Source organism: Paraburkholderia sp. RL17-380-BIE-A, from assembly GCF_046028085.1.
In the GTDB taxonomy this organism is placed as follows: Bacteria; Pseudomonadota; Gammaproteobacteria; order Burkholderiales; family Burkholderiaceae; genus Paraburkholderia.
Map to the genome: position 1 here is coordinate 1 of NZ_JARESQ010000010.1, position 114,688 is coordinate 114,688.

Annotated in this window: 111 protein-coding genes and 1 pseudogene; 44 read left to right on the forward strand and 68 right to left on the reverse strand. The window is 57.2% G+C overall.

Annotation, left to right across the window (positions count from 1 at the left end; all coding sequences use genetic code 11):
* Window positions 1-67: 67 nt before the first annotated feature.
* Together P0D68_RS17995 and P0D68_RS18000 are read right to left on the reverse strand one after the other, a co-directional pair.
* Window positions 68-1,291, reverse strand: coding sequence for a CaiB/BaiF CoA transferase family protein (locus P0D68_RS17995; RefSeq protein WP_408298628.1), 1,224 nt, complete (start codon window positions 1,289-1,291; stop codon window positions 68-70).
* On the reverse strand, window positions 1,281-2,114 hold the full coding sequence (locus P0D68_RS18000; protein ID WP_091808525.1) for an HTD2 family dehydratase: 834 nt from the start codon (window positions 2,112-2,114) through the stop codon (window positions 1,281-1,283). The genes P0D68_RS17995 and P0D68_RS18000 overlap by 11 nt, the downstream gene beginning before the upstream one ends.
* A 444-nt stretch (window positions 2,115-2,558) precedes the next feature.
* Here P0D68_RS18000 and P0D68_RS18005 point away from each other — a divergent pair, with 444 nt between their 5' ends.
* A complete protein-coding gene (locus P0D68_RS18005) occupies window positions 2,559-3,374 on the forward strand; it encodes an IclR family transcriptional regulator (protein WP_408298630.1) in 816 nt (271 codons plus the stop codon).
* Between the two features lie 95 nt (window positions 3,375-3,469).
* Here the strand turns inward: P0D68_RS18005 and P0D68_RS18010 are convergent, their stop codons facing one another.
* Window positions 3,470-4,285: an IclR family transcriptional regulator gene (locus tag P0D68_RS18010; RefSeq protein ID WP_408298632.1), complete on the reverse strand. Its 816-nt coding sequence runs from the start codon at window positions 4,283-4,285 to the stop codon at window positions 3,470-3,472.
* A 550-nt stretch (window positions 4,286-4,835) separates the two neighbouring features.
* Between P0D68_RS18010 and P0D68_RS18015 the strand changes: the two genes are divergently transcribed.
* From P0D68_RS18015 to P0D68_RS18025, 3 genes are all read left to right on the forward strand, one after another.
* Entirely contained in the window at window positions 4,836-5,264 is a 429-nt protein-coding gene (locus tag P0D68_RS18015; protein WP_091808536.1) for a VOC family protein, read from the forward strand.
* Window positions 5,265-5,601: 337 nt separating this feature from the next.
* Entirely contained in the window at window positions 5,602-6,915 is a 1,314-nt protein-coding gene (locus tag P0D68_RS18020; RefSeq protein ID WP_091808538.1) for an MFS transporter, read from the forward strand.
* Between the two features lie 40 nt (window positions 6,916-6,955).
* Window positions 6,956-7,726 (forward strand): SDR family NAD(P)-dependent oxidoreductase, encoded by a 771-nt coding sequence (locus tag P0D68_RS18025; protein WP_091808540.1) that lies wholly within the window; start codon window positions 6,956-6,958, stop codon window positions 7,724-7,726.
* Between the two features lie 143 nt (window positions 7,727-7,869).
* Here the strand turns inward: P0D68_RS18025 and P0D68_RS18030 are convergent, their stop codons facing one another.
* The 10 genes from P0D68_RS18030 to P0D68_RS18075 all read right to left on the reverse strand — a co-directional run bounded on the left by P0D68_RS18030 (window position 7,870) and on the right by P0D68_RS18075 (window position 18,295).
* A complete protein-coding gene (locus P0D68_RS18030) occupies window positions 7,870-8,175 on the reverse strand; it encodes an antibiotic biosynthesis monooxygenase family protein (protein ID WP_408298635.1) in 306 nt (101 codons plus the stop codon).
* A 101-nt stretch (window positions 8,176-8,276) separates the two neighbouring features.
* Window positions 8,277-9,176: an NAD-dependent epimerase/dehydratase family protein gene (locus tag P0D68_RS18035; protein ID WP_408298637.1), complete on the reverse strand. Its 900-nt coding sequence runs from the start codon at window positions 9,174-9,176 to the stop codon at window positions 8,277-8,279.
* Between the two features lie 205 nt (window positions 9,177-9,381).
* Window positions 9,382-10,077, reverse strand: a complete 696-nt coding sequence (gene ribB, locus P0D68_RS18040; protein ID WP_408298639.1) for a 3,4-dihydroxy-2-butanone-4-phosphate synthase — start codon at window positions 10,075-10,077, stop codon at window positions 9,382-9,384.
* 160 nt (window positions 10,078-10,237) lie between these two features.
* Entirely contained in the window at window positions 10,238-12,136 is a 1,899-nt protein-coding gene (locus P0D68_RS18045) for a sigma 54-interacting transcriptional regulator (protein ID WP_494471294.1), read from the reverse strand.
* Window positions 12,137-12,458: 322 nt separating this feature from the next.
* The gene (locus tag P0D68_RS18050; RefSeq protein ID WP_408298643.1) at window positions 12,459-13,232 is read right to left on the reverse strand and encodes an acetoin reductase; all 774 of its coding nucleotides are present in this window, start codon (window positions 13,230-13,232) and stop codon (window positions 12,459-12,461) included.
* 48 nt (window positions 13,233-13,280) lie between these two features.
* The gene (locus P0D68_RS18055) at window positions 13,281-14,330 is read right to left on the reverse strand and encodes a 2,3-butanediol dehydrogenase (protein WP_091808553.1); all 1,050 of its coding nucleotides are present in this window, start codon (window positions 14,328-14,330) and stop codon (window positions 13,281-13,283) included.
* A 116-nt stretch (window positions 14,331-14,446) separates the two neighbouring features.
* Window positions 14,447-15,568 (reverse strand): LLM class flavin-dependent oxidoreductase, encoded by a 1,122-nt coding sequence (locus tag P0D68_RS18060; RefSeq protein ID WP_408298646.1) that lies wholly within the window; start codon window positions 15,566-15,568, stop codon window positions 14,447-14,449.
* 66 nt (window positions 15,569-15,634) lie between these two features.
* The gene (locus P0D68_RS18065; RefSeq protein ID WP_408298648.1) at window positions 15,635-16,165 is read right to left on the reverse strand and encodes a flavin reductase family protein; all 531 of its coding nucleotides are present in this window, start codon (window positions 16,163-16,165) and stop codon (window positions 15,635-15,637) included.
* A 313-nt stretch (window positions 16,166-16,478) separates the two neighbouring features.
* Complete coding sequence (locus P0D68_RS18070; protein WP_408298650.1) at window positions 16,479-17,219, reverse strand: hypothetical protein; 741 nt, start codon at window positions 17,217-17,219, stop codon at window positions 16,479-16,481.
* Window positions 17,220-17,359: 140 nt separating this feature from the next.
* On the reverse strand, window positions 17,360-18,295 hold the full coding sequence (locus tag P0D68_RS18075) for an alpha/beta fold hydrolase (RefSeq protein ID WP_408298652.1): 936 nt from the start codon (window positions 18,293-18,295) through the stop codon (window positions 17,360-17,362).
* Window positions 18,296-18,389: 94 nt separating this feature from the next.
* On the opposite strand from P0D68_RS18075, the gene P0D68_RS18080 reads away from it, so the two are divergent.
* The 3 genes from P0D68_RS18080 (at window position 18,390) to P0D68_RS18090 (ending at window position 20,879) form a co-directional block, all read left to right on the forward strand.
* Window positions 18,390-19,292, forward strand: coding sequence for a LysR family transcriptional regulator (locus P0D68_RS18080; protein ID WP_408298654.1), 903 nt, complete (start codon window positions 18,390-18,392; stop codon window positions 19,290-19,292).
* 143 nt (window positions 19,293-19,435) lie between these two features.
* Complete coding sequence (frmR, locus tag P0D68_RS18085; RefSeq protein WP_091808572.1) at window positions 19,436-19,711, forward strand: formaldehyde-responsive transcriptional repressor FrmR; 276 nt, start codon at window positions 19,436-19,438, stop codon at window positions 19,709-19,711.
* Window positions 19,712-19,769: 58 nt separating this feature from the next.
* Entirely contained in the window at window positions 19,770-20,879 is a 1,110-nt protein-coding gene (locus P0D68_RS18090; protein ID WP_091808574.1) for an S-(hydroxymethyl)glutathione dehydrogenase/class III alcohol dehydrogenase, read from the forward strand.
* Window positions 20,880-21,024: 145 nt separating this feature from the next.
* Here the strand turns inward: P0D68_RS18090 and P0D68_RS18095 are convergent, their stop codons facing one another.
* Window positions 21,025-21,933: a LysR family transcriptional regulator gene (locus tag P0D68_RS18095; RefSeq protein WP_091808577.1), complete on the reverse strand. Its 909-nt coding sequence runs from the start codon at window positions 21,931-21,933 to the stop codon at window positions 21,025-21,027.
* Between the two features lie 197 nt (window positions 21,934-22,130).
* Here P0D68_RS18095 and P0D68_RS18100 point away from each other — a divergent pair, with 197 nt between their 5' ends.
* Entirely contained in the window at window positions 22,131-22,829 is a 699-nt protein-coding gene (locus P0D68_RS18100) for an SDR family NAD(P)-dependent oxidoreductase (RefSeq protein ID WP_091808579.1), read from the forward strand.
* Between the two features lie 194 nt (window positions 22,830-23,023).
* Here the strand turns inward: P0D68_RS18100 and P0D68_RS18105 are convergent, their stop codons facing one another.
* The 3 genes from P0D68_RS18105 to P0D68_RS18115 all read right to left on the reverse strand — a co-directional run bounded on the left by P0D68_RS18105 (window position 23,024) and on the right by P0D68_RS18115 (window position 25,099).
* Window positions 23,024-23,443 carry a putative quinol monooxygenase gene (locus tag P0D68_RS18105; protein ID WP_408298657.1) on the reverse strand — a complete coding sequence of 140 codons (420 nt, stop codon included), beginning with the start codon at window positions 23,441-23,443 and terminating at the stop codon, window positions 23,024-23,026.
* 159 nt (window positions 23,444-23,602) lie between these two features.
* Window positions 23,603-23,800 carry a tautomerase family protein gene (locus tag P0D68_RS18110; protein ID WP_091808583.1) on the reverse strand — a complete coding sequence of 66 codons (198 nt, stop codon included), beginning with the start codon at window positions 23,798-23,800 and terminating at the stop codon, window positions 23,603-23,605.
* 318 nt (window positions 23,801-24,118) lie between these two features.
* Window positions 24,119-25,099: a LysR family transcriptional regulator gene (locus tag P0D68_RS18115; protein WP_408299001.1), complete on the reverse strand. Its 981-nt coding sequence runs from the start codon at window positions 25,097-25,099 to the stop codon at window positions 24,119-24,121.
* Between the two features lie 156 nt (window positions 25,100-25,255).
* Here P0D68_RS18115 and P0D68_RS18120 point away from each other — a divergent pair, with 156 nt between their 5' ends.
* From P0D68_RS18120 to P0D68_RS18135, 4 genes are all read left to right on the forward strand, one after another.
* On the forward strand, window positions 25,256-26,251 hold the full coding sequence (locus P0D68_RS18120) for a TIGR03571 family LLM class oxidoreductase (RefSeq protein ID WP_408298659.1): 996 nt from the start codon (window positions 25,256-25,258) through the stop codon (window positions 26,249-26,251).
* Window positions 26,248-27,048: a TIM barrel protein gene (locus tag P0D68_RS18125; protein WP_408298661.1), complete on the forward strand. Its 801-nt coding sequence runs from the start codon at window positions 26,248-26,250 to the stop codon at window positions 27,046-27,048. The genes P0D68_RS18120 and P0D68_RS18125 overlap by 4 nt, the downstream gene beginning before the upstream one ends.
* A gap of 98 nt (window positions 27,049-27,146) precedes the next feature.
* A complete protein-coding gene (locus P0D68_RS18130) occupies window positions 27,147-27,878 on the forward strand; it encodes a sugar phosphate isomerase/epimerase family protein (RefSeq protein ID WP_408298663.1) in 732 nt (243 codons plus the stop codon).
* Window positions 27,879-27,958: 80 nt separating this feature from the next.
* Window positions 27,959-28,942, forward strand: a complete 984-nt coding sequence (locus tag P0D68_RS18135; protein WP_091808591.1) for an LLM class flavin-dependent oxidoreductase — start codon at window positions 27,959-27,961, stop codon at window positions 28,940-28,942.
* A 170-nt stretch (window positions 28,943-29,112) separates the two neighbouring features.
* Here P0D68_RS18135 and P0D68_RS18140 read toward each other — a convergent pair whose 3' ends face one another.
* From P0D68_RS18140 to P0D68_RS18150, 3 genes are all read right to left on the reverse strand, one after another.
* A complete protein-coding gene (locus P0D68_RS18140) occupies window positions 29,113-30,564 on the reverse strand; it encodes an aldehyde dehydrogenase (RefSeq protein ID WP_408298666.1) in 1,452 nt (483 codons plus the stop codon).
* A 32-nt stretch (window positions 30,565-30,596) separates the two neighbouring features.
* Complete coding sequence (locus P0D68_RS18145; protein WP_408298668.1) at window positions 30,597-31,712, reverse strand: NAD(P)-dependent alcohol dehydrogenase; 1,116 nt, start codon at window positions 31,710-31,712, stop codon at window positions 30,597-30,599.
* Between the two features lie 501 nt (window positions 31,713-32,213).
* Entirely contained in the window at window positions 32,214-33,116 is a 903-nt protein-coding gene (locus P0D68_RS18150) for a LysR family transcriptional regulator (RefSeq protein WP_091809333.1), read from the reverse strand.
* A gap of 128 nt (window positions 33,117-33,244) precedes the next feature.
* Here P0D68_RS18150 and P0D68_RS18155 point away from each other — a divergent pair, with 128 nt between their 5' ends.
* The 8 genes from P0D68_RS18155 to P0D68_RS18190 all read left to right on the forward strand — a co-directional run bounded on the left by P0D68_RS18155 (window position 33,245) and on the right by P0D68_RS18190 (window position 40,078).
* Window positions 33,245-34,231 carry an FAD-binding oxidoreductase gene (locus P0D68_RS18155; RefSeq protein ID WP_091809335.1) on the forward strand — a complete coding sequence of 329 codons (987 nt, stop codon included), beginning with the start codon at window positions 33,245-33,247 and terminating at the stop codon, window positions 34,229-34,231.
* 42 nt (window positions 34,232-34,273) lie between these two features.
* A complete protein-coding gene (locus P0D68_RS18160) occupies window positions 34,274-35,530 on the forward strand; it encodes an aromatic ring-hydroxylating dioxygenase subunit alpha (RefSeq protein ID WP_408298670.1) in 1,257 nt (418 codons plus the stop codon).
* Window position 35,531: 1 nt separating this feature from the next.
* Entirely contained in the window at window positions 35,532-36,005 is a 474-nt protein-coding gene (locus tag P0D68_RS18165) for an aromatic-ring-hydroxylating dioxygenase subunit beta (RefSeq protein ID WP_408298672.1), read from the forward strand.
* 8 nt (window positions 36,006-36,013) lie between these two features.
* Complete coding sequence (locus tag P0D68_RS18170) at window positions 36,014-36,325, forward strand: non-heme iron oxygenase ferredoxin subunit (protein ID WP_091808603.1); 312 nt, start codon at window positions 36,014-36,016, stop codon at window positions 36,323-36,325.
* 146 nt (window positions 36,326-36,471) lie between these two features.
* A complete protein-coding gene (gene gtdA / locus P0D68_RS18175) occupies window positions 36,472-37,518 on the forward strand; it encodes a gentisate 1,2-dioxygenase (protein ID WP_091808605.1) in 1,047 nt (348 codons plus the stop codon).
* A 30-nt stretch (window positions 37,519-37,548) separates the two neighbouring features.
* A complete protein-coding gene (locus P0D68_RS18180) occupies window positions 37,549-38,247 on the forward strand; it encodes a fumarylacetoacetate hydrolase family protein (protein ID WP_408298675.1) in 699 nt (232 codons plus the stop codon).
* A 22-nt stretch (window positions 38,248-38,269) separates the two neighbouring features.
* Window positions 38,270-38,938, forward strand: a complete 669-nt coding sequence (maiA, locus tag P0D68_RS18185; protein WP_091808609.1) for a maleylacetoacetate isomerase — start codon at window positions 38,270-38,272, stop codon at window positions 38,936-38,938.
* A 198-nt stretch (window positions 38,939-39,136) separates the two neighbouring features.
* On the forward strand, window positions 39,137-40,078 hold the full coding sequence (locus P0D68_RS18190; protein ID WP_091808612.1) for a LysR family transcriptional regulator: 942 nt from the start codon (window positions 39,137-39,139) through the stop codon (window positions 40,076-40,078).
* A gap of 79 nt (window positions 40,079-40,157) precedes the next feature.
* On the opposite strand, the gene P0D68_RS18195 is transcribed toward P0D68_RS18190, so the two are convergent.
* Window positions 40,158-41,045, reverse strand: coding sequence for a LysR family transcriptional regulator (locus P0D68_RS18195; RefSeq protein ID WP_408298678.1), 888 nt, complete (start codon window positions 41,043-41,045; stop codon window positions 40,158-40,160).
* A gap of 177 nt (window positions 41,046-41,222) precedes the next feature.
* Between P0D68_RS18195 and P0D68_RS18200 the strand changes: the two genes are divergently transcribed.
* From P0D68_RS18200 to P0D68_RS18220, 5 genes are all read left to right on the forward strand, one after another.
* Window positions 41,223-42,752 carry an efflux transporter outer membrane subunit gene (locus tag P0D68_RS18200; RefSeq protein WP_408298680.1) on the forward strand — a complete coding sequence of 510 codons (1,530 nt, stop codon included), beginning with the start codon at window positions 41,223-41,225 and terminating at the stop codon, window positions 42,750-42,752.
* A 5-nt stretch (window positions 42,753-42,757) separates the two neighbouring features.
* Window positions 42,758-44,977 (forward strand): FUSC family protein, encoded by a 2,220-nt coding sequence (locus tag P0D68_RS18205; RefSeq protein ID WP_408468736.1) that lies wholly within the window; start codon window positions 42,758-42,760, stop codon window positions 44,975-44,977.
* A complete protein-coding gene (locus tag P0D68_RS18210; protein ID WP_408298684.1) occupies window positions 44,967-45,164 on the forward strand; it encodes a DUF1656 domain-containing protein in 198 nt (65 codons plus the stop codon). The genes P0D68_RS18205 and P0D68_RS18210 overlap by 11 nt, the downstream gene beginning before the upstream one ends.
* A 33-nt stretch (window positions 45,165-45,197) precedes the next feature.
* Entirely contained in the window at window positions 45,198-46,109 is a 912-nt protein-coding gene (locus P0D68_RS18215) for an efflux RND transporter periplasmic adaptor subunit (RefSeq protein ID WP_091808623.1), read from the forward strand.
* An 84-nt stretch (window positions 46,110-46,193) separates the two neighbouring features.
* A complete protein-coding gene (locus tag P0D68_RS18220; protein ID WP_408298686.1) occupies window positions 46,194-46,634 on the forward strand; it encodes a MarR family winged helix-turn-helix transcriptional regulator in 441 nt (146 codons plus the stop codon).
* Between the two features lie 66 nt (window positions 46,635-46,700).
* Here P0D68_RS18220 and P0D68_RS18225 read toward each other — a convergent pair whose 3' ends face one another.
* The 7 genes from P0D68_RS18225 to P0D68_RS18255 all read right to left on the reverse strand — a co-directional run bounded on the left by P0D68_RS18225 (window position 46,701) and on the right by P0D68_RS18255 (window position 53,143).
* Window positions 46,701-47,927 carry a porin gene (locus P0D68_RS18225; protein WP_408298688.1) on the reverse strand — a complete coding sequence of 409 codons (1,227 nt, stop codon included), beginning with the start codon at window positions 47,925-47,927 and terminating at the stop codon, window positions 46,701-46,703.
* A 99-nt stretch (window positions 47,928-48,026) separates the two neighbouring features.
* The gene (locus tag P0D68_RS18230) at window positions 48,027-49,364 is read right to left on the reverse strand and encodes an MFS transporter (RefSeq protein ID WP_408298690.1); all 1,338 of its coding nucleotides are present in this window, start codon (window positions 49,362-49,364) and stop codon (window positions 48,027-48,029) included.
* A 555-nt stretch (window positions 49,365-49,919) separates the two neighbouring features.
* The gene (locus tag P0D68_RS18235) at window positions 49,920-50,942 is read right to left on the reverse strand and encodes an LLM class flavin-dependent oxidoreductase (protein WP_408298692.1); all 1,023 of its coding nucleotides are present in this window, start codon (window positions 50,940-50,942) and stop codon (window positions 49,920-49,922) included.
* Between the two features lie 37 nt (window positions 50,943-50,979).
* On the reverse strand, window positions 50,980-51,384 hold the full coding sequence (locus P0D68_RS18240; RefSeq protein ID WP_091808634.1) for a DoxX family protein: 405 nt from the start codon (window positions 51,382-51,384) through the stop codon (window positions 50,980-50,982).
* A 19-nt stretch (window positions 51,385-51,403) separates the two neighbouring features.
* Window positions 51,404-52,075, reverse strand: coding sequence for an alpha/beta hydrolase (locus tag P0D68_RS18245; protein ID WP_408298694.1), 672 nt, complete (start codon window positions 52,073-52,075; stop codon window positions 51,404-51,406).
* Between the two features lie 22 nt (window positions 52,076-52,097).
* A complete protein-coding gene (locus tag P0D68_RS18250) occupies window positions 52,098-52,727 on the reverse strand; it encodes an NADPH-dependent F420 reductase (RefSeq protein WP_408298696.1) in 630 nt (209 codons plus the stop codon).
* 101 nt (window positions 52,728-52,828) lie between these two features.
* Window positions 52,829-53,143 (reverse strand): DUF4148 domain-containing protein, encoded by a 315-nt coding sequence (locus P0D68_RS18255; protein ID WP_408298698.1) that lies wholly within the window; start codon window positions 53,141-53,143, stop codon window positions 52,829-52,831.
* Between the two features lie 144 nt (window positions 53,144-53,287).
* Between P0D68_RS18255 and P0D68_RS18260 the strand changes: the two genes are divergently transcribed.
* A complete protein-coding gene (locus P0D68_RS18260; RefSeq protein ID WP_091808642.1) occupies window positions 53,288-54,208 on the forward strand; it encodes a LysR family transcriptional regulator in 921 nt (306 codons plus the stop codon).
* A 307-nt stretch (window positions 54,209-54,515) separates the two neighbouring features.
* Here P0D68_RS18260 and P0D68_RS18265 read toward each other — a convergent pair whose 3' ends face one another.
* The 3 genes from P0D68_RS18265 to P0D68_RS18275 form a co-directional block, all read right to left on the reverse strand.
* Complete coding sequence (locus P0D68_RS18265) at window positions 54,516-55,694, reverse strand: porin (protein ID WP_408298700.1); 1,179 nt, start codon at window positions 55,692-55,694, stop codon at window positions 54,516-54,518.
* A gap of 186 nt (window positions 55,695-55,880) precedes the next feature.
* A complete protein-coding gene (locus P0D68_RS18270; protein WP_408298702.1) occupies window positions 55,881-57,080 on the reverse strand; it encodes a M20 aminoacylase family protein in 1,200 nt (399 codons plus the stop codon).
* A 36-nt stretch (window positions 57,081-57,116) separates the two neighbouring features.
* Window positions 57,117-58,415 carry an MFS transporter gene (locus P0D68_RS18275; RefSeq protein WP_408298704.1) on the reverse strand — a complete coding sequence of 433 codons (1,299 nt, stop codon included), beginning with the start codon at window positions 58,413-58,415 and terminating at the stop codon, window positions 57,117-57,119.
* A gap of 185 nt (window positions 58,416-58,600) precedes the next feature.
* On the opposite strand from P0D68_RS18275, the gene P0D68_RS18280 reads away from it, so the two are divergent.
* Window positions 58,601-59,554 carry a LysR family transcriptional regulator gene (locus P0D68_RS18280; protein WP_408298706.1) on the forward strand — a complete coding sequence of 318 codons (954 nt, stop codon included), beginning with the start codon at window positions 58,601-58,603 and terminating at the stop codon, window positions 59,552-59,554.
* 79 nt (window positions 59,555-59,633) lie between these two features.
* Here the strand turns inward: P0D68_RS18280 and P0D68_RS18285 are convergent, their stop codons facing one another.
* The 3 genes from P0D68_RS18285 to P0D68_RS18295 are packed head-to-tail and all read right to left on the reverse strand — an operon-like array spanning window position 59,634 to window position 62,012.
* Window positions 59,634-60,269: a trimeric intracellular cation channel family protein gene (locus P0D68_RS18285; protein ID WP_091808653.1), complete on the reverse strand. Its 636-nt coding sequence runs from the start codon at window positions 60,267-60,269 to the stop codon at window positions 59,634-59,636.
* A gap of 6 nt (window positions 60,270-60,275) precedes the next feature.
* Window positions 60,276-61,532, reverse strand: coding sequence for a M20 family metallopeptidase (locus P0D68_RS18290; protein WP_408298708.1), 1,257 nt, complete (start codon window positions 61,530-61,532; stop codon window positions 60,276-60,278).
* Between the two features lie 51 nt (window positions 61,533-61,583).
* Window positions 61,584-62,012: a MarR family winged helix-turn-helix transcriptional regulator gene (locus tag P0D68_RS18295; RefSeq protein ID WP_408298710.1), complete on the reverse strand. Its 429-nt coding sequence runs from the start codon at window positions 62,010-62,012 to the stop codon at window positions 61,584-61,586.
* Window positions 62,013-62,344: 332 nt separating this feature from the next.
* On the opposite strand from P0D68_RS18295, the gene P0D68_RS18300 reads away from it, so the two are divergent.
* The 6 genes from P0D68_RS18300 to P0D68_RS18325 all read left to right on the forward strand — a co-directional run bounded on the left by P0D68_RS18300 (window position 62,345) and on the right by P0D68_RS18325 (window position 69,284).
* Window positions 62,345-62,974 (forward strand): sugar dehydrogenase complex small subunit, encoded by a 630-nt coding sequence (locus tag P0D68_RS18300; protein ID WP_408298712.1) that lies wholly within the window; start codon window positions 62,345-62,347, stop codon window positions 62,972-62,974.
* A gap of 2 nt (window positions 62,975-62,976) precedes the next feature.
* Window positions 62,977-64,629: a GMC family oxidoreductase gene (locus P0D68_RS18305; RefSeq protein ID WP_408298714.1), complete on the forward strand. Its 1,653-nt coding sequence runs from the start codon at window positions 62,977-62,979 to the stop codon at window positions 64,627-64,629.
* A 1-nt stretch (window position 64,630) separates the two neighbouring features.
* On the forward strand, window positions 64,631-66,154 hold the full coding sequence (locus P0D68_RS18310; RefSeq protein ID WP_408298716.1) for a c-type cytochrome: 1,524 nt from the start codon (window positions 64,631-64,633) through the stop codon (window positions 66,152-66,154).
* Window positions 66,155-66,197: 43 nt separating this feature from the next.
* Window positions 66,198-66,731 (forward strand): GlcG/HbpS family heme-binding protein, encoded by a 534-nt coding sequence (locus P0D68_RS18315; RefSeq protein ID WP_408298718.1) that lies wholly within the window; start codon window positions 66,198-66,200, stop codon window positions 66,729-66,731.
* A 31-nt stretch (window positions 66,732-66,762) separates the two neighbouring features.
* Entirely contained in the window at window positions 66,763-67,965 is a 1,203-nt protein-coding gene (locus P0D68_RS18320; RefSeq protein WP_408298720.1) for a YncE family protein, read from the forward strand.
* 968 nt (window positions 67,966-68,933) lie between these two features.
* Window positions 68,934-69,284, forward strand: coding sequence for a DUF1016 N-terminal domain-containing protein (locus P0D68_RS18325; protein WP_408298722.1), 351 nt, complete (start codon window positions 68,934-68,936; stop codon window positions 69,282-69,284).
* 622 nt (window positions 69,285-69,906) lie between these two features.
* Here the strand turns inward: P0D68_RS18325 and P0D68_RS18330 are convergent.
* The 6 genes from P0D68_RS18330 to P0D68_RS18355 form a co-directional block, all read right to left on the reverse strand.
* Entirely contained in the window at window positions 69,907-71,025 is a 1,119-nt protein-coding gene (locus P0D68_RS18330) for an alkene reductase (RefSeq protein ID WP_408298724.1), read from the reverse strand.
* A 51-nt stretch (window positions 71,026-71,076) separates the two neighbouring features.
* Entirely contained in the window at window positions 71,077-71,988 is a 912-nt protein-coding gene (locus P0D68_RS18335) for an aldehyde dehydrogenase family protein (protein ID WP_408298726.1), read from the reverse strand.
* Window positions 71,939-72,493, reverse strand: a complete 555-nt coding sequence (locus tag P0D68_RS18340; protein ID WP_408298728.1) for an aldehyde dehydrogenase family protein — start codon at window positions 72,491-72,493, stop codon at window positions 71,939-71,941. Before P0D68_RS18340 ends, P0D68_RS18335 begins: the two co-directional genes overlap by 50 nt.
* 483 nt (window positions 72,494-72,976) lie before the next feature.
* Entirely contained in the window at window positions 72,977-73,294 is a 318-nt protein-coding gene (locus P0D68_RS18345; protein ID WP_408187828.1) for a DUF4148 domain-containing protein, read from the reverse strand.
* A gap of 103 nt (window positions 73,295-73,397) precedes the next feature.
* A complete protein-coding gene (locus P0D68_RS18350) occupies window positions 73,398-74,258 on the reverse strand; it encodes a helix-turn-helix transcriptional regulator (RefSeq protein ID WP_286162067.1) in 861 nt (286 codons plus the stop codon).
* A 171-nt stretch (window positions 74,259-74,429) separates the two neighbouring features.
* Window positions 74,430-75,128, reverse strand: a complete 699-nt coding sequence (locus P0D68_RS18355) for a glutathione S-transferase family protein (protein ID WP_091801144.1) — start codon at window positions 75,126-75,128, stop codon at window positions 74,430-74,432.
* A 164-nt stretch (window positions 75,129-75,292) separates the two neighbouring features.
* Between P0D68_RS18355 and P0D68_RS18360 the strand changes: the two genes are divergently transcribed.
* Window positions 75,293-76,204, forward strand: a complete 912-nt coding sequence (locus tag P0D68_RS18360) for a LysR family transcriptional regulator (RefSeq protein ID WP_091808680.1) — start codon at window positions 75,293-75,295, stop codon at window positions 76,202-76,204.
* Between the two features lie 448 nt (window positions 76,205-76,652).
* On the opposite strand, the gene P0D68_RS18365 is transcribed toward P0D68_RS18360, so the two are convergent.
* Complete coding sequence (locus P0D68_RS18365) at window positions 76,653-77,675, reverse strand: hypothetical protein (RefSeq protein WP_408468737.1); 1,023 nt, start codon at window positions 77,673-77,675, stop codon at window positions 76,653-76,655.
* Window positions 77,676-78,100: 425 nt separating this feature from the next.
* On the opposite strand from P0D68_RS18365, the gene P0D68_RS18370 reads away from it, so the two are divergent.
* Window positions 78,101-78,610 (forward strand): hypothetical protein, encoded by a 510-nt coding sequence (locus P0D68_RS18370; RefSeq protein ID WP_408298733.1) that lies wholly within the window; start codon window positions 78,101-78,103, stop codon window positions 78,608-78,610.
* Window positions 78,611-78,729: 119 nt separating this feature from the next.
* On the opposite strand, the gene P0D68_RS18375 is transcribed toward P0D68_RS18370, so the two are convergent.
* The 6 genes from P0D68_RS18375 to P0D68_RS18400 all read right to left on the reverse strand — a co-directional run bounded on the left by P0D68_RS18375 (window position 78,730) and on the right by P0D68_RS18400 (window position 83,243).
* Window positions 78,730-79,065 carry a hypothetical protein gene (locus tag P0D68_RS18375; protein ID WP_408298735.1) on the reverse strand — a complete coding sequence of 112 codons (336 nt, stop codon included), beginning with the start codon at window positions 79,063-79,065 and terminating at the stop codon, window positions 78,730-78,732.
* Window positions 79,066-79,338: 273 nt separating this feature from the next.
* Window positions 79,339-80,172 (reverse strand): shikimate dehydrogenase, encoded by an 834-nt coding sequence (gene aroE / locus P0D68_RS18380; RefSeq protein WP_408187998.1) that lies wholly within the window; start codon window positions 80,170-80,172, stop codon window positions 79,339-79,341.
* Window positions 80,172-81,392, reverse strand: a complete 1,221-nt coding sequence (locus tag P0D68_RS18385) for a CaiB/BaiF CoA transferase family protein (protein ID WP_408298737.1) — start codon at window positions 81,390-81,392, stop codon at window positions 80,172-80,174. Before P0D68_RS18385 ends, aroE begins: the two co-directional genes overlap by 1 nt.
* Entirely contained in the window at window positions 81,392-81,850 is a 459-nt protein-coding gene (locus tag P0D68_RS18390) for a MaoC family dehydratase (RefSeq protein ID WP_408187995.1), read from the reverse strand. Before P0D68_RS18390 ends, P0D68_RS18385 begins: the two co-directional genes overlap by 1 nt.
* A 1-nt stretch (window position 81,851) precedes the next feature.
* On the reverse strand, window positions 81,852-82,244 hold the full coding sequence (locus tag P0D68_RS18395; protein ID WP_091801167.1) for a VOC family protein: 393 nt from the start codon (window positions 82,242-82,244) through the stop codon (window positions 81,852-81,854).
* Window positions 82,245-82,304: 60 nt separating this feature from the next.
* Window positions 82,305-83,243: a ketopantoate reductase family protein gene (locus P0D68_RS18400; RefSeq protein ID WP_091801170.1), complete on the reverse strand. Its 939-nt coding sequence runs from the start codon at window positions 83,241-83,243 to the stop codon at window positions 82,305-82,307.
* 95 nt (window positions 83,244-83,338) lie between these two features.
* On the opposite strand from P0D68_RS18400, the gene P0D68_RS18405 reads away from it, so the two are divergent.
* Window positions 83,339-84,244 carry a LysR family transcriptional regulator gene (locus P0D68_RS18405; RefSeq protein ID WP_408298740.1) on the forward strand — a complete coding sequence of 302 codons (906 nt, stop codon included), beginning with the start codon at window positions 83,339-83,341 and terminating at the stop codon, window positions 84,242-84,244.
* 88 nt (window positions 84,245-84,332) lie between these two features.
* Window positions 84,333-86,117: pseudogene (locus P0D68_RS18410) on the forward strand (adhesin); the annotation flags it as partial.
* A gap of 507 nt (window positions 86,118-86,624) precedes the next feature.
* Here P0D68_RS18410 and P0D68_RS18415 read toward each other — a convergent pair.
* From P0D68_RS18415 to P0D68_RS18500, 18 genes are all read right to left on the reverse strand, one after another.
* Window positions 86,625-86,900, reverse strand: coding sequence for a hypothetical protein (locus P0D68_RS18415; protein WP_408298742.1), 276 nt, complete (start codon window positions 86,898-86,900; stop codon window positions 86,625-86,627).
* Between the two features lie 455 nt (window positions 86,901-87,355).
* On the reverse strand, window positions 87,356-89,077 hold the full coding sequence (locus P0D68_RS18420) for a UvrD-helicase domain-containing protein (RefSeq protein WP_408298744.1): 1,722 nt from the start codon (window positions 89,075-89,077) through the stop codon (window positions 87,356-87,358).
* Entirely contained in the window at window positions 89,074-90,822 is a 1,749-nt protein-coding gene (locus tag P0D68_RS18425; protein WP_408298746.1) for an ATP-dependent nuclease, read from the reverse strand. The genes P0D68_RS18420 and P0D68_RS18425 overlap by 4 nt, the downstream gene beginning before the upstream one ends.
* Before the next feature lie 371 nt (window positions 90,823-91,193).
* Window positions 91,194-91,550 (reverse strand): hypothetical protein, encoded by a 357-nt coding sequence (locus tag P0D68_RS18430; RefSeq protein ID WP_408298748.1) that lies wholly within the window; start codon window positions 91,548-91,550, stop codon window positions 91,194-91,196.
* A 470-nt stretch (window positions 91,551-92,020) separates the two neighbouring features.
* Window positions 92,021-92,365: a hypothetical protein gene (locus P0D68_RS18435; protein ID WP_408298750.1), complete on the reverse strand. Its 345-nt coding sequence runs from the start codon at window positions 92,363-92,365 to the stop codon at window positions 92,021-92,023.
* Window positions 92,366-92,460: 95 nt separating this feature from the next.
* Window positions 92,461-92,952 (reverse strand): hypothetical protein, encoded by a 492-nt coding sequence (locus P0D68_RS18440; protein WP_408298752.1) that lies wholly within the window; start codon window positions 92,950-92,952, stop codon window positions 92,461-92,463.
* Between the two features lie 38 nt (window positions 92,953-92,990).
* The gene (locus P0D68_RS18445; RefSeq protein ID WP_408298754.1) at window positions 92,991-93,719 is read right to left on the reverse strand and encodes a hypothetical protein; all 729 of its coding nucleotides are present in this window, start codon (window positions 93,717-93,719) and stop codon (window positions 92,991-92,993) included.
* A 15-nt stretch (window positions 93,720-93,734) separates the two neighbouring features.
* Window positions 93,735-94,367, reverse strand: a complete 633-nt coding sequence (locus P0D68_RS18450; protein WP_408298756.1) for a hypothetical protein — start codon at window positions 94,365-94,367, stop codon at window positions 93,735-93,737.
* A 34-nt stretch (window positions 94,368-94,401) separates the two neighbouring features.
* Window positions 94,402-94,812 (reverse strand): hypothetical protein, encoded by a 411-nt coding sequence (locus tag P0D68_RS18455; RefSeq protein WP_408298758.1) that lies wholly within the window; start codon window positions 94,810-94,812, stop codon window positions 94,402-94,404.
* An 18-nt stretch (window positions 94,813-94,830) separates the two neighbouring features.
* Window positions 94,831-95,487: a DUF4145 domain-containing protein gene (locus tag P0D68_RS18460; RefSeq protein ID WP_408298760.1), complete on the reverse strand. Its 657-nt coding sequence runs from the start codon at window positions 95,485-95,487 to the stop codon at window positions 94,831-94,833.
* A gap of 30 nt (window positions 95,488-95,517) precedes the next feature.
* Entirely contained in the window at window positions 95,518-95,847 is a 330-nt protein-coding gene (locus P0D68_RS18465; protein ID WP_408298762.1) for an HU family DNA-binding protein, read from the reverse strand.
* A gap of 108 nt (window positions 95,848-95,955) precedes the next feature.
* Window positions 95,956-96,615, reverse strand: coding sequence for a hypothetical protein (locus tag P0D68_RS18470; RefSeq protein ID WP_408298764.1), 660 nt, complete (start codon window positions 96,613-96,615; stop codon window positions 95,956-95,958).
* On the reverse strand, window positions 96,609-97,292 hold the full coding sequence (locus tag P0D68_RS18475) for a hypothetical protein (RefSeq protein ID WP_408298766.1): 684 nt from the start codon (window positions 97,290-97,292) through the stop codon (window positions 96,609-96,611). Before P0D68_RS18475 ends, P0D68_RS18470 begins: the two co-directional genes overlap by 7 nt.
* A 59-nt stretch (window positions 97,293-97,351) precedes the next feature.
* A complete protein-coding gene (locus P0D68_RS18480) occupies window positions 97,352-97,681 on the reverse strand; it encodes a plasmid fertility inhibition factor family protein (RefSeq protein ID WP_408298768.1) in 330 nt (109 codons plus the stop codon).
* A gap of 153 nt (window positions 97,682-97,834) precedes the next feature.
* Window positions 97,835-98,233 (reverse strand): DUF2513 domain-containing protein, encoded by a 399-nt coding sequence (locus tag P0D68_RS18485; protein ID WP_408298770.1) that lies wholly within the window; start codon window positions 98,231-98,233, stop codon window positions 97,835-97,837.
* Window positions 98,234-98,298: 65 nt separating this feature from the next.
* Window positions 98,299-98,742, reverse strand: a complete 444-nt coding sequence (locus P0D68_RS18490; protein ID WP_408298772.1) for a hypothetical protein — start codon at window positions 98,740-98,742, stop codon at window positions 98,299-98,301.
* A gap of 85 nt (window positions 98,743-98,827) precedes the next feature.
* Window positions 98,828-99,382 (reverse strand): hypothetical protein, encoded by a 555-nt coding sequence (locus P0D68_RS18495; RefSeq protein ID WP_408298774.1) that lies wholly within the window; start codon window positions 99,380-99,382, stop codon window positions 98,828-98,830.
* A 100-nt stretch (window positions 99,383-99,482) separates the two neighbouring features.
* Complete coding sequence (locus P0D68_RS18500) at window positions 99,483-100,508, reverse strand: DNA-binding protein (RefSeq protein ID WP_408298776.1); 1,026 nt, start codon at window positions 100,506-100,508, stop codon at window positions 99,483-99,485.
* Window positions 100,509-100,673: 165 nt separating this feature from the next.
* Here P0D68_RS18500 and P0D68_RS18505 point away from each other — a divergent pair, with 165 nt between their 5' ends.
* Both P0D68_RS18505 and P0D68_RS18510 read left to right on the forward strand, forming a co-directional pair.
* Entirely contained in the window at window positions 100,674-101,849 is a 1,176-nt protein-coding gene (locus P0D68_RS18505; RefSeq protein WP_408298778.1) for a tyrosine-type recombinase/integrase, read from the forward strand.
* A gap of 411 nt (window positions 101,850-102,260) precedes the next feature.
* The gene (locus P0D68_RS18510; protein ID WP_408298780.1) at window positions 102,261-107,801 is read left to right on the forward strand and encodes a trifunctional serine/threonine-protein kinase/ATP-binding protein/sensor histidine kinase; all 5,541 of its coding nucleotides are present in this window, start codon (window positions 102,261-102,263) and stop codon (window positions 107,799-107,801) included.
* Window positions 107,802-107,888: 87 nt separating this feature from the next.
* On the opposite strand, the gene P0D68_RS18515 is transcribed toward P0D68_RS18510, so the two are convergent.
* Window positions 107,889-108,266 carry a response regulator gene (locus P0D68_RS18515; protein ID WP_408187151.1) on the reverse strand — a complete coding sequence of 126 codons (378 nt, stop codon included), beginning with the start codon at window positions 108,264-108,266 and terminating at the stop codon, window positions 107,889-107,891.
* Between the two features lie 200 nt (window positions 108,267-108,466).
* Window positions 108,467-109,114: a response regulator transcription factor gene (locus tag P0D68_RS18520; RefSeq protein WP_408187150.1), complete on the reverse strand. Its 648-nt coding sequence runs from the start codon at window positions 109,112-109,114 to the stop codon at window positions 108,467-108,469.
* Window positions 109,115-109,881: 767 nt separating this feature from the next.
* Between P0D68_RS18520 and P0D68_RS18525 the strand changes: the two genes are divergently transcribed.
* From P0D68_RS18525 to P0D68_RS18540, 4 genes are all read left to right on the forward strand, one after another.
* On the forward strand, window positions 109,882-110,187 hold the full coding sequence (locus P0D68_RS18525) for a DUF3331 domain-containing protein (protein WP_408299004.1): 306 nt from the start codon (window positions 109,882-109,884) through the stop codon (window positions 110,185-110,187).
* A gap of 94 nt (window positions 110,188-110,281) precedes the next feature.
* A complete protein-coding gene (locus P0D68_RS18530; protein WP_408298782.1) occupies window positions 110,282-110,944 on the forward strand; it encodes a VOC family protein in 663 nt (220 codons plus the stop codon).
* Window positions 110,945-111,156: 212 nt separating this feature from the next.
* Complete coding sequence (locus P0D68_RS18535) at window positions 111,157-111,510, forward strand: BON domain-containing protein (RefSeq protein ID WP_408298784.1); 354 nt, start codon at window positions 111,157-111,159, stop codon at window positions 111,508-111,510.
* 264 nt (window positions 111,511-111,774) lie between these two features.
* Entirely contained in the window at window positions 111,775-112,794 is a 1,020-nt protein-coding gene (locus P0D68_RS18540) for an alpha/beta fold hydrolase (RefSeq protein ID WP_408298786.1), read from the forward strand.
* Between the two features lie 234 nt (window positions 112,795-113,028).
* Here P0D68_RS18540 and P0D68_RS18545 read toward each other — a convergent pair whose 3' ends face one another.
* Window positions 113,029-113,442 carry a winged helix-turn-helix transcriptional regulator gene (locus P0D68_RS18545; protein WP_408299006.1) on the reverse strand — a complete coding sequence of 138 codons (414 nt, stop codon included), beginning with the start codon at window positions 113,440-113,442 and terminating at the stop codon, window positions 113,029-113,031.
* 184 nt (window positions 113,443-113,626) lie between these two features.
* On the opposite strand from P0D68_RS18545, the gene P0D68_RS18550 reads away from it, so the two are divergent.
* Window positions 113,627-114,634: a zinc-dependent alcohol dehydrogenase family protein gene (locus P0D68_RS18550; RefSeq protein WP_408298788.1), complete on the forward strand. Its 1,008-nt coding sequence runs from the start codon at window positions 113,627-113,629 to the stop codon at window positions 114,632-114,634.
* Window positions 114,635-114,688: the final 54 nt, after the last annotated feature.

Genomic DNA, 114,688 nt, shown 5'->3' on the forward strand with positions numbered 1-114,688 from the left:
GTTAATCTCTCAGAGTCTAAGTTTTTGTCCCGTCGTTGACCATCGCATGGCGCGCCATGCGTGTCCGTCAGGCAGCCGAGCCCCGGCGTCCAGAACTCTCTACAGCCGCCCCATCCGCGAGCAGAGTCTCGATCTCGGGCGACGAAAAACCAACCTCTTCAAGTAGGGCGCAAGTCTCCCACCCTCGTGGTTGAGAAAATGACCGCAGCGGCGGATACGCATTATCGAAACTGATTGTGGGCCGGATTGCGACTGTTTTGCCTTCCGTGGGATGCTCTTCATACTGGAGCAGACCGACTGCCTCAAGGTGAGGGTCGTGCGGTAGCGTCTCGAGCGTATGACACGGTTTGACTGCGATGTCCGCCCGCTGGAGGATGTCCAGCCATTCGGAAGTCGTCTTGTCGGTGAGGGGGGCGCCACGAATCTCGAACCACTCCTTGACGTTCTCTGCGCGCGCACCCACCGTCGCGAAGCGAGGGTCGCCGATAAGCTCCGTTCGGCCCACCGCATTCAGAAACGCACGAACCTGCTGATCCGTGTTGATCGTAAAAGCAATCCAGCCGTCCGATGTTTTCACCGGCTTGTTGTGAGGGCTGAGAAGTCGAAGGTCACCCGGGGGGCCGACCGGCGGGTCGAAACTCTGCTGCGCGAGATGCTCCTGTAACACGAACGCCGACATCGTCTCGAACATGGGAACTTCCAGCGTCGATCCTTTGCCGCTCACGTTCCGTTGCAGGATTGCGGCAAGGATGGAACCCGCGGCGATTTCACCCACGACATGATCGCAGATGAGCATGGGCACGTACGCCGGCACACCGTCTCTTGCAAGCGTCAACCCGGTCATTCCGGTTGCCGCCTGAACGACGCTGTCGTACGTAGGGTGGCCTGCGTACGGGCCATCAGTGCCGTAGCCGGTTATCAGGCAATAAATCTTGTCGGGATGCCTCTCTCTCAAGGTGTCCGCATCGAGTCCCAGGCGCTTGAGCGCTTGCGGCCGCATATTCGCGATGATCACATCAGAGGACGCGACAAGCTTGTCCATGATTGCCTGGCTACCCGGTTTTTTCAGGTCGCAGCAAATGTTGCGCTTTCCACGATTCAAATGCAGGTAGGCACCCGAATGCTGCCCCGTTGGCGATAAGCCGCCGAGCCCACGCATGAGGTCGCCATCAGGGCTTTCTACCTTGACAACCTCGGCGCCATATTGCGCCAGCCTTGCCGAGCATACTGGCCCCACGACGACACTGGTCAGGTCGAGTACCCGAATTCCTTTCAGCGGTTCAAAAGTCATTTACTTCAGCCTCCATCTCTGCAGCGATTTTTCCCGTCTCATCGTGCGCTCTCAGGCGCCATTTTTCGCCCTGACAATCCGCCGCGAGCGTGATTTGCCGACCGCAAAACAACGGTGCGGCATTCTTCATCGTGAAGCTACGCAGGTTGAGTTCAAGCTCGTTCCGCGCGAACTCCGTGAGGAGCAACGTTGACAGGCCGCCGTTGACGACCAGGTCCGGGAATCCCTCAACCTCTCGTGCATACGTCCGGTCGATGTGAATCTTGTGGGAGTTGAACCCGAGCGCGGAGTACTGGAAAAGCAACGTCTCGTCGGGGCGCACCGACTTGGTGGTTGCTCCAGTAACGGCTTGGGGCTGTCCTGTTACGGGGCTGTATCGGGATTCGGGCAGCAAGACGTAGGTCTGCGTTTCGGTAATGGCAGGAGCGGTCTCGCCGGCCAGTCTCAGCTCGTGATCAATCGTCGCGATCGCAATCGGCCCCGAGGCGTTCTGTTTCTGGACAAGACTTCGGATTGCGCTGACCCGCATAACTTTTGCGCCAACGGGGATGTCGCTGTGGTACTGGACGGTTCGTCCGCCCATCAGCAGGCGAGGAAGCCCCAGGTCGGGCATCGGGACGCCGAGTCCAGGGAAACCATCGGAGCGAAGTTCGGATCGACGGGTGTCAGCGCCCATCAGGACGAAATGCCAGCCTTTTGGAAGCGGATCACCTTCGGCGAAAGCTCCCGCAGGCAGATCCAGCATCGCGGCCACTCGCCGTACAGCCGAGAGCGAACAGATCTCGTCTCGCGTTGCCGGCTGGTATTCAACGTCGTTAAGCATCGGTCGTTTTCCTCTAGCGCTGCGCGACTCCCGGCTCCGCCGTCGCGGCGGTGGAGTGCTGAGCGAAATCTGCATATATGAAATTTACATTTCATTAGTAATTGTATAGTTTCTATGCAGTGCGTAAAGTTATGGTAAACGCCAAGCGCAATTTCATGAGTGAATTGATTGGTTTGCTGGTGAGAAATGGGGGCGATTTTACGAGATGTGAGCTGCAGCGGGGAGAGATCGCCCCTGAACGTGGCAGGAGGTTGGTGCGGGCGTGGAACTGGAAGGCGGCAGAACTCGATTGAATCGTGCAATCTGATCCAGTAAAGTGACCCGATTCCGCCCTTGTGCACCGCAACGAGAGTGAGAAGGCGGTCTAGCCGGTGCTGCCCAAGGGTCCAAGCCGAAGGCCCGCCCCCTTAACGTGAAGCAAAGCGAGATTCTGAAGGCCCCATAATGAAGGACGATGTTACTGACGCTGAAAAATCCACGGACTCGGAGGCACGCAGCTATTCGGCGCCGGCACTCGAGAAAGGTCTTGATATCCTTGAGATTCTTTGCCGGACGGAGAAGCCGCTTTCACAGAGAGACATCGCGCAGCAGTTGGGACGCAGCGTGGGTGAGATCTACCGGATGATTGCCGTTCTGGTCAGTCGTAACTATGTGACGCAGGTTGACGACAGCTACTACATCACGACAAAACTGTTCGAACTGTCTCATAACAATCCGCCGACTCACCGGCTGCTGATAGAGGCTCGTCCTCTCATGCAGATACTTTCCAGCCAGCTCGACCAGGCATGTCATCTTACGGTGTACGGTCAGGGCCGCCAGATCGTTATTGCCAAAGTCGATTCACCTAGCGGAATGGGGTTTAGCGTGCGGGTAGGATCCGAGCTTGACGTGATAGTGTCGGCGTCCGGGCGGGTGCTGCTGGCGTTCCAGGACAAGGAGACGCGGCTTTTCCATATTGAGGAATCGCTCAAGCGACGCCCCGAGCAAGTCGATCCGCAGATCGATGGCGTCCTCGATTTCATCAAGGAGCGGGGTTATGAGTCAGCTCCGAGTGTGCAGGTGCGCGGGTTATACGTGGTGAGTTACCCGATTCTGGACTCCCAGAATCATGCTATCGCTGCGTTGACGGTTCCCTATGCGGAGCGGATCGACCAGGCCCGGCGAAAATCCATCCCGGAAATCGAAGAAGCCCTCGGCGATGCCGCTCGGCAGTTATGTGCCCGGATTGGCGGCCCGTCACGAGCACGGCCAGCCCGTTGATACGCGGTGTAGGTGCCTGCTACTCTGCGGCGAACGTCCGGCAGCCGCTCGTCGCCGAAACAGATTTCCGCTGAGCTTGGCGGCGCAATTTTTTATTACCTTTCTTCAGGCCCGCGCGACGCGCCACCAATACGGGCAGAAATAGCGCTTGCGGCGCCCGCCAGCGCGTCCTGAATCGTTGTTATCGAATTCCTGGTCATCTGGTCGATCCTTTCTGCGTACGGGATTGTCAGCGCTGCGCTCGCATGCCCTTGAGAATCAAGTATCGGGAAGCTGACAGCATACAGTCCCCGTACCTGTGAGCTCGGCGCCGACTCAAAACCACGGTCGCGGATGGAATCCAGAACGATGTCCATCTGAGGATGGTCTTGGTCAGCCCGGCGCTGAAGCGATTCGCTCACTCGCAATCGCCTGGTCTCGGCGCCCTGAAACGCGACCAGCACACGGCCAGAGACGGAGATCAGTACGTCCAGATCAGAGCCGACCCTGAGACTGAAACCCATACCGCTCGGAGTGTCGACCTTCGCGATGACGACCTGCTTTCCCTGGTTATAAACCGTCAGGTGGCACGACACGTCCAGATCGCTTGCAAGTCTGTTCATCACCGGAGTCGCTTCGAGCAAGAGGCGGTGAGTTGGTGGGTTCTGGTGGGAAAGCTCGAACAGCTTTGTCGTGATGTAGTAGCTGTCGTCGGCTTGTGCAACGTAATTGCGGTTCACGAGACACAGCACCATGCGATAGATCTCACCCACGCTCCTGCCGACCTGTGCGGCTAGATCCTTCTGTGTGACCGGCGTCTGACTTCGGCACAGAACTTCCAGAATATCCAACCCTTTCTCCAACGCGGGCGCCGAGTAGTGCCTCGCACCCGGCTCGACTGACTTCACTACATCGTCGAAATCGTCACTCATCAGGTAGTTCTCCGGTTGCAAATGTCGCGGCGCTCGAGACGTTGCTCGAAATGCATACACGTGCTGGCGACGGCGATCCTGCCCGCGCTAAGGCACTCGTTGCACTAATTTTATAAGTGAAATGTTATCTGCACAGGTGATTTAATTCTAAGTGTTTTCCCTTGGCTGGCAACTCAGCGTTGCCTTCGGCAGACCGCAACGCGCACTTTAAGCTCCAGCGACCAACCGGGCGGTCGCGGGAGTGGATTCGTCTTAACCAATTGAAATATAACCATTTTATTGGTTTTTAAATGCGAGCCTTGCGTTCAACGATCAGCAAGCCGCGGCAGCAAACTATTCGAACGGCTCCACATCCAACAACAGTAGGTGTTTTCACTAGTGCATAGTTGACTTCACCAATGAAACGTCTTAACTTGTCACCAAGCGCTCGGCAAACCCGGTCCAGATTCAACAACGTGCTGTGTAAGCAGATGTTTGCCACCACCCGAGCGCAGATCAACACACTGTTAATCGCAGTGTCTCACTGTCTCGAACTGCTAGAGGATCCACCATGAAGTTCAAGTTCCACCACATGAATCTCTGTACCGACAGCCTGCCGCGTTTGACCAAGTTTTATCAGACGCTCTTTGAACTCGGCACGATCCACGATGAGGAGCATGCGCGGGTCAATGCTGAAAGCACGACGACGGGGTACAACGGAAAAGTCGACTTCCTGACGGATGGCGATATCGAGTTTCACTGGGCAGAGCGCGATCTCGACACGGGTTTCAAAATGAAGCAGATCGTCAACCCCATGGCTCGTGGGCATTTCTGTTTCCGAACGGATGACATCGAGGGCTTCAAGAAGCGTCTTGACCAACTTGGAATCCGCTACTCGGACTACGGCCGCTGGGCGATTGCTGGCTGGCACCAGGTGTTTCTGCAAGACCCGGACGGCAACGTCATCGAAGTGCATCAGCCGAACCTCTTTGGCAAGTGATTTGAAACGTTCTACCTGAGTGCCTGTTATTCCGCCGTGAAAGGCTTTGGCGCCCCGAGCGCCGAGCTTTTCAACGGTCGTCATACGCTGACAGACGTCTCACATTCAGTCTTCCAGAGAACAAGAAGCCGGCATACATATGGCCGGAGGAGACCGCAGATGGAATTGCTTGCCCGGTGTTACCGGCCGCTTCAGCAAGCCGGCGCACCCCTGAGACGCGATGGCATAGCTTGTCTTCATGCGGATGTAACTGAAGCTCGAACCTGACATACCGGTCGGAGTGTTTAGACCGAATGCGTTGCCAAACTATTTAAATCATCCAGCAGGAGACAGCGAAATGAGAAATACCTTAACGATGGAGGTGCCAGTCGAAGAGTCCACCTCGATGGCGAAGCGAGCGACCATCGCCAGCACGATTGGTGCTGCGCTGGAGTGGGTCGACTTCACCGCCTACGGCGCAGTGGCCGCGACTGTCTTTCCAAAGCTATTCTTCACGTCGATGGATCCCAACATGGGAATCCTGGCGGCATTCATTACGTTTGGTGTGGGCTTCTTTGCACGTCCGCTTGGCGGATTGTTCTTCGGCGCGCTGGGCGATCGCATCGGCCGCAAGAACATCCTGCTCTATACCCTGTCTCTGATGGGGGCTGCCTCGTTTCTGATCGGTTGCCTACCGACCTATGCCACGATCGGCTTCGCCGCACCGGTGTGCCTTGTACTTCTGCGTTTCCTGCAAGGGTTCGCTTTGGGCGGCGAAGCAACCGGGGCGCAGCTGATGACAATGGAACATGCGCCACAGAACCGGCGCGGCCTGTTTGGTTCCTTCATCAACATCGGCTCGTCGCTCAGTGCAGCGGTGGCGAACGGAATGCTTTTCGCGTTGGTCAGCCTCCTCGGCACAGAGCAGTTTCAGGTGTGGGGTTGGAGGGTGCCGTTCCTGTTCAGCTTTGTGCTTGTCATTGTCGGTCTGTATATCCGGCTGCGCGTTTCTGAAACGCCGGCCTTTGAGGAAGCACACGCGAAAGGCCAGGACGACCGGGTTCCGCTGGTAAAAGCATTTGCGCAGTATCCGGGAACCATCGTCCGACTGTTGATCGTGTGGTGTGCGCCTACAGCGTGTTTTTACGTGATTACAGTATTTTCGCTGAGCTATATCACGAAGAATCTGGCACTTCCCAGCCAGACAGCATTCCTCTGCCTGATGGGCGCGAATGTGCTCGCGGTATGCACCGTGATCGGCGGTGGAGCGGTGAGCGACCGCATCGGCCGCAAGCCCACGATGCTGATAGCGTCCATCCTGACGATGGTAATTGCCCTGTCGTATTTCACTCTCCTTGACACGAAGAATTGGTACGTCATTTTCCTCGCGATGGCGGCCTTCATTGGTTCGCTTCAAATTCAGTCGGGCGTGCAGCCCGCATATTTCGCCGAGCCGTTCCCGACGAATGTCCGCTATTCCGGGTCTGCCGCGGCATATACCGGCGCAAACTTGTTGATGGGCGGCCCGACTCCGTTCATCTGCGCCTGGTTGCTGCAGCGTTCGGGCGGGCAAACGTGGGTCATCACCGCGTTCTGTGCTGTCATCGTGGGCGCATCGCTCATTGCAATTCTGACGGGCCCGGAAACACGGCACCTGGATATCAAACGTTAAGCTCCGCGCAAGCGGCATCAGTAGAAAATGGAGTATCGATATGCTTTTGAATGATAGGGTTTGTGTAATTGTCGGCGCGGGTTCGCTGCGCGGGATCGGCTACGCGACAGCGGAGCTATTCGCGGAACACGGTGCGAAAATAGTCGCGGTCGATGTCGTCATGAATGACAGTATTGCGGCTGAAATCAAAGCATCGATCGAGAAAAAAACCGGACGCGCAGCCGAAGTCATCGGCATCAGGTGCGATATCGGCGACGGCGCGGACTGTCGACGATTGTTCAAAGAGGTCCTCGCACGTTACGGATCGGTCGACGCTCTTGTGAACAGTGCTGCTATCGTCAAGGCGCAGTCCTTCCTGACAATCGAGGACGAGGACTACGATCGGATCATGAACGTGAATCTCAAGGGCGCCTTCAATCTTTGCAAGAGTGCGCTGGAAATCTTCGCGGAGCAGAAGCGTGGCGCGATCGTGAACGTGGCATCGGTAGCCGCGCAGAGGGGAGGGGGCCTTGTCGGCGGTGCGCATTACGCCGCATCGAAGGGTGGCGTAATCAGCCTTACGAAGACCATCGCACGTGAATTCGGTCCGATGGGCATTCGTGCAAACGTCGTCTGTCCTTCAATGACCGAGACCGGTATGCTAGACGGTATGACCGCAGATAGGCAGCGCGAGATTGAAGCGACCATTCCGCTGCAGCGGGCAGGCCGGCCCGTTGAAATTGCCGGTGCTTGTCTTTTTCTCGCGTCCGACCTTTCGGGCTATGTGACCGGCGCAACAATCGATGTTAATGGTGGGAGCCACATCCATTGAACCGGGTTCGCACCGGCTCCCTGTGTGTGGCCTGGAATGTTCGATCTGGCTGCCGACTGCGAGCATGAAGGGACTAAAAGCCGGTGCAAATCTGTAATTTGCATTGCCGCCACAACGAAACTTTGATAATGCAAGGGTGACGCTTAGGACGCGGATGTCGCGACGACCTCGAAGTGCTCGACGACCGGGGGGCTCTCGAAGAACGGCCCTACGATAGTGCGCCATTCGGTGTAGGCAGGAGATTCACGAAATCCTATAGTGTGATCTTCCAGGGTCTGCCAGAGAATTTGCAGCAGATATCTCTCGGGAGACTCGATACCTCGACGGATTTCATAGCGCTGAAATCCCGTTGCTTTGGCAATGACGGTGTCCAGTCCAAGCCGAATTGCTTTTTCGAATTCCGCGTGCATGCCGGGTCGAATCTGAATGCTGGCTACTTCGAGAACCATTTTTCACCTCGAGGTCTTTGGAAAGTGGAGAGACGTGAGCTCAATCGCGGCGCGCTGAGAGAACGCCCTAATTGGCGCAAGGCGTTAATGTTTCGCGGACTTCAAACCGGCATTTCGGTCGTGATCCAATCTATCACGGAATGGTGTCGTGGCGCCCACCCGAGTTCAGTTCGCGCACGCTTGGCCCGCACTCGGCTATTGCTTCCGAGTGAATAGAATGCACGACCTTCGCCCCATTTGTGAGCTGCATCGGCGGCAGAAAGGTTCTGAACGGCACCGAGCCCAAGTCTGGCCGAGATGGCGGCCCCGATATCCGCAAATGAAGCTTCGCCGTTTTCCGCGAAATAGAATGCCCCCGGAGGTGCTGTCGCCAGCACGAGCAGGTATAAATCGGTTAGATCGTCGATGTGAACGTTCGACCATCGGTTCGTCCCGTTGCCGACGATTTGAACGACGCCCGTCTGCAATGCGTTGTCGACCAGGGCGGGAATTTGCACGCTGCGAAGCCCGATGCCGCGACCGACGCCATAGATGTTACTGGGGCATATGACAGCGGAGCGCACGCCTCTATCTGCAGCGCCGACGACTAGCTGGTCGACAGCGCGCCTCGGTTGCTTGGATGCTTCAACAACGAAGGTACTTTCTTCGTCGAAGATCATGTCTGATGCATACAGACCTCGGGCGTCGTCGCCAATCACACTCGAACCGCTTGTGTGGATGAAAGGTTTTTCCGTGCCTTCCAAGGCCGAAATGAAAGTCACCACAGAGGCTAAATGGTCTGCGCTCGCGGTGTCGATCACACCGTCCGCCTGCCGGGCCTCTGTGCCGAGCAGATCGGCGTCATCCAGCGTGCCTATGACTGGGTCGACGCCTGATTTTTCGAGTTGGTCAGCCTTGCCTTGCGAACGAACAAGTCCGCGGACACGGTGACCCGCGGCGATCAGTTTTGTGGCCACGCTGCCGCCGATGTATCCCGTGGCTCCGGTGAGGAAGATAAGCATAGAACCTCGATTCGAATAGCCCAATTGGCGTTTGGCCCGTCGAGGAGCCTATTGCCCGAGGCTTTTGATGCTAGCGTATTTCATGAGTGATTCCAATCGTGCATATGTGAAATACACTATTTCTGCGCCGATGGAAGGCTTGGTTGGGCCCCGACCACCCGACCCGCTCGTGCTTGGGAGAATTCCTGCCGGGCCGGTGTACGAGTCAGGCTGCGACGCTGTCTGGTCGACGTGATGTATCACGAGGAAAATCCAGGATTTCCAATTCCAGGCGGAAGCGGACGAGATCGTCGATCGTGATAAGAGGTAACCCGTGCAGGCGCGCGAAGTGCTCCAGCTGCGGACGGCGTGCCATACTGCCGTCGTCATTCACGATTTCGGCCAGGACCGCCCCCGGCCGCAATCCCGCTAGGCGGGCGAGGTCGACCCCGGCCTCGGTGTGTCCTGGACGCTCCAGAATGCCCTCACGAACCGCGCGAAGGGGAAAGATATGGCCGGGCCGACTGAAGTCGCAGGCCTGACGCGAAGGATCAACGAGCGCTCTGATCGTTGCCGCTCGTTCGCTGGCGGATATGCCGGTGGTGATCCCCTCCCGGAGGTCGACAGACACGGTGAAAGCAGTACGCATTGAGTCAGTGTTTTCCTCGACCATGAGAGGGAGCTGGAGCTCGGATGTCCGCTCGGCCGGTAAGGCCACGCAAAGTAGGCCGCTAGTCCATCGGACCATGAAGGCAATTGTTTCGGGTGTCGCATGTTCCGCAGCAACAATCAAATCGCCCTCGTTCTCGCGATCTTCGCCGTCGACGACGACCAGAGGCGTTCCATTGGCCATTGCCGCCAACGCCTCCTGAACGGCGGACGAGGTCAAATTGCCATCGCGGCCGATATTGTCGTAGTTCATTATGTCTCCTGTTGGGGTAGCACTTTTAGCAACAGGATGCGTGCAGATAGCATGCCAGTTTGAAATACCCTATCAATCAAGGGCCAGGAACCTTCGCCACTGTTGCAGATGACACGCGCTGCGACAGTTTCTGTCGCAGCGGTCAGTACGCTCGTGCGACTCAATCTTCCGGGCGGTCGATCCCGAGTGACCTCATCTGCCGGTGCAACGTGGAACGTGAGACCCCGAGGCTAATGGCGGCTTCGGAAACATTCCAATGGCTGCGCTCTAGCGCTACTTCGATTGCATTGCGCTTACTCCGAGCGGGTGTTGAGACCTCGGTGCCATTCCGGGCGTTGAGCGGAGGAGGAAGATCGTTCAGAGTGATGACTCCGTCCGAATCAACTGCGACAGCGAAGCGCGCAGCGTGGTGTAGTTCACGTAGATTGCCAGGCCAGTTGTGTGCTGCGAGTGCGCGTCTCGCCTGCTCATCGATGCTTGAGAAGCGCTTGCCGATGTTTCTCGACGCTTGAGCAAAGACCTGCTCGACTACCTGAAGTCGATCTTCGCGCTCGCGTAGAGCCGGAAGTCGAACGGTCGCTCCGGCTAGTCTGAAATACAAGTCTTCCCGAAACTTGCCCTCGCGCACGAGTTGAGCAATGTCATGCAAACTGGCCGCCACCAGTGCGAAGTTCACCCTGACGGAACGGATAGCGCCGACTGGAACGAATTCACCATCTGATAAGACCTGTAAGAGCCTTGTTTGCAATCCAAGAGGCATGTCACCAATTTCGTCAAGAAAGAGCATGCCGCCATCCGCCTCAAGCAGGCGCCCTTTGGACCCTTGCCGAGCGGCGCCAGTAAATGCACCGGGGCGGTAGCCGAACAGTTCGCTCTCAATCAGTTCGGCGGTGATTGCAGCACAGTTGATCGAAACAAATTTTGCGTCATCGCCTCCAACATCCATATGGATGGCACGGGCGAGAGCGCTTTTGCCTGTTCCGGTCTCCCCCTGTAGCAGAATGGGAACATGATGAGTCACGAGCCGGCGGGCGATGTTTATCGATTCACGAATACCCTCGTCATCACCAATCAGCTCCGTCAGACATGGGCGTTCCGCCGTCTCGGTACGCAGACGCTGGCTACGCTGGGAAGAACAGGCCGTCGACGTTCTGCGACGGACTTCTTCCGCTCGCAGGAAGATTCGGCCATTCACCGACGCGAGCGGCGTTGCCGGTTGGTCGGTGGCGTCGAGCCACTCTTCCATACCTTGTACCTCCGAGAGAGGCTGTCCAATGAGCGGCATGGACCGATTGCGCAACATCAGATGTGCCGCAGGCGTCGCATCGAGAATGTGGCCGTTCGAATCCAGGGCCACGCGCGCTTCCCCCGCGGTGTCGCAAAAATCGCTGTGCTTCGAGATTCGCAGGATCAGGTTGTCTGCATTACGTCGGTCGAAATACAGGTTTTCGATGCGGCGCGCCGACGCCGAAATGACGTTTCGCACGACTGCCTGCGTGGCATGGTCAGAAGGCATCAAAGTCGTCACGTTCAACACTGCCACGAGTTCCCCGGCGTTTCCAAAAATCGGCGCAACGGTGCAACTAAGCCGTTCAAGTGACGATGCGAAGTGATCACCCATCACGACCGAGAGGGGGCGTTGCTCCTGCAGGCAAAGGCTGACGCCATTCGTGCCTTGTGCCTGTTCGGTCCACATGGATCCGGGAAGAACGCCGGCGGCCGCGCAGGCATCCAGCGTGAGCGCGTTGGAGCGGAAATCCAGAGCGATACCATTACAATCGGTCAACATCACGATGTAATCCTGCTCCGCGAGCAACTCAAAGAGGCGCTGTACCTCTCCTTGCGACAGCGCAAGCAGGTCGCCCATGGGTTCTCGATGATCCTTCAGTTCGGACGGAGACAACACGAGCGGGCGACCGATTCGATCGGGACTCAGGCTATGCTGTCCAACGCAACGTTCCCACGATACAGGGACGCTGCCATCAGAATGAGGGCCGGCCTGCAACGGATGACGCTCGACTGACGTCAACACCATGCTTTTATGGCGATCTGGCTGCATCGACTTTGTCTCCAGGTCCGGGCCTTATGGCCCGTGTCATGTATCAGATAATACATGCCAGCCGCTGATTCTTCATGGTCTGGCGGCTCGCCAGGGCGTAGGTTCGTTCGGGTGCGGGCGTCTAATCCAAATCCGGTAATCGACCGATTGCAATGATTGGCCGAGCCTATCGCTGAGAGCGAGCCTTATTTAAAGCCCTTTTTGGTTCTCTGGCCTGACAGCGGGGCGTCTGCGAAAGGTAGATGGCGCCCTTGTGCAATGATCGACAGCGAGCAGGATCGGAGCGCCGAAAGCGCTGATCCTGCTCGCCGCCGTCGAGTGGTCAGACAAACAGCATGCCACCGTCGATTAGCAGCGATTGTCCTGTCATGTAGGCGGAATCGGCGCCTGCGAGCCACGACACCAATCCTGCGACGTCGTCGCCCGTGGACACACGCCCAAGCGCGATCCCTTGCGCCATCGCTTTCATAGACTCGCCTTTGCCGACCTTGTTAATCGCACCGAGGTCTCGATCGACTTCCACCCACATTTGCGTGTCGACGATTCCGGGGCAATAAGCATTGACGGTGATGCCATGAGGAGCCCATTCCTGAGCCGCTGACTGCGTGAGCGCACGCACGCCGAACTTCGACGAGCAGTAGACGCCCAACAGAGGAAACCCTTTATGTCCCGCGATGGAGCAGGCGCCGATAATCTTCCCGCCCGTGCCTTGCTTGATCATCCATCTGGCCGCTTCGGTATAACAAAGGAACACGCCGCGTCCATTCACAGCATGCACCTTGTCGTACTCTTCGGGCGTCACGTCCAGAAGTGCTTTGGTTTGCGCAATGCCGGCGTTGGCGACCATGATGTCGAGGGATCCAAGTCCACTTGCCGTGTTTTCGACCAGTTTCTTGACCGACTGAGGCTGAGAAATATCGCCGTACAGGCTGATTGCTCCGACGCCCGACGATTCGATTTGCTTGCGGGTTTCCTCAAGTTCCTTTTCCATCGAAGGAAGGTCTGAAACAGCGATATTGTGACCATCTCTTGCAAGCCGAAGCGCGATGGATTTCCCGATACCACGAGCGGCGCCCGTAACGTGAGCAACGGTCATGACTCGTCTCCTTGATTAGATTTGATTGATGTTGATAAAAAGGCGAAATCAGGCAGTTGGATCTACGAGGACCTTCATTTTCCGGCCAGCGCGAAGTTCCTCGAAGCCCTGCGTGAGTACACCGCTCAACGGAACAGTCTCAACCCAACCGGTTGTCTCGTAGTGTCCCTGGGCCATAAGGTCAATGACTGCCTTGTAATCGTCGCCGGTGTAGCAGATCGTTCCCTGTATGCGTCTTTCGCGCAGAACGGCGCTGAGTAACGGCGTTTGTATGGGCTTGTCGTAGATCGCAACGCTGACAAGCGACCTTTGTTCTCCCAGACAGTCGAGAGCCGTTGCGACGGCTGCGGGCACTCCCGCTGCGTCATACGCCGCATCGACTCCATTTCCGTGGGTCTGGTCCAGAATCATCTCAGTGACATTGACGCGAGTCGGATCGATAGTGCGAGCGCCCAGCGTCTCGACCGCTTTGCGACGTGTTTCGGATGGTTCGACGAGATCGATTTGCGTCAGCCCCATGCCCTTGAGCGCGAACCAGAGACCAATTCCGATTGGGCCGCCGCCGAAGACAAGCGCACGGCTTTCTGGACCGACCTTGCCGAGCTTTGCTGCGTGATAGGCGACCGACATGGGTTCCACCAGTGCGCCCATATCAACAGGAACGGAATCGGGAAGCTTGTGGACCATATTGCGGGGCACAACGGTGTATTCGGCCATCCCACCATCCGCCATCAGGCCGTGGAAGCCGATGTGGTTGCATACGTTGTAGTAGCCACCTTTGCACGGTCTACACGTGCCACACCGATAGATAGGTTCGACCGCGACTTTGTCGCCTTCACGAATGTCGCTGACACCATTGCCGACCGCCGTGACAATGCCCGAAAACTCATGCCCGATGACAAGAGGCATCTTTTTCCCGGTCAGCGGATGTGGATCGGTTTTGGGTATGAAAATCGGCCCGTCGTAATACTCGTGCAAGTCAGTACCGCAGATTCCGTTTCGACTCACTTTGATCTTGACTTCGCCGTCAGAGACGGAGGGTTCCGGAATATCTTCAATCGAAAGTTCGCAATTGCCGTAATAGACCGCAGCTCGCATTTCTTGTCTCCATATGTCTTATTGCCTGCGCAGCAAAGGGTAGACAGCGGCATTCGTTCGAACTTCGATGAACCGATTCCGCTGCCAGACCCTGCAGAAATGAGGCGCGGTGTGCTTTACGCCGGCTCGGCCGCTTTTTGTGCGTGGGCCGTTGCGCTGCGCAGGCCGGGCATGACTTCGGTTGCCAGCCGTCGCATTGTTTCCCATTCCCACTCGCGGTTTTTCCCGGCACCGTCCATTGAGGCCATCATCAGGCCGCCGAAGGGGCCGGTGCGTTCCCGGAAAGCGACAAGTTTGTCGAGGACCGTTTTCGGTGAACCGTAGACAACCATGCTTTCGATCAGTTGCTCGACGGTCACTTCGTTGTCGGGCTTCTTCGGGTCGTCTTTCATAACGGCGGTGTAGTCGACGGCCTTAAGAATTCTCCACATGTAGTCGAAGTAGTAGTAGCTGCTCCCTTCGGGATCCATCACGCGATCACGTGCTTCCGCGTCGCTTTCGGCAATGATCATATTGCGCGCGACTCTCCAGGCTTCGCCCGCGGGTTCGCGCCCAACTGCTTCGCAGCCCTCCACATACTTTTTCCAGTGGCTTGCGACGACGTATTCCGGACAGAAGTTAGCCGTCATTGCGCCGAAGCCCCGCATCGCGGCGACCTTCACACTGCTGGAGAAGGGCGACATCGCCGTCATCGAAATTTCCGGGAAAGGCTTCTGAAACGGCTTGGGCATGTACCCGACGCCGAGTTCGGGAATCACCGATTTCTTCAACGAAATAGTCCAGTGCTTTCCCTGAATGTCGTAGGGCGGGTCTTGCGACCAGATCTTGAGGATTGTGTCGATGGATTCCATCATCCGCTCGTTCCGGTAAGGCGTGTCTTCGACGTCGAACATCTCCATGTCACTCGAGAGGCCGCCAGGACCAATGCCGAAGATGAAGCGCCCCTTGGACATATGGTCGAACTGGGCAACTTCCGCCGCGACTAGCGCGGGATGATGATTCGGCAATGCGATCACGCCAGTGCCGAGTTTGATCTTCTTGGTCTGCCGAAGCACTGACGCGAGGAAAATGAGCGGCGCAGCTATCGGCTCAGTTTTACAGGACGTGTGTTCGCCGAAAAATGCTTCGTCGAAGCCGATCTCATCCGCGTAGATTACCTTTTGCGCATCTTCCTCAATGGTTTCTCCCAGTGAACGGGTGGGAAGGTGAAGTGGCATGCCAAACAGACCGAGTTTCATATTGTCTCCAATTACTTTGTAGCGGAGCGGTCGCCCCGAGGTGAAGTCAGATAGGCTGGTAAAGGTTCAAGCGAGTGCAACTTCTCGTGATACGCCTGCGCTGGCTCCGTTGAACCAGACGAGCGGGTCCACTTCACGGTCGTAAAGGCGCACGGCGGTGACGCGCCCGATGAAGAGGGTGTGAGTGCCGTAGCCCACGTGATGGTCAAGTTCGCAGAAAATGGCGGCAGGGGCGCTGCTGAGATAGAGCAGGGAGTCGGTCCCTTCATACCAGTCGCCGGAGGCGAAGCGTTCGGTGCGCCGTGATGACTGCGAGAACGGCAGGAGCAGGTCAAGGTGTGATTCACCGAGCAAGTTGACGCAGAACTTCCCGGTTGACTGGACGACCGAGTGCAGGCCGGCCCCTTGATTTGCAGAAACCAGCATGGATGGCGGATCCATCGAGACGGGAATGACAGCGGAGGCCGCCATGCCGTGAGGATTTCCACCGAGGTCACGGCCCGTCACAAGGGTCACGGATGAAGCGATACGCCGCATTGCAGTGCGGAAGTCGGCCGCGAGTACCGGGTCGATCGTTAGTTCAGGTGTCTGATTCATGAGGTCACCTCGTAATTGCAACAGTGGAAGGCACCCGATATAGAGCACGGGCCTTGCCAATGGAACAATTCACGCAAAATCAGACACTTGCGTTTCCTTGGTGTGTTGCGTGCGCGACACCGTGCGACACTACTGTCGCGAGAGGATCGGTCTCAGCGCCTGAGGCGGCCATATGGTCGAGAAACATGCCGTGTACACCGCTAGTGGTTAACCACAATGAAATGACAGGTCTTATCGGGCGGGCTCTTATGAGTAGGCACAGCGAACAAAGACGTTGGCGGTCCACTTGCCCTCCAGGCTGAAACAACCGAAGTCAGTCGTCGTCGCCTGCCACCGGGGCGACACTCAGGTCACGGAAGTAAGCAATGGTTCCAGACTCAATCCAGAGGCCGACGCCACCGCGTTGGTCGTGCCCGAGCTTCATGTCGTTGATCACTATTGTGGGACGGGGCTGACGATTCAGATGAAGTTGCGCGCGGTTCCCAAAGACCGTGATCTTCATATGTATCCACTGTGCCGGCGCAATGTCCGCATAGGTTTCGTACATCTCGGGTGATTCGGAGCGCAGCCGAGCAAATGGATAATCCGGATGTGAAAAATACTGGACGGTATGGTTGCGTCGGACCTGATCGTCGGCGATGGCATTCGTCGGGCGAAGATAAATGCTCTCAAAACGAAGCGCTGCGTCTACCCGGAACGCAACACCAACGAATCCACGGGCATATGACGGTGCATTGGGCGCTACCTGGCTAGCCACCTCGACTTCTATCGTCCCATCATGAAAATCTAGTGGCAACCACGCCATGAAATGCCGGTCGGTTAGCTGTTCCCTGGTCGGGTCTTGATATGCCGACGTCGGCATCGTGATTTCTAGTGATTGCTCACCGAGAAAAGTTGCATTGCTGAGCGAAACACCCGAGAGACGGAAGGCGTGCGGAGCGCCGAATGCGCTCATGGTCGAGGCGAGTTGCACGGCATGCTTTGCAGAGACGCTGGAATCCTCTTCATCACAACGCTTCATATCCACTAAATTTCTGATTTCATGCGGCCACACTGGACGTCTCCATGTTTTCATTGCAGGCGCACTGGCGGAGCCGGTTGATTGGGTCGTGTCTGCGCGCCGATTGTCCGAAAAGCGCGATTTTTCATTCCGCCTTCGGAAGCACCTTCGCCGATGGCGGGTTGTCAGCTTGCTCATTCATCCAGAAAGGCACGGAGATCAGTCGAAAATTTATTTGGATTTTTGAACATCAGGAAGTGGTCCCCATGCTCTGCGTCGGAGTAGTTGTACAGTTTTGCGCCAGGTATTACGGATTGTGCCCAACGCTGACTTGGCAAGTTGTTGCTCTGTTCGCCGGAAAAGATGGCGACAGGTATATTCATCTTGTGTTTGATGACGTCGCGCCAGTCGTTCATTGCATGATCAAACAGTACGCGTGACAGCGCTTTCGGATCATTCTTCACGAACTCATTGGCAAAGCTTTCGGAGTTGATGAAATAGGGAGAGTCCATTTGCGAATAGCGTTCGATCGCCTTCATGTCGACTATGAGATTGTTGGTGGGCGCCCCTTCAGTGAAAGCGGCAACCATTCTTTCTACCGAGGTCGTCATCCCACCAGCGTTACGCCGTTCTTCTTCCGACCAGTTTGAATGGGCATAGATCGAAATCGGTTCATCGACAAACGCCGCTTTTCGAATACTCCCGGTTCCGAATAGATCCACATAGCTCCACAAGACAGCGGCTCCCATCGACCAGCCGCAATAGTTTGCCTTCTGCAAGCGCAGGTGGTCGCCAAAATCCCTCAGGTCGACGGCGTATCTGGCGATCCGATTGCCATAGTCGACACGCTGTGAAAGTCCTTGATTTCGGACATCGAGCACATAAACCCGGTAGTGCCGCTTCAGTGCGTAAAGAAGGTTTACGTATTGCGCGCCGTTGCCGGACCAGCCGGGGATGAAGACAAGAGGCTCGCCCGCGCCGGCGGCCCAATAGGCTAGCCTGACGCCGTCACTCGTGGTGAAGTGGCCAATGCAGAGGTCGGCGAACTCTGACAGCTTTGATGGAAAGTCGCTCAAGGCTTGAGGAAAAGTAAAGTCCTTGCCAAGGACATCAAGTGCCGAATTAGTCATGTCAAAAAGTGGTCGACGGATCGTGCAGTATCCGCTTGAGTCAATCTATGATAAATGGTCAAATTAGAAGAACATTTGAAACAAAACGGATGCAATGGACCGATTGACTAGCATGTCCGTGTTTGTCAAAGCCGTCGAACTTGGGTCGTTCAGCGCGGCTGGTGACGCCTTGCAGATGTCGTCGCAACTCGTCGGCAAGCACGTCCAGCATATTGAGCATCGATTGGGGGTGCGTCTCCTGAACCGGACGACCCGGCGCCAGAGTCTCACTGAGTTCGGTCGTTCGTTCTACGAGCGTGCCAAGTTCATCCTGGCGGAAGTCGAGGTCGCCGAAGGCCTTGCCGCTGAAACGCGTGCGCTACCCACCGGCAAACTTCGAGTGAATGCGCCGGTGAGCTTTGGCGTGCATTCACTCTCACAACGGCTGCCCGACTATCTGAAGGCGTATCCGCAGGTCGATGTCGAATTGAGTCTGTCAAATCGGGAAGTGAATTTGATCGACGAGGGGTTTGATGTCGTTTTCCGGGTTGGGGCGCTCACTGATAGTCGATTGGTAGCGATATCGTTGACTCCCTACAGGCTCGTGTTGTGTGCGGCGCCGAGTTACGTGAAGAGGCACCCGCCGCTTCTGACTCCACTCGATCTGCAAAACCAAGAATGTCTTGGGTTTGGGCATACGGAATTGCGAACACATTGGACGTTTGAAGGGCCAACTGGTCGAGTCGCGGTCCCTATTACCAGCCGCTTGACGTCTGACCATGGTGAAGCGTTGCTATTCTCGGCGCTCGCGGGCCTTGGGGTCATCCTTCAGCCAATCGAGTTGGTGAGATCCGCGCTGGACAGTGGGCAACTCGTGGCATTGTTGCCCGATTACTCGATCCCAACGCGTCCAATGCACATGCTCTACGCTCCGGACCGGCGGGTCACACCGAAAGTTCGAAGCTTTCTGGATTTTGCCGCCGCGGAATTCGGCGCAATCGATTTTACGATGGACTAGCTTCCTGTGACCGTGGCCCGATGCCGTCAGGAAGACGCCGGAGTCATGGGTGGACGGGATAAGACGCTTTGTCACATCTCCTGCTGGATACTACCACCCAGTATTGGTATATACTACCTACCAGTATAAAGCGAGGTGTTTGGATGCCACATACAATCGAAGAGCAAAAGCGCGTTCTAGCCCGCGTTCGTCGCATCAAGGGCCAACTCGACGCGCTGGAGAATGCGTTAGTGTCGGGTACGGAATGCGGTCCTATCCTTCAGCAAATTGCTGCGGTTAGAGGGGCGGTGAACGGGTTGATGGCGGGAGTTCTCGAAAGTCATTTGCGAGAGGAATTCCCGCCAGTGGGAAAGGTGACCGACTCGCAGCAAGCTTCGATCGAGAATGTCGTCTCCCTCGTCAAGTCCTACCTGAAATGATGGCCAACCGTTGCGCCCGGCTTTCGTTTATTGACTAAAAATTTTGGATGGAATTCGTATGAAATCACGCGCTGCTGTTGCATTCGGCCCCGGTAAGCCACTTGAAATCGTAGAGCTAGATGTCGAGCCGCCGCGCGCCGGCGAAGTTCTCGTCAAGATTACGCATACCGGTGTTTGCCACACGGACGCCTTCACAATGTCTGGCGATGATCCTGAAGGACTCTTCCCGGTTGTTCTTGGACATGAAGGCGCGGGTATCGTCGTCGAAGTCGGCGAGGGTGTCTTGAGTGTGAAACCGGGTGACCACGTGATCCCGTTGTACACGGCGGAGTGCGGTGAATGCCTGTTTTGCAAGTCGGGTAAGACCAATCTTTGCGTGGCGGTGCGCGCGACTCAAGGCAAGGGCTTGATGCCCGATGGCACAACCCGGTTCTCGTATAACGGTCAGCCGATCTATCACTACATGGGGTGTTCGACTTTCAGCGAATACACGGTGGTCGCTGAAGTATCGTTGGCAAAGATCAATCCCGATGCCAACCCCGAGCATGTCTGTCTCCTTGGGTGTGGGGTCACAACCGGAATTGGCGCCGTCCACAATACGGCCAAAGTGCAACCGGGGGATAGTGTCGCGGTTTTTGGACTGGGAGGCATTGGTCTGGCTGTCGTCCAGGGTGCCCGTCAGGCGAAGGCGGGTCGCATTATCGCGGTTGATACAAATCCGGAAAAATTCGAGCTCGCGCGTGTATTTGGAGCGACGGACTTCGTGAATCCGAAGGATCATGCAAAGCCCGTACAGCAGGTCATCATCGATATGACAGGGTGGGGCGTTGATCACTCTTTTGAATGCATCGGCAATGTGAATGTCATGCGCGCGGCGCTTGAATGTGCCCATCGCGGATGGGGACAGTCGGTGGTGATCGGGGTAGCAGGGGCAGGCCAAGAAATTTCTACGAGGCCATTTCAGTTGGTCACCGGCCGTACATGGAAAGGTTCGGCGTTCGGCGGCGTGAAGGGGCGCAGCCAGCTTCCTGGAATGGTCGAGGACGCGATGCGTGGCGAAATCCAGCTCGCTCCGTTCGTGACGCACACAATGCCGCTCGAGCGAATCAATGAAGCTTTCGACCTTATGCACGAAGGGAAATCCATTCGTACTGTCATCAATTATTGATTGAAGGCAACGGTCTCGGGGGCGTGCGGTTCATGCACGCTTATATGGCGGAATGCTTTCGTCACGCGACATTGGCGGATTTCATTGTCCGCCTTGAAAGTCGGCCAATTCGCCCATCCGGGAGAAAGTGTTTGGATTTGTCGGTCTAATCAAAGCGCCCCTGACGTCCTAGCTCAACCAGCGCGTCGACAACATGCCGTACCTTCGGCCGCAAATGCGCAACTTGCGGCCACACCGCATGCACATCGACTGGATCCGGGCGGTAGTCGTCGAGAACGGTGACGAGGCGGCCGGCATCGATGTGCTTGCGAAAAAGCGACAAAGGCATCTGACATAGACCGAGACCTGCGGCAGCAGCGTCGATCATCGCTTCGCCATCGCTGATCTGATGTGTCGATGGAGGGTGAATCCGGAACGAGCGTCCGTTCTGCTTGACCCGCCACGACAGCGGCTGACCACGGCGATAACCCACCACACATCTGTGCGCGCTGATGTCGTCGAGGGTGTGCGGTGTACCTTCACGAGCCAAATATGCAGGCGATCCACAAATCACCCATTGTTGCGATGCCAGCCGCCGCGCAACGACCCCGCTAGAGTCTGCAAGTTCGCCGAAACGGATTGCCAGGTCGACTCCTTCCTCAACTGGATCAATCACGTGATCGGTGAACGTCATGGTGAACTGGAGCCGCGGATAGGTGTTTCCGAGCTCCAGTAGAACCGGCATTATGCATTGCCTTCCAAAAGCGGAAGCCATGTCTATCCGCAGCCGCCCAGCGGGTTCGCGTGAACCCGGACCAAGGGCAGACTCCGCCGCCGTAATCTCGTCTAGCGCCATTGCGCACGCGGCGAAATAAGCTTCACCATCCGCTGACAGCTTAATGCGGCGGGTCGTGCGGTGAAACAACTTGACGCCAAGCCGTTGCTCCAGACGCCCGATCGATTTGCCGACGGCAGACTTCGAAATGCCGAGTTGATCCGCAGCCTCCGTGAAGCTGGACGAACGCGCGGTGGCTACGAATGTGGCGATGCCATTGAGGGATTCGAGTGAGTTCATCGAGCATTTGACGCCGGATAGTAGACAAATTTTCTACGATAAGCGGAAGTCTAGCCCATTTATCAGCGTGCTACTCGTCGATAAGATTGCGATTACTAGCGGCGACACACCCGCTTGTGTAACGCTCAAAGCAGATCCTCCTTATGGAGACTGTAATGTGCAACGCTGCTCCTTGAAGCCATCCAAGAGGTTCTGCCATGCCTGAAGTTCAACATCAACCCACTATCCTGATCGCCGGTGCATCGCGCGGCATCGGTCTGGGACTCGTTCGCGAATATCTCGCTCGCGGCTGGCGAGTGATCGCAACGGAGCGCAAGCCGTCGCCCGCACTCGCTGCAGTCGCGACCGATGCGGGCGCCAATCTGGTCATCAAGACGTTGGATATAAATGATCGTGCCAACATTTCGACGTTAGCGGACGATCTGGACGGAGAGTCGCTCGATGTCCTTTTCGTGAACGCAGGCGTTAGCGACAATCCTAAGCAAACTATCAACGAAATCAGCACGGAGGAGTTTGCGCATGTGATGGTCACAAACGCGTTGAGCCCGCTTCGGATCATTGAAACGTTGAGCCCGCTGGTGAGGAAGGACGGCAGCGTGGCGGCCATGTCAACGGCTCTCGGTAGCATCGCCAACAATACGGATGGCGGCTATGAGACTTACCGTGCCAGCAAGGTGGCATTGAACATGTTGCTGCGCAGCTTCGTTGCGCGCGCAGGGGAGCAACGATCGTTTCTGGCGCTGATGCCTGGTTGGGTGAAAACCGATATGGGTGGACCCGACGCGCCGGTCGAGGTAAGCGACAGTGTCCGGGGCCTCGCGGACGTAGTCGCTCAGCACGCCGGTAAGCAGGGACTCGTGTTTGTCGACTATCAGGGCAACACGATTCCCTGGTAGGCGAGAGTCTGACTCAAGAACGGACGGCAGCCACACTTAGCGTGTGGCGTTCAACCGGCCCCGACGCTTATGGCGGCGTGCGTGGACCGTCTGGCCACGCCGCCAAACACGCAATCCTTCTTCGGGTGGCTAGTGGCTCGCGAACAAAGGCCGCGGCGCATAGTAACTTTGCGAGCCTCTTCGCGAGCGAGTATCTAGTCCCAACGCTTGAATCCATCGAACTGGACCAGGTAGGAAGGGCCGAAGGCGTCGAGCTTTTGCCGCGCCGCCTGATCAGGGTCGCCGTAGACGGTGAGCGCTTTGACTGTTACTAATGACAGAAAGCGCTCGGCATAGGGCGCGAAGGTCAACTCCACGTGCTCGGTGATAGCCCTTGAATTCCGGTAACGCTCAACGATATGGACTACGTTGCCGTCAGCGCTCGAACTGTATTCATACATGATCGTTCCCGGTTCCGCCTTGGCCAGCGGAACGATTTCAGCAATCAACTGTTTGAACTGCTCGAATCTTCCGGCTTTAACTTCGAGCGAAAAGACGCATGTTATTTCATTGTGCATATTAGATGGAAATATAGTGGTCACGTGCAGCGAGAACCCTTGCCAATCAGAATTCAACCTGATCTCAGAGAGCCACCTGCACGCAAGGACAACCGAATAAAGTTCGCGCTCGGTTCCGCAAAATGGAGTACGGCTGGATCGCGAGTCCGCTGGGACCCGCGGTCGTGGTCACTCGCGAAATGTGGACTGGCCACGCGTCCGGGGACGACGTTGGTGTCACGGCGATACTGGATCGCCCCCGAACAGTTGACCTGCGCCCGCCCAGTTCGAAGGCGCGACGTCTTCGAAGATGACATAAATGTACTTCGGGTCGGTGCCGGTATTCTTGACGATGCTTTCTGTGATTTCAGCAGCGACTGCTTTTTTTGCAGTGTTGTCCTTTCCTTCAAACCAACTGACTCGCACGACGGGCATAACACACTCCTTAGGAACTGGGTTTGATGGGCGGCGACATCGGTCTTGGCGCCTCGCGCATCACGTGTAACTTCAGGTCCAGTCTATCGGAGAGTCCGGGGCGGATAAACAGCCGAAATATACGATCTGAGTAGAAAGGATGTCGACAATGTGAGTGGCGAAATTTCGTAAGTAGGGGCCGTCAACGGCGTCAACAGCCGTTGTTCGGTTTGAACCCAGAAAATTGGGGGGGCCGAAAGCCTAGCTGCGTCTCTGTGATCTACTGGTTTCACCGCCCTGTTGAACGAAGGGTTTGGCGCAATGCAAAGGCTCGCCTCGCTAGGCTGAACTGCCTGTTCGTCGGCGGACGGTGCGAAGACGATGCTTTGCGACAGGCTCGACAATCTTTTCGCCGGGCCTCTCCTGTTTCGCTCGACTGTCGCCCATCTGCGCAACCATGAAATCGACGAATGCCTTGATCTTGGGCAGCGGTTGGCGACTAGATGGCCAAAGCAGGCAGACGTCGCGGTGATCTTGAATGTGCTTTTCCAGTACCAAAACCAGGCGGCCATTCTCGAGCGCATTCGACACAATGAAGTCGGGTAGGAGCGCAATCCCCAGCCCGGCTTCAGCCATTTCGAGCAATGGGTCGATCGCATTGGTAACTGCGGTTTGTGGAAGTTCGACGTTGACTGGCTGGCCGCGTGATACCAGCGGCCACGGCGCGAGCTTACCGGTGCTTGGATAGCGATAGCGCAAGCACGCATGACTTGGCAGATCCGCGGGCCGGGACGGCATGCCGTGCAGCGATACATAGGATGGCGCCGCAACCAGGCGATGTTGGTAACCATTGAGCTTGCGCATCGTCAGGCGCGAATCGTCGACGACTCCGATCCGCATGACCGCGTCGAACCCCTCGTCGATCACATTGACAAGCCTGTCACTAAAGTCCAGTTCGAGTTGAATCTCCGGGAACTGCTTTTGGAATGCGATCAGTAGAGGCATCAAATGCATGCCAAGTTGTGGGAGACCGACGCGCAACTTACCTTGTGGCTTGCCAGCGGCTTCGGTCACCTCCGCCCTCGCGGTATCGAACTCCGCAATGATCCGATAGCAGCGCTGCAGGAATCGGCTGCCTTCCGAAGTCAGTGTTATGGCGCGTGTTGAGCGGTGGAACAGCCTGACGCCTAATTCCTCCTCCAGCCGCACGACCGACTTGCCAATAGCGGAAGACGAAACGCCTAGCCTGCGACCGGCCTCGGTGAAGCTGCGCGTTTCGGCTGAGTGAACGAACGCGCCCAGCGCCCCAAAGTAATCCATCGGCATGGAATCCCCTCATTTCATCCTGATTTTCCGATATGTTTTGAATATAAGCCTATTTTTCTCGATACAGAAGCCCTTTACAGTGTCTACATTCGATGCCGGGCGAGTCCAACCTTTTACTGAAGCGCGGCATCCTCCTTCCCCGAGACTGCAATGGCGACAATTTCATCGACCGGCCAACTTCTGCCCGAGCTTGCGCGGCATCCAGGCTACTCCCGTCTTTTCCAACCTGGCCACCTGACCTTCGGTTTCATCGCGCCGCTGGAAAGTTATCCCGATACCCCTGGCCCGACCTTGGCCGGTCACGCCGAATTGGCGAAAAGGGTGGACGATGCGGGTTTCTCAGCCATCTGGCTGCGCGATGTGCCGTTCTACGACCCGAATTTCGGCGATGTCGGCCAGGTGCTGGATCCTCTGATCTATGCCGGCTACCTCGCCGCAATCACGCGTCGCATCACGATAGGTACTGCGGGCATCGTACTGCCGCTCCGTGATCCGTTGATTGTGGCCAAGCAGGTTGCTACGGTCGACCAGTTGTTGGGCGGACGTTTCGTGCTCGGTCTCGCGACCGGCGACCGGCCCGCCGAATATCCGGCATTCGGCGTCGAATTCGAGAATCGCGCGGAGCGTTTCAGAGACGCGTTGGACGTCATCCGCGCTGCGACAGAGCAAACCTGGCCCATTCATGCCTCGCGCTTCTATGGTCACCTGAGCGGCACGCTTGAACTCGTGCCCAAGCCGGTGGGCAGGCGGGTGCCCGTCGTCGTGATCGGACACGCAGGACAGACGACCGAATGGACGGCGAGTCGTACCGACGGCATCCTTTCCTACATCTCCAATCCATCGCGAATTCCTGTGATTGTCGATCAATGGCGAGCCGCGTGCGGGACGGATGTCTTCAAACCCTACGGATACGGCACGCTGTTCGACCTCGACCGGGATCCCAACATGCCGATTCAGCCAGGTCGCGTGCTGCGCGGCGGACGCAATGCGCTTCGCGAACTGTGGTTGCGGCAACAGGAGCAGGGCGTCTCGCACGTAGCGCTTCATTTCAAACCCCAACGGCGCGCCGCGTCGGAAGTCGTCGACGAGCTCGGAGAGCACCTGTTGCCGCTGTTTCCGAGCCTCAAGCCGGGAGTTCAGTCATGAACCGCCCGCTGCATCACATGGATTTCATCTTTCAGACCACGCTGGGTACCTATCCGCTGGCCGCGCAATGCGAGATGCTCGCCGAAGCCGGCTACCAGGGGTTGACTGTTTCGGCCTGGAGCAAAGAGCTGAAATCGCTGCCTCGCGTGAAACAGAACTGGGGGCTCGACGTCGGGGCAATTTATCTGATCTACCGTCAGGGCCTCGAATCGTTTGTCACCGGCATCTTCGAATCGATCGAAGGCTGCAACAGCATTGAACTGGCTTTGCATGCAGGCGACGAGGTGAGCGATGCGGATCGGCGAATGATCGAGCGCGTCCTGCCAATCTGCGAGCGCCGCGGCATCGACATCGCTCTTTATCCGCACATTCGCTATGGCATGCAGACCACGTCGGAAGCGGTTGCATTGTGCCAGGAATTCGATCACCCAAATCTCGGGATTGTATTCAACGGCTATCACTGGTTCGCGACGCAGGAGAAGGCGCTCGAGCAGCGTCTTGATGCCATCTGGCCGTGGCTGCGGCAAGTCAATCTCGCCGGCTGCCGGCTGTCGCCGCTAGGCTGGGGTGGCGCCGCGACGATTGAGCCCCTCGACGAAGGCGAAATGGACAACTTCGTATTGCTCGGTGCGCTGGATCGGCGCGGCTATCTCGGTCGATTCGGCGTGCTGGGCTGGGAGAGCATGGGAGGAGATGTCTACGGCAACCTGCAGCGCTCGCACTCCGCGTTCCGCTCAATGGAGTGCAGACTGGCAGCCCACCCCGAGTGGGCGGTCATGACGCCGTTGCCTTATTAGGTCGACGGGAGCGAAAACACATGACCCATTCTGTTCACGCACTTGATTCATTTTTCTATACTTCGATGGGCATTTATGCATTTCAGTCGCAATGCGAGATGCTCGCCGAACTCGGCTATGACGGCATCACCGTGTCGGCGTGGGGCGGCACGCCCTATACCGACCTGTCGCTGCTTCCGACGGTCAAGGCGCGGCATGGCCTGGACGTCGCGGCACTTTATCTAGTCCTCCATGAAGGCCGGAACGACGCGACGCTGCGTCGGATCGTCGAAGCCGTGGAGGGCGTCGAGCTGATCGAGCTTGCCGTGCAGACCTCGATGAACGGCAACGGCGCGATTCTGCGCGCGATCGAATCGTTGCTGCTGATCGCTGAGCGTCGCGGTCTGCGCATCGCACTGTATCCCCACCTGAAGCATGTGACGCAGACCACGTCCCAGGTCGTGCGCCTGTGTGAGCACTTCGACCATCCGCGCCTTGGGATGTCCTTCAACGGCTACCACTGGTACGCCAGCCAGGAAGGACAACTAGACGAGCGACTGGCGGCCATCAGACCGTGGCTGATGCAGGTCGTACTGTCCGGCAGCGCGATGTCGCCGCTCGGCTGGGGCGGCGTCGCGACGATGGAGCCGCTCGACAGGGGCGAACTCGACAACCTGGCGGTGCTGGCCGCGGTCGATCGGATCGGCTACACCGGCAGCATAGGCTTTCTTGGCTGGGATTACGGTGGCGACGTGTACCTGAAGCTTCAGCGTTGCCTGCGCACGCTGCGCGCGATGGATGAGCGCCTGGAAAGTCATCCAGCCTGGGCGGACATCGCCCCACGACGTTGACACGCTTTCTCATGGTGTCTTTTGAACCCTGTGTCGCCCGATTGCGGATTCGGCGACGCCGCCTGTAACACGGAGCCCTCTTGACAGCTTTATCCGTACTTGACCTGATGATGATCGGCGAAGGCAAAGTGTTTGCCGATACCATCGCCGACGCCACGATGCTGGCCCGCCATGTCGAATCATGCGGCTATCGACGCTATTGGATCGCCGAGCACCATGACCTCCCGGGCATCGCGTCGTCAGCGACGACGTTGCTGATTCAGCACCTCGCCGCAGCCACCAAGCGACTGCGGGTGGGGGCCGGCGGCATCATGCTGCCCAACCATTCGCCGCTGGTCGTGGCGGAGCACTTCGCCACCCTCGAGACGCTGTTCCCGAAACGTATCGATCTAGGTCTTGGGCGAGCCGCGGGATCAGCGGGGTCCGCGATCCACGCGTTGCGGGGCGACGCCTCGGAACGGAATTTCGAGGCGGACATCGGCTTGCTCGAAGACTATCTGCGGGACAACGGCCGACAGCCGGTGCGCGGCATTCCCGGTGTTCACGACGTTCCGCTCTGGATGCTGGGGTCGAGTCCGCAGAGTGCGGATCTGGCAGCGAAGCGGGGCTTGCCGTATGTGTTTGCGTCGCATTTCGCGCCCCGCTTCCTGACAAATGCCGTGCGCCACTACCGTGAGCACTTCCGGCCGTCTGCGATGCTAAGCGAGCCGTATGTGATTGCCGGAATCAATGTGATTGCCGCTGAAAGCGAGGCCGAAGCGGCCTATCTGGCCAGCTCGCATTTCCACTGGGTGAATCGGCTTCACCAGGGCCGGCCGGGTCCATTGCCGCTTCCCGAAGAAGGCTATCTTCAAAGCCTGTCGGCCTCCGAGCAGCGCGGCCTGGCGCAGGCGATGGCGTGCACCGTCGTGGGCAACCGACGGCAGGTCGGCGACGGCTTGCGCCAGTTTGTGGAGATGACCGGCGCGGACGAGTTGATCATCGATGCCCGCATTCACGATCCGTCAGCTCGTTGTCGTTCGTATCAGCTGGCTGCGGAATCGCTAGATGTGCGGGCCGCGTAGATGGCGTTGGCGCGCGCTGGTTCTCGACCATTAGTTGAGCCGATAATGAGCAGCTAGGGGTCAAGTCATCGGTTGGCGGATTCGGTGCCTGCCGCCATCAATTCGGGGCACGCCGAAAATTGAAAAGTTGCCCCATTAGCCTACCCGGCCAGATGGGGCTTGCTCTTTCTTTAGAACGGGTAGGGTTGTGATGCTGGTTCGATCGTGATCCACTTGAGTTCGGTGAACTCGTCGATCACCGCACGACCGTCGAATCGGCCATAGCCACTCTTCTTCGTCCCGCCATAAGGTGCCTGAGCTTCGTTTTGCACGGTGGCGCCGTTGATGTGCACGCATCCAGCGTCGATCCGGCGAGCAACGTCCAGTGCGCGCGTTACGTCCCGGCCAAAGACAGCGGAAGATAATCCGTATTCGGTGTCGTTAGCCACCCGAATGGCATGCTCAACTCCCGACACGCGTACCACTGTGGTAATCGGCCCGAACGTCTCCTCGTCGTAGATCGACATGGACGGTTGAACGCGGTCGACAATGGTTGGATGCATGATTGCTGCTTCCGCAGGGCCGCCTGTCAGGACTTGCGCGCCCTTCGAAAGGGCGTCTTCGAGGAGAGCGTTGATTCGCTTGCCTGACTCACTGGACACCAGCGGTCCTACCACGCAGGCCGCACTACCGGATGGGTCGCCGACTGGAAGCTCTTTCGCACGCGCCGCGAACCGGGCGACGAATTCGTCGGCAATCTTCTCGTCAACAATGAAGCGCTCCGTCGACATGCAAATCTGGCCTTGATATAGGAACGCGCCAAACGTTGCGGCGTTGACCGCGGCGTCGATATCCGCGTCGTCGAGCACGACGAATGGTGCTTTGCCGCCGAGTTCGAGTAGGCAACGTTTCAGATGCGTTGCCGACTTCTCAGCAATGATTCGACCTACGCGGGTCGATCCCGTGAAATTGACGCGCCTTACAGCCGGATGAGCGATCAGTGCATCGGTGACTTGCGGCGAATCTTCAGGAGCACATGTCACAAAGTTCAGTACACCCGCCGGGAGCCCTGCTTCGTAAAGGCTTTCTGCCACTGCGAGATGTGTCGACGGACTTACCTCCGAAGCACGAAACACTACCGTATTGCCACAAGCTAGCGGATAGGCGATGGCACGCGCAGCGAGGAGCACAGGACCGTTCCACGGAACAATGCTAAGCACCACACCCGCTGGCTGTCGCTCCGTGAAGGACAGGGTATTGGGCTTGTCAGTCGGAATAGTTTCGCCCTGAATCTGCGTCGTAAGCGCTGCCGCCTCTCTGAAGAGCGCGGCCGAGCCCATGACGTTGAAGTCCGCCCAGAGACTTGACGCGCCGATTTCGCTTGCCATTCGCTGGCGCAGATCGTCACGCTTGCCTTCAAGAATGTCCGCTGCCTTTAGCAAAATACGACGGCGCTCGGTGGGCCCGACCCTGCTCCAGGTGCGAAATGCCAGTTGCGCGGAATCCGCCGCGGCGACGGCGTCTGCGACCGACGCCGCGGCGCCCGTCGTCACAAGCTCGGTGGTGACCGGGCTATAACGATGAAAGATCTTGCCGTCCTGTGCGTCCCTCGCCTCGTTGTCTATGATGAGTTGCGTTTTCAATACAAGACTCCTGGAATGGATTTAAGCGATGCTCAAGCTTCATCGAACTTGAGTACAGGCTTGATGGTCTCGCCGCTCTCACTGTCCGCCATCGCTTCGTTAATCTGATCGAATCGATAGTGCTTGATAAGTCGGTCGAACGGAAAACGACCTTGGCGATAAAACTCGATGAGCGTGGGAATGAAGCGATGAGGTAGTGCGTCGCCTTGGACAATCCCCATGATGCGGCGACTTGGAATCATCACATCGTTGATATTGAGCGAAACCTCAGTACCAATCTTTGTGGCACCCACAATGCCGCATGTACCGAAGATGGCGAGGCTGTCGACTGCTTGGCGCAGGACTTGGGAGCGGCCGCTGCATTCCAGCGTAAAGTTCGCGCCACCTCCGGTAATTTTGCGGACCTCTTCGACCGGATTGACTGTCTGGGGATTGACGATGTGTGTGGCACCGAGTTCAAGCGCGAGTTGGAGTCGGTTGTCGGCAATGTCGGCTGCAATGATCGTAGTGGCGCCGGCGATGCGCGCAGCCATGATTGCGGCGAGACCAACTGCCCCGGCCCCGAATGCGACGAAGCTCGATCCTGGGGCAACCTTCAGCGAGTTCAGCACTGCACCGGCGCCGGTCTGGATGCCACAACCGAGTGGCGCTAGAAGTTCAAGGGGAATGTCTTTGGGTACCTTCACTACGTTTCGAGCACTAGCAAGCGCGTACGTAGAAAAAGATGATTGACCGAAGAAATGTCCGTGTACTGGGTGGCCTGCGCAATCGCACAGTCCGCTCGTGCCGTCTTCGCGCGCACCGCCGAAGTTAAGCGGGGCCATGTTTTCGCAATAAGCCGGATGTCCTGACAGGCAAGTATCACAATGCCCGCACGACATAAACGTTAGAACGACGTGGTCACCGGGCGTGACGTTGAATACCTCGCTGCCGACTGCGTGAACGATGCCGGCGCCTTCATGGCCGAGTACAAGCGGGAGCGGCGAGGTGAAGAGTTGGTCGCGAACCACCATGTCGGTATGGCAGACCCCTGTCGCAACCATCTTGATTACGACTTCGTGAGGCTGCGGGTCGCCAAGCGTAAGGCTCTCAAGTTTGAGATTGCTTCCCGCCTCGCGAACGACCGCGGCCGTAATTGATTGGCTCATGAGCGTCTCCTGGATTGTTGTACTTAATAAGGGGTGCCCACTGGCGTGCGTTGCAACGGAATGCTTCCGTCAGACTCTGCAGCGGTACAGCACCCCATGTTTGCAACCATGAGATCTGCCCGCAGGTGAGAAGTGGACGTACGCCCATGGACGTTCCAGTCGCCTGCGTTTTCCGCGGTCACGCTTTAAAAGCGACGCGGGATAACGCAGAACTAACCGTGCTGATGATGAATCAGACCACGGATGCCGCCAATGTCGCTTTGTTAATTTGCTAAATTCACGCGGTGAATATTAGCCATGCAACCCTGCCAGACTTTGCAAATTCAGAGTTCCTGTTTTTTAAGTCTTGCAAGGCAGGAAAAGCTTTTTCTCACGATAAAGTGCTTGGCGTGGACGTACCGATCGGAAAGTACACTGCCAGCTTTGCTGGACTCATGACAGAATGAGCGTGCCCTCGCCAGATCGGCACGGTTCTGCCCGTCTTGTTGCGAGGGAATTCGCTCAGATTGAAAACTCTTCAACCATGAGTTGCCGAAGCCATTGATTGCTCGGTTCCCGATGATTGCGAGCATGCCACAGCACGTTAATGGAAATATCCGGAATCTTCACGGGGCAGGGGGCGGATTCAAGACCGAATGGAGCAAGCGTTCTCGTTGCATAGGCTTCCGGGACGACGGCGATCAGATCCGTCGTCTGGAGGATGTGTCCTACAGCTACAAAATGCGGAACTCTCAGGCGGAGATTGCGCGTTACGCCAGCACGCTGAATGGCAGAGTCGACCATTCCATGTCCGGTGCCTTCTGCAACAATGGAGACATGCTCCGCTTCCCAGAATGCGTCCGGTGTCATGCCCGTCTTCGCCAGCGGATGCCCTTTGCGAAAAATACAAACATATCTTTGCTTGAAAAGGCGCCGTTGGAAGAATCCGGTTTTGAGGTCGGGTAGAAATCCGATCGCGAGGTCTACGCGCCCTGTCTCCATTTCCTGGCTCAACGTGTCGGCGTGATTGCGTACCGTGCTGACGGAGACGCCAGGGGCGACCTGGGCGAGCCTCTTCATGAGGGCAGGAAGAAAATAGATCTCGCCGATATCGGTCATCGCCAGGGTAAATGCACGCGTGCTCGTGGTCGGGTCAAAGTTTGATTTTGCGTTAAGTGTGTTGTAAATCGCACCCAGCGCGAATCCGATCGGCTCAGCAAGTGTCTCCGCGAGCGGTGTCGGAATCATCCCTTTTGATGTTCTGAGGAATAGCTCATCCCCCAGGAGTTTCCTCAACCGGTTCAGCGCGTTGCTGATGGCCGGCTGAGAGATGCCCAAGGTGTTGGCGACTGCGGAGACGCGGCGCTGTCGCAGTAACTCGTTAAACACGACGAGCAGATTGAGATCGATATCCTGAAGTTCCATCCGAAAACCCTCCCTGGACACAATTATCACTGCCAGTGATGTGGGTTATCAAGGAGTTTCTATTTATCAATATCCCGTCCGGCGGCATCATTGAGGCATCAATCGACCAGCCCGGAGACACTGGCGCTATGGAAGTATCAATTCTGCCTTTACACCGCGTCCTTGACGTGCGAGCAGGGGAAAACCTGCTGGAAGTGTTTCGTGAACATCAAATTCCGATCTCCTATAGCTGCATGGCTGGCCGCTGCGGTACGTGCCGCTGCCGTGTAACGTCCGGTCGCGTGCTCGTAACAGGCAGCGGTGAGTCGAACGCGCCTATGAGGACAGGCGAGACGGTACTTGCGTGCCAGACCACGCTCGTCGAGGACTGCGCAATCGAGATTCCAGAAGTGGATGAAGTTGTCGTTCATCCTGCAAAGATCCTCAAGTCGACTGTGCTCTCCATAGAAGACTTGACGCACGATATCAAGCGTTTGCGACTCGGACTGGCGAAGCCCCTCGAATATTCGCCGGGTCAATATGCGAATCTGCAGTTTTCTCCACAGCATATACGTCCCTATTCGATGGCGGCGACGCAGAACGATGAGGAGGTCGAGTTTCATATCCGACTCGTACCTGGTGGCCGCGTCACGTCGTACATCGCCAACGAACTGAAAGTTGGCGATTCGGTACGAGTGAGTGGGCCACTCGGCACTGCGTATCTGCGCCGCAAAAACTCTGCTCCTGTCGTTTGCATCGCTGGCGGCACCGGCCTTGCGCCAATCCTCTCGATCCTCCGGGGTATGGCGGAGGCGCGCATGGCTAACCCTGTGCACGTGTATTTCGGTGTTCGGTCGAGCATCGACGTGTACGGCGAACCGTGGTTGGTGGAGTTGCAGAGTCGTCTTCCCAAATTGAAGTTTCATATCGTAGTGGCGTCGGGTCATGACGTTGAGGGCTGCCGCAGTGGCCTGGTTACTCAAGCCGTGAGCGACGACTGGAGTGATATGCGCGGCTGGAGCGCCTACATTGCCGGCGCACCGGTGATGGTCGACGCGGCGTCGATATTACTCAGGCAGAAGGGAGTAGAACCTGGACGCATCTACGCCGACGCCTTTTATTCGAGTGGTGTTTGAACGCTTGGCAACACCATAAAAATCCAACTTTAGGAGACAGGCATGAGCGAGGCTCCCGTTGTATTCAAGAAGTCCGAATGGAAGGGCGACGGCTCAAGTCGCATCCCGTTCTGGGCATACACGGACGATGACGTCTATCGCCGAGAACTCGAGCGTTTCTTTTATCACGGCCACTGGTGTTACGTGGCACTAGAGGCGGAGATTCCAAACGCCGGCGATTTCAAGCGAACGGTCATCGGAGAGCGATCCGTTATCGTGAGTCGGGCTGCCGATGGTGAAATCTACGCGGTAGAGAATGTCTGTGCGCACCGCGGTGTTCGCTTCTGTCGGGAGAAGTCCGGCAACCGGAAGGATTTCACCTGCCCGTATCACCAGTGGAATTACGACCTCAAAGGGAACCTCGTCGGAGTTCCCTTTCGACGAGGCGTCAAACTTGACGGCAAGGTCAACGGTGGCATGCCGTCAGACTTCGATCCGAAAGAGCATGGTCTTACCAAGTTGAAGGTCGCTGTACGTAATGGCGTAGTTTTCGCGTCATTCGATCATGACGTTAGCTCGCTTGAAGAGTACCTGGGTCCGACAATTCTTCGCTATTTCGATCGGGTTTTCGACGGTCGAAAACTGACCATTTTGGGCTACAACCGTCAACGCATTCCCGGAAACTGGAAGTTGATGCAAGAAAACATCAAGGACCCGTACCACCCTGGGTTGTTGCATACGTGGTTTGTTACGTTCGGTCTGTGGCGAGCCGATAACAAGTCGGAATTAAAGATGGATGAACAATTCCGCCATGCCGCCATGATTTCGACGCGTGGAGCCGCTGGGAAGAGCGAAGTCACATCTGGCGTCTCCAGCTTCAAGGAACAGATGAACCTCAGCGATGACAGGATCCTCGACATTGTCAAGGAAGATTGGTGGGGTGAACCGACTGCGGTGATGATGACGCTGTTTCCGAGCGTGATCATTCAACAGCAGGTCAATTCTGTCTCGACGCGACACATTCAGCCGAATGGGCACGGGTCGTTCGACTTCGTATGGACGCATTTCGGGTTTGAGGGTGACAGCGAAGAGATGACACGCCGTCGGCTTCGCCAGGCCAACCTCTTTGGCCCTGCGGGTTTTGTTTCCGCAGACGATGGCGAAGTGATCGAATTTTCGCAGGAAGGCTTCGAGCAGAAACCATTCCATCGAACGATTGCGGAGTTAGGTGGCCGCGAAGTTGGGGATTCCGATCACATGGTGACCGAGACACTCATTCGTGGGATGTACGACTACTGGCGTCGCGTCATGGAGGCCTGAGATGCTTGATTTCAATACATATCAACAGTTGCTCGCGCTTTACTCCGACTACGTCGCTGCCGTCGACAACAACGAATGGGAAAAATGGGCGGAGTTCTTTACGGAAGAGTGCGTGTACAAAGTGCAGCCGCGCGAAAACTACGACAGCGGCTATCCGCTCGCGACACTCTCTTTCGAAAGCCGCGGCATGTTGAAGGATCGCATCTATGGCATGACGGAAACCATCTTTCACGATCCGTATTATCAGCGCCATGTCGTCGGCACACCTCGGATTCTTCTGGTCGATGCCGAACGTATCCGGTCGGAAGCGAACTATGCCGTGTTTCGAACGAAACCCGACGAGATCTCTACCGTTTATAACGTCGGGCGGTATATCGACACCATTCGTCGCACAGAAGACGGTCTGAAATTCGAATCGCGCGTTTGCGTATTCGATAGCGAGATGATCGCCAACTCGTTGATTTATCCGATTTGAGGTTTGACATGGCACAACAATGGACCAAGGTCATTGAACTAGTCGCGGTGCCGAACGACGACGTTGTCGCGGTACAAGCCAATGGTAAGGAGTTGGCGATCTACGGCGTAGACGGAGCCGTGTTTGCAACAGACAACATCTGTACGCACGGACACGCTCGGCTATGTGATGGCTTTCTGGAGGGGCACGAAATCGAGTGTCCGCTGCATCAAGGTCGCTTCGACATACGGAATGGCAAAGCGATGTGTGAGCCACTGACCGAGGACATCAACGTATATCCGGTAAAGATTGAGGATGGCAGCGTCTTCGTCGAAATTTAGCCGGCTGCGAGCCAACTGTATGGCGGACGTGACCGTAACTTCCGGTCTGGCGGTTTCTCAACGCAAGGCGCCGACGTTTCCCTGACGGCGATGCGCCAATCTCCGGCACAGCAAAGGCGCTGCCGGTTCAATCAAAGGAGGAGAGTGTGACCGCAAATACGCAATCCGAACAACGCGCGGCTTACTACGGGCAGATCGCTCAACAGAAGTTGTCGCCCCTATGGGAGTCTCTGCACAATCTTGTGCCGAAGCAGCCCAAGCCAACGGCTGTGGCGGCGATCTGGAAATACGCGAAGATCCGCGATCTGGTATTGCAGTCCGGCTCGCTGATCAGTGCGGAGGAAGCCGTACGTCGCGTGCTGATACTCGAGAATCCTGGGCTACCGGGAAAGTCGAGCATGACTTCGAACCTTTACGCAGGCCTGCAACTTATTCTTCCTGGCGAAATTGCACCGAGCCACCGTCATACCCAATCGGCTCTGCGGTTCATCGTTGAAGGTGAAACAGCGTGGACTGCAGTCAACGGTGAGCGCACGACGATGCGTCCAGGCGACTTCATCATTACGCCATCCTGGACCTGGCATGACCATGGCAATTTGTCGACCGAGGAAGGCGGGGTTCCCGTGGTTTGGCTTGATGGCCTTGATATCCCGCTTGTGGCGCACATGGACGCCGGGTTTGCGGAAAACTTTCCCAAGGCGACGCAGCCGGTTACGCGTCCGGAGGGGGATAGCTTTGCGCGCTATGGTCACAACATGTTGCCGATGCGTCACACGTCTACCGATCCGACTTCACCGATTTTCAGCTATCCGTATGAACGCAGCCGCGAAGCGCTAGACCGCCTGCATCGGAACGGGGAGCACGACGAATGGGACGGTGTGAAGCTGCGCTATGTGAATCCGGCCACTGGCGGATTTCCAATGCCGACGATCGCGACCTTCATGCAATTCCTTCCGGCAGGTTTCCGCGGTAGATCCTATCGCAGCACTGATTCGACTGTGTACTCCGTTGTAGAGGGGCGCGGAGTGGCGCATATCGGCGACGAAACTTTTGCTTTCGAGCCGCATGACGTGTTTGTCGCACCGTCGTGGATGCCGGTACGCCTTGACGCAGACACCGATGCGGTTTTGTTCAGTTACTCGGATCGTCCGGTGCTGAGCGCGTTGAATTTGCTGCGCGAAGAGCGTGTTTGATTCTATTTTTCACTTTTCAGGTTGAACATTATGGCATTCGTTTTCCCACCCGAGGCGCCAGTCGCCGTTCCGGTCGCCGGTAGCGACGACAGCTTTGCCGTGCGGCGTGTCTATTGTGTCGGCCGCAATTATGCAGCGCACGCGCGGGAAATGGGATTTGATCCCGACCGCGAACCGCCGTTTTTCTTCTGCAAGCCGGCTGACGCGGTTGTGCCGGTTGCATACGGCGAAACGCTGGAGCTTGAATATCCGAGTCAAACGTCCAACTATCACTATGAAGCGGAACTCGTTGCGGTGATAGGCAAAGGGGGTTCGGATATCGCGCTCGAGAATGCACTCGACCATGTGTGGGGCTATGCGGTCGGTCTGGATATGACGCGTCGTGATTTGCAGATGAAAATGCGCGAAATGGGTCGACCGTGGGAACTCGGCAAGGCGTTTGATCGCTCCGCGCCGATGGGGCCGATCCATCCGGTCGAGAAAGTAGGCCACTTCGAGAGCGCCAGTTTATGGCTCACGGTCAACGGTGAGACCAAGCAAAAGAGTGATGTTTCCCATCTCATCTGGTCCGTCGCGGAAACCGTCGCTTATCTGTCGCAGTTCTTCCGGCTCGAACCAGGCGATGTGATCTTCACGGGCACGCCTGAGGGGGTCGGCGCGGTTAAGGCGGGCGATACGATGAAAGTTGGAGTGGAGAAACTCGGCGAACTGACCGTACGCGTTATTTGACCGTCGCCAGGAGATCGTTGCCATGCAACTCTACAGTTTTTTCAATAGTTCGACGTCGTACCGGCTACGCATCGCACTCGCATTGAAGGGTCTGGATTATTCGTACAAGCCCGTGAACATTCGGACCGGAGGACACCGTGACGCCCAGTATGTCGCTGAAATCAACCCGTCCGCGTCGGTTCCCGCTTTGGTCGATGGTGAGTTTCACCTCGGGCAGTCGCTCGCGATCATTGACTATCTCGATGCGCAGCATCCCGAGCCACGCCTGATTCCAGCAGATGTGCACGAGCGGGCACGTGTACTTGAAATGTCGTACCTGATTGCGTGCGATATTCATCCTGTCAACAACCTTCGTGTGCTGCGATACCTGCAAGATGAACTGAAGGTAACACCGGAACAAAAAAATGCGTGGTATCGGCATTGGATTGCCGAGGGTATGGCAGGCGTAGAACGTTTGCTCGCACGAGCGGCAGATGAAGCGGCGGCGGATGGCTCTGCCGGTCCATGGTGTTTCGGCGCGCAACCGACACTGGCCGATGTATGTCTCGTGCCGCAGTTCGCGAATGCACAGCGTATGGGCTGCGACATGAGCGAGTATCGGCGCAGTCTGGCAATCTGTGAACACGCAAACGCGCATCCAGCTTTTGATCGTGCGAAACCGCAAAACCAACCTGATTACGTAACGAGTTGAGACTGCGGTGGTAAGAAGAGTGGAGCGACCTTCCATCTGCATCTACAGGGTGGACGGAAGGGCGCAGCGGGCCGCACCGCCCGACGTTCCGGTAAAGATTGCCTGGTCAGCGACAGCCCAGCAAATGAGATCAAACTAAGCTGCATTAAATGAGCTGCGGGACCGTTTTACGGGGAGGGCCGCTGCACTGGAGAGTCTGTGGACACGCTTCAAAATATGCGCATATTCAAACAGGTCGTGGAATATGCGAGTTTTACTACCGCGGCTAAGCACCTCGATATGGCCACGGCGCAGGTTTCGCGTGCTGTTTCTGAGCTTGAGGTGCGTTTGCGCACTCGCCTCCTGCACCGTACGACGCGTCGCATTGCGCTTACGGAAGCGGGCGAGCGCTATCTCGCACGCTGCAACAAGATTCTGATGTACGTGGATGAAGCGGAAGCCGAGGCAAGTGACGCACATATGACCGCGTCGGGAAAGCTCAGACTGCATTCACTGACAAGCTTTGGTTTGCGATATCTGGTGCCGATCATCGCCAGATATCACGACGGTCACCCCTCTGTCGAGGTCGACCTCACGCTATCCCAGCATCTTCCCGATTTGATTGAGGAAGGTTACGACATAACGATTACGCTTTCCGCAGACTTGCCGGATTCGGCGCTGGTCTCCCAGCGATTGGGGAGTGTCCACAGCATTCTCTGCGCTTCTCCGGAATATTTGCGACGCAATGGCACACCGGTCGAACTATCGGACCTCGCTCAGCACAAGTGCCTTTACGTTCTAGCGCCGACGGGGCAAACCGACCGTTGGACTTTCAGCGGCCCTGACGGCGAGGAAATGTTTGACCTTGGACCTGCGCCCCTGAGGGTCAATATTCCAGAGGCGCTATCCATCGCTGTAAAGGAGGGGATGGGGATTGGTTTGGTGCCGGCACTCACGGCAATTCCGTTGCTCAAATCCGGTGCGCTTCGGCGCGTGCTGCCTGACTACACCGCGCAGCATTTAACTATCTATGCGCTGTATCCGTCTCGCCAGTATTTAGATGCGAAGGTTCGGACCTGGGTGGATTTTGTGCGGCAGGAACTCACTCCAGAGCTGGATTCCGACTTCGATTTGCTCAGAACACTTGGTCCGGATTTGTAAGGCACGGTAGCAACCGGGAGAGAGCGCGTGCGCGTTGCCCGCGGCGAATGAGTTCCACCTCAGGTTGGAGCTAGCTTCTCTAAGCAGATGGTAGCTCCGCTGCAACGAAGTCCAGCCATGTCCGCAATTTTGATTCGAGGTGTTGTCCGGCGTGATACAGCCCAACGATAACCTGGTTATCGAGTGTGTATTGCGGGAAGAGTCGCGTAAGCGTGCCGGCACTCAGATGAGGTAAAGCTACCGATGCAGGCAGGATGCCGATCCCTCTTCCTTCGCAGAGTGCAGCAGCCAATGCATTGACAGAGTTTTCGGAGAAGCTCGAAGTCAAAATCTCGATGACCTCGCTGCCGTTCGGCCCATTAAAGGTTAGATGACTACGGCCTCTCGAAGCTGAAAATTCGACGAAAGCGTGTAGCGAAATCTCGAGAGGGGACTGCGGTCTACCTTGTTTTGCTAGATAACTGGGCGCCGCACATGCAATACCGAAGACGGTTCCAACGCGCTGTCTCGCCCATCCACGCGCGCGGAAGGCGTCTTCCGCGCTCAAAAGCAACGCATCATAGGGTTCATCAAATCCCGGCAAGCCATTTCCGAGCGTAAGTTCAACCTCGACAAGGGGGTAGCGACGCTCGTATGCGGTGACAAGCGGAACGACGTAGTGCTGCCCAAGATGGACTGTTGAATACACTTTGAGCTTACCGACCGGCCGCGCGCGCACATGCGCATCTGCATCACTGATCTCAAGCTCTGCTTGTTCCAGGCAGTCTAGTATTGCGCAGCACCGTGCCCGGTAACGGCGTCCGGTCTCCGTGAGGACCATTCGTCGCGTGGATCGCTGCAGTAGCTTTGCACTCAAGCGGACCTCGAGCTCGGAAATCGCCCGTGACGCACTTGCCGTGGTCGTATCCAGCGCTTGGGCCGCATCGGTGAAACTTCCCAGCTCAACGACCTTCAAGAAGAGTTTCATACTCTGAAGCGTATCCACTTTCCACTCACATCTCGACTATGTGGCGCTGATTCTTGCACTTTTGGCCTAAGGCATTACGAGTGATTCTGTTAACAATATTTTGAGAAAGCATCTCTCCGGTCGCTGGAGGACGAAAAATATAATCGTCCCGTGTAAGCCTTGAGCCTGGAGAATCCCGTGCAACCCCGATCGACAAAGATAGTTTTCGTCACACTGATTGCTGTGGCGAATGCGCTGATGGCCGGCTGTGCGAGCTTCAACCATACGGCGCCTGAGAGCAGTCGGATAGACCCGGCGACGCTTGATGCGGGAGCAGCAATCAGAAGCGCCAACGCCGAGGCGCAGTGGCCGTCGCAACAATGGTGGCACGCGTTGGGAGATCCCCAGCTTAACGGACTGGTCGAGCGATCGCTGGACAAGAATCCTACGCTTGCGGTTGTGCAGGCGCGAGTGCGGGAGGCAGAAGCGGCCGCGGATCTCGCACATGCCTCCCTATATCCACGTGTGGACGGATCGATGGCATTGGGGCGAAAGCATTTTCCCGACAATACCTACTACGGACCCGGTGCCTACAATCACACTACGACCTGGAACAATACGGCTGGGTTGTCCCTTTCATACAACCTGGATTTGTGGGGGCGGGATCACAACGCACTTTTGCGTTCGCTTGACGCATCGCATGCTGCCGCTACTGACGAACGGGCCGCAGCAGTGGAACTCCAGTCAAATGTTGTTCGAACATATCTGACGCTTTCGTTGAGCTTTGCTCTGCGGGATATCGCGGTCTCGACACTGGAGCAACAGGAGCATATAGCGTCCATCGCGCAACGACGGCTTGCCGGAGGCATCGGCACGCGGCTCGACTTGAGTCAGGCGGTCGCGCCTTTGCCTGAGTTCAAGCGGCAAATTCAGGTGTATGACCAGACGATTGCTTTGACGCGAAATCAGTTGGCTGCGCTTACCGGAGACGGTCCGGGCTTCGGCGAATCGATCACCCGCCCGGTTCTTTCATTGGCGACGCATGCACAACTCCCGTCAAATCTGCCCGCCGAACTTGTGGGGCGCCGTCCCGACGTCGTCGCGGCAAAATGGATGGTCGCCGCCCAGGCGCGGGGTATCGATGTCGCCAAGGCTCAGTTCTATCCGAACGTGAATCTTATGGCATCGATCACGCAAATGGCCGCTGGGGGAACATTTCTCACCTTCCTTCATCCTGAAGGCACCGGGTGGATGGCGGGCCCGGCGATCACGTTGCCGATATTCGAGGGAGGCGCGCTGCGGGCCCAGCTTGGAGCTGCTTCTGCGCAATACGATGAAGCGATTAGCCGCTATAACGCCGTGCTGATCTCCGCCCTAAAAGATATCTCCGACCAGGTCGTGAACGTCCGGTCGTTTGATGCGCAGGCGGAAGATTCAGCCGACTCTGTAGCGGCAGCCCAAGATAGTTATCAGCTGGCGGATAAAGGATATCGCCGGGGGCTGACGGATTATCTCAACGTCCTGACAGCTCAAATGCAACTACTAAAAGCGCGTGAAGGGCAGGCTCATGTGCAGGCCTCCCAGCTCCAGGCTTATGCGTCGCTGCAGACAGCGCTCGGGGGCGGCGCAGACATCGCCTTCCAGAGTCCCAATGAGAAACAGATGACTCCGTCCGATCATTTGACGACTTTTGGTTTCAATACATCTTCGAAGCCGGGCGAAAAATGAGCGGTATGAATAGCAGTGCTGCATTCAAAGCCGAGGACTCGCGATTCTTCTCCTTTCAGTCACTCGTAGCAGGCTTTGCGAACTGGTGGGGAACGTCAGGCCCGGTATGGATCTATGTGTCCAAGACAGCGCTGGCAGTCATTCTGGCGCTTCTCATTGCTATGCGGCTGAATTTGCCGCAACCGCGCACTGCAATGATCACGGTCTTCATCCTGATGCAGCCACAGAGCGGGCTGGTTCTCGCAAAGAGCGTGTTCCGGTTTCTCGGCACGGCAGTCGGCCTCTCTGTCATGTTGTTTTTCGTCAGTCTGTTTGCACAACAGCCGGTTCTATATCTGACAGCCGTCGCGACGTGGGTCTGCGTGTGCACAACAGGAGCAGCGCGCAACCGTAATTTCCGCTCATATGGCTTTGTCCTCGCCGGATACACGGCTGCTCTGATCGGTGTTCCCGTCGGCCAGCAGCCGGACGGAGCATTCATATCGGCAATGACGCGTGTTGCAGAGACTTCGGTTGGTATTGTGTGTGCCGGCGCTGTCAGTGCGTTGATATTTCCAAGCTACATCGGCGAGCAGATAAAGACAGTGATGAGAAAGCGCTTCCGCACACTTTCGGAGCATCTAAGCAGTGCACTTAGCGGTACGGTCGAGCAATCCGAGATAGAGCTGGCACACACGTATTTCCTCGAGCAGGTCATTGGTCTTGAGGCCGCCCGTAGTGTGGGCGTATTTGAGTTGCCTGACATGCGAATGCGCGGCAGAAGGCTTGCCCGAGCGAACCTTGAATTTATGAACGTCGCGACAAGGCTGCGTACTCTTCATGAGCAGTGGGAATTTGCACGGAATCAAGACGGCCCGGAGGTCGCGATCATGGACGTGATATTCGGCGAAATAAGTCTTCTTTTAAACCCGGAAGGAAGTCCGATTAAGACCGCTGCGGACGCGGCACATGCGACCGGGCCACTCTCGGCATTCAGAGACGATCTCACAAAGCGCCTTTCTCGAGGGCGCCGAGAGTTGGCGGGACGAGATCAGGCGGTGCTGCGCCGGTTTGATACCTGTGCCGATTTGTTCCGAAGGTTCGTGGATGATCTTGTCGCATATGTGGAAACATACGCGTCGCTGGCGACGCATAGCCACAGACGAGAGACGTGGTCCGGCAGCTTCATCCCGAAGACAAATATGATCGCTGCTGTGATCGCCGGATCAAGGGCCGCACTCTTGACGGGTGTCCTCAGCGCATTTTGGATCGAAACTGCGTGGCCAAGCGGTGGAACGATGGTACTCGCGGCCACAGCCGTCTGTGCGCTTGCTGCAACTTCGCCCCAGCCCGGGCGGTTTTCCAGGCAGATGTGTATCGGCACGACGCTTGCCGTCTTTCTCGGAGGATTTCTGCAATTTGGAGTTTATCCCCGGATAGATGGGTTTCCATTACTCGCCTTCTGCCTCACCCCATTTCTGCTGTTCGGTGCGGTGATGATGGCTCGCCCGAAGACGCTTGGCATTGGCATTGGCTTTTGCATATTTTTCAGCTTCATGGCTGGCCCGGACCTTGTTATGCAATATGAACCGCATTCTTTTATCAACGATAGTGTCGCGCTCATGATAGCCATGTTGGTAGTTTGGCTTTCGTTCGCGGTCGTGTTTCCCACGGACGGGAATTGGTTGAGATGGATATTGCTTCGGGATTTGAGGAGGCAGGTCGTCCATGCGTGCGTAGGCCGCGGCGGCGATCTTGCCGCGCGCTTTGAAAGTGGTTCGCGAGATATTGTCTCTCAAATGAATGCAGTAGCCGCTGGCGGAACCGGTCGGAACGAATCGGCGCGCTGGCTGCTGCTAGTACTCTCGGTCGGGCGGACAGTCATTGACCTTCGTGACGAACTGGCCGAACTGCATGTTTGTCGGACATCGCCGGAAGAGATCAAGGCGTGGAGTTCTAACCTCGGTGGCGTGCTCGGAGCGATCGCTGCGCTGTTCAAGAGAGTCAACAGCAAGCGGTTGACCCACGTGCTGCGGTTGTTGGATACGCTGACTGAAACGACACTGGCGCTGACGAACCGCCCCACGCTCTATCAGGAAGAGCGCGAGAGCTTGTTGCGTTCACTTAGTCTGTTGGAATATCTCAAGGTAACACTCCAAAACGAGAAGTCGCCTTTATCTGACTGTGTCGATTCGCAGATCCGTCGTTTCAATTCAAAATTGAGAAACTCCGACCATGCATCGTGATTTCGCCCTGTTCGACGCCTATGTGCCGACTATTCTTCTCGCGTTCGCGTTGGGTTGTATGTGTACGTGGGTGCTCGATCGAGTGTTGGCATTAACAGGCATTTATCGCCTGGTTTGGCATCCGTCGCTGTTCAGGGCGAGTGTGCTGGTTTGCGTCTGTGGGATTCTCGGTCTGCTCGTTTACTGATATGCGCGCCGAAAACTTAAAAAGGATTTCAACATGATCATGCGGAAATTGATCGGTATCGCGATGACCGCGTTGGTCTTTCTTGTCGCTGTATCGATAGGACGAGTGCTATGGGTCAGGTACATGGACGAACCATGGACCCGGGACGGGAGGATACGCGCGGACATCATCGGCATCGCCCCCGACGTGTCGGGAGCGGTGGTTTCCATGCCGGTAGCCGACAATCAGTTGGTCCATAAGGGCGATCTTCTGATGGAAGTCGATCCGTCGCATTACGCCATTGCAGTCGAACAAGCCAAGGCTGCTGTGGACGCGCATCGTGCTGATCTTGTCAGATTGAAGGCCGATGCCGAACGCAGACAAGATCTGGACAACGACGTGGTTTCGAAGGAAAGTCGGGACAACGCACTGAAAGCGGCGGCAAGCGCGGCGGCACTGCTGCAGCAGGCGCAGGCGCAACTCGATGCCGCGGAACTGAACCTGGCTCGGACCAAAGTCTATGCGCCCGTCGATGGTTATGTCACCAATCTCAATGTGCATCGTGGAGACTATGTAACGGCCGGCGTGCCGAAACTTGCCGTGGTCGACAGTTCCTCTTTCTGGGTCTATGGGTATTTTGAGGAAACTAAATTGCCTCATGTAAAAGTCGGCGATAAGGCCCATGTTCGGCTGATGAGCGGAGGGGAGGTTGTTGGCCATGTCGATAGCATTTCTCGTGGCATCTACGACCGGGATAACCCTGTGAGCAGGGATTTGACCGCCGACGTCAACCCGACATTCAACTGGGTTCGGCTGGCGCAGCGAGTACCGGTGCGCATCCACATCGACAGCGTGGCGCGTGGCGTCGTTCTTTCCGCAGGGACCACCTGCACGGTGACCATCGATACAGATGAAAATCAGAAGGGGGCAGGGCGCATCGGCGGGCTGTTCAAGCCATCTGCTTAGTGATCAGGTGAGAATGCTCCGCTCCCTTAATGCAACCCGGCAGACGGCGGCAAATGGCTGGCTCGTCTGGTTTTGGAACTGACAATGAACGATGACCCATCGCGATACGTCGCTATCGAGGATAGTTTGGGATCTGTTATCACTCGAGCGGCGAGGATAGTGGGTCGCGAAGCGGACCTCGCCGCCCGGAATGTCGGATCGACTTACAGCCAGTTATCGGTGCTGTCCGTTATGAGGCGCAATGACACAACAACCCCGCGCGAAGTTGCGAAAGCGTTGGACGTTGACTCAGGTTACGTTTCACGGGTGCTGGATAAACTGGAGCAATGCGGTTTGCTTGAGCGGAAACGGAGTCTCTCTGACAGGCGTGTGGTGGACATGCGACTGACTAATAGAGGTGGGGCGCTTGCCGCGCAAGCGCCCGCTGTTGTCGATGAGACACTAAACGATCGTCTAAGGCGATTCAGTGGTGCAGAGGTCGAAGAGTTACGCCGCTTGTTGGCGAAATTTGTCGACCGCGCATGAAGTTTCGCCGTCAGCCTGAGGTTGACCATAGGCGTGTTTTAAGCGCAACATCGTGATGAACGGGACTTAGAACTTGTGTCGAATCCCAAGGCGCAAGCCGATCTGCTTATCCGATGAGGACGGCGTAAAGCCGGCGATATTCGCTACAGCAGGTTGGCCCAATGAATCTCGTCCGTTCGCTCGTTGTAGTACGCAGAGGGTATAGATATCGGTTCGCTTTGAAAGATAATAGTCTGCACCTAGATCGAGCTGAATATATTTCGCTCCGCCGTCGCCGGCGACCGAATTGCGCTGAGTATAGTCAAAGGCAACGCCGGCCAGCAGTGTCGGCGTGACCATAGCTCGCACGCTCAACTCCGCGCTGGTGAAAACAGCATTGCCCGAATAGCGCAAAGGATTTGGGCCGGACGAGGACCCTAGCGATTCAAAGCGCGTGTTGGTTACTACCGCACTAACGGTTGTCTGGCTGATCGTGTACGAGGCTCCGCCGCCAATAATCTCTAGCGTTTTGGCAGACGCATATCCTGCTAGACCGGGAGATGCTTCGGGCGCGCTAGGGGAGCCGAAAGAGCCGATGTTGTTGGCAGTCGCCAGTCCCTTGTTAGGCGTATTTCCATAAAAAGAAACGTTCGGATCTCTAGCGTTGAGGTATCCTGCACCCAATGAGAATGAGCCGCCGTTGTAGTTGACTCCCAAAGACCATATTTGATTCTGGGTCTCGCTGCCCGCCACACCGCCAAAACTATATAGTCCACCCGCGCGGATGCCACGGAAGGTTGGTGTCGTGTATTTGATGGAGTTGTTGATACGGTTCGTGTTGCTCAGGTTGTCGACGTCGTTCAGATGCGATGACATATAGCCACCCCAATACCCGGATGCCGAGAACTGCTGGACAGACTCGACCAACGGATCATATTGCCGACCGGCAGTCACGGTGCCTCTATTTTCGGACAATAATCCCACGTAGGCCTGACGTCCGAACTCAGCTCCGCCCTGTGCGAGCGCTCCGCTGTTTGCCATAAATCCGTTTTCGAGGACGAAGATTGCTTTCAGTCCGCCTCCGAGATCTTCGGTGCCGCGCAGGCCCCAGCGACTCCCAGACAGACCAGTGGCGTGCGCGTCGGTGAGCGCAACCTGACTGCCGCCTGTGGGTTGACCATTTAGCTTGCCGGTTTGTGCGTTATTGGTGTATGTCAGACCGACATCGATTAAGCCATATAGCGTTACGCTGCTTTGAGCGTGAGCAGTTCCCGCAGTAAAAGCGATAACGCAGGCAGCAGAATACCTCTTCATGGGGTCTCCAATTCTTATATATGGTTGTGTGCGCCTTGAGGAGGCACACAGGTTACTGCGTTCGCGGCTTAGCGGTGCTGTGTGCCGCTGGTTTTGGAATTAGACGGCAGCGGATTTGGTGCTGCGGATCGCTGGTTGGACTCCGCATGCAAAGATCGCAATTGATGCAATAGCGGCAGGAACAGCAACGAGTAGAAAGAGGAGGGTGAAGCCAATGTTCGCCGAAAGGAGAATTCCGCCAATGAGCGCGCCGCAGACGGATCCAAAGCGACCGACCCCGAGAGCCCAACTTACCCCGGTAACTCTGCTCGCTGTGGGATAGTAGCGAGCCGCAAATGCGTTAGCGCCCACTTGTGAACCGCTAATGCAGAATCCGACGCCTGTGACGGCGGCTGCCAGCAGCGGGCCCTGTGCACTTCCTGTGGCGATGAGGAACGCCGAGCCGGCAGCATAAGCGACACCCAATACGATGGTCGGCGGGAAGCGGTCCATCAGATAGCCAATGAAAAGGGCCCCGACGGTGCCGCCGACCTGATAGAAGATGGCGATCCGCGCCGCAGTGGCGAGCGACAAGCCAGAATGGTGGATCAAGGTCGGCAGCCAGTTCGTCATGAGATAAACGATCAGCAGGCTCATGAAGAACACGCACCATAGCAACAATGTGCCGCGCCGGAATTCGGCGGCAAAGAGCTGTCGGACCGGCGAACCTTCAACCTTGATTTCCTGAAGTGAGAAACGCGTGTTCTCGTCGTAATGAACCGGCGCTATGCGAGAAAGAAGTGGCCCAATTCTAGCCGGCCGACATTCTCGGGAGACCATGAACCGCACGGATTCCGGGAGGAAGATGACCAGGATTGGCACCAAGGCCAAAGGAAGCACGCCACCGAAGAGAAGTACGCTTCGCCACCCGTGGTCTGGCAACAGTTGAGCTGAGACGACACCACCCAAGCCGGAGCCCAGCGTAAATCCACAGAACATCACGGTCGTCAGAAAAGACTTTCGGCGTTCGGGGCAATACTCCGAGGTAAGCGCGATAGCGTTGGGCATCGCGCCGCCAAGGCCTAGACCCGTAATGAAACGAAGAGCGATGAGGAATGCGACGGTTGGCGCGTATGCCGCAGCCAGGCTAGCGAGGCCGAAAAAGGTTACGGTGACGATTAGTGTTTTTTTTCGCCCGACCCGGTCGGCTAACGGGCCGAAAAACAATGCACCGATCATTAGGCCCGCTAGTCCTGCGCCGAACAGACCTCCGAGCACCGCTGGGCCGATTTGCCAGTCATGCATCAGAGCAGGGGCGATGAAGCCGACGCAGGCGGTGTCAAAGCCGTCGACAGCCACAATACAGAAGCAGAGAAACACGATTCGCCACTGAAACACGGAGAAACGCTGGACGTCCAGCCAGGCACGAACGTCGATGACAGGCGATGCACTCTTCATTAAATGTCTCCAGATTCTATTTTTCTGTCTAGCCTCCAAAGTAATCGGGCGATGTTTCCTGCGTCTACGGAACCCAATCGCATATTGCTTATTCACAATAGTTATTTTGCAAGCGGACGCGTGAGATGTTTTCACGACGGCGCGACGCACAAGGCTTCGCCGATTCACGCGGCGCGTCCTCGCGACCTTGCTATTCAGGCTCAACAGTGGATGGCTTGCTATACGATGGTTGTCGCGCTATTGACGGCAAGCGTGACACTTCGCCGGCCCGAAGAAAACTGCACCGCCGTTACCCACCGAAATGGATGAAAGAGGCGAGCGCCATCGTTATCCCTGGGTTGACGCCAAAGTGGTATCGCCGGGCAAGCTACGCTGTGGTGACGTTTCGCTGATCAGCATTGAGCTGGAAAACTGTCTTGCCCCGACGTGCGGATGGAGTTCGCACTAATGCGCACGCAATAAACCGATCTGAGGCCAGTTGTAGATGCGCAGACTTCGAGAATGACGTAGCACCCTCGCCGGCATCTGTTTGTTGTGCCGCGGGCAGTTCGCCCGCTAGGGAATAGCCCGGCGAACAGCGGGAATGACTTCGGCGGCAAGCAGTTCAATCGATTCCTTGACCATCTCGAATGGAAGACCACCGATGTCAAGTTGCGCCATGTAGCGCTGATGTCCGAACAGCTGATATTCCATCAGAATCTTGTCGACGATTTCCTCTACGCTTCCGACGAAGAGGGCACCGCGCGGTGAAGACAAAGCTTCGTAGGCGCTCCATGACATCTCTGCGTGCTCACGGGGAAGATTGTTTGCTATGTAACGCCTGTAGTAGGGGAAGAATGCCTCTCGTGCACGTCGGCCGTCGCGTTGAACATGGAAATGCCCGGAGACGGCCATTTTCAGTTGCGCTGGGGAATGGCCGGCCTCGGCGCCCGCTGCGCGATAAAGGTCGACGAACGGTACAAACTGCTCGGGCATTCCGCCAATGTTGGCAAGATTCAACGGCAAGCCTGCACGGCCGGCACGAATAGCACTCGACGGTGTTCCACCGGCGGCGACCCAGATCGGAATGCGGCCTCGCAACGGTCGCGGCATGATCCGGGCGTCGGACAGAGGCGACCGGTGCATCCCTGACCATGACACAGGCCCCGGTTCATTGATTGCGACCAAAAGGCCCAGCTTCTCGTCAAACAGCGATTCGTAGTCAGTAAGCGAATGGCCGAACAGCGGAAATGACTCGCTATATGCGCCGCGTCCTACCAGCAGTTCGGACCGTCCGCCCGACAGGAGGTCGAGCGTGGAGAACTGCTGGTAGAGCCGGACCGGATCGTCGGAGCTCAGTATGCTCACCGCGCTGGTGAGACGGATCCGTCGTGTCACACTCGCTACTGCGCCCAACACGACCGATGGAAACGATACAGCGAAATCCGGGCGATGGTGTTCGCCCACACCAAAGACGTCGATTCCGGCTTCGTCGGCGATCCTTGCCGCGGCGACGATCTCCTCGAGGCGCTGATGCACGCGCTCTGTGCTGACTTCTCCGGCAGCAAGATCGCCGAACGTGTAAATGCCGAATTCCATTGCGTTATTCCTGTGACGTCGTGATGAGCCGTAGCGTTTAGGCCCCGCGAACAGTCGGTTTCACAGCAAAGACTCCATCGCCAAGCAACGCCAGTGTCGCAGCCGCAATCGCGAGGAAAACCGGGTACTCCCAGCCGCCATTTGGATTGGTAAAGGACCAGCCGTTGCCAAAGTGCACGGTCGAAGCGGCCAACAGCTCAATCGCGGCAACAGCCGCGACGGCGCGCGCATAAATGCCCGTCAGTAGGAAAATTCCACCGACGATCTCGAACAAGATAATCGGCCAGGCAAACCAGCCGGCGAAGCCAACCGATTCGAAGAATTTCGCGGTGCCGGCAGGCGTGAAGACGAGCAGCTTGGTCAGTCCGTGCGCGATGAACATAATGCCCAACGCGAGGCGCAGGAGGAAGGCGGCATAAGGAGCCGTGCGGTTATCGGTCATGATGAAACTCCGGTTCTGGTTAATCGAGATTGGTTTGCTGACTGACCCAACGTGAAAAATCACCGGCTATTTCGGCCGTCAGGGTGTGGCCCACGGAATACAGATGCATTTCATGCGGGACGCCGAGAGTGGTCAACCACGAATCAGCGTGTTCTGCGAACTTTACTGACAGCTTGTCGTCGAGTCGGCCGTGTGCGACGAATGCCGAGAGTCGGGCAAGCTCTTCGGCTGGTGCGAGATGCGGCTCCAGTTCCGGAAGAATACGACCGCTCAGAACGGCAAAGCGCCCCACGTCCTTGGGGGAAGACAAAGCAACACTCGCGCTGAGGATCCCGCCCTGGCTGAATCCCGCCATCAACGCCGGCACAGGTGCGTTCGCGTCGGCACTGGCCATGGAACGGACCAGCCTACGAAGGGTCAGGCGACTTTCGTCCGCTTGGGCCCCATTGATGACGGGTCCTTGCGGGCCGAATCGCACATGGAACCAGGCGTACTGTCCGGCGCCGAGCTCTAGCCGGCCACGCACGAAGACCACCTCTACACGCTTGTCGATGGTGTCTGCAAGCGGTAGCAGGTTAGTCTCATTACCTCCGACTCCATGCAGCAGAAAGAGCCGTGCGGCGGGCTGACCCGTTGCGGGGCGTAGACGGAACGCGAGGCCGGAAGCGGCGTCTTTGTGCAGGATATTCATGATCTGCTCTGCTCGTGTGCTGTTATTTTGCGATCCAGGTGGGTGCGATGGCCGTGCCCAGACCGGCGCCGTAGCCCAGATAGATATTCAGGCCCGCCAGAGGCTCGAGGTAGCGGGCGTTTTTCAACGGACCGGCGTCGATCGGCTTAAAGCCAAGGCTTTCGATGAGTGCCTTGACCGTCTGCCTGGCGTGCGCACTGTCACTGGCGAAGAACACCGGTGCGGTCTGTTCGTGGGCGAAATTCGGCCCGTCGGCTAGAACCTGAGCAAACAGAGTGTTGAATGCCTTGACCAGTTGAACACCAGGGATTGCCTTGGAGATTTCTTCCGCGGCCGACGTGTCATGGCCGACGACCAGGCCCGAATAGTCTGCATTCAGCGGATTGGTGATGTCGATGACCACCTTGCCGGTGAGGTCGCCCAGACCTTGCAGGGCAGTCACGGCATCGCCGTAGCCGGTCGCAAGAATGACGACCTCGCTGTTACCTAGCGCCTCGCCGAGGGGAGAGGCCGTTGCACCTGCGTGCCCGGCCGCAAGTGCTTCGGCCTTCGAGACATCGCGGCCGGTGACGCGAACCGCATGGCCGGCCTTGCTCAGCTGCTTGACGAATGCGGCCCCCATGTTGCCGGTGCCAATGATGGTGACGTTCATATCAATAACCTCTTTAAGCTGACACGTTAAGTAGAAAGCAGCCACATTTATGGTGAGTAGCGGTTCAGCGTCGAATCGCTCGCGGCTCGCCGGTCCAACGGCTAATGACGCGCGTACAACGACTTTGTGGGGGGATTCGCCGCGGACTCGCCAGATTGCGACAATCCGCTGCCCACCCCGCCAAAGGCGGTGTTTTCGGCTCGTGCCGCGCCGTTCCGCGCGGACACACGAGTCTCAGCCGCCTGAACGTCGGCGGGATAGGAGGGGTCTCTGCCGTGGGCGCTATAACCCGCGTTTCTGAGCTGGACCAATTGGTCGAGAACCTGAGCGCGGCTCACTGGCTGGTTTGACTGGCCGAACGCGACGGGAGCGACGAATGCAGTGGCGACAACAATGGCTTGGATGAGCGACTTCATGATGGTTTGCCTCGGAGTTTTTGCCTTTTCGACTGCGAACCTGCCTGTTCGCAGCCGGAGTATTGAAGTCCATTCTATTGATCCAGCAATGGGTGATAAACAGCTATTATCTGGACATATAGTCCCAGTTATCGAGACAATAGAATGGATCGAACTCTTGAAATGAGCGTGTTTACGGCCGTCGTCGAGGCCGGAAGCTTTATTGGCGCGGTCGATGCGCTGAGAATGTCCAAGGCCGCGGTCTCCCGTCATGTCGACTCCTTGGAGCAGCGTCTTGGCGTGCGCCTGCTACAGCGCACCACGCGCCGGCTTTCGCTGACTGAGGAAGGCAGGCTCTTCTATCAACGCTCCAAAGAGATTCTGGTGGCCTTGGACGATGCCGAAACAGAAGTGAGCTCGCGGACGCAGGAACCGAGCGGACTGATCCGCGTCAATGTGCCGTTGACGTTTGGCATCATGCATCTGGCCCCGTTATGGGGTGCCTTCATGGAAACGCATCCGCAGGTCGATCTGGACATTACGCTCAACGACCGCGTCGTGGACCTCGTCGACGAAGGTTACGACCTCGCAGTCCGCATCAGCGCGCTGCCGGACTCATCATTGGTGTGTCGCAAGCTTGCGGAGACGGAGATGCTTGCATGTGCATCACCGGGCTATCTTTCCCGTCACGGCGTTCCGACGCATCCGAAGGAACTGACTGCCCACCGGGTTATGGCGTACTCGCACCTGGCAGGGCGGGATGAATGGAAATTCGAAGGCCCAGATGGCGAGGTGGTCGTACGCACGCGCGCGCGTGTCTATTCAAACAACGGAGACACCTGCCGCGCGATCGCATTGCGCGACGGCGGCATCATATTGCAACCCAGCTTCATGATTGGGGAGGATTTGAAGCGTGGGGATCTTGTGAGAATACTGCCCGACTACCGTTCGGTTGAACTGGGAATTTACGCCGTGTATCCCAGCCGGAAGCAGTTGCCGATCAAAGTTCGCCGGCTTGTCGATTTTCTGTCCGACGCGTTTCTGGAACCAGCATGGGCGGTTACTCATTCACTGTCGCAAAACTGACACGCCGGACCAACTTTGCAATGACCGCGTTGTCCTTGCTGCCTCACCTCAGCGAGCGTCAGGCCGACTGTCACTGGCTCAATCTCGTCAAAAGGGTGTTCAACCCGGGCGATTTCTGAAGTGTCGGTCACGACAGTCTGTGTTCTAGTGCAGATTGCGATTCTCATGGCCCACGCTGTGGCGAGGATTCTCTTTCCGGTCCCTACGCGGAGGACCCGTGTTTTTTTCCATTCCACGTCCTCCGCTCTCCACGATTCTGGATTTGTTTTAATCCGGGAAACTTGGATTTTTGACCGTCCCAAAGTGTCTAGAATTTGTGACGCATGCCGATACGCAGAAAGGTTTGCCTATCGCTGCTTGACGCAATCTGAGTATTGATCGCCGCGACAGCCTGTTTGCCGGTTGAGCCTGTTCCTGAAGCCGACTGGTATATGCCAACAACGTACATGTCTGTTCGCTTTGACAGGAAATAGTCAACTCCCAACGCTGTCTGCAAATATTTCGCACCCGGGTTGGTAGCACCGTTCGACTCGCTGACGTCGCTTCCCTTCGTATAGTCGAATGCCGCGCCCACGAGCAGGGTGGGGGTCAGCTGATATTTGACATTGAGTTCCGCGTTATTGAACGTCGCCGTGCCGACATAGCCCTTCGTGTTAAGCGATGCGACCGCGCCAAGGTCCATAAACCTGATGTTGGAGTACGTCGCGCCAATCGTTGCCGCACCAAAGGTGTAAGCCGCGCCCAATGCGACGACCTGGTAGGTATTGGCTGAAACGAAGCCGCTGTAAACCGGCGTAGTGACAGACGACGCGGTGCTGGACGAAGTATTATTGCCGAACATGCTGCCATTGTTCGCTGCAGGTGTTCGGGCGTTCAGATAACCCACCCCAAGTACCAACGGACCGTTGGCATAGCCGGCGCCTACCGACCATATCTGGTTCGACGTGAAGTTGCCTGCGACGCCGCCCATGCTATACGTGCCGCCGAATGTCAAACCGGCAAGATTCGCACTTGTGTACTTGATGGTGTTATTTGTGCGGTATGAGTTGTTAAGATTGTCGAGATCGCCCGGGTGAGCGCCCATGCTGCTTGCCCACTGGTCCCCGGACTCCAGCGGACCGACATAGTCCACGACGGAATCGTATTGACGGCCTAGCGTAATCGTTCCGACGCCGCCGGACACACCGACATATGCCTGGCGGCCGAACATCAAACCGCCTTGACCAAGCTTTCCGGTGCTGACGTCAAAACCGTTCTCCAGCACGAAGACTGCCTTCATGCCACTGCCGAGATCTTCTGCGCCGCGTAGTCCCCATCGACTGGCTTGCAGGCCTCCGCTCGTCAGACTATAGAGCCGCTTCCCGCCAGCGTTGGAATTGTAGTTGACTCCCTCGTCGAGGATGCCATAGAACGTCACGTTGTTTTGCGCTTGACCAACGCTGGCGAGTGCACTCAGAACGCTGAGCGCAAAGTAATGCTTTTTCATCGATTGATCTCCAGAAGGGGCATGCTCTTTTTTTTAAATCTAAGGTCACTGTATTCTCAAACGGACTACTAAATATATATTCGCGATCGAATAGAATTTTTCAACGAATCGCATCTCGTTGGATTTATGCTGATTTGTGACTGACGGGCAGGAAATCAAGAAATACAGCAATCGAAACGGAGCGCCCTACTGAAGATACGTTTCCACGACCTTGACCCAATAGGTCGCCCCGAGACTGATGATGCGGTCATTGAAGTCGTATTTTGGGTTGTGGCACATGCACCCACCCCACTGGCCGACGCCATTGCCGATGAACACGTAGCTACCCGGAACAGCCTGCGCCATCCATGCAAAATCTTCGCTGGCAAGTACGGATTTCGTGTCGTGGAGCACATTCTCGGCACCGACGATCGCCGACGCGACACCGCGCGCGAGCGCCGTAGGGGATTCGGCGTTCATTACCACTGGCACCAGTTGCTTATAGTGAATCGAGGCTTCCACACCGAAGCACTGTGCCTGAGCCTCGACTATCCCGCGCACGCGTGCCTCAATGCGCTCACGGATCTCAGGGCTGGTTGAGCGTATATTGAGCATCAGTTCCACGGACTCGGGAATGACGTTGTGTGTTGCTCCTGCATGGATTGCGCCGATGCTGACGACACCCGTGTCCGTCGCCGCGAGATTGCGCGCGACGATGGTTTGCAACGCCATGATGAGAGAGCCGGCGGCGACGATGGGGTCGCGTGTCTTGTCAGGCATTGCCCCATGACCACCCACACCTGTCAGCTTGATCGTTGCTATATCGGACCCCGCTAACATGTCGCCGTCCTTCACAACGAATTGGCCGACAGGGATGCCGGGTCCATTGTGCAGTGCGTACACGGCATCGCACGGAAAGCGTTTGAATAAGCCGTCCTCGATCATCCGGCGTGCGCCGCCGAGGTTCTCCTCATCGGGCTGAAAAATCAGGTTTAGGGTGCCGTTGAATGACCGGCTTCGCGCAATATGTTTTGCTGCGGCGAGCAGGATGGCCGTGTGTCCGTCATGCCCGCAAGCGTGCATCTTTCCGGGCGTACGGCTCGCGTAGGGCAGACCAGTTTTCTCGAAGATCGGTAGCGCATCCATATCAGCGCGGATGCCGATCGTTCGTTTACTCGTTCCGAGCTTGAGTTGAGCAACGACGCCCATTCCGCCGATACCTGTGTAGACGCTGTAGCCCCAGTCTCGAAGCAGGCCTGCGACGAAATCAGCGGTCTCGTCGACGTCTGCCCCAAGTTCCGGATTCGCATGGAGACGACGCCGGATCTCGATGAACATTCCTTCCTCGGCCACGATTTCCGCGATCAGACGGTCTTCAGCAAATCCCTTCTCCAAAACCAACGGCATTTCTAAATCTCCATTCGTTGAAGTAGTGCGGCGCGCTCAGTCGGTGCGCCGCTCTTGCGCCGCTATCAGGCCGGCAAGCGAAATGAGGCTGCATACGACCATGTACCATGCGGGCGACATCTGGTTTCCGGTGGTGCTAATGAGCCACGTCACGATAAATTGGGCGAAGCCACCAAAAATCGAGACGCCTACACTGTAGACAACCGAAAGGCCGGTTGCCCGAACGTGCTTCGGGAACGATTCGAGCAGGAGCAACATCATCGGGATCGATGAGCCGGCAAGGCACGCTACCAGACACGCGATGATGACGAGTGCGATGCCAATATCGGTGGTGTGATTAAGCAACCAGAATGCTGGATAGATCAAGACAGCGCCCATGACCATCGCGCACATCACCATGGGCTTCCTGCGCCCCAGGCGGTCCGCTATAAGGCCCGCGAGAGGTGCGCCGACCATCAATGTGGCGCCGGAGACGCATCCTGCCAGGAAGGCCGTGGACGGCGGTAAGTGCAGCACGCGAATCAGATACGTGGGCATGTAGAACACGACGACGTACATAGCGGCCGTGCTGCTGATGATCAGCGAGATGCCGATTATCAACTGGCGTTTATAGTTGGACAGCACTTCTCGGAAGGCGCTTTGGGGCCTAGGCGCGTCCGTGTGTGTTTCGTCGAGCGCCTGACGGATGTACATGCCCACAGGACCGATTAACAGTCCGAACAGGAAAGGTACCCGCCAACCCCACGTCTCGAGGTTCACTGGTGATAAGAGGTTCGACAACGCAAATCCGCTCAGAGCGCCGATCAGTGCTGCTGCACCTTGGCTACCTACTTGCCAGCTCGTAAGAAAGCCGCGACTGGAGGGCCCGCTCGACTCCATGAGCAGGGTGGTCGATGCCCCAATTTCCCCGCCTGCTGAAAACCCCTGGATCAATCGTCCAATGACGATCAATATTGGAGCCAGCACTCCTATGCTCTTGTATGTCGGAGCTAGTCCGATGAGCGCAGTGCCTACGGCCATCATCATGATCGTCAGCGTCATTGCTGCTTTTCGACCAGCGCGGTCCGCATAATTGCCGATCAGCACACCACCGAGGGGGCGCATCACAAAGCCGATGCCGAACGTCGCTACGGCCATTAACAAGGAACCGAAAGGCGTGTCTGACGGAAAAAATTGCTTTCCGATAAGAAGCGCGAAGAAGCTGTAAATCGTGAAATCGAACATCTCAAGACCGTTTCCGAGTGCTGTTGCGGCGATCAGCTTGAAATTTGACGCTCGGACCTCAGTGGATGCACTGATCGCCGAATCTACGGCCGGGCTATGCAGATTTGCCATGACGATTCCGGTGGGGTGGTGGGTGTCGCGCGTTTGACGCGGTGATCCAACAATGAAGGCGTCAATTTGTTACCGCAATTCGTTTGTTTTTATGCCGATTACTTTTTCTTATCGCCAACTTTTACGTTAGCTGACGTTCGGCTATCCTCGGGTCTCCTCCTACGACACGGCAACGGATACTTCTAATGAAACTTCACCAGCTTCGCTCGTTGATCGTGGTGGCAGAGAAGGGCAGCATTCGCGAGGCGTCCCGGGTGCTTCACATTACCCAGCCGGCGATTAGCAAGGCACTTTCCGATCTCGAAACTGAACTCGGGGCGCCGTTGCTTTTGCGGTTCAACAATGGTGTGCAACTGACTTCGTATGGGCAGAGTCTGGTCCGGCACGCGCGCGCCATCGAACTGGAGATGCAGCACGCGAAAGAGGACATCGACAATCTGCTAGGAATTGCTCGTGGCAATGTGACGGTAGGCGTCACACCAGCAACCGCAACTGGACCGTTTGCCGAGGCGCTTAAACGATTCATGCGGATGCACCCGCATGTCAGCGTCAACGTGCGTGAACTCCGGCCGCTACAGCTACAAGAGGGGCTGGCGGACGGTTCGATCGATTTGGGATTGGTTTCCCGTATCGGGCAACCAGTCGAACCACGGTTCCATTGGGAGGAGCTTTATACCATTCCGACCGCTTTAGCGGTTCGTGTGGATCACCCACTGCGCGGAAAGAAGTCCCTGCGTGAGCTGGCCCAGTCGGCATGGCTCAGTTGGGATGGCTTCGACGATGCAACAAGCCTGGTAGGGTCGCTCTTCAGCGCCAACGGTGTTGAGCCACCGTCTAGCGTGCTGCGCTGCACGTCGACAACGCTGTACGTGGAAATGGCGACGACGACGGATCTCATTAGCATGTGGAGTGCATTACCTTTCCACATGCCCGAATACAACTCAAAACTGCGCCGAGTGCAGATATCAGAACCGTTGCCCAACATGACGATTGGCTTGATCTGCCGTGACCTGGCCCTCGCGACATCTATCGCGAGGGCGTTGATCGACATGATTCGTGAGAGCAGCGGCAACATGGGAGCTACGTTCCGACGCGCTGGCGCAATTCCCCGCATCAAGCCACCGAAGGGGCGTGAATAGCACGGTGGTGGCGTCACAGGTGTTTAATTGCGATACCCAAAATGCCGCGAGGTCGGCTAACCGGGAAGACAGACAGGGTTTAGAGCAGTTGCTTGCTGCCGTCATCCCGACTGGAAGGCAGTCGCCAGCCAAAGTGCAGCGATACGAGCCGCAGCACAGTACATGCGACGGCTGTTGCCCACGGGGTCCACACCGAGCTTGCGCCGGTGTAGCTGAGAAGAACCTCGACGCTGGCGCCTGCCAGCGCGGCGGAGGCGTAAATTTCCCGCTGCAGGATGCTTGGCACGCGTGACAGCAATATATCTCTGAGCACTCCGCCGCCCACGGCGCTGACCGTTCCCAGAACTATCGCGACTTCCGCGCCGGCATGGGCGGCCAAAGCCTTTTTCGCTCCCGCAACTGCAAACAGTCCAAGGCCGATGGAATCGAAAAGCTGTACAGGCGATTTCATTCGACACACCGTTGGGTAAGAGCACACGACCCAGGCGGCAGCGACCAGCGACACGGCCAGATACCGCCAGCTCGACAGGCCTACCGGCGGAAATGCGCCAAGGCACACGTCCCTCAAAATCCCACCTCCGCACGCGACGATGAAGGTAATGGTCGCAATGCCGAACAGATCCAGCCGCTGCTGACGTGCCGCGACTGCGCCGCTTACGCCAAATGCAAACGTGCCCAACAGGTCGAGTACCGTATAGATCAGATGGCTGTCCATCGCAGGCTATTCGGCGTTCCCGAACCAGGCGAAGGCCGCGCACAGCATCGCTTCAAGTCCGGTGCGCAAGGTTGGGTGCAGCAAAGGCGCGAACTGGGGTGAATGGTTGCTTGGGATAGTATTTATTTGTCGCGCGGCCTTGGCCTGTTCGTACACTTGCGGATCGGTACAGCCCACGAACCAAAACACGTATGGCACTTGCCATGCGCGGCCAAACACACTGAAATCCTCGCTAGCGGCTGCCGGCGCCGTTTCATAGGCGCGGTCGCCAAACCAGGCACCGAAAGCTCCGGCCAGAGTGGCGGAGGCCTGTGCATCGTTGACCGTCAGCGGGTAGCGGTTGATCGTCGTGAACTCGGGGTCGCGTGGTGCATTGGACGCCGAGCATTCGGCGCAGCAGATTCGCTTGATGGCGCCCAGCATATAGTCGCGTACGTCCTCGTCGTAGGTGCGCACGTTCAGCTTCAGCGTGGCATTGTCGGGGATGATGTTTTCCTTGGTGCCAGCCTGTAACGAGCCAACGGTAAGGACGGCCCGATCCTGCGGGGAGATTTCTCGCGATACGATGGTCTGTAGGCGCAGTACTGTCGATGCCGCCATGATGACCGGATCTACCGAGGTTTGCGGCTGGGAGCCGTGCGCGCCGCGGCCGAACAACTTGATTTTCAGGCTGTCACCGGCCGACAGAATGGTGCCGCTGCGATGACCGACGGTGCCAGCCGGCCCGACCATCACATGCTGACCAAGAACGATGTCGGGCTTGGGAAAGCGTTGGAGCATACCGTCGTCGAGCATGCTCTGCGCCCCCTTGCCCACTTCTTCGCCTGGCTGGAACACGGCTAGAAGCGTGCCGTGCCAGGTGTCGAGGTTCTCTGCCAATACCCGCGCCACGCCCATTAACCACGTGACATGCATGTCATGCCCGCAGGAATGGCACACAGGAACTTCCACGCCGTCTTCATCGCGGCTAACCACATCGCTGGCGTAGGGCAGGCCAGTGGCTTCAGCCATGGGCAGCGCGTCCATGTCGGCACGCAGCATTACCACCGGGCCTTCGCCGTTGCGCAGCACTCCGACAACGCCAGTCACGCCTATCTCTTGCGTAACATCGTAGCCATAACGCCCCAGATAGTCGGCGGCAATCTTCGCTGTGCGGAACTCGCACATCGATAGTTCGGGGTTACGGTGGAGATCTTTGTATACCTCCTCCAATTCAGGCAACAGGGCATCAAGCTCGGGGATTAACTTTTTTAAGGACGACATCGGGTATTCCTTCAAATACAAAGGCGGCAAAGTGATGGGAAAACGGCTGCGTCAAGCAGGCGGTAGCAGGCTGTCCATCAGCTTGGATAGCAGACCATCAAGTGCCTTGCGTTCCTTAAGCGAAAGCGCCGACACGAGCCGATCTTCAAGTTCTGCACCCACGGCCGAGGAATCATCTGCGACTTGGGCGCCCTTGGCCGTAGTGCGCAAGCCGACGCTGCGCCGATCGACAGGGTGGGGGGTGCGGGAGATGAGTTTGCGAGACTCAAGCAGCGATAGTGTCTTGGACAGCAGTGTTTTTTCCAGCAACGCGCGGGATGAAACTTCCTTGGGGGTGATGTCAGGGCAGGCGTGGATCAGGCGCAACACCCGCAATCCGCGCACATCCAGATCCCAATGCTGGAGATATACAGCGTTAGCGTGCTCCATGAGTAGAGCACTGGTCATGTCCAGCTTGAAATTCAGAAAATCGGAATACACAGGAAACTCCATGGCGGATAAGCAAAGTATAACAAACTAGTTGAAATATTCAACTAGTTTGTTATACACGGATTGTTCGTCCACCGGTGCAACGGACGCTGTGGAACGCGACCAGATGTAATCACGCACGATTGTTGCAAGTATTGCAATCGAGTTTCCACAAATTAATTTTCATTTGGAACCGGTTCCAAGATAGTATTCAGCAGAATTTCGCCAATGGCGCAATCAAACCTGAACGTGAATTTCAACTTACCCAATGCTTGGGCCGGTCCAATTGGATTTGTCCGCGCCGGATGTAGTGACACGCCCGTTGACCGTTCCAGCAACCTCGAATGCTCAGAGAAAAAATCAGTTCGGAATGCGATCCGGGCGCGCCAAATCTGTCCCGACGTCATGCGCTCAAGACACTCGCGGCTGCGACGCAGCTCGCGTTTCTTTCCCCTACAGCGGTGTTTGCGCAGGGGGCGCGGGTATCGGCGGCCAAGCGTGCGACGAGCGCGCCGTTGCTCGACGCAACGGCCTTCGTGCAATTATCGAAAGCGCTGACCGGCCACGCGTCGATGAACGCGACTTTCGGTGCGCGTTTGTTCGCGACGCTGTGCGCTAGCGATAGTGTTTTTGCCGCGCAGGCAGCGGCGCTCGCGGATGAGATGCATTCAGGGCAGAGCCCGCAACAGCTACTTGCCGCTGCCAATGGTGCCGGGCTGCACGACATCGCGACTGCGATCGTCGCCGGCTGGTACACCGGCACCGTCACGCGCGACCAGCATTCGAAGATGGTCGCGTACGCGGATTCGCTGATGTACGCGACCGTCGCCGACGGTCTGAGCGCGCCGACTTACTGCGCAAACGGACCTCTTTGGTGGGAAAGGCAGCCGCCCGCCGCCGGCGTTTCGACGCCCGCCGAAGCCGCCAGAGCGCGTAGCGCCGCGCCTGCGCCCACCACGCAAAAACAGGCTTGAACATGGTATCGCCCACAATCTCCTCCAGCGGCGATGTCGTCGCGGACGTCGTTATCGTCGGCTCAGGCGTGGTCGGCGCGTTGATCGCCGATCAACTCGCCGGACAAGGCCACTCTGTCGTGATTCTTGAAGCAGGACTGCGCATCGACCGCGCAACCGCTGTCGAGAACTGGCGAAACATGCCATTCCCGAATCGAGTCGGTTCTGACTTTCAGGGTCTGTATCCGCAGGCGAAAGCTGCGCCCGCGCCGCTGTACTTTCCGCCGAACGATTACGTCGCATTGAGTGGCCCAAGCGCGGGTAGTTTCAAGCAGGGCTATCTGCGCACGGTGGGGGGCACGACGTGGCACTGGGCAGCGTCGTGCTGGCGCCATCTACCGGTGGACTTCAAGATGCAATCGACATACGGCGTGGGTCGTGACTGGCCGATCTCGTACGACGATCTCGAACCATACTATTGCCGCGCGGAGGAAGCGCTCGGCGTTGCCGGTCCGAACGATCCCGAACGGCAATCGCCGTCCGAACGCAGCCGTCCGTATCCAATGGACATGGTCCCCTGGGCTTACGGCGACACGCGTTTTGCCGAAATCGTCAATGCGCACGGCTATCGCTCGATCCCAATTCCGCAAGGACGTAGCACGCGACCGTGGAATGGCAGGCCGACCTGCTGCGGCAACAACAACTGTCAGCCGATCTGTCCGATCGGCGCAATGTACAACGGTATTCACACGATTCAGAGCGCCGAAAAGAAGGGCGCAAAAGTGATGGCGGAATCGGTGGTCTACAAGATCGATACTGACGACCAGAACAACATCACCGCGGTTCATTTCTACGATGCGAATCGCCAGTCGCATGCGGCGAAGGGGCGTGCCTTCGTACTCGCGTGCAATGGCATCGAGACGCCACGTCTGTTGCTGCTCGCCGCTAATGCGCGCAATCCCAACGGCATTGCAAACAGCTCGGACCAGGTCGGCCGCAACATGATGGACCACTCCGGTTTTCACTGCACGTTCCTTGCCAACGAGCCGTTGTGGCTGGGTCGCGGACCAGCACAGAGCAGTTGCATCGTCGGTCCGCGCGACGGTGCGTTCCGCTCGAAGTATTCGTCAAACAAGATGATCCTGAACAATATCTCGCGCGTCGCTCCGGCCACGGAGCAGGCATTGCAACTCGGTCTCGTCGGCAAGGAACTGGACGACGAGATTCGCCGCCGCGCGATTTTTGGCGTCGATCTGTCGATCAGCCTTGAGCCGTTGCCCGACCCTAAAAACCGTCTCACGTTGAGCAGAACGCGCCGCGATCCGCATGGTCTTGCGTGCCCCGATATCTACTACGACGTCGGCGATTATGTGCGCGACGGCGCGACCGCTGCGCACGCGCAACTCGAGCATATTGGCCAGTTGTTCGGGGCGCTCGAGTTCAATATCACGAAGAGCCTGAACGCGAATAACCACATCATGGGCGGCACGATCATGGGGGCGAGCGCGAAAGACTCGGTCGTCGATGGCGATTGCCGCGCGCACGATCACGTGAACCTCTGGTTGCCCGGCGGCGGTGCGATGGCGTCAGCTTCGGTGGTGAATACCACACTGTCGATGGCCGCGCTCGCTATCAAATCAGCCGATTCGATCGAAAGAACCTTGCGGCGAGGCTGACATGATCGATCGATTCTTCAATGCGCGCCGCTCGGTGGACGCGGCCAAGAGGCGTCGCCGCGCGTGGGTAGCGATCATCGCGCTCGGCGTGAGTGCGCTTGGTGCAGCAGCCGCGTTTGCGCAAAGCGTCGCGAACTCGGTTACGGGTGCAGCCGCGCCAGATACGGAAACCGCGTTGATCCATCAAGGTCATCTTCTTGCGATTGCGTCCGACTGCATGGCATGTCACACGGTCGCGGACAAAGGCAAACCGTTTGCAGGTGGCTACGGCATCGTGTCGCCGATGGGTACGATCTACTCGACCAACATCACGCCCTCGAAAAGAGCGGGAATAGGCAATTACACCGAGGCGCAGTTCGCGCGCGCGTTGCGCGAAGGCGTTCGCGCCGACGGCGCGCATCTCTATCCGGCGATGCCGTACACCTCATATGTCGGCATGACGGATAAGGACGTGCACGCGCTTTATACGTATTTCATGAAGGGTGTGGAGCCGGTCGACGACGTTCCACCGCAAACGGCATTGCCGCTTCCGTTCAGCATCCGTCAGTCGATGATCGTGTGGAACATGCTGTTTCTGAAGAATCAGCGCTTCACGGTCGATCCGCATCGTAGCGTCGAGTGGAATCGCGGTGCGTACCTGACGAACGTACTCGCGCATTGCAGCGCGTGTCACACGCCGCGTAACTTCATGATGGCCGAAGATATCGACCAGGGATTCAGCGGCGCACAACTTGGGCCCTGGTACGCACCGAACATCACATCGGATCCGGTCAGCGGTATCGGTGCATGGTCCGACGACGAACTCGTCACGTATCTGAAAGCCGGCCACGTCGACGGCAAGAACCAAGCGGCTGGCGGCATGGCCGAAGCGGTGCAAAACAGTTTGCAGTTCCTGTCGGACGACGATCTGAAATCGATCGCAGTCTACCTGCGCAGCACGGCACCGATCCGCACGCCGGGCGAAAGCAAGCCGGCATTCGCGTACGACGGCCATGGTAGCGATGAAGCGTCGCTGCGCGGCATGTCGAGTGAGAACAGTATCGTTCCGCCGTCCTCCGGCGCTGCGTTGTTCAGTGGCTATTGCGCAAGCTGTCATCGCGCGGACGGTTCGGGCAGCGCCGATCAAAGCTATCCGTCGCTATTTCATAATACAGCGACGGGCGGCACGAATTCATCGAATCTGGTCGCGACCATCCTTCATGGTGTGGATCGCAAAGTGGGTGACAGGCACGTGCTTATGCCGAACTTTGGCGAAGAGTCGTACGTACAGCCTCTAACCGACGATCAGATTGCCGCGATCTCGAACTACGTATTGCAGCACTTCGGCAATCCGAAAGCTCCCGTGACTTCAGCCGATGTCGCAGTTGCGCGCCAGGGCGGCCAGTTGCCATTGCTCGCGTGGATTCAGCCGTACATCTTGCCGGTGGCGGGTCTGTGCGGACTCGTGTTGCTGTTCGGCACGTTTGCGTTCTGGAAGTGGCGTGCGCATCAGTCCGAGGTCGCTGACGGCCGGAGCAACGGATAAAAGACCATCGCGTGGCGCGTTATGTGTGAATGAGGGTTCATCTATGTTCAAAGTTGCTGTTTCGTCTCTTCTCGCGTTGGTGGCCCTGAGTGTTGCCGGTGCGACGCAAGCCCAGTCAGTTGATACCCCGAACGTGCCGGAGAAGTTACCGTTTGACGTGCCTTATGGTCCTCCTCTGTCATTGACGCAGGCCCGCAAGGTTATCGATGCCGCCGAGACAGAAGCACATCGACGTAACTGGCAATATGCGGTTGCTGTAGTCGACAGCGCCGGCAATCTGCTGTCGTGTGACAGGATGGACAACACCCAACTGGCGTCGCTCGCGATTGCGGAGGCGAAGGCGCGCGCGTCCGCGCAATTTCGTCGGCCGACGAAGGCGATGCAAGAAGCGGTAAATAACGGCTCAGCGGCTGTGCTGAGCATTCCTGGCATTTTGGCGGGCGAGGGCGGGATTCCGATCGTGATTGACGGCAAACTGGAGGGAGCGGTGGGCGCCAGCGGTGGCGCCGGCGTCCAGGACTCCATAATTGCCCAGGCCGGCGCGGGAGCCATAGCGGTAGCCGCATCGGCAAAATAGTTTCACGAGACGTCATTACCGAGACATCGACATGCAATTATCTATTTCTAAATTCACCCTCTGTGCGCAGGCGGTAATTACGCTGACCATCGCCGTTACCTCATCGACGTTCGCATCTGCGTCCGAAGGGGCCGACTGGATCGTGTCGGGTAACGACGGAAAGTATCAGCGGGTCGAGGGGCGCGATACATATCCCGACACTCACGGCCCTGACACGTTGACGCTTCTCGATGCGAGCCATTTCCCGCCCCAGATAAAGGCGCAGGTGGAGGTCGAGAATGGCATTCAGGGTCCGCCGCAAGCAGTTGCAATTACACCAGACGGCGCCATCGCGCTGGTCGGCGCACCGACTCGCTACGATCATGCAACGAGCAAGCTGCAAATGGATTCATTTGTGCAAGTAGTCGATTTGCACGCGCCGGTGCCTGTCGTGAGCCGGATCGAGATAGGGAGTCATCCTCAAGGGATTGCGATCGACCACGCGGGTCGGCTTGCACTTGTTACGTGTGTCGACGGCAGTGTTGTGGAGCTTCGAATTGACGATGGGAATGTGACGCTCGCCGGGCGTCTGACTGTTGGACACAAACGCCTGGCGGGCGTGAGTTTCACTCATGATGGGCGGCGCGCTTTGGTGGCCATGCGCGATGAGCAGGGCGTCGCTGTGCTCAACGTTGCCGATGCTCGGGTATCAGATAGCGGTTTGCGTTTGTCGAGCGGCGTGGCTCCGTACACGATCGACGTGTCGAGCGATGGTAAGTGGGCTGTCGTGAGTGATGTTGGTCTCGCCGGGTTGCCGTCTTACGCGGGCACGCTCACGGGCGATGCCGATGCAATCACACTTATCGACACGGCGCATGAGCCGTTCCGCGCGGTTCAACACATCACCGTGCCGTCGTTGCCTGAAGGCGTTGCCATTTCGCCAGATGGCAAATGGATTGGCGTCCAGGCAATGGATGGCTCGAATCTGACGCCAGACAATCCAGGTCGTCAGCCGCGCGGGAAGGTACTGTTGTTCGCGATTCGCGACGGACAGGCGGTGAAGGTTTCCGAAGCGGCTGGCGGAGAAGCAGCACAGGGCATCGCGTTCACTGCGGACAGTAAGTACTTGATCGTGCAGTTCAACGTCGAGAAGCAACTCGCATTTTTCGCCGTGGATGGCGGACGCTTGCATGAAGTTGGCCCGCGGATTGCGCTGACCGGTGGGCCGTCGTCGATTCGAACTGCACCGCGCTGAATACGGTGCTGATGCGTGACTGGTTGGAACCATCAAAAAGAGCCACACGGTGCGCGATCCGCTCGTGCAAACGCTATGAGTGTGGCACCGTTCTTGTGCGTATTAGGTAGATTAGGAACGACCATCCCTTGACAGGCAAGAATTCCCCGTACGCGATGCAGGAACCGCTTCCGCCGAGACGCGATGTAGCGACTCACACCAAATGTGCACGCAATTAATTAGCCTCGTGTCTCACGTCCGAGTCGTCGCCCGGTCAGATTAGTTTGCCCGTCGGCATGATGCGCAACTAATTGTTGTCGCGCGAAATAGGTCGCCGTCGCGCCAAGCTTCTTTCACTATTTCCGATCGACATTAACTTTACCGAGTCCGACCGGTGTCGGCGCTGCTGTTCATAGAAACTATTCTGAACGCCCCTCATGCTGCCTCACTGCAGCAAGTCCTTCGCAGCGAGCAAAAGCGGTCTTAAAGTGACCGCTTGAGAGACACGAGTTGCCTGCAGGGCAGCGGACCGATTGCCGCAGAAGTTCCCCTGATTTTGCACCTGCCGTCGAGGCGACATCCGATTCTGCGTTGGAGCGGTGACCTAAGTTTGATGAGTGACAGGACCTTGGCTTACGGGCAAAGTCATCGATGCTAGGAAGGGCGTCGCCGCGTCCACTTCGTCGCTGGGCGCCTGCGCCACCCATGCGCCTGCGTTCAAGGCCGATCGCGCCGCCGGACCTCGCCCTGAGTCGCAGCCGGCGAGTAGCGCTGCGCTGACAGCGTCAACAGTCTGGACGACCGAGCCGGGATACCCCATTGTCGCGAGACAACTGGTATTCCATGAGCAAAATCAACGGACCAAGGACGGAGGAATGCGGTGGATTGCAACCTCGTCCTGAGGCAGCTAAGCCAACGCGCAGTGGGGCGCCGGCAGGGAAGCCTCCCTGCGCTGGATTGGGCTGCGACTGCACGAGGAGTCGGGCAGATTGGCTGAGGACCCGGCGATCATCGGTGGCGACGGGGCGGGGCGCTGGAATAGTTGCCCAACTTGCCCGGAACCTAAATTCGAGGTTCCCGACATGCGCGGATTTTCTCAACGCAACCTGAAATATATGCGCTCGCTTATGCAGGCTTGGCCAGAGGGCCAAATTCGGGCAGAGCCTGCTGCACAATTGCCTTGGTTCCATCTTTCTACCTTACTGCATATGGTCAAGGATTCGAAGCGAGGAAGCGCGTATGCCGGCAAGACGCATGAGCATGGCTGGCCGCGGCACGTTCTGACGATGCAGATCAAGACAGCGCTCTGCGCGAGCCGCCAGTGCCGTGACGAATTTTAGGGGAAGCTTCGCTCGACAACAGTGCGATTTCGCTCGGGATGCGCAGGATGATCCGGACATTGCGGACGTTCTCGGCCTCACTGACGATCCACAGGACCGTAATTCCGAGCAGGCGCGCACGGTGACTTAACACCCGTTATTGCAGCTACGGTTGCCAAGGCGTTAAAGAGAAGAGTGCCTCGAACTCTGTGAGCTCGATTTGCGCATCGCTAACGAAGTTTCGGAGGACCGCTGGTCGGGCTTTGCTGCCGCTGGGACCGGACGACCGCTACGTCAGCAATATGGCGGACTGCGGCCGGTGGTTTGTCGTCGCCGCCGAATGACAGCTTTCTCGATCAGTGACCTCACACTCTCGACCCACTACGGACGGTCGGATGGGGCCATCCAAACGACCGGTTCCAGAGTACAACAGTCATTTCTTTCCTGTCTGGGAAGACCGGCTATCGACCATCTCGACTAGTCTCGAATTGATTCGCCGAAGACCGTTCAACATGGGAGTTGCGCTAGTTACATTCCATCGATGGTCTCCGGCCGCCAAACGATGTTGCACGTACCAAGTCGGTTTGGCTCTATAGAGAGTGCAGTATGTTAATCTCGCTCAATGACCGGGGTTTTACCCTCCTCATTGATCTATTGCACTCTGACCGTTCATCCGCGGCCAGTTGGAATATCCGTTCGCGTCTCCGCCATACCAATATTCCTTTGGCGCTTCGGCTAGTGGAGCGCCTGTCCTGAAGCGCTCGACCAAATCCGGATTGGCAATGAACGGCCGTCCTATGCTGAACAGATCCGCGTCTCCCGCAGCCAGTGTTTTTTCGGCTAGGGCGAGCGTGTATTGATTGTTGGCGATGTAGGCGCCTTTAAAGCGCTTGCGCAGGTCAGTGAAGCTGATGCCTTCTGACGCTTCGCGGCTCAGTTGAGTCACGCCCTCGATGTCGTGTATATAAAGCAATCCGAGGCGTGACAACGCGTCTACATATGCACCGTATGTCTCCATCGTATTGCTGTCGGGCGGTGTGTCATCCGGGGTCGTAGTGACTGGCGAAATGCGGATGCCGACGCGGTCTGCGCCCCAAACATCGATAACGGCTTTGACGACATCGAGTGGGAAACGCAATCGATTCTCTACCGAACCACCATACCTGTCCGAACGATGATTCGTGCTGTCACGAATGAATTGTTCGAGTAGGTAATTATTGGCCGAATGCACTTCGACACCATCGAAGCCGGCAAGCTTGGCGTTTTCCGCAGCACGGCGATATTCCTCGACAATCAACGGGATTTCGTCCGTCGCGAGCGCACGAGGCGTGACAAAATCTTTCATGCCATCGTGGACGCGGATCTGTCCGGCCGGTTTGATCGCCGATGGTGCGACAGGCAGCGCACCGGCATGCATATCGGGGTGTGACATCCGTCCCGTGTGCCAGAGCTGCAGGAAGATCCTGCCCTCTCGGCGATGCACCGCCTCGGTCACGTGTTTCCACGCCTTAATGTGTTCGCTAGTCCAGATCCCCGGCGTGCGTGGGTAGCCACGCGCTTGTGCCGAGATATTGGTCGCCTCTGTGATGATTAGACCTGCATCAGCGCGCTGCGAATAGTAATCGGCGGCATAGTCAGGCGGCACGCCGGCATCGTCCGAGCGACTGCGCGTCATCGGTGCCATCACAACGCGGTTCTTCAGGAGCAAGCCGCCGATTGTAGCCGCTTGCAAAACAGGACTGGATTTGAGATTAGACATCATGGCTATTCCTTCGAGAATTAGTCGTTTGTTTTTCGATGTGATGGTTGTGGATCAGGCCACGACCTTGGCCCAGACCGCCTGGGCGTTGGTGAACTCGCGTAAGCCGAAATGCGACAGTTCGCGCCCGTAGCCACTCTTTTTTACCCCACCGACCGGAATGCGAGCATTCGAGGCGGGATAGCCGTTGATGAATACGCCACCAGTCTCCAGGCGACGTGCGATGCGTTGTGCTTGTGCGATGTCGTTGGTCCAGAGACTGCCGCCCAGTCCGTAATCGCTGGTATTGGCAAGCTCAATCGCGTGTTCTGCGTTGTCTGCCACCGTGATCGCTGCCACCGGCCCGAATGTTTCCTCGTCGAATGCCGCCATGCCCGGGGTGACGTCAGCTAGCACCGTTGGTTCGTAGAAGTTGCCGGTGCCCTCAATTTTCTTGCCACCGAGCAGCAGGGTCGCGCCGGCCGCAATGGTACGTTCGATCTGCTGGTGTAGTTCGTCGCGCAAGTCGTGGCGCGCCATCGGCCCGATCGTGCTCTCAGGATCAAGCGGGTCCCCCGCCTTTACTTGCTTTGCGGCAGCAACGAACTTGCGAGTAAATTCTTCGGCGATGGGCTTTTCAAGAATAAACCGCTTGGCGGCCAGACAGACCTGCCCGGCGTTCTGGAATCGCGCTTTAATGCCCGCTTCCACTGCCAGATCGATATTCGCATCGGACAGGACAACGAAGGCGTCAGCGCCGCCCAACTCCAGCAGGCTCTTCTTGAGTGCTTTTCCTGCTGTGGCAGCCACCGCCGAGCCCGCGCGCATACTTCCTGTCAGCGTGACCGCCGCGATCCGATCATCCTCGATCGTGCGGGCTACTGTCTCGTTGTCGGTATTCAGATTGGCGAAAAGTCCTTTTGGAAAGCCGGCAGCTTCATACGCCTCCTGCAGGGCATAAGGCAGAACCCATAACGTTGGGCGCATGCTTCAGTAAAAAGCCGTTACCCGACAACATGATCGGACCAGAGGCGCGTACCACCTGCCACAAAGGGAAGTTCCATGGCATGACGGCCAGAACCGTGCCGATGGGCAGATACGAAACATGGACCTCGTCATCGCTATCGACTGAGACCGGTTCGTCTGCGATGATCGCAGGGCCATTTTCTGCGATCCACTCGATGGTGGCGGCGCATTTTTCGACCTCTGCGTGCGCTGCGCCGATGGTCTTGCCCATCTCGGCGGTGATGAGAGCGGCCAGGCTATCTGATCTTTCCCGCAAGATCGCCGACAGGCGATGATAGGCAGCGACGCGTTCTCGCATCGGCGTCGCCCGCCACAGGCGGAAAGCTGCAGCACTATCAACAAGCAGGCGCTCCACTTCGTTGGCAGACTGGAATGTATAGGTTGCGATCAGTTCGTTGGTCGCAGGGTTACGCGAGGTCGCGACGTTGACCGCGTTAGTGTTTGGCTGAGCGTTGTGATTCGACATCGTTATTGCCTCCTTGACAGATGAAATCAGCGAATGAGGTGCTGCTCTGATGGTCAGTTTAGGCAAAGCGATCTGAGTGAAGAAGGCGTCTCGTAATCCTATGACTGCGGGTCATAGGCAGCATGGTGTGAGATATACGTCACCAGGGAAAGGTCGGGCCGACCCTTGGCGTCATTGCGACATACGTGAGATCGATACGCGTGATGCCCACATGGGCGGAAATGCGGGTCGGGCGCGGACCATCCAGTTCCGATCAAGATAAGCCGCTAGGTGCCGCTATCGAATGGCAAAGAAATTGAGCAAACGCATTTTGATTTCTTATCTAGCGGTAGCTCGGCGTACGAAAAAAAAGCCAGCCGTAGCTGGGCGGGATCCACCGGCAAATATGCCGTAGGAGGAGGTACTAAAACAAGATGGCTGGCTTGCTATCGATCAAGACAGCAACCAGCCTTAGGCCGCATTTTGCCGATGCTCCAGATCAGCTTAGTGACCCGAATAGATCGACTTCGTAGCGATATTGGCGGTTGGCTTAAGCGAGGCGCCTGATGAGGATGATCCGCCCGAGACTCCACCGTAACCCGAAGCGGCGTTATTTTTCGCGGTGACACGTGCTTCGGCGGCTTGAATCTGCACCGGATAAGTTGCTTGGTCGCCAGCACCCGGCTGGTAGCCCGCCTGTTCAAGTTGAGCCAAATCAGCACGCACTTGCGCACGGCTAACAGGTGCCTCTGACTGGGCGAACGACGATACAGCCGGAATAGCAAAAGCAGCGGCGACGACGAGTGATTGAATGAGTTTCATGATACTTACCTCCAGACTTGGGTTTTGTTCGCAAACACCCGTTTGCGATTTAGTGATGCCAGTCTAGACAAAGCGATTCGAGTGAAGAAGGCGTCTTGTAATCCTATGACTGCGTGTCATAGGCAGTATGGCGCGGGATATACGTCACCAGCGAAAGGTCGGGCCGACCCTCCGGCGTCAACGCAACATACGTGAAATCGATATGTCCGGAAGTCGGATGCCGCAGACGTTTGCTGCCCTCATCAAAACCTTTCACGTCCGTGTCCTGCCACCAGTCACGGAACTCAGCGCTCTGTTGCGAGAGTTCATTAATCAGATCGTCGAACGGAACTTTGTCCTGCGCATGCGCGCGCGAGGCGCGGAACGTGGAGATCATGCCGCGCGCCATCTGCTCCCAATCGAGGATCAGCGTGCGATAGGGGCGATAGAGAAACAGCAGGCGTAACGTATTGCGCTCGTGCGGCTGCAGCGAGCCGTAATCGACGAAAAGGTCCGCAATCGCATCATTCCAGGCGAGTATGTCTAATCGCGTGTTGCGCACGTAGGCAGGGATGGGGTTGATCGCGCGAACCAGCCTATCCAGACCTTCGGTAACTCCGCCGGTGGTCACGACGGCCGGTTCCTCACGGGCCGAAAGCGCAAAGAGATGAGAGGATTCGACCCGATCGAGTTTGAGAATCTTCGAGATGCGCCGCAGTGCGTCTGCGGAGGGCTGGATGTCGCGTCCCTGTTCGAGCCAGGTGTACCAACTGACGCTGACGCCTGCGAGCACGGCGACTTCTTCGCGCCGCAAGCCCGGTGTGCGCCGCGGGCCCTCAGGCAGACCAAATTCCTTAGGCTGCAGACGCGCCCGTCGACTGGAGAGGAAGGTACCTAGCTCACGGCGTTGTTCGGGAGAGGTTTTCTTGACCATATCGCGCAATGTTCCTATGCCGAAAATATTGGGCCGAACAAGCGCCGACATTCGTAATGTCATTGAGCACAGCAATGGATAGTGCGCCTGCGATGGTTGGGGCGGCCAGTACCGCCGCCTGTGTAAGCTGCTGAGTATAAAGTGCCCAACGCGTCGTGAGGTATGACGTCGCCGGATCGCGCGGGCTCATTTTCCTGAGCGTCGCGCGATGCCCAGCCCATTTTATGCCCGATTATCCAGCTCCGGTATGCCGCTGTTACCGTCGGCATAGGCGGCCTTGAAGCTCGGCCGTTGTTGCCAACGCTGCCAGTAGGCATCCAAAAATTCAAAACGCTCGTCGAGCGGAGTGGCGTTCACCGGGAACTTCGAGAACGCGATTGCGGTCGCCAGCGTTATGTCAGAGAAGGTCGGCTCATCACCGCCCAGCAGCCACTGCCGTCCGTCCGACAGATGCTTGTTGACCAGCGCGGCATGGGCCAATGCTTCCTTGCGGCAGTGCTCACCCCATGCCTCGTTCTTCGTCAGTTCAAGCTTGAAACCGAGACCCGTATGCAAAACGTGGAAGGCCGTGACAATCCGATACAGGATGTGAACCCAGATGCGGTTGTCCCACATATTGTCCAAGCCCTGCTCCAAGGGCGTGTCGCCCATAATCTTTCGACCGGGATAGGACTGGTCGAGATATCTGACAACGGCGGCAGTCTCGGAAAGGAAGCTACCGTCAGCAAGTTCAAGCGTCGGCGTTTCGCCCCATGGATTCATTTTCAAGTGACGCCAGCCACGCTGTTCGCCGACCGGCGTCATGTCATAGATGGTTTCGTCAAACTGATCTGCGATCCCCTTTTCATGCATGAACAGACGCAGGCGCTGTGGGTTGGGGAAGGCCGAGGGCGAGGTGAAGACGTGCAGTTTGGTAGTCATTTGCGTCGTTCCTGAATGTAAGTTGAAGATGGCGCCAACCCGTATGCGTATAGGAGCTGGTCACAATTCCTTGTCTGCGCGAGCAGTGAATGCACTTTATTACCTTGCTGTCCATACATAAATGGTGTAAACATCAATTCATCTATTACATTTTGGAACAAACAATGGCCGCCATCGAATCGATCCAGCTCGGCAGCATCGAGCAATTTTGTAAAGCCGCGGAGTTGGGAAGTTTCACAGGCGCGGCCGAGGTTTTTGGCGTAACCCCGGCAGCGGTCAGTCGATCGATCAGTCGGCTCGAACAGCGCCTTGGTGTGCGCCTGTTTTCGCGGACAACGCGCAGCGTCAAGGTCACAAATGAAGGGGAGCTTTATTGGAAGGAGTGTCAGATAGCGCTCGATCAAATCGCCGAGGCCGAGCGCGCGATCACCGGCGCACAGACAGTGCCGAGTGGGCTGCTGCGCATCAGCGTCAGTGCCGCTTACGGGACATATCGCTTACTGCCTTTGATGCCCAGGTTCACCGAGGCCTATCCACAGATCGACATCGAGATAAGTATCTCCGACAAGATCATTGATTTTGTTGAAGAGGGGTTTGATCTTGCTATCCGATTAGGCATCCAGCGTGATTCGCGACTGGTGGCATATAAGCTGGAGGATGCGTCTTTAGGCGTTTTCAGTACACCAGATTACTTACGTAGAAGAGGCACGCCGCTATCGCTCAATGACCTTGAGAAGCATAACTGCATTCAATACGTGTCCCCTAATACTGGGCGACCGATGCAGTGGTTGTTTACTGATGAAAAAGGGGCCGAGATTGAACAACCGATAAAGAGCCGAATGCGGGTACTCAATGATGCGCTAGGGTGCGTCGCCTGGGTCAATGCGAGCGGCGGCCTTTACCAGACCTACCGTTTCGCCGCGGCAGAAGCTTTAAAGCGTGGCGATCTCGTGGAGGTTCTTCAGAAATATGGTGGACGCTCCCGCCCGTTCTCCATCCTCTATCCACAGAATCGCCACTTATCAGCGAAAGTGCGTGCGTTTGTCGACTTTCTACGGTCAGCCGTAAGCGCGTAGTCAGCGGAGCAAGCACAGTCCTTTCAGGATCTTCCAAAATTTATCGTTCCGTGGACGCGACGGGTATGACTCGCCAGTATCAGCTACGCGTGATAGTCCGCTTTTAGCGGCGGAGCCGACTCACGGACCTCAATGTGAGCACCTAAACGGACGTCCGCAGATGGCCGACCCCGGTTTGACACGGACCGCCACAACGCGCCGTCGTCGATCAGGCCGCATTCGACCCAAGTCGACCCAGACCCGTCGCTCGACCTACAAAGACGCAACCGTCCGGTAGATGCACACCACCGGTCATCGCAAGGCGCATGAATACAAACCGCCAAGAGTACGCATCACACACCGTTAGCAATTGCATCGTCACAGGACCGCTCGACAACGAAAGAAAAGTGAACTTGGATCGATGGATCGCGCGTTTGCCGCGCCATCGAAACTGCCGCAAGCATCTTATTCAGCAGTTCAGGTATCGTCCGTCTCGCACAGGAATGCATCGGTACACAACGTGTCCATCGGCGGTTTTTTCTTGCTGCAGCCTGAGATCCCACCGTTCACCGTTTATGAACAGCGCTATGCCCGTGATCTTAGTTTCATCCCAAATCGATAAATTTCTATTTTTCTCTGGAAAGAAGATAAGTTCGGCACCGCTTTCCAGGTCCAACTCGGAGCGAATTTTTCCTGTCGTTGAACGATCACTCCATTGAAATTTCACGCCCCCACTTACAAATGTCGCCTTGGTGACGTGTTGTTTATCATCGAGTACCAATTTAATCGTTTCATTTTTCAGTACGGAAACCGGGTACATAACCAAATCTGCATTGCCAAGCTCAGTCCGGCGGATTACCCCTTTGATGGGATTTCTGAAGATGTAGAGATAGGGAATCGTGCTCGAGAGATAGTCGTACAACTCTGGGGATTGTTGTAGATCGCTCAACTGAAGTAACTTCTCAGTCGCAGAATAGCGATTAGTTCCATTCACAACGTTATTGGATTCGGCATTCTTCGGAATGTTTGCCATTCGCTTGCTCGCCTCATGTAGGTAAGCATCGAACAGTCCATTTTGCAACGGCAAATCGAGCCATAAATCCATCGTCACATCCTGAAAGCGGGTGACCGAGCGTTGGATTTGCCTCAGCAATTCCACGGTTTCCTGCTTCTTCTCCTCGTCCGCTTTCTTATCTTTTGCGTATTCACGGATTTCGATGGCGAGTGCGATCAAAGTCGCACCGATGCCCAATACCAAAAGTGTCCATCCACTTGACGATAGGTGTTTCTTATCATCTGTTTTTGTCTCTAAGAGGGTACCCAGAACTCCCGAAAGTCCGGCCACGATAATTCCCGCGACCTTTAGGATGCTTAGCGTCAGGTCACCGGCGGTCCATTTCGTTTGCGCGCCATCCAACGTATCAGCTGCGGCAATACCAAGAGCAATATATGCAGCGCCTAGGAAAACGATCTTGATGAGTTTATTGGCCACACATTCCTCGCTCGATTTCTGCCGACTGCTTTTAACCGTCCGTTTAAAGCGAGACGCCGTGTTGCTGTCCACGCGTGGTGCCGATCTCAGCGTGGTGCTTTTCCCTATCTTCTTGGGGCAAGAGACGATTCAGAATTTCGTCCACTGCCTCGCCGGGCGAACCGCTGACAAGTCACTGTAGGTTACGACTTGCCAGAAACCCAGATTGATAGGGTTTCGAAAGCTTCGGCCGACCGGGGTCGAGCAGACCCCGTCTCTCAACTGATGGGGGCTGCTCCCAGTCCCCGGACGGTCCCGGCATAAAGCCGCGCTGACCGTACCAGCGCGCGATTGAACGCGCTACAGAAATGAACCAACCGAGCTCGTCTGGATTTCGGCTGCGGTGCTCCTATGCTATAGGCGGTGCGTTCTGTTGGAGAACGTTCATGCCGAACACCGCGTCGAATGTTTGGGATTTTTTGAAGAGCTTACCCAAGGGACTATTAGCCGGGCTGTTAATCGCTCTGCTAATCGCCGTGCTGATACTGGTGGGATCCCTCTCATACGAAGTTCATCAAGGGCGGGACATCGACGTGGGTAAAAACGGGCTGAAAATGAGGGCTAAGGAGGATCCAAAAATAACAAACTGCAAGATCATAGAAGGGAAGCTGACCGGCGTAGAGCAAGCAGTAGCGACGCTGAACACGAACGATCAGCATCAAATCGATGAATTGCAAGCTTCGCTTAAAGAGTTACAAAAAAGACAGGATGAGCTATATCCCGAGAATCCGGTTACCGCCATTCGAGCTGTACAGCCACAGATAGATCAAACGCGGAGCGATATCGTTACGCACGTGGGCACTTTATCTGAAGCCATAAAGTCGCTTACGCAGCAAATTTCGAATATAAGGCAACTGTGCTCTTTGTTGGATCCGCCTCGCGCAGCTTCCCAATGAAATATCGGCGTTGGTTTTGAGATCTGATTGGACTCTCTCTTTATCCCGCCTCTCCCGCAGAGGTACAGATGACGGTCATTCGTTTGTAGTTCTTGTCGCTGACCACACAGTTTTCACCTTCATTCGTTGAACTCGGCAGGCGGAATCAGTTTCGACCGGCTGGTGCGGATCGTTGAACGGCTGGGTCCGCAAACATTGCTGAATGTTTGCAAAGGCCTCAACCAGCGTTCGCCGCGCGTCCGGCGGATTTCCGAGTGAACCAGCCGTTCGAGTGACCACTGCTTTGCTGAGGCGAACGGCAGAAAGTGGCCGGTTGTATCCGTTCGGCGAGGACGCCACAAAGCGGCCGTTGGCGTCGAGCGAACCTGCGAATGGCTGCTCACCGTGCCGGTTGCTGAACGAGTACAGTCGGCCATGAAGAGACAGCTGTTCGGCGCCACCGAATGGCCGGTCATGGCGCCATGGCAGCCATTTAAAGCATCGATGGTCCGTGTCTCTATCGCCGTGCTCCCCCCGCTGTCCCCTGGCGAATCCCAAGTAGATCGAAGTCAGGTATCTGAGTCAGTATTTTCGAGGCTACTTCGAGCAGCAGCCAGCACGTCCTCAGACAGCGTCGACAGCAGGGGAGAATCGACCTCTGCAATTGCTACGAGTCGTGATGCGCCTGCGATCCTCAACTGTCAACTTGTCATCGGGATATCCTTTCCAATCCTGAGTCCAGTGCGCTTTCAATCCAGCGGTACCGTTAGCCGGTCGATTACGGCCCGCGTCTCGGGCCGCACGCCACGCCACCACGCGAAGGCCTCTGCTGCCTGTTCGACCAGCATGCCGACTCCGTCCGCGACGCGCTGCACACCCGCATTGCGCGCGAGTCGCAAGAAGGGCGTCAGGCGCTTTCCGTAGGCCAGTTCATAAGCTGCGCCCGTTGGACTGAACACGCTCGGTGGAACGGGCGGCAGATCGCCGGTGAGACTGGCCGAAGTCGCGTTGACTACCAGATCGAACTGTCCCATGGCCTCGAGATCGCCGTAGCCACAGGCGAGTAGTGGGCCGCCGGCGACGACCTGCGCGACCAGCGCCTTGCCCTTCGCCAGGTCCCGGTTCGCGACGACCAGTTCCGCAGGCTGCGCGGCGAGGAAGGGCAGCAATGCGCCACGCACCGCGCCGCCTGCGCCGAGGATCAGCACGCGCTTGCCGCTCATCGGCAGTTTCAGATTGACCTTGATATCGCGCAACAGGCCTACGCCGTCGAAGTTCTCGGCGATGATCCGGCCGTCCCTGAAGCTCAGCGCGTTGGCTGCGCCCGCCAGTTCCGCCCGTTCGCTTTGCTCGTCGGCCATGGCGAAGGCCTTCAGCTTGAACGGCGCGGTCACGTTCATGCCTTTGCCGCCCGCCGCAATGAACGCACGCACAGTTGCTGCGAATGCGTCCTGCGGCTCCAGTGGACCTTCGATGGCCGTATAGGCCATGTCCTGCTGCGTCTGCTGTGCAAAGAGACCGTGGATCAGCGGTGATTTCGTGTGTCCGATCGGGTTGCCGATCACTGCGTACTGGTCGCTCATCATGGCCTCACTTTTGAATACAACACGCCGTCGGTTTGCATCGCGTCGATTTCGGCGACGCTGAAGCCCAGCGCTTGCGCCACTTCCGCGTTGTGCTGACCGAGGTCTGGCGCGACCTCGCGGATCGTCGTGTCGCAGTCGGAGAAATGAAAGGGCAGGTTCGGCATGTGCAATTTGCCGTAGCGCGGATGCTCCTGCTCGACCACCATGCCGCGCGCGACGATCTGCGGATCGGCAAGCACTTCGTCGATGCGCTGCACCTTGGCGCACGGCACGTCGACGCCATCCAGCATCTCGAGCACCTGCGCAACGGGTTGGCTGGCCACCCAGGGCTTTACGACGGACAGAATGTCCACGCGGTTCGCATTGCGGCCTGCGAGCGTGTGAAAGCGAGTGTCGGCGCCGAAGCCGGGCGGGCCGCCCTGAGCTTCGACGAGCGCTGCGAAGCGCTTCCACGCATCGTCCACCTGCGCGGCGATGACGAGGTCGCCGTCGGCGGCACGGAACACGCCGTAAAGCGTCGACGTGGGCATGTCGTGACCCGTCTGCTCCGGAAGGATGCCCTGCATCGTGTAGCACTGCACCGCGTACTCGTGCATCGACACCAGCGTGTCGTACAGCGCCATGTCGATATGCTGTCCGCGGCCGCTCTTCACGCGACCAAGCAGCGCGGCGTTGATCGCCGCCACCGCGTGAATGCCCGTGTACATGTCGCCGAGCGAAATGCGCATCAGCGGCGGCGGTTCGCCGGGCGTGCCGATCATCTGCATGATCCCGCTCTTTGCTTCGGCAATCAGACCGAAGCCGGCGCGATGCGCATCGGGTCCCGTATGGCCATAAGCCGAGATCGAGCAGTAGACCAGTTTCGGATTGCGCGCGGACAGTTCGTCGTAACCCAGCCCGAGTTTGTTCAGCGCGCCCGGCCGGTAGTTCTCGACGAACACATCCGCCGAGTCGCACAGCCGTTGCATGAACTCTTTCCCGCGCGGGTCGCGCATATTGACGCAGACGCCGCGCTTGCCCATGTTGAGTTGCAGGAAGTAGCCACTCTGTTCGTCATCCAGCACCGTGGCATGCTGACGTCCCGCATCGCCGCTGCCGGGACGCTCGACCTTGATGACCTCGGCGCCCAGCGCCGCGAGACAGCGCCCGACATACGGACCGGCCAGAAAATGGCTGTAATCGACAACGCGAATACCTTCAAGAGGACGTGCCTGCATCAGAATGCTCCCGGGCGGCGCGGCACCATCAGACGATGCTCGCCATGCTGGACGACCTTGCCTTCCTGATTGACCAACTCGGATGGGAGCACCACGATCCCCCAGCCAGGGCGACTCTTGCTCGCGCGCATTGTGTCGATGCGGAACTTGACGTGCAGCACGTCGTTGACCTTGATGGGCAGATTGAAGTCCCATGTCCAGCCGAGCGACATACCCGGCAGGAAACGGTAATCGCTTTGCGTTTTGAGGCCATCGGCGATAGACAGGCCAAACAGACCGTGAGCGACGATCGAACCGAAGTGGCTCGCATTCGCGTAATCCTCGTCGACATGGACGGGCGTGTGGTCGCCTGTGAGGTCGGCGTAGGCCAGGATGCGTTGTTTGGTAACGGTATAAGTCGGGCTCACGCACTGATCGCCTTCGAGGGCGTCGTCCCAGTATTTTTCAATGATCGTCATGTCACGCCTCTGAACGTGGGTTGATCGCCAGTGCCTGCGCGACACATGTGGCAGGCCTCGCCTGAATCAGTTCGACGGCGAGGCCGTCGGGCAGGCGCAACCAGTTGCGTCCTTGCGGCATTTCGCTGACGCCGTATGTTTGCGCCGCGGCAAGCGCGGCCTCCATGTCCTCGCACATCACGCCGAGGTGGCCGAGGCGGCCTTCGGGTGCGTCGTGCTGCGGGTTATGGATGAATTGCAGGCCGCCGAGCGTCCAGTACTGACGGGGTTCCTCTACCGTGCCGTCGACCTCGCGCATCGTCATGCCGAGCACGTCTTCGAAAAAGCGGATGTGCCAGTGGATGTCCTTCACCCAGATAGCGACATGTTCCAGATAGGCTTTGCTGCCGTTCATCAGGTTGTCTCCGTTGTCGACCCGAGCTGGTGCGAAGCACTTGCCCGGATCTCATGCCAGTTATTGCGCTTTTCGGTCGGTCATCGCGCGTTCGATGCCCTTGATGCATGCCACCAGCGTCGCGTTGACGGGCGTCGGCACACCGTGCCGTTGTCCCCACCGCACGACCGCGCCGTTGATAAAGTCGATTTCGGTGATGGAGCCTTTTTCGAGGCTCTGCAGCATCGAAGTCTTGAAGCCAGCGGAAAGGCCTTCGCCGGCGAGGGTCCACGGGCGTTCAGGATCGGTGGAGGAAAGCGTCACGCCGGCGGCCTGGGCGACTGCGATCGCTTCGGCGATGGCTGCCAGGGCGGCTGTTTTAAGTAGCGGCTCGTCGTAGAGCTGGCCGTAGGTCAGGCCGGTGGTGCCCGTCAGCGCGCCCGTTGCGACATTGACCAGCAACTTGTCCCACATCGTGCCGACGATGTCGTCGCTGACCGTGGTGGCCAGTCCGGCCGCGTTGAAGGTTGCGGCGATCGCCATCACGCGGGATGTGATGCGGCCGTCGAGTTCGCCGATGTAAGTCGCCTTGCCGGCGACGCCGGACTCGATGTGCCCCGGATTGCGCAGCACGCCGCCGACGTAAGTCTTGCCCGCCAGCACGCGCTCACGACCCACGATGTCGGCGAGCACATCTTCGTGTCCAAGGCCGTTTTGCAGCGACAGCACCACGGTTTCGGGTCCGATCAGTTCCGGAGCGCCACGCATCGCCGCATCGGTATGAAAGGACTTGACCAGCACGACGACCAGATCGACGGCACCTACCTCGGCGGCCCGCGTCGTAGCCTTGGCATTCACGAGTCGCGAGCCGTTCGCATCGTCGACGAGCAGTCCGTCGCGCCGTATTGCGTCTACATGCGCCGCCGAGCGGTTCAGCAACCAGACCTCGTTGCCGCCTTCGGTTAGCGCCGCGCCGATGGCGCAGCCCAGCGCACCAGCACCCAGAATCGCAATCTTCACTATCGTCTCCTTGACCTGGAGATCAAGATACGATCGGGTACGCATGCTGGCAATGCAATGGATACAATGAGGTCATTGCGCCAGACAATATCGCCATGAACCCGGCAGAACTACCCGATCTGAAACTGCTGCAGCTTTTCGATCTTCTCTACGACGTTCGCAGCGTTACGCGCGTCGCGGAGCAGCTTGGACAAAGCCAGCCGACTGTCAGCATCTGGCTCGGCCGTTTGCGGGAGCATCTGCGAGACCCGCTCTTCATACGAACGCCAGGCGGCATGGCGCCGACACCGCAAGCCGATGCGTTGATCGGACCGTGCCGGGAGATTCTCGAATCGCTGCGGCGCTTTGCGGCGTGGGAAATAGCCTTCGATCCCACCACCGCCAGGCGGCGTTTCCGCATCTGCATGACCGACGCGAGCCACATCACGCTGCTGCCACGCATGCTGGCGCACGTGCGAGCGCAGGCGCCGGGAATCCGTCTCGAAGCCGCGAGGATCGACGGCAATACCGAACGCGCGCTGGAATCGGGCGAGGCCGACCTGGCAATCGGTCACGTGCCCTGGCTCGGCGGCGGCATCTACCAGCAGCAGCTATACATGCAGGATTGGGTGTGTTTGATGAACCGGCATCATCCGCGCATGCGCGGCAAGCTTGGGCTCAAGCAGTACCGCACGGAGGGCCATGTCGCCATCGCGGCAGGCACGGGGGCGCAATTGCTGGAGCAGGCGCTGGTGCGCGAGCACATCGAACGGGACGTCGTGCTCGAGCTGCCGGGTTTTCTCGGGCTAGGGGCCATCATCAAAAGCACCGATCTGATCGCCACGTTGCCGCGGCATATCGGCGAGACGCTGGCGAAGGTCAACGACCTGTCAGTGCATCCGTGTCCGATACCGGTGGAGGGGTTTGCAGTGCGGCAGCATTGGCACGCCCGCTATCACCACGAAGCGGGGAATCGGTGGCTGCGCGGTGTGGTGGCTCAATTGTTCAGTAGTCTGCGGTGACGTTGCGCGTCGGCTGTGGTTGTCATGCTGTGCCGGGGGGCCTACTTATTGCCGTTTGTGGGACTGGTTTCTCGCTGACGTCGTCTGCAACGGGACAGTGTTCGCAGGCAATGACCTTGTCATTGCCGCTGGGCAGATCAACAACACGTATGGCAGTCTCCTTGCAGGCCACAACATCGTCATTGGTGGGGTAGGCACCACAGCGGGTTCGACTACTCCGGCTGGCAGCCTGAATAACACTTCAGGCAACATCGTCGCGGGCAACGACATCACGCTCAATGTATCGGGTGCAATTACAAATAGTCTGCCACCGCCCGTACCCGTTCATCAGAATTACGGCACAACGGAGCAGTACAGCGGCTGCATGACGGCCGGTGGATACAAGGAAAGCTACTGCGAAGGCTATGTCGACCAGCAAACAGGAAACTCGTCGGTCATCAGCGCCGGAAACAACCTGCAGATCAACGCAGGTAGCCTGACCAACATCGGTAGCCTGATCGCGGCCGGCACGAGCGCGTCGATCAACGTTGCCGGCCCAGTCGTGAACGAGGCCCAGACACTGAACGCCTACTGGCACTCGCACTGGGTGCAGGAAACAGGCGACTTCAGTCCGGACAAGCGTCACGACGTCTGGGCTTGCGGCTCTGTAGCCGAATGCACGGCGCTGTACGGGAACGCGTATTCGAGCGCCGGGGGAACGATAGATCCGCCGACGCCGGTGGGTAACATCGCCGCGACGATCCACGCCCCGAATCTGTCGATTACGGCGAACGGGGAGATTCAGAACGTCGGTAACCTGATCGGGACGTCCGTCTCATTGACCGGGCAGAAGCTCATCAACGGCATCACCACGGCGAGCACCTACACACCGCGTGTGAATGCGCCGTCTCAGGTTATTTCATTAAGCATGGTAAATCTGCCCGGGCTGAAGCTGTCGACGCCAAGCTCGGTAGGAGTGCCTCTGCCGACACCGGTGGCTGGCAAGGCATCATACGTTACCGGCTCGCTGGACGGTTCGGCGCTGGGTTCGGTGGGGCCGCAAAACCTGCTAAAAAATCTGCCGCCGAGCCTGCAACCGTCCTCGACGCTGTTCTATTACGACCCGCAGGCGGAAGATCTGATGCTGCAGCAAGCCGCGCTGCAGCAGACCGGGCAGGCGAGCTTTGTGAGCGGGCTGACTTACGACAGCACACATAACCTGTCGGTCACCGATCAGGAAAAGGCGATCCTGTATCAGAACGCCATTGATTACGCAAAACAAAACAATCTGCAGCTTGGCGACGCGCTCTCGCAAACGCAAATCAATGCACTCACCGAGCCGATGCTGTGGTACGTCGAGCAGTCAGTGCCCGACCCGGGGTGCATCTCGACGGGTGTGGTTACCTGCCCGACCGTTAGCGCGTTAATGCCGCAGGTCTACCTGCCGCCGAACTGGAATGCAATGTCGGCAGGTGGCAATATCGCCGGTCAGAACGTCACGCTCAATTTCAATCAGGATGGGCAGGGAAGCATCATCAACACCGGCACCATCGGCGCGTCGGACACGTTAACGGTTAACACGGGCACGCTGACCAATCAGGCGAATCAGGTCAATGTAGGAGATATCTGGCAGTACATTGCCGCAACCGGATATGAAAAGACGAGCGGCACGGAGGTCCAACCGGGCGGTTTCATAAGCGCGGCAAACATGGACCTGAACGTGCAGAAGCTCGAGCAGGTGATCCTGTCCGTCGCAGCCATCGCAGCCTCCGGCGCCGGAGGATCGACGCAGGGTAAGCTTATGCCGCCTCGAAGCGGACATTTGAACTTGGCTAAAAGCGGACATTACAACTTAGCCTCTACACACAAATTGGTGATAATTTATATTATGTAAACTTACCAATTACCCGTTGACTGTTCACTTCGGCCCGGCACTCGATCGGCCATATGGGCTTCGTCCGGCGAGTGTCCGACGCAAGCAATCTCGACCACTACCGCTATCTAAATCCAACCACCACGCGACTTAGTTTGGGCTTCTGGTCAACTTGCGTCCAAACTTGCATCACCGTGATCAACAGGCGACCAGCGTTACGTCTTGTCTGACACCAACCAACCCACAACTGCTCGGTGGCTGTCAACTGGCCATCTTTGCCTCGCTGTGAGGAACTGAGGTGCCCAGCGGACTGCCTTTCGAAGCTGCTCCCACCAAGGAAATTACGTCTGCTGCTTGGCGCTTTGAGTGTCGACTCTTTGCTCGCCCGCAGCAGCCCGTGGGGTGACGCGCCCATGTGGCCGCCTCCTGTAGCAGATTTGATCGACTAGGCTGGAGCGGGACTTCACTAGCACTGCGGAGGCACGAAATAGCGGCTCGGTGCAAACCGCCGCGCCGACGGACGCCAGTTTACGCACATATCCCGAACTGAATTCTTTGCAAGACATTAACGACCTCACCCCGCTGCCCTCCCGAAAGCACCTCAAGTGGATTTTTCCCGTTGAAGTGCGGTTGGGAAAGTACCAACCAAGACGCTGCAAAATCGGCATTTCCGAACGTCTGTAACAGTTCTTCAGCCAGTTCGCCGTCGGTCACAGTGATGATTTCGAGCGCTCGCAGGCTGGCTGCTCGCAGCTGATTCTGTAATGCGATGACGTCGGACGAGATGATTTCCAAGTCAGTCATGTCACCCCCGCTATAAGAAGCATCTAGGTGAAACTTAACAGCTACCTGCGAAACTGTCCATCTGTGCTGGTCAAGCAATCCGGCGGCAGCCGGCGAACCTGCAGCCCCGAGTGCGTATCAAATTTGGATTCACCTCACATGTCAAATTCGTTGTGTCAGTCGCTCCGATGGATAACTTTGCTTATGTAAAATTATATTGGACTTCTAAATAAAAATAATGACGCAATTACCGATTTGCATCAACCTGTTCCCGTTTCTTGCATAAATTTGTCCCTGTCTTGCTGGCGGGTCGCAGCTGGTCTTGGGCTGGCGGGGAAAAATAATCGATACCGATGATTGTCAATCCCATGACTGTCCCGTCGCGAGGAAGAGTTTCCGCCAGCTTGTGTATGGACGGTCCTTGTACCGCACAGCACCTGTCGCATGAGTCCATCCTGCAACAGCGCCGGCGGTAGCTAGAGGATCACTTCTTGGAAACCATGGGCCAACAAGGCCGGGCGAAGTTCTTTCAGGGCGTTCGCCGGAACGCCAAGCCACAGCAGATTCCTCGCACGCGTGACAGCGACATAGCCGATGCGACCGACTTCCGTATTCACCCCGCCGAGTAGTGCGGCTACATGTTCCTTCGTTGCCAGGTAAAGCACAGCATCGAGGCTTTCCCCTTTGACCTGATGCACCGTGTCGATCCGGATGCGCGTGTCGTCGCCCGTCCCCAGATCGCTTGCCAGCATGAAAGGCTCGGCGGTCAATCCCTTTTTCGCCAACTTGTTGCCCAGCTTGTCGGCTGCCTTCAGGCTGTGGTCTCGTTCCAGCGCTGCAAGCAGGCTTTTCACGCGTGTCAGGAGCTGGGTATGCCATTGCCCATCTGCGGGCAAGGTGGCAGACGGCAGTCCGGTATCGGGGTCGCGCGTAAAACCCCAGATGAGCCGGCGCAGCGCTCTGGCTTCCGGATAGCGGCTTGGCTGGGTGATGGTCGCGGTCAAACCGTGCGGAGCATCGGCAAGTAATCCGGTGATGGCCGATGCAACCAGCCTGAAGGCGCTGAGATAGTCTTGCCGCTTGTCTCGATGAAGCGCCGCCTGGGCAAAGGCTTTCACAAGCCCCTGGCCTACCGGTGCCTGATGGCCTGCCAGCTTGTTTGCCGCCTCCCGACCGCGGCACAACACCGCCGAGCGCTCGATCTTGAGGTCGGCAGCAAGCACCGCTGCTTGAAAACCCGTGATCAGCTTCTCTCTATCGGCCGTTTTGTACGCGATAAAAAAAGCCCCGTGCCGGGTGTGGGGTGCCGTCCGTTCCGCGGCATCGCCTCGACCGGACAGGCGGTTGGCCAACGACAGGATGGACGGCACGGACCGATAATTTCGCGTCAGGCAATAGCCCATGACCCCAGCACGCTTACCGTAATTCGCCAGAAACAGCCCGTTTGCGCCGGCAAACTCGTAGATGCCCTGATTCGGATCACCTATCAACGAAACCTGTACCCCAGCGCCGATGAGCTGCTCAAGAATGACCTGATGCAGTGTGCCGATATCCTGTGCCTCATCGATCAGAATGTGCGGATAGCGGCGCGCAAGAGCGCGCAAAATGACAGGCTGGTCCTGCAAGGTCCGATAACACCAATAGCGCCCCAGGTTATGCGTGTAGGCACCGGTGCGGCCCAGTCGTCGAACGATCTCGCTGGCATAGTAGGTGTCCAGTTCGACGATCTGATCGTTGTTCGCGTAGTAGAAGTAGATATCCGCGCCGCGGGCACCGACCTGCATCTGGGTGATGTTGAGCGGATAGGTTCCGTTCCAGAAGTTATAACCGCCCAGAAACGACTCCTCGCCGGTCACAAGGTACGCCGCCTGTCCGGCTCCCATGGTTCGGAACGCATGGGGATGAAGAACATTGCGGGTGATGAAGCCATCGAGCGTGTCGATCTCCACGCGATGGCCGCCGGCGCCGACGCCCATCTCCCGGGCGAGGGTCTGATAGGTCTGGTTGAATGTGTCCACGGCCACGTTGGAGAAGGACAGCAGCGCTACCCGTCCGCGCTGATCGCCCAGGAGCTTGCGAATCTCCGCCAATCGGCGCACGGCGGTCCGCGTCTTTCCACTGCCTGCGCACGCGATGACCGATATCGAGGTTAGCGGTGCTTGGACAACCGACAGCTGCTCTGCCGACGATTGGCTCATGGCCGTACCTTGACTATTTGGCAGGCATGCTGGACGGCGTCATGCAGATACTCCGGTACCCTGCACGCCGCGCCGTCGGCCAGAATTTGCGCGAGGGCCTGACCGAACCGGCCTTTCTGGACGTTGTTTTGTTTTCGTTCGAACATGCCACTGAACAAGGCGCGGGCCTTTGCCGCATCATTGGGAGCGGCGTTCACCGCGAGCTCGACGCCCTCTCCGATTTTCGGATGCATTTCCTTGAGCGCCTTGAGCATGGCGATCCGGTTCTCCGCGTGCAAGGCGAGGTCATACTCCAAGGTCTTGACACCGTGGAAAACCTTGACGAAGGCATCTTCCCTTCCCTTCATCTTTGCGGTGTTGTCGGACACCTTCACTAGGTCGTCGAGCGACGGGTAAAGCGCCTCCGGGTCAGTGCCGTCGACGGGCTCGCTCATCGGATCGGCGTCGGTGATGAGCGCTACAGGAATCTTCAACGCGTTGTCGCCGAATAACGGCATGAACGAGTCAAAGTTCAAACCCTCCACACTGATCAGGCTAACGCCGTGCTCCCGCAACTTGAAACCGAGTTTCTCCGCCAGCACGCTGACCAGCATGAGTTCGGCAGCGCCTTCAACGAAGATGACACGACGGGCGAAGAAAATTTCGGCACGGGTAACGTCCAGGTAGCGTTCCAGCTTCTCCCGTTTGCCCTTATCGAACACGATCGTTCTTGGGAAAAACGTTTCCACGGTCGTGCCGGTGTCCACCAAACACGTCAGACTGTCGAGGTTGGCGATACTGGCGAAATTGGGCGAGTGGCTGGTGACAAAAAGCTGTACAGGCTTCTCCCCTTCGACGGCCTTAATCGTCTCCAGATAACTGAGCAGCACGGCCTGCAGCTGGGGATGCAGATGTGCTTCGGGTTCCTCGACAATCAAGCCGCGATAGCTCGATTCGGGATTTTTGGCCAGTTCGCTGAGCACCACCGCCATGAAAATGAGGTTGTTGAAACCAAGCCCGTTCTGTTCGATCTCGAAGGCGTCGACCAGAATGGACAGGCGGGCCGCCAGACGCTGAAAGTCACTCCCGCTGAGCCCGAGGTTCAGGGCTTGAGCGAGTTGCGGACCAAGCATCGTGTCGTGCCGGCTTTTGATGGCGCTGTGGGTGGTGATGACCGGTTGATGCTTCTTCAACTCATCATCCAGCTTCTTCAGCGCTTCATTGATCCCGTCACGCCCCGCATCGTCCGCTAGCAGTTGGAACAACCGGGCCAACTGGCTGGCGCGACTGGGCTTGAGGCTTTGCGCGGCGTCGCGCAGCGGTGGCAAATAGACACCTCGGAGGTTTTCCATCATGTCCGACGTCAGGCCAACATCCTCGTGGTCACCGCACCAGCGCTTCGCCCGAAGCCGGCCGGTCTTGTCCGCTTCCGAATAGCGAATCGTAATGTGCGCCTCCATCTTGCCGGCGGCGTCTGGTTTCAATGCTGCAAGGAAGTCGGCTTCATCATCCGCGTCGAGACCTCGGAAGATGTACCGAAAGACGATGTCACCCTCGGGTTTCCCAGCCAGTGGCCGATGGATATCTTCCGCATCTAGCCGCGGATAGGGTTCGTCGTGTCCCGCCAGCAACGCCCGCAATCCGTCCACAATCGCCGTCTTGCCGACGTTATTGGCACCAACCACTACATTCAGACCCGGTTGAAACTGCAACTGCGCTTTGAGCAACTTTCTGAAATTAGCGACTTCCATCTGCGCCAGATACACGAATGCCCCCTCTCGCTTCTACTAATAATTGAGAGCCAGATTATCTCATCGTGCAGCGAAAATCGATCGCACGAATGACAAAAACCGAGGGACCATGAAGTGCCAAGACAACCGGATGACAGGGTTGAACGCTATGCCCATGCGTACCGACGGGTGCTGCCGTTTGCTTTTGCGCGCAAGCCGTTCAGTTGCGGCAACATGCGGCGTGTTGTTCTCGCTCAGCCCAGCGGCGAGTCAATCTCCGACTCATGGAACTGGAGCCTGCACCCCTTTCCAAGTCTGATGCTGATCCTTCAATAAATCAAATTCCCACGATTATGCGCTTGCATTCCTGATTTTGAGTCGCCATCGTTTTCCTACTCGTTTGGGCATCAGACCACGGCAATCGCATACTGGTTGCCCGTGATCTGCTCCACGTCGCGTTGGGTCACAAACTCTTCGCCCGTCATGCGCACCTCGGTGATCTTGGCCGAAATCGCAGCAGCGTCCGACTGTGCAATGTGATGTGCTTGCGTGCAGGCTTCGAGTATCGTGTTGTGGTGGCTCACGGCGATCTCGGACCAACGGATGCTGGAGCATTCGAGATCCACGCGCGCAATCGAAGCGCCAGGCTGTCGCGGATGCGGATTCAGTACTGCCATCATTTCCCTGCCCTCACCATAGACGAACAGAATTTTCTGGATTGCAGGGAAGGTCTGCGCGTCGCTCGGGTAGACTGAATTGACCATTAGTGGACCTTCTGATAGTTAAATCTGATCTTAGACCAGGCTTGCGGCCCGATTCCGACGCCATTCGTTTTCCTGCTCGCCGGCACCGACGGGCTTTTCCGTGCTCTATTTTGCGCGACCGTAGTTCAGCCCATATTCTTACTCGGCGCGCGAGAGCTGGCTGACAATTAGAGCCTTTTTCAGCGGCCACTAGGGCGAGTCGGAGAAGGCCGTCACCCACTGCGATGCGAGCGTAGTCGAGTTCGCGCTGTTCCCACGGTCCAATCGCTCCCTCGCGCTCTTCTTCGATCACCTCCTGACACTCAGCGATGACCTCGAGCACTTTCCGTTCATGACCGTCGTAGCTCTCGGCCACGAGTTCCAGGCATTCGGCAATCGACTCCATCTGCTTTTGGTACATGATTGAGATCTTCCGTCTTTTCCGAGTGGTTGCGTGGACCGAGTTGTTATTGCTCAGCTCTTACCGCTCTCTATCTATCTCCAGGCGTAGTCGAACCGGGTAACTCGCCAAACCCTTTCCAGCGCTCGAGCAATTTCAGTTCGACATTGTTGTACTGTTCGATTACCTCTGGCAATTTCTCTTCAGGTGCGATTTTCATCGAACGTTCAATCACCCGCAGCTTCTTCATGCTCTCATTGTGCCAAGCCGCCTTCACGTTAACCCGAAAAGTTGAAAACGCCGTCAGGGCAATGGCTGGTGAGAGTGCGGCAACGGCGCCAATTTTGCGAGCAGCGTCGCCGGTTGCGAGAAGAGGCACTAACGTACCCGCTAGGCTTCCGAAAAATGCAACGATGTAGATCGCGTAAGTAACCACATAATTCCGCGTCGCCTTAGTTTTGGCGTCCGCGAATTTCGGCTAGTTGCTGTAGCATTTCCTCCCGCTGCGGCGAGTTCATCGTCTTTTCCGACCTAGCGCTGAACAATAATATTCGCGATCGGGCGCGATTGGCGTGCCGCCCGTACAGCATCAATCCAAGACATGAACGCAGCGTGTGAACCGAACACCGCCGTCCTGGCTACGGTCGATGTGATTGTGAAAGACCACACGCCGCCGGCGGACTGAAACACGTTGATGAAAACGTCGGGCAATTCCACTTCGTGCAGACCGGCGTAGCTGCCGAGATTCTTGCCGCCATCGCTCACACGTTCACCGACGTCGAAATCGGATGGGTGTCGCCCTTGAAGCAGATGCGCTACATGCTCGCTGCCGTCCAGATCGCCACGCTGTAAGACGTCGATAAATACGTCCGGCAGGCGATCCGCGGTGTCTGCGGCCAACGCGTTTGGCTCGCTCAGGTACACGCCAACGTCATCATCGAAACCTACGACATAGGGGTACGGGGCGCCGCTCACCGGATCGTCGCTTGCCTCGAAGTGAAACACGTGGGTAGTCTTTTTCACAATGCTTGTTCCTGTTCGCCGGCATCGGCCAGCTTTTCCTATTGATTCCCTGCGGCACGCCGCTCTTCTTCCAACACAGTAAGTAATGCGGCGTTCTCGGCTATCAACGAGGGCAAACCATCTGACTGTCTCGACGAAAAGAAGCCGCCAAATCTCTGCCGGACTGCCAAGATTAGGTCGCTTGCTAACAGACCGCATTGGGCACATTCCCACAGATCAACTTTCGTCCAGTGATCGTCGTCGAAGTCAAAGTACGCCATATGTATCTCCGGACGCTCTCCGGCTACGAACTCGAAATTGTGTTGGCTGTTTAGCACGTTCGCGTGTGCGGTTTGTTCGTTGATCAGATTCTTGACTCTCTTTATCTCATCCGAATGTTGCGGGAATTCACTCTCCAGCCATTTGTATGCTTTGCTCGACGCCTTTTTCGCGTCATGCTTTTTGCCATTCTCCAAATCACCAAAATAGATGTTGGTATCGACATGAACAAGGGCGAATGCGGCATGTACAGTCGATTCCAAGAAGTAACGCAGATTCATCTTGGCCTGAATCCGATGCTGACGAACCAACGACATAAGACAGAGGGTATGGTACTTCGTCATCTGCGACAGAAAACGAATGAAGATGTCACAGTCTTTCGTCGGCCACTGCATTATGTTCGACAGTAGATACGTAGCGTCGCGGGCGTTCGTGAGAAAGACTCCATAACGCGCCTCCGCCTCCATCACCATGGCATGCTCCTGCAGCGAGTAACTTTCAATAACCATGGTCTTGTCGCTTTCCTACGTGAATTGACGGCGGTCGATGTGGCCCTTCTCACCGACAGCTAGGCCGATCGACCAAAGCACATCTACAACGAAATTTTCGAAGACCGCTACAGCTACGTCGAACGCATCTTCGGCAGCGGCTGCGTCGCACGTATGACCTTTGTGGATGATGTCGTTCCGCAGATCTTGCACCCACCTGCTCTCATCAATGAGCGCGACTGAGACGCCGTCTCGACTTACAGTTGAAATGTCCAGGTTGGCCAGTTCTTGGAAGAGACGTGACAACAGATTTCGGTAGCGATCGAAACCTGTCTGCCCGACGGCGTGCTTCACGATGATGTCAGCCAAGCCATCGTTGTGGACAAGGCCGTAAACGATGGGTTGCAAAAGTGTGGCCTTCAAGAGCAACTCGATTGTTGTAGCGCAAAACACGACAGCTGCTGAGTGATGTCCGTTCGCCTTGAGGCGCTTCGCCTCCTGAAGAGCGTCGACGGCAGGTCTCATAACCATTGGATTGGCTAGATAGTATGAACTCAGGCGATCCGCCGTGAACTCGCCAATCGCCTGGACGCGATGCTCCGGATATAACTCATCGCCGATGCGCTCGTACATTTCATCCATCGCCGCGTCGCGCTCGTCGTAACTCATCGTGTTCCTTGTCATGCGGCCGGGGCCGCCTTTCCTATGCGTCGCCAAACGCGCCTAGAATCCATCTTCCGTGCCGGTCACGGTACAACCGCAACCTATTCTGCGCTAACTCATCAACAAGCCAAGCGGGTGCTTCATCCAGCACGGTAGCGTCACCGGCCAGATAGTTGCTCGCAATAAGTTCGCTAAGCTGGACTTCGATATCTTCTAGCAGCGCTCGTCGCAACAACGTTGGGTCGAGCCGCCCGCGAAGCCACCCGAAATGACGCATAGCTTCTTCGATGGCCGGACGCCACTGCGGCGGGCAAGGCTTGGCCCGTTCTGTTGTTCTGCCACGTCGCAGCGGAAGCCCGTTCAGTTCCTTCACGTGCGCGATCCAGCAGGTCTGTACGACAATCCCATTCCGTCTTTTCACGAACATCTGAACGTCGTTGTACGTTGCCATCGCGCTTTTCCGATTTATTCACTTGTCGCGTTGCGCTATACCGTCCAACTTCGCGCGGGGCAGTGACCGATACAGGTCCTCCTCCGCGTTAGGTTCGGTGATCAGCTTCTCGACGATGAGATTGACTAACTTGAACAAGGACGAGACGGCGGCCGGGTTATCGCGAACGTCCATGACGCCGGGATGCACGGCCTCATTGCCAACGACCCGCACGATGTCCAATGCTTCTTGCAAACGCTTAGGCAAGCCGTTCCGAACCAACGCCGCGATGTCCTTATTGATGTCCTTGCCAGACTCGCCGAGATTTGTGCATAGCTTTTGGATTACGAGGCGAAGCAGGGCCGCAGCGCCACGCGGGGAGCGCGTTAGGATTTCACGGGCTTCGAGGTAGTCGGCAAGACAGTCATCTGGAAGGTCGGAGCTTGGCATTGGAGCCGACGATTCCGCCGGGAATATCTGCTTCACCAGGCCGGGGCCTTCGTGGGCCAACCGCCGCTCAATCGAGTCTTCACAAATCCAGATGGAATCCATCTTGCAGCGAGCGCAGCATGCAGTCCACACGCTGCTGTAGCTATCACTGCTCGCCAGCAGGTTCCGCCAAAGCATATGGGCGAAAGCGCTACAACGCGGACATTTGAATGCTTCCTTCTGAAATTCCGGTACCAAGTCTTCCATAAGTGCGCCCCGTAACGTTTTCCTTGCAGATCAACCGCCCGTTTGACTCGATCGAGTTGTCACTGGTGGCGGTACCGGCTGGGAACCGGCAGCCACGGCTTCCTTAAACGTCTTGCCGGCCGTGAAAGCAGGCACCGTCGTTGCCGGAATCTGGATCGGGTGCCCTGTCTGCGGATTGCGACCTTCCCGCTCGGCGCGCGGCGAACTCTTAAAGGTGCCGAAGCCTGGCACGACAACAGCGCCCCCGCAGGCAACCGTGGTCTGGATGATTTCAAGGCACGCGTTCACGGCGCGCTCGGCATCTGCCTTAGTGAGATCGGCTTCCGTGGCGACTGCTGCTATTAGTTCGGTTTTGTGCAACTCCATTCTCCTAGACTAAGACATTCCGTTGGACGAATCACGTTTGCTGCTCGTAGCCGCTACGTCTGCGCGCCAGAGGTGTTAGCGCGGCCGGCTTTTGCTAGGAACCTATGCGCCGGCAGTCTTGGTCTCCTGCTCGGTCAAACTCGGGAGGGCAACCGCTCGCATTATCACGTCACCCAAGGTGAGAACGAGGTGCATGTTGTCCTCGATAGGCTTGTGGTCAATACTCGCTCCTCGGCCGCTCTCCAGCAGGGCGCGATGGTCCAAGGCAGCGAAAAAGGCCCTATTGAAAGCATTACGAACTTCCGGCTCCAGGTACAGCGCGTTATCGTTCCACCATGCCTGACACTCTACGGCCACAGGCCCAATATTTTCCTTATGAATGTTTGCGATCAGCTTGCGCCATCGAGAGAAAGCCTCTTGATGCGCCTGCAATCGGCGATCTACCGCTGCAAACCGCAGCTCGTGCGTTGCCTTCAATTGTTCGATCAGCACCGCGTTCTGATGAGATAGTGCGGCCAGCCGAGCGGCATTCTCGGTCTTGATATCTTCGACAGTGCGGGTCAGTTTGCCGATGTCTTGCGATGTTGCGCGGTTTTTGCCTTTTTCCTGCATGTAGCTGATGACGTATCCGCCGGCCACGATCAGTAGCGTGACGATAGGCGAAACCACGGTAAGCCAATCGGTGCGATGGAAGGAACTCATTTCTCTCGTGTCTTTTCCGTGGTCAATCGGATAATCATGCTCTCGAGCATTGCTCACCATCCCGCCGCCAGCTCCTGGCGCAAGCCGACGTGAAAGCAGTTCAGCCAGTAACATGCGGTCGTTAGCGTCGCAAGCTCCTGTTCGAGCAAGTTAGGTGCGTAGCGAAAAGCTTCGACCACTTGGTCATTCTGGTCGACGACAAACAGCGCTTTGAGCAGCCCCCTCTCCTCTGTCTGCCAGCTTTCGACTTCCTCGATGGTCATTGGCTTGTTATTCGACTTAGTCGAGTTGTTCTCTGTCGGATAGCGGAAAAACACCCCCCGATTGTCCATCGCATCAATCATGGCTATCGCGTCATTCAGTTCAGGCGGTGGCGGCAGCCAAGCTGTTCTCGCCCGCGCCTCCAGTTCTGCGCGATGAAGCGTCAACAAGTCAATGAACGCGCTATATAGCACCCCGAGATTGTGGACGCTTGTCAGTGGTTTCTTCTTGCCCGCCACCTGAACCTCAGGAAAGGGCTCAGGGCTGGAGGCGAGAGCTCGGTGTGACACGATGAGGACAGATTTGAGAAACAGTTCCGCGGCATGCCGCAGTAGAAAACAGGTCGGCAGCTCACGTTGGGCGATCGAGTCTTTTTCCGTTGCCATCAGCGTTTCGGCGCTAGCCTTAAAGGCCGAGGCCATCGCGCCGAAACCATCGTCGGCGTGCTTATCGTATGGAGTGAGCATCCAGTGCATAACGGCCCCTGTTTTCCTGACTGCCCGCGCAAAACCGCGCGAGGGCTTATTCTTTGTTCCTACAGGATGCTGCCGATTCGCACGGCAGTCCCAAACCTTACATCAAAGGCACCCGCCTGATCTGGAGGCACCTCTATCGGTAGACCGCGCAAGCCGTGGTCGCGCAACCAGGCGAAGCGATGTCGACCATCCGTGAAGCTAGGTACGCCGTACACATCCAGACACAGCACCGGCACATCCACAAAGGGCGCACCCACTACCCACAGCCCAAACTTCGAGTACCTATCACCGTGCAGCGAGCCGGCACCCCAGTTGCCAACATACTCGTCGCTTACCCGCCACGCCATGTCGAGCACAGCGACAGAGATCCAGACCAGCACATCGGGCATGGGTTCTTGCCAACCCTCGCCGAACTCTCGTCGTCGCCAGACCGGCGCAGCCATCCATCCCATCGCTTCCCCGCTTCTTTTCCTATCCGTTATACCGGACGCCGCCCAACAGGCGCGCGGCGCCGTTACACGCAATTACTTTTCCGATACAAGTCAGCTCAAACCGAGCTTGCTCTTCGCGTACGCCTGGAACAAGCCGACCGACACTGTAACCAAGCTAGATATTGCCGCGCCCGGTAACTCTTTTCTTACTTTCTCCCAGACGGTTTTGTCAGAGACCGCTTCGGCAAAGTCGTGCCCCCTCGAAGTCAGCCGGAGCGGCAGAACCGACCACGACGCGTATCCATCTATACCTTTGGTTAAGCCGAATCCTGGGTCTCCGTCGTCCTGCTCGATAAGCCCTTGGTCATCGAACAGTTTCATGTGGAATTCGAACTCGGGCGTTTGATACGGAAGTCCGGCGCTGTCGAAATCTTCGATCGTGAACGTAGGGCTAGGATGGCTCAGTATGATGTCGATCATCCGTTTAATGTAGTCGTGGTCAATTCGCATAGCGTTTTCCTGTATATCCCGCGCGACCGGCGCGAGCGCTTTTCCGTGGTAACGAAGGCCACGCGCTATTCTTTTTCGAGGGATCGCATCGATTCGACGATATCTCTTGTCACCGTTGGACTGGCCAGAGCGGGTAATTGTTGAGCAGGAATTTCATCTAGGGACTCGATACCTTTGCTTTCGGCCTGCGCCTTCAGTCGGATCAGCTCGGCTTTGAGTTGCGCAGTATCGACGGCGTAGTGGTCAGCGATTTCCTTCCATACTTCCTCTCTGCCACGTTGCCTCGCAGCTTCGATAGGGTCATCCGCCGCCGCGACGGATTTCTCGTGGGCTTCCGCGGCCTTGGTGTTAGCCTCGTCTCTACGTCGATCCATCGTCCTCGCGTACAGATCTTCGACCTTGGCGAAAATGAACTTGAGACCCTTTTCAAGCAATGCCACAAGCATCGGAGCCAGGACTTTCCAGACGATCTTCATCAGTTCCTTCCCAATCGCATTCGCAATACCCATACTGTCCTCCGAGAGAGTAATTCTTTGATACGAGACGTGCCCTAATTTTCCTCTATGGCCCACGCGACCGGCGCAAGCAGTTTTCCTATCCGCGCACGGCGGCCACACACGACGCGTACTGTTTCGCGAATTCGACAATGTCGATCGTCGCCTTCCACTCCGCGCCACCTTGTTGCCCGTACAGGTAGACGGTGGGTGTCAGATACGGGCGACCATGGACGTTATGCTCTACGTCGAAATGCCGCCGATGAGCGTGGATGATCTTATTACACGCTTCACGGAGTTCGAGTTGGACGCTCCTCTCAGGCCGTTGGATATCCGGGATTAGTTCTCCGCACGTTAAGGCAACCAGATCGAGGATGCGGCCGCGAGCGTCATCAACGACTCGCGCCGTGATGGCGACGCTGAGCAGTATTCGAGATATTTCATCTTCTTCACACGCCTGGAGCATGAAGAGAGGATCCTGTAATTCTTGGGCGTGTCCCGCCGGCGCGTTAATCCGATCAGCAAACGCTTTACTCGCGAGGAAAATCGATAGTAACCGGTGCAGATCAATGTAAGTGGCCTCGACATTCGGCAGATGCGCATCGGGTGCCGCAGGTGTTTCCTTTCTCGGAATACGCTCGGCGCTCCTTTCCAATATATCGCCAGCTGTGCCTCACTTCCTCGGAAAACCCGGTGGCACAGCGGCGGGCGCCGCATGGCATCGGTCCAGCGACGTAACGGGGTCGACACTGAAGTCAGGATGCTGATCGCTTCCTCGTCGCGACCTTGGGTGTAGCGCGGCGAGGCTTGCTGGTCTCGACGGAGGTTAGTGGGCGCTTCCGCGTCGCCGCCTGGTTCGCGACGGTGGTCGCGAGTTGCAATCTCACCGCGCCGAGTTCCCTGACGTATGCCACATTCGAGCTGCGAAGCGCTTCCAGATTTCCCTCTACAACTCCAACGCGATGACGCGCGTCGCCAAGCTGAACCTGCAGCGCCTGGATTTCCTGCCGGTGCCGGGCCTCGCCCTGCTCCGCCCCGCGCGCGGCCGCTTCAAGCTCCTTCTGGGACCGTGCGTTCATGCCCCGCTCACGCTCGATCTCAAGCAGCGCCCGCTTCTCGGCAGCCCGCAAACGCTCTCCTGCGAGTTCCGCGCTGCTCCGTAGTTTGTCGAGTTCACCCGAAAAATCGGCCCTCGCCTGCACCAGTGCCCGGTCACGCGCACCGATCTCGTCCTGCTGTCGCGCGACTTCAGTCTCAAGCGCCTGACGCATTGCCTCCCCGGCGGCCTGCGCCTGTTCAAGCTCCTGAATGCGCACCTGTGCCGCCAGCAACGCGCCGGTGCGCTGCTCGAGCGCCGTTTCGGTCCGCACAAGCTCAGCCTGCAGTGATGCTGCCTCGTTGCGCGCGCTGGCCTTCTCTGACTCGGCGTCAATCCGCAGAGCCTCGAGCGCCGCCTGCGCCGATGTGGTGGACTTCGCCCACAGCGTCGCGACCAGTTCTCCTGCAGCCGCCTGCAACTCCACCGGCAGATCGGGATGCTCGATCCGCACCCTGCTCTTCTCGCGCAACTCGACCCAGAACTCGCCGAGCACCTGAGTCGGCGTGCTCATGCTGCCGCGCTTCACCAGCTGATACAGCCGGTTCGCGGTCGGCGTGATCCCGAAGCGGAAGAACAGCAGCGCGCAGACTTCACGGTACAACTCGCGAGTCTTCGGGAATGCGGCCTTCAGCCGGTCGATTTCGGCGGCAAGGCGGGCTTCATCGGGCAGGACGTCGGACATGGGTGCGGTTTTGGTTAAATTCAATAAATAATATAACGTAAACCGTCAAATATCCAATTCATATAACAGCTAATTTTGACATTACGGCTATAATGTTGATTTTCTAGTGCTGGATGTGCGCATAATTACGCTGAGTCAGAAATCCGGACGTCCGCCTCTTCAAACATGAAAACCGCCCTGCCCACGCCGCGCCCGATCGATGCGCTTGAACTGCCAGACGACCTCGATGGCCGTCATGGCACGAACCGCGCAAGCGGCCGCATGCAGGTCGCGGCCAGCACGGATCTAGACGCGGTTCGAGCGTGGCTCGCCCGCTTTGTCGAAACAAAAACGACATTCGACAACTACCGCAAGGAAGCCGAACGGCTGCTGCTATGGTCCGTCCTGCAGCTCGGAAAGCCACTCTCCTCGCTCACGCACGAGGATCTACTTGTCTACCAGCACTTTCTCGCCGACCCCCAGCCCGCCGCCCGGTGGAGCGCCGAGGGCGGACGCAAGCACCCCCGCAACGATCTGCGTTGGCGGCCTTTCTACGGGCCGCTGTCCGAATCGAGCCAGCGACAGGCGATGGTGATCCTCAACGTCATGTTTGCGTGGCTCGTGCAGGCCGGTTATCTGGCCGGCAATCCGCTGTCGCTCTCGCGTCAGCGTGCCCGACGCACCAGACCGCGCATCGTCCGGTATCTGTCGCCCGAACTGTGGTTCGATGTCAAAACATTCATTCAGGGCATGTCGACGCAGACTGATCGCGAGCGCGAACACCACGCACGCGTTCGGTGGCTATTTACCCTCCTCTATCTGGGCGGCCTACGGATTACGGAGGTCAGCACGAACACGATGGGACGGTTTTTTCGTCGCGGTGACGAAAGCGGCAAGGATCGATGGTGGCTCGAAGTGGTGGGCAAAGGTGGCAAGGAGCGGCTGGTTCCCGCCACCGCGGAAATGATGACGGAACTGGACACATACCGGCGGGCGCGAGGACTGCCAGCGCTGCCTTCGCCGGGCGAGGAGACGCCGCTGGTGCTGCCGATCGGCCAATCGCTCAAACCGCTCACGCGCGCTGCGTTGCATCGAATCGTGAAGGATGTTTTTAGCGGTGCGGCGCAATCCCTGCGTGCGCGTGGTGAAGAGCACGCACAGCGCGCGGACCGCCTCGAGCAGGCATCGGCACACTGGCTTCGTCACAGCGCAGGGTCTCACATGGCGGATCAACAGCTAGATCTACGACTCGTGCGCGATAACCTCGGGCATGCGTCACTGACGACAACCAGTCAGTACCTTCACGTCGACGACGACCGCCGGCACCGCGAGACTGACGAGAAACACCGTATTGCATGGTGACAGACATCAGCTAGGTCTCTACCGCGTGATTGGAAATCATCGGGAGTGAGTCCCACCGGTTCACCCGGACGCAATCGAGCTTTTCTTTCGGCGATCGCGATAACGATGGCCGACGGGTAAATCAATCGTATCCACGTATCAGGTGCCCCGGTTCTGTGCGCCAGACCGTCCGGTTTGCGCCGTAGTTACGGAATTTGATTGGTCGCGATGTGCTGAGTCCCGCCGCTGCCTCAGCCAGCTTGATCCCCAGTGAACACTCGCCATTGGCCAGCACGCGTCGCTGTTCGAACTCGAATTTTTAGGCTCAACAGGGCCTCGCTCGGTGCGCCGCGCAGTGTCAAAATCGGAAAAAATGATGGTACTCTAACGATAGCGTGTAGCAAATACTTGTCCAGATAGGGCTAAGCGCCGATGGATAGCACATTGCACATATTGTGGGATGATGGCGAGCGAGTCTTCTATCGGAGACACCAACCATTCGAGGACGGTGACCATAGCGTATTGCTCGCGCGCCCTGCTTCCGAACATCCGTTGCCAGCTAGCCTTGACCGACTCAACCACGAGTTTGGCCTGAAGGATGAACTTGATAGCGCGTGGGCAGTGCGGCCGCGGGAACTGGTGCACGAAGGCGCCCGCCGCTCGCTTGTGTTGGATGATCCTGGCGGTGAGCCACTCGCGCGGTTGCTCGGCGCGCCGATGGAAATAGGATATTTTTTGCGGCTTGCCGTGGGCATTGCTGCGGCGCTGGGTAAACTTCATCAGCGCGGCCTTGTTCATAAAGATCTCAAGCCGACCCATATCCTCGTCAATTGTAACGACGGGCAAGCGCGGCTCACCGGATTCGGTCTCGCCTCCCGGCTACTACGTGAGCGACAGGCGCCTGAGCCGCCCGAGACTATCGCCGGCACCCTCGCCTACATGGCGCCAGAGCAAACTGGCCGCATGAATCGCTCGATTGATTCCCGAAGTGATCTCTACGCATTCGGCGTCACGCTTTACCAGATGTTGACGGGCGAACTGCCCTTTGCGGCTGCCGACCCCATGGAGTGGGTCCACTGCCATATCGCCAGACAGCCGGTGCCACCCAATATTCGGGTTGAAACCGTCCCGCTTGTGCTCTCCCAAATCGTCATGAAGTTGCTCGCCAAGACGGCTGAGGAGCGCTATCAGACTGCAGGGGGCGTTGAGCATGATCTGCAGCACTGCCTCGTTGATTGGGAGCGTGAGCGCCGCGTCCATATATTCCCGATGGAACAACACGATATATCCGACCGGCTCCAGATACCCGAGAAACTGTACGGACGGGAACACGAGGTTGACACCCTCGCCGCCGCGTTCGACCGCATCGTCATAAGCGGCGCGCCGGAGTTGGTGCTGGTTTCCGGCTATTCCGGAATTGGCAAATCCTCGGTGGTCAATGAGTTGCACAAGATATTGGTGCCACCGCGTGGAATCTTCGCGTCAGGAAAATTCGACCAGTACAAGCGCGACGTCCCGTATTCGACGCTGGTACAGGCATTTCGGGGCCTGGTCCGGCCGCTTCTTGGCAAGCCCGAAACTGAACTCGCAAGCTGGCGCGACGAGTTGCTGAAGACGCTGGAGCCCAATGCGCGCCTCATGACCGACCTGATCCCGGAATTGAAACACATCATCGGCGAGCCCCCGCCCGTACCGGTACTTGACGGGCAACAGGCCCAGAGCCGTTTCATGCTCGTCTTCCGGCGCTTCATCGGAGTCTTTGCCCGGCCAGAGCATCCACTCGCGCTGTTTCTGGACGATCTGCAGTGGCTCGATGCGGCGACGCTTGACCTGCTCGAGGATCTTCTGACCGGCTCTGAACTGCGACACCTAATGCTTGTCGGCGCCTACCGTGACAACGAGGTCAACGACGCGCATCCGCTGATGGTCAAGCTCCAGGCAATCGCGCACACTGGTGCCAGGATCGCTGAAATTACGCTGGCGCCGCTCGCCAGCGGGCACATACAGCAGTTGATCGCGGAGGCACTTCGCTGCGGCCGAGAACATATCGAGCCTCTGGCTCAGCTGGTGCACGACAAGACCGCCGGCAATCCGTTCTTCGTGGTTCAGTTTCTGCACGCGCTTGTCGAAGAGGAACTGCTTGCCCTTGATTTTGACTCAATGCGTTGGCGCTGGGATCGTGAGCGCATTCACGCCAAAGGGTACACCGACAACGTCGTGGACTTGATGGTCGGCAAGCTGACCCGCCTTCCAGCCAAGACACTAAACGCGTTGGAGCAACTTGCCTGTCTCGGAAACGTCGTCCAAATCGCGACGCTTTCGGCCACACTCGGCACCCCGGAGGCCGAGGTGCACGCGGCACTGTGGGAAGCAATTCGTCAAGAACTGGTTGAGCAGTCTGACGGGGCCTACAGGTTTGTTCACGATCGGGTTCATGAAGCCGCCTATTCACTGATTCCCCAAGCCTCGCGCGCCGAGATCCATCTGCAGATCGGGAGGCTGCTTGCACAGCAGACCCTCCCGGAAAGGCGGGAGGAGGCAATCTTCGAGATCGTCGGTCAGCTGAATCGCGGCGCGGCCTTAGTCACTTCGCGCGAAGAGCGGGAGCAAATTGCGGGATTCAACCTGCTTGCCGGCCAGCGGGCGAAAGCGTCGACAGCCTATGCCTCCGCGCTGACCTATCTTGTCACAGGTGTGGAACTTTTGAGCGACGAATGCTGGGACCACCAGCATGATTTGATCTTTGCACTAGAACTTAACCGAGCCGAATGCGAATTTTTGACCGGACAGCTGTTGGCCGCGGACCAGCGCTTGATGGCCCTGTCAAAACGCGCCGCGACGACAGTCGAAAAGGCTTTCGTTGCGTGCCTGCATATGGACGTTTACTTGGTGCTCGATCGAAGCGATCTCTCCGTCGCAGTTTGTCTCGCCTTCCTAGCGCATGTCGGCATCAAATGGTCCCCCCATCCGACCGATGACGAGGTGCAAAGCGAGTACGAGCAAATCTGGGCGCAGCTTGGGCACCGGACCATAGAAGAACTCGTCGATCTCCCCTTAATGGAGGATGCTGCCTCGCTCGGGACCCTTGAGGCTCTGAGCAAGCTCTTCGCCCCTGCCGTGCAGACGGACGCGAACCTGGCTGCATTGGGAATCTGCAAGGCGATCAGTCTCAGCATCGAGCGGGGAAATTGCGATGCTTCATGTGTGCTCTATGTCAGCCTCGGCAGAGTGGCCGCGCTGGGTTTCGGTGGCTACGAGGCAGCATGTCGCTTCGGTCAACTCGGGTGCGACCTCGTCGACCGACGAGGGCTCAAGCGCTTTGAAGCAAAGACCTTTCTCTGCTTTTCGGTCTTTACTGCGCGCTGGGTAAAACCAGTGCGGATTTGCTATGAACTAGTCGACCGAGCTTTCACGGCCGCGAATCAGATCGGAGACCTCTCTTACGGTGCGTACGCGGGCAACTGCCATAATTCAGACCTGATTTTCGCCGGTGAGCAACTACCCGATATACAAATCGAAGCGCAACGAGGCCTTGCGTACGCGGAGAGCGTGCGATTCGGTGTGGTCATTGCCATGATCACCGCGCAGCTTGCGCTGATCCGGATGTTACGCGGCTTGACGTCGATGTTCGGATGCTTTGACGATGAGCAGTTCCATGAGATTCGCTTTGAAGCCTATCTCTCCGCGAACCCAGATCACGCACTCGCTGAATGTTGGTACTGGATTCGGAAAATGCAGGGGCGATATTTTGCCGGCGACTATACGGCGGCCATGTATGCCAAAGCGAAGGCACAGCCGCTGCTGTGGACCTCATCTGCATTCTTTGAGGAAGCCGAGTATCACTTCTACGGTGCGCTGGCTGAGTTATCCTTTTGCGACACCCTCCCGGCCGACGAGCGAAAAAAGCACCTGGAGGCCACTGCCGAACATCACAGACTACATCAGCTGTGGGCGGGAAACTGTCCTGAGAATTTCGGGAGCCGCGCCGCGCTGATCGGCGCCGAGATCGCCCGCATCGATGGCCGCGTGGTCGATGCCGAAGAGCTTTACGAACAGGCGATTTGCTTGGCACAGGAAAGTGGTTTTGTCCACATTGAGGCGCTCGCCCATGAACTGGCATCTCACTTTTACGCGACACGCGGGTTCAGGAAAATAGCCCGCGTGTATCTGCAGGAGGCTCGCTATGGCTACCTACGTTGGGGGGCCGAGGGGAAAGTACGGCAACTCGAGGAACACTATCCGTATCTGAGGACGGACGAGCCTGCCCTAGGTCCGACGACGACAATCGCAGCGCCCGTCGAACACCTCGATCTCGCGACCGTGATCAAAGTGTCTCAGGCCGCGTCGAGCGACATCGTTCTGGAAAAGCTGATCGACATGATCATGCGTACGGCAATCGAGCAGGCGGGAGCGGAGCGGGGTTTGTTGATCCTGCCGGACGGTAGTGAGCAACGAATCGTTGCCGAAGCGACGACTAGCGGCGATGCGACCCAGTTACGACTTTGCGATGTATCCGTAAGCGCGGCGATGCTGCCCGAGTCGGTCATCAATCACGTCCTGCGCACGAGCGAGAGCGTTTTTCTCGACGATGCTGCGGCTGCGTCGCCGTTTGCGAGAGACACCTACATCCGGGAGCACCGCTCGCGATCGATTCTTTGCGTGCCCCTGATGAACCAGGCCAAGCTCGCGGGCACACTCTACCTAGAGAACAATCTGACTGCACGCGCGTTCAGCCCGACCCGGATTGCCGTACTGAAGCTAGTGGCCTCGCAAGCCGCGATTTCGCTTGTCAATGCCCGTTTGTACCGTGACCTCGCGGAGCGTGAAGGGAAAATCCGGCGCCTGGTCGACGCTAATATCATTGGGATTTTTCTTTGGAACGCCGAGGGTTTCATTCTCGAGGCCAATGACGCATTTCTTCGTATGCTCGGACACGAGCGAGGGGATCTTGTCGCAGGTTCCCTGCGCTGGAGGGACCTGACACCGCCAGAATGGCGCGAATTCGACGAAAGGGCTCTGGCGGAGACTGCGCAGACGGGACGCGCGAAGACCTATGAGAAGGAGCTTATCGGCAAGGATGGCCGTCGCGTGCCCGTCATGATCGGCGCAGCGACTTTCGAAGGAGGCAGCAATGAAAGTGTAGCTTTCGTGCTCGATCTGACCGAGCGCAAGGAGGCCGAAGAAAAAGTCCGCGAGAGCGAGCGGCGCTATCGCGAGGTACAGGCAGAACTGGCGCACGCGAACCGCGTCGCGACGATGGGCCAGCTATCGGCATCGATCGCGCACGAAGTGAAGCAACCTATCACTGCGATTGCGTCTTATGCCACCGCAGGCGTGCGCTGGATGACAGTCAAGCCACGCAATCTTGCCGAGGTGCGTAAGGCGTTCGACCAGATCATCGTGAACAGCATTCGTGCCGATGACATCGTCGAGCGAACCCGGGCATTTTTCAAAAAGGAATCTCCGCGAGAAGATGCCATCGACATCAACAAAACAATTCTTGAACTAGTCGCATTCATGCGAGGTGAAGTCAACAAGCACGGTGTCGATCTCATGATCGAGCGGACCGACGGCTTGCCTCATATTTACGGCGACCGCGTACAACTGCAGCAGGTGATGCTGAATCTCATAATCAATGCTCTTGAAGCAATGGACGCGACGAACGACGGAGAGCGGACGTTGCTCATTCGAACCGGCAAAACGGACGCCGAAGAACTCTGCGTGAGTGTGCAGGATTCTGGCCCCGGCTTCGCTGCCGGGCACCTCCACAGCATCTTTGAAGCTTTCTTTACGACGAAACCAAATGGCCTCGGAATGGGTTTGTCGATCTGTCGCTCGATCGTCGAGAGCCACGGTGGACGCTTGTGGGTAACGCCGAATCCTGTCAAAGGTGCCACCTTCCAGTTCACACTTCCCACGCAACGTGACGCCCGGCGAAGCGACGGCCTGCCCGCTCCGGTAGACTCCAAATGATGAAGGGCGTATCGCACCCGCATCTCGAGCCGAACTTACCCTCGGGCTTGCCGGTGTTACTCCCGCTGCGCAGAGGCCTTTGCAACACTACTGCTCCATAATCTCTTCGATCAGTGCCAGCAACCGCGTATGGTTGATCGGCTTACCGAGAATGCCGGCAGCGCCTTGAGCCTCCGCCCGCTCGGAAACCTGCGGCGTCGCGTAAGCTGAAATAAAAATGACTGGGACGGGCCGCTTCCATGATGCGATCGCCTCCAGCAGCGCAAATCCATCCATGCCGGACATCTGGATATCGGCGACTACGAGCTTCAGTTTTGACCGGCGCGAATCACCGAGAAGTCCTTCGCCCGAGGGATAAACAATAACCCGCCAGCCGACCGAACGAAGCACACTTGACAGCGCCATTCGGACAAATTCGTCGTCGTCCACCACCCCGATCAATACGGAAGAGCGTTTCGATCTCATCTGGAGTCCGACCTCCCCGGATCTGTCTCAGTCTGATTCCTCAGGGCAAGTTACAGTCCAGCAGACAGGACGCCAATACGACCTTGGAATTATACAAATAGACTTTCGAACGACCGAATAGAGAAAAGTATTTTATGGAGAGGTACCTCCCGCTAAAACACGCCAAAAGCATGAAAATGCAGAAATGTCCCTCTTGCTTCCTAGCGCACGGGTGCCATCTGCTGCAACTTTTTAACGAGATCGACCACGGATCGCACACCTAGCTTTTGCATCGCTCGTCCCCGATGAATCTTGACAGTGGGCTCGCTCACGCCTAATGAGTCAGCGATCTGCTTATTTAAAAGCCCTTGGGCGACCAAACTGATAACTTCCTGCTCCCGGATTGTCAGCAATCCATACGTGGCACGCGTGTCGGCAACAAGACTCTCTTTCCGCCTCGACTCACCGTCTCTTCTCAAAGCTGCGGCAACGGTATCGATGAGTTGTTGATCTTTGAATGGTTTTGTCATGAAATCGAAAGCACCAGCTTTCATTGCTTTCACCGACATCTCTATGTCGCCATGTCCGGTAAGAAACACAATCGGGAAGCGGATACTTTCTTTGAAAAACTCCTCCTGCAGGGCCAAGCCACTTGCACCTTGCAGCCGGATATCCAGAATAAGACAACTTGGAACCGCCGGCATCTCCGCGGCGAGGAAATCGTCTGCCGATTCGAACGCCCGCACCTGTATTCCGACGGACATGAGCAACGACGTTAAGCCACCTCGAACGTGCTCATCGTCATCGATCACATACACAAGCGATTTCGGCAAGGGTTCCCTTCCTGCACCACGGCTATCCTGTTTCATGGCTCAGTCTTTGAGATGGACACTTTTACTTGATTTCAACGTTGCGCTTTCAATATGGTAATCAATGCGCGAGCCTGCCGCCACATTTTGTGCTTCCACCCTGTGATCCGCTCATGCATGTCTTTTGACGCATCAGTTTGTCGGCCGGGTCACGGTGCGGCACCATTCATCTGACAAATATTCGAGCGCTAGGCGCGTCGACCTCCAATCCACTTCTTGCACAACCGCCGCCGACTCGAAACCAACAGACGGTTTAGCCGATCGGCCGACTGTACGTAAAGTTGACAAACGCACTAGCTCTTGCCAGACGGATCTAGGCGCCATGAATAATTTGCTAATACCGACGTATGACGGAGCGTGTGCCCTAGGCCAAAACGGCAGCCGTTCGTCGAATAGTCAATCTAACGATGGCGGCTTAACTTAGTGTCGTGGATGCTTTATTCAAGACGGCAAAGCAATTGGAAAAGCTTTTCGTGACGCGCGAGTGACAGTGATGGCATGGACGCGGATCCCCGGCCCAGATACTAAGTTGGACGAGCCCGTCCACCATGCCTCCGATACAAGCCAGCCGGACCGGACCTTGCACCGAGCGAAATAATAAGCATATCTCACGGGGATAAAAATTACCTTCGAGGTGAATGATGGCATACGCGAGCAATAAAGACATCGTTGAACGGGCTCTTCTTAATCTGCTTCGTCCCGAACAAGTAACGACGGGACTGCCCGTGAAAAGCTCTTACGAGAGAAAATTCCGCCGCCGTAAACGAATGCCTAAGGAGGCGTTCCGTCGCGCAGACCCGATTCCTCGTCCGTCTCGAATCTCTGTACAGGAAGTACTCTCCGTTCACACGGTGAGCATCTGCTGGAGCGATTCTCAGACGGGATACTACGCTGAACAGCTTTGGCGTCTGGGGCTGGCGCGTGTTGCTGGCTCCTGCGCTCTTTCTGGCCGCCCCATAGCTTGTGGCGAGAAGGTCTTCCGTCCAAGACGGAGTGCAATAAGTGTTCCGGGAAACTGGGACCGTATGGTGCTGGCATCAGTTATCTCTGAACAGACACAGACCCGTCAATAATGCACAACATGGCGGAATCGGTCCGTAAATGCTTTATCCGGGTTACGGTTTGCATCGCCATCCTCAAGACTTCCCATTTTCAAAGGAATCTGACATGAGCCACCAATCCCGAAGCGCAGCTGCAACCGTAGGCGGCAGCACCGTCGACATGAAGCTTGAGGTAGTCGTCATCCCCGTGTCGGACATCGATCGCGCGAAGCAGTTTTATGCCGGGTTGGGCTGGAAGCTCGACGTCGACATTACGAAGGACGATCAGTTTCGTGTCGTGCACTTTACGCCGCCAGGTTCGCATTGCTCGGTTCTCTTTGGAAAAGGAGTCACAACAGAGAAGCCGGGATCAGTGCAAGGACTTCACCTGATTGTTTCTGACGTTGAAACGGCTCGAACAGAACTCATAGATCGCGGCGTCAACGTGAGCACGATCTTCCACGATGTAGGCGGTGTATTTCATCATGCAGGCGAGGAAGGACGCGTGCACGGCCCGCATCCGGCGCGGACAAGTTATGGCTCTTTCGCAGCGTTTAACGACCCTGACGGCAACGGCTGGGTATTCCAGGAGGTGACTGAACGACTTCCTGGAAGGGTCCATAACGGTACGACGTTCTCATCGACAACGGACTTAGCGAGTGCGCTCCGCCGTGCGGCGGCCGCGCACGGGGCGCACGAAGCCGTAACAGGAGAGCACGATGAAAATTGGGCAGACTGGTACGCTGATTTCATCGTCCATGAGCAAACTGGCGAGCTATTGCCAACCTGAATCCGCGGCGGAGGGTCGATTCAAGAACACGTGACGCTTTCCGCTCAGGCCTCTCCGCCTAAAAGCTCTGAAAGAAGTTGTTGGTAAAAATCAAAGACTGGCACCAAGCCAAGCACACACCGGTGACCACAGACGCGGCACCACCGTTTAAATAGCATTACGAATGAACCATTCAATGGTCTTCCGCGAGTTAATTGACATTGGAGCAGATTATGAACGCTATCAGAACGATTAAAGCTGTCAGTATTGGATTGATCGTTTTCGCTTCCGTCCATGCGTGGGCACAAGAGAATGGCACAACAGAGACATCGCCGGCAACGCAGAGCACCTCGAAGTCTTCTATCAGGAAGGCGAATCTGGCATTGAGCAAAACGGTGATACGGGCGCTTCACAAGGGGGGCGTCGACACTATGAACATCAATGCTCTGACAAAAAATGGTGCAGTAACGCTGGCCGGATCAGTTACGGACGCGTCGCAAATCGACAAGGCTGGTTCGATAGCTGATGGAGTCTCCGGAGTAACCTCCGTGAGGAATAACCTTACAATCCACGACAACGGAAATTAACACATCGATTTGTCTTGGCAGATCTTCGAACTTGTCACTTCCGCTATATTGCCCCAGAGTCTCTGTCCGCCACCATATTTTCCAGTAATTCCGTTGGCTTCGGATCTTCTCTTGATGAGAATGTTATGGAGTTCTATTCGGAAATATACTGTTATGGAGGGTGGGAATTGAGGACTTCTCTCGCTCGTGGCGCCAGTGACTCGACAACGTTGCGCGAACCGTAGAACCCGCATGACCAAACCGGATACTTTGAGGAGAAACATCATGCCAGATCAAATTGATATTCGGCGCCGTCATTTGCTTGGGGCAACGATCGCTGCTGTCAGTCTGATGCAGCTTCCTACACGCGAAGCAGTAGGTGCGCAAATGACAACACGCAGCCCGGACCTGTTCGCCGACATTCGGCAGATCAACGCGGGGACACTTAGCATTGGATACGCTGAAGCCGGGCCGCCAAGCGGCCCAGTCGTCATTCTGCTGCACGGCTGGCCATACGATATTTTTAGCTTTGCTGAGGTCACGCCCCTACTCGTTTCAAAAGGCCATCGGGTAATAGTCCCGTATCTCCGCGGCTACGGTTCGACGCATTTCCTTTCACCGGATGCGCCTCGAAATGGACAGCAGTCCGTGGTGGCAATTGACATCCTGGCGTTGATGGATGCACTGAAGATCGAACAAGCAACCCTGGCAGGATTCGATTGGGGCGCCCGTACTGTCAATATAATTGCCGCGCTTTGGCCACGACGGGTTAAAGGGTTGGTCTCGGTGAGCGGCTATCTGATCGGCAATCAGGCAGCCGGCAAATCACCACTGCCTCCAAATGCCGAACTTCAGTGGTGGTATCAGTTTTATTTCGCAACAGAGCGTGGTTACGAAGGTTATCGGGAAAACTGCCATGACTTCAACAAGCTCATCTGGCATCTCGCGTCGCCCAAATGGAAGTTCGATGATGCGATCTACGAGCGCTCGGCCGATTCGTTCAAAAATCCGGATCACGTCGCCGTGGTGATACATAACTACCGTTGGCGCTTAGGGTTGGCCCAAGGCGAGCCGCAATACGACTCCCTCGAAGCTCGGCTGGCATTGGCGCCGACCATTTCTGTTCCGACCATCACGCTTGAGGGCGACGCGAATGGTGCGCCGCACCCTGTGCCGGCCACCTACGCGAAGAAGTTCACCGGCAAGTATCAACACCGTAATGTTGACGGCGGAATCGGTCACAACCTGCCGCAGGAGGCGCCGAAGGCATTTGCCGACGCAGTCTACGATGTCACCCGGATGTAGCCGACTCAGCAGGCACCGAAGGGAGCGACCGCGATACATCGATCGGTGACTGAGCAACCAGGCATCTCATTCGTTTGATGGCGTCCAACGCCCTATCAATAGGTGAAACGCAACGAAAGCAAAATTGTCCCTCTATTCATTTGACACTCGCGGCTAACGCCGTCAAAACGTTTCGGGTCGCAAGTCACTCAGCGCGAACAGAACGAACATCGCCTGCTTCGATAAATAGTCTGTTCAGGCGGCCCGTTCTGTTGCGCTTGTCCCGCGCTTGCCTGTCCCCGCGGCTTTCGACACAGCCGCACTCTGTGCGACGTCTTTCTTTCCGCGCGCCTGGTAAGACTCGCCCCATTCCCTCAGGCTGAGTAATACCGGCGCGAGGGTCTCGCCGAAGGGCGTTAACTCGTATTCGACCTTCGGGGGCACCTGAGGGAAGACATGGCGCGCAACGATGCCGTCAGATTCAAGTTCACGCAACTGCAGAGTCAGCATGCGCTGCGTCGTGTTCGGCATTAGTCGTGTGAGCTCCATAAATCGCTTTTTCTCGCGCAGCAGATGAAAGAGGATTACCGGCTTCCAAATGCCTCCGATTACGGAGAGCGTGACTTCAACGGCGCAGCCGCTCTTACTGTCCAAACGTTTCGGTCGCACTGCGTCGATACCTACATAAATGATCGTACCAGCGATAATTGTACCTTCTTGCGATAATCGACGCACGGTCGGACAATCTCGATGTGATCGCGGACGCTCCGCGAACAATGCACGCAATTGTCTCTTTGGCTGATGGCAGATCAGGCATTGCACGTCCATCAACCGACCATCAGGAGTTCCTTTCATGAACGCTATTATCTTGGCCCAGCCGGCAGGGCTGGACAACCTCAAAAGCACGGATCTTGTCGATCCAGGTGCCCCCGCCCCCGGCGAAATCCGTGTGCGCATCCACGCGAGCTCACTGAACGCCCATGACCTCGGTGTTGTCACGGGACGACTGCGGACCGAAGACGGGCGTATTCCGATGTCGGATGGTGCAGGCGTTGTCGAATCGATCGGCGATGGTGTGACCGAATTCGCCGTGGGCGACGCAGTCGTATCTACATTTTTCCCCTACTGGCTCGACGGCGGCCCGACGCTCGCCGATTTTTCGACCACCCCAGGCGATGGTGTCGACGGTTACGCCCGCGAAATTGTTGTCCGCCCTGCTCAATGGTTCACACACGCGCCGCGAGGCTATAGTCACGCGGAGGCCGCGACATTGACCACTGCGGGCCTGACAGCGTGGCGTGCGCTAGTTGTTGACGACGCGCTGAAAGCAGGCGACACGGTGCTAGTTCAGGGTACGGGTGGCGTCTCGATCTTCGCTCTACAGTTCGCCAAACTGATGGGCGCGACGGTAATTGCGACGTCGTCGTCGGACGAGAAACTCACGAAGGCCCAGGCGCTCGGAGCTGACCACCTGATCAACTACAAGCGCGACGCCGACTGGGCCGCGAAAGTACTCGAGATCACGAACGGTCGCGGTGTCGACAACGTGATCGAAGTCGGTGGTCCCGACACGCTTGGACAGTCGATCCGGGCCTGCCGGATCGGTGGCCACATTGCGCTGATTGGCGTATTGACCGGCCTTGCCGGGCAAGTGCCGACTGGCGAACTGATGCGCCGTCAGCAGACACTGCAAGGGTTAATTGTCGGCAGTCGCAGGCATCAGATCGACATGATCCGCGGGATCGACGCAACTGGTGTCAAGCCGATAATCGACAGTAGCTATCCGCTTGACGAGATCGCCGACGCATTCAGGCACCAGGCGTCTGGCAAACACTTCGGCAAGGTTTGTCTGTCGTTCTAAAAGGCGGCCACGTACGCGTCGGTGTTTCACGGTAACCAGATAAATGTCAATGGG

Excerpts from the sequence above, each read along its gene's own strand:
- P0D68_RS17995 (WP_408298628.1), bottom strand. The coding sequence starts at position 1,291 with ATGACTTTTGAACCGCTGAAAGGAATTCGGGTACTCGACCTGACCAGT.
- P0D68_RS18000 (WP_091808525.1), bottom strand. The coding sequence starts at position 2,114 with ATGCTTAACGACGTTGAATACCAGCCGGCAACGCGAGACGAGATCTGT.
- P0D68_RS18005 (WP_408298630.1), top strand. The coding sequence starts at position 2,559 with ATGAAGGACGATGTTACTGACGCTGAAAAATCCACGGACTCGGAGGCA.
- P0D68_RS18010 (WP_408298632.1), bottom strand. The coding sequence starts at position 4,285 with ATGAGTGACGATTTCGACGATGTAGTGAAGTCAGTCGAGCCGGGTGCG.
- P0D68_RS18015 (WP_091808536.1), top strand. The coding sequence starts at position 4,836 with ATGAAGTTCAAGTTCCACCACATGAATCTCTGTACCGACAGCCTGCCG.
- P0D68_RS18020 (WP_091808538.1), top strand. The coding sequence starts at position 5,602 with ATGAGAAATACCTTAACGATGGAGGTGCCAGTCGAAGAGTCCACCTCG.
- P0D68_RS18025 (WP_091808540.1), top strand. The coding sequence starts at position 6,956 with ATGCTTTTGAATGATAGGGTTTGTGTAATTGTCGGCGCGGGTTCGCTG.
- P0D68_RS18030 (WP_408298635.1), bottom strand. The coding sequence starts at position 8,175 with ATGGTTCTCGAAGTAGCCAGCATTCAGATTCGACCCGGCATGCACGCG.
- P0D68_RS18035 (WP_408298637.1), bottom strand. The coding sequence starts at position 9,176 with ATGCTTATCTTCCTCACCGGAGCCACGGGATACATCGGCGGCAGCGTG.
- ribB (WP_408298639.1), bottom strand. The coding sequence starts at position 10,077 with ATGAACTACGACAATATCGGCCGCGATGGCAATTTGACCTCGTCCGCC.
- P0D68_RS18045 (WP_494471294.1), bottom strand. The coding sequence starts at position 12,136 with ATGCAGCCAGATCGCCATAAAAGCATGGTGTTGACGTCAGTCGAGCGT.
- P0D68_RS18050 (WP_408298643.1), bottom strand. The coding sequence starts at position 13,232 with ATGACCGTTGCTCACGTTACGGGCGCCGCTCGTGGTATCGGGAAATCC.
- P0D68_RS18055 (WP_091808553.1), bottom strand. The coding sequence starts at position 14,330 with ATGCGAGCTGCGGTCTATTACGGCAATTGCGAACTTTCGATTGAAGAT.
- P0D68_RS18060 (WP_408298646.1), bottom strand. The coding sequence starts at position 15,568 with ATGAAACTCGGTCTGTTTGGCATGCCACTTCACCTTCCCACCCGTTCA.
- P0D68_RS18065 (WP_408298648.1), bottom strand. The coding sequence starts at position 16,165 with ATGAATCAGACACCTGAACTAACGATCGACCCGGTACTCGCGGCCGAC.
- P0D68_RS18075 (WP_408298652.1), bottom strand. The coding sequence starts at position 18,295 with ATGACTAATTCGGCACTTGATGTCCTTGGCAAGGACTTTACTTTTCCT.
- P0D68_RS18080 (WP_408298654.1), top strand. The coding sequence starts at position 18,390 with ATGGACCGATTGACTAGCATGTCCGTGTTTGTCAAAGCCGTCGAACTT.
- frmR (WP_091808572.1), top strand. The coding sequence starts at position 19,436 with ATGCCACATACAATCGAAGAGCAAAAGCGCGTTCTAGCCCGCGTTCGT.
- P0D68_RS18090 (WP_091808574.1), top strand. The coding sequence starts at position 19,770 with ATGAAATCACGCGCTGCTGTTGCATTCGGCCCCGGTAAGCCACTTGAA.
- P0D68_RS18095 (WP_091808577.1), bottom strand. The coding sequence starts at position 21,933 with ATGAACTCACTCGAATCCCTCAATGGCATCGCCACATTCGTAGCCACC.
- P0D68_RS18100 (WP_091808579.1), top strand. The coding sequence starts at position 22,131 with ATGCCTGAAGTTCAACATCAACCCACTATCCTGATCGCCGGTGCATCG.
- P0D68_RS18110 (WP_091808583.1), bottom strand. The coding sequence starts at position 23,800 with ATGCCCGTCGTGCGAGTCAGTTGGTTTGAAGGAAAGGACAACACTGCA.
- P0D68_RS18115 (WP_408299001.1), bottom strand. The coding sequence starts at position 25,099 with ATGGATTACTTTGGGGCGCTGGGCGCGTTCGTTCACTCAGCCGAAACG.
- P0D68_RS18120 (WP_408298659.1), top strand. The coding sequence starts at position 25,256 with ATGGCGACAATTTCATCGACCGGCCAACTTCTGCCCGAGCTTGCGCGG.
- P0D68_RS18125 (WP_408298661.1), top strand. The coding sequence starts at position 26,248 with ATGAACCGCCCGCTGCATCACATGGATTTCATCTTTCAGACCACGCTG.
- P0D68_RS18130 (WP_408298663.1), top strand. The coding sequence starts at position 27,147 with ATGCTCGCCGAACTCGGCTATGACGGCATCACCGTGTCGGCGTGGGGC.
- P0D68_RS18145 (WP_408298668.1), bottom strand. The coding sequence starts at position 31,712 with ATGAGCCAATCAATTACGGCCGCGGTCGTTCGCGAGGCGGGAAGCAAT.
- P0D68_RS18150 (WP_091809333.1), bottom strand. The coding sequence starts at position 33,116 with ATGGAACTTCAGGATATCGATCTCAATCTGCTCGTCGTGTTTAACGAG.
- P0D68_RS18155 (WP_091809335.1), top strand. The coding sequence starts at position 33,245 with ATGGAAGTATCAATTCTGCCTTTACACCGCGTCCTTGACGTGCGAGCA.
- P0D68_RS18160 (WP_408298670.1), top strand. The coding sequence starts at position 34,274 with ATGAGCGAGGCTCCCGTTGTATTCAAGAAGTCCGAATGGAAGGGCGAC.
- P0D68_RS18165 (WP_408298672.1), top strand. The coding sequence starts at position 35,532 with ATGCTTGATTTCAATACATATCAACAGTTGCTCGCGCTTTACTCCGAC.
- P0D68_RS18170 (WP_091808603.1), top strand. The coding sequence starts at position 36,014 with ATGGCACAACAATGGACCAAGGTCATTGAACTAGTCGCGGTGCCGAAC.
- P0D68_RS18180 (WP_408298675.1), top strand. The coding sequence starts at position 37,549 with ATGGCATTCGTTTTCCCACCCGAGGCGCCAGTCGCCGTTCCGGTCGCC.
- maiA (WP_091808609.1), top strand. The coding sequence starts at position 38,270 with ATGCAACTCTACAGTTTTTTCAATAGTTCGACGTCGTACCGGCTACGC.
- P0D68_RS18195 (WP_408298678.1), bottom strand. The coding sequence starts at position 41,045 with ATGAAACTCTTCTTGAAGGTCGTTGAGCTGGGAAGTTTCACCGATGCG.
- P0D68_RS18205 (WP_408468736.1), top strand. The coding sequence starts at position 42,758 with ATGAATAGCAGTGCTGCATTCAAAGCCGAGGACTCGCGATTCTTCTCC.
- P0D68_RS18210 (WP_408298684.1), top strand. The coding sequence starts at position 44,967 with ATGCATCGTGATTTCGCCCTGTTCGACGCCTATGTGCCGACTATTCTT.
- P0D68_RS18215 (WP_091808623.1), top strand. The coding sequence starts at position 45,198 with ATGATCATGCGGAAATTGATCGGTATCGCGATGACCGCGTTGGTCTTT.
- P0D68_RS18220 (WP_408298686.1), top strand. The coding sequence starts at position 46,194 with ATGAACGATGACCCATCGCGATACGTCGCTATCGAGGATAGTTTGGGA.
- P0D68_RS18225 (WP_408298688.1), bottom strand. The coding sequence starts at position 47,927 with ATGAAGAGGTATTCTGCTGCCTGCGTTATCGCTTTTACTGCGGGAACT.
- P0D68_RS18230 (WP_408298690.1), bottom strand. The coding sequence starts at position 49,364 with ATGAAGAGTGCATCGCCTGTCATCGACGTTCGTGCCTGGCTGGACGTC.
- P0D68_RS18235 (WP_408298692.1), bottom strand. The coding sequence starts at position 50,942 with ATGGAATTCGGCATTTACACGTTCGGCGATCTTGCTGCCGGAGAAGTC.
- P0D68_RS18240 (WP_091808634.1), bottom strand. The coding sequence starts at position 51,384 with ATGACCGATAACCGCACGGCTCCTTATGCCGCCTTCCTCCTGCGCCTC.
- P0D68_RS18245 (WP_408298694.1), bottom strand. The coding sequence starts at position 52,075 with ATGAATATCCTGCACAAAGACGCCGCTTCCGGCCTCGCGTTCCGTCTA.
- P0D68_RS18250 (WP_408298696.1), bottom strand. The coding sequence starts at position 52,727 with ATGAACGTCACCATCATTGGCACCGGCAACATGGGGGCCGCATTCGTC.
- P0D68_RS18255 (WP_408298698.1), bottom strand. The coding sequence starts at position 53,143 with ATGAAGTCGCTCATCCAAGCCATTGTTGTCGCCACTGCATTCGTCGCT.
- P0D68_RS18260 (WP_091808642.1), top strand. The coding sequence starts at position 53,288 with ATGGATCGAACTCTTGAAATGAGCGTGTTTACGGCCGTCGTCGAGGCC.
- P0D68_RS18265 (WP_408298700.1), bottom strand. The coding sequence starts at position 55,694 with ATGAAAAAGCATTACTTTGCGCTCAGCGTTCTGAGTGCACTCGCCAGC.
- P0D68_RS18270 (WP_408298702.1), bottom strand. The coding sequence starts at position 57,080 with ATGCCGTTGGTTTTGGAGAAGGGATTTGCTGAAGACCGTCTGATCGCG.
- P0D68_RS18275 (WP_408298704.1), bottom strand. The coding sequence starts at position 58,415 with ATGGCAAATCTGCATAGCCCGGCCGTAGATTCGGCGATCAGTGCATCC.
- P0D68_RS18280 (WP_408298706.1), top strand. The coding sequence starts at position 58,601 with ATGAAACTTCACCAGCTTCGCTCGTTGATCGTGGTGGCAGAGAAGGGC.
- P0D68_RS18285 (WP_091808653.1), bottom strand. The coding sequence starts at position 60,269 with ATGGACAGCCATCTGATCTATACGGTACTCGACCTGTTGGGCACGTTT.
- P0D68_RS18290 (WP_408298708.1), bottom strand. The coding sequence starts at position 61,532 with ATGTCGTCCTTAAAAAAGTTAATCCCCGAGCTTGATGCCCTGTTGCCT.
- P0D68_RS18300 (WP_408298712.1), top strand. The coding sequence starts at position 62,345 with ATGCTCAGAGAAAAAATCAGTTCGGAATGCGATCCGGGCGCGCCAAAT.
- P0D68_RS18305 (WP_408298714.1), top strand. The coding sequence starts at position 62,977 with ATGGTATCGCCCACAATCTCCTCCAGCGGCGATGTCGTCGCGGACGTC.
- P0D68_RS18310 (WP_408298716.1), top strand. The coding sequence starts at position 64,631 with ATGATCGATCGATTCTTCAATGCGCGCCGCTCGGTGGACGCGGCCAAG.
- P0D68_RS18315 (WP_408298718.1), top strand. The coding sequence starts at position 66,198 with ATGTTCAAAGTTGCTGTTTCGTCTCTTCTCGCGTTGGTGGCCCTGAGT.
- P0D68_RS18320 (WP_408298720.1), top strand. The coding sequence starts at position 66,763 with ATGCAATTATCTATTTCTAAATTCACCCTCTGTGCGCAGGCGGTAATT.
- P0D68_RS18330 (WP_408298724.1), bottom strand. The coding sequence starts at position 71,025 with ATGATGTCTAATCTCAAATCCAGTCCTGTTTTGCAAGCGGCTACAATC.
- P0D68_RS18335 (WP_408298726.1), bottom strand. The coding sequence starts at position 71,988 with ATGCGCCCAACGTTATGGGTTCTGCCTTATGCCCTGCAGGAGGCGTAT.
- P0D68_RS18340 (WP_408298728.1), bottom strand. The coding sequence starts at position 72,493 with ATGTCGAATCACAACGCTCAGCCAAACACTAACGCGGTCAACGTCGCG.
- P0D68_RS18345 (WP_408187828.1), bottom strand. The coding sequence starts at position 73,294 with ATGAAACTCATTCAATCACTCGTCGTCGCCGCTGCTTTTGCTATTCCG.
- P0D68_RS18350 (WP_286162067.1), bottom strand. The coding sequence starts at position 74,258 with ATGTCGGCGCTTGTTCGGCCCAATATTTTCGGCATAGGAACATTGCGC.
- P0D68_RS18355 (WP_091801144.1), bottom strand. The coding sequence starts at position 75,128 with ATGACTACCAAACTGCACGTCTTCACCTCGCCCTCGGCCTTCCCCAAC.
- P0D68_RS18360 (WP_091808680.1), top strand. The coding sequence starts at position 75,293 with ATGGCCGCCATCGAATCGATCCAGCTCGGCAGCATCGAGCAATTTTGT.
- P0D68_RS18370 (WP_408298733.1), top strand. The coding sequence starts at position 78,101 with ATGCCGAACACCGCGTCGAATGTTTGGGATTTTTTGAAGAGCTTACCC.
- P0D68_RS18375 (WP_408298735.1), bottom strand. The coding sequence starts at position 79,065 with ATGACCGGCCATTCGGTGGCGCCGAACAGCTGTCTCTTCATGGCCGAC.
- aroE (WP_408187998.1), bottom strand. The coding sequence starts at position 80,172 with ATGAGCGACCAGTACGCAGTGATCGGCAACCCGATCGGACACACGAAA.
- P0D68_RS18385 (WP_408298737.1), bottom strand. The coding sequence starts at position 81,392 with ATGCAGGCACGTCCTCTTGAAGGTATTCGCGTTGTCGATTACAGCCAT.
- P0D68_RS18390 (WP_408187995.1), bottom strand. The coding sequence starts at position 81,850 with ATGACGATCATTGAAAAATACTGGGACGACGCCCTCGAAGGCGATCAG.
- P0D68_RS18395 (WP_091801167.1), bottom strand. The coding sequence starts at position 82,244 with ATGAACGGCAGCAAAGCCTATCTGGAACATGTCGCTATCTGGGTGAAG.
- P0D68_RS18405 (WP_408298740.1), top strand. The coding sequence starts at position 83,339 with ATGAACCCGGCAGAACTACCCGATCTGAAACTGCTGCAGCTTTTCGAT.
- P0D68_RS18415 (WP_408298742.1), bottom strand. The coding sequence starts at position 86,900 with ATGACTGACTTGGAAATCATCTCGTCCGACGTCATCGCATTACAGAAT.
- P0D68_RS18420 (WP_408298744.1), bottom strand. The coding sequence starts at position 89,077 with ATGAGCCAATCGTCGGCAGAGCAGCTGTCGGTTGTCCAAGCACCGCTA.
- P0D68_RS18430 (WP_408298748.1), bottom strand. The coding sequence starts at position 91,550 with ATGGTCAATTCAGTCTACCCGAGCGACGCGCAGACCTTCCCTGCAATC.
- P0D68_RS18445 (WP_408298754.1), bottom strand. The coding sequence starts at position 93,719 with ATGGTTATTGAAAGTTACTCGCTGCAGGAGCATGCCATGGTGATGGAG.
- P0D68_RS18450 (WP_408298756.1), bottom strand. The coding sequence starts at position 94,367 with ATGAGTTACGACGAGCGCGACGCGGCGATGGATGAAATGTACGAGCGC.
- P0D68_RS18455 (WP_408298758.1), bottom strand. The coding sequence starts at position 94,812 with ATGGCAACGTACAACGACGTTCAGATGTTCGTGAAAAGACGGAATGGG.
- P0D68_RS18460 (WP_408298760.1), bottom strand. The coding sequence starts at position 95,487 with ATGGAAGACTTGGTACCGGAATTTCAGAAGGAAGCATTCAAATGTCCG.
- P0D68_RS18470 (WP_408298764.1), bottom strand. The coding sequence starts at position 96,615 with ATGGTGAGCAATGCTCGAGAGCATGATTATCCGATTGACCACGGAAAA.
- P0D68_RS18475 (WP_408298766.1), bottom strand. The coding sequence starts at position 97,292 with ATGCACTGGATGCTCACTCCATACGATAAGCACGCCGACGATGGTTTC.
- P0D68_RS18480 (WP_408298768.1), bottom strand. The coding sequence starts at position 97,681 with ATGCCCGATGTGCTGGTCTGGATCTCTGTCGCTGTGCTCGACATGGCG.
- P0D68_RS18485 (WP_408298770.1), bottom strand. The coding sequence starts at position 98,233 with ATGCGAATTGACCACGACTACATTAAACGGATGATCGACATCATACTG.
- P0D68_RS18490 (WP_408298772.1), bottom strand. The coding sequence starts at position 98,742 with ATGGGTATTGCGAATGCGATTGGGAAGGAACTGATGAAGATCGTCTGG.
- P0D68_RS18500 (WP_408298776.1), bottom strand. The coding sequence starts at position 100,508 with ATGTCCGACGTCCTGCCCGATGAAGCCCGCCTTGCCGCCGAAATCGAC.
- P0D68_RS18505 (WP_408298778.1), top strand. The coding sequence starts at position 100,674 with ATGAAAACCGCCCTGCCCACGCCGCGCCCGATCGATGCGCTTGAACTG.
- P0D68_RS18510 (WP_408298780.1), top strand. The coding sequence starts at position 102,261 with ATGGATAGCACATTGCACATATTGTGGGATGATGGCGAGCGAGTCTTC.
- P0D68_RS18515 (WP_408187151.1), bottom strand. The coding sequence starts at position 108,266 with ATGAGATCGAAACGCTCTTCCGTATTGATCGGGGTGGTGGACGACGAC.
- P0D68_RS18520 (WP_408187150.1), bottom strand. The coding sequence starts at position 109,114 with ATGAAACAGGATAGCCGTGGTGCAGGAAGGGAACCCTTGCCGAAATCG.
- P0D68_RS18525 (WP_408299004.1), top strand. The coding sequence starts at position 109,882 with ATGCCTAAGGAGGCGTTCCGTCGCGCAGACCCGATTCCTCGTCCGTCT.
- P0D68_RS18530 (WP_408298782.1), top strand. The coding sequence starts at position 110,282 with ATGAGCCACCAATCCCGAAGCGCAGCTGCAACCGTAGGCGGCAGCACC.
- P0D68_RS18535 (WP_408298784.1), top strand. The coding sequence starts at position 111,157 with ATGAACGCTATCAGAACGATTAAAGCTGTCAGTATTGGATTGATCGTT.
- P0D68_RS18540 (WP_408298786.1), top strand. The coding sequence starts at position 111,775 with ATGCCAGATCAAATTGATATTCGGCGCCGTCATTTGCTTGGGGCAACG.
- P0D68_RS18550 (WP_408298788.1), top strand. The coding sequence starts at position 113,627 with ATGAACGCTATTATCTTGGCCCAGCCGGCAGGGCTGGACAACCTCAAA.